Here is a 93,291-nt window from a genome sequence, read left to right on the forward strand (position 1 = left end):
GCCCAAACAGCCCAAATCCATGATCGTGGTAGGTTCCGGCGCTATCGGCGTGGAGTTTGCCTACTTCTACCACAGCCTGGGCACCAAGGTGACCATCGTTGAGTTCATGCCCCGCATCGTTCCGGTAGAAGACGAGGATATCTCCAAAGAACTGGAAAAGATCTACAAGAAGAAAGGCCTGGAGATCATGACCAATGCTACCGTAGAAAGCGTAGATATCAGCGGCAGCGGCGTTAAAGCCAAAGTAAAGACCCAGAGCGGAGAGGTAACCCTCGAAGCCGAAGTGGTGCTGAGCGCTGTAGGTATCACCGCCAACATCGAGAACCTGGGACTGGAAGCCCTGGGCGTGAAGACCGACAAAGGAAAAGTACTGGTAGACAAATACTATCAGACCAATGTACCGGGCGTATACGCTATCGGCGATATGGTTCCCGGTCAGGCGCTGGCGCACGTTGCTTCCAAAGAAGCGATCGTTTGCGTGGAAGCCATTGCATACAACGAAAAGAAATACGCGCACAAACCTGCTGCCATTGACTATATGAACGTACCCGGTTGTACTTATTGCGCGCCGGAAATCGCTTCTGTTGGTTATACAGAGAAAGCAGCAAAAGAAGCAGGTTACGAAGTTAAAGTGGGTAAATTTCCCTTCTCTGCTTCCGGTAAGGCGGTTGGCGCCGGTGCTACCGAAGGCTTCGTAAAAGTGATCTTTGATGCCAAATACGGCGAATGGCTGGGTACACACGCTATCGGTTACAATGTAACAGAATTTATCGTGCAGACAGTAACCGCCCGCAAGCTGGAAACTACTTACCAGGAAGTGCTGGATTCCATCCATCCGCACCCAACGATGAGCGAAGCTGTGAAAGACGCTATAGAAGCGGCTTACGGCGAAGCTATCCACCTGTAAGCACAGGCATTGTAAATATTTGAAGACCGTAAAGGCATTTTTTGCTTTTACGGTCTTCTTTTTGCGGGGTAAATGAAAACATAACATATGCACACCCCGAAACCGGATATAGAACTGATCACCGCAGCCTCCATCCTCGGCCTCAAACCTTCCGGCGTTGAACATCTTGCAGGCCGCCTGCTCTCCACGGGGCTGGAAGCGAAGCTGCAGTTGCAACACCCCGTGCTACACATGCCTACCATGAATGCCCAGTACAGCGGGCAGCGCGATACGGATACCCATTGTCTGAACACAGACGCTATCATTAACTTCTCACAGCAGCTGGCAGATATCATCGCATCTACCGTACAGCTGCAGCGTTTTGCGCTGGTGCTTGGCGGCGATTGCAGCATCCTGCTGGGGGTTATGTCAGGGTTGAAGACACTTGGCTCCTATGGCCTTGTTTTCCTTGATGCGCATGCCGATTTCTATGAGCCGGAAAGATCGGTGAGCGGCGAGGTGGCCGATATGGACCTGGCCATTGTTACCGGCCGCGGGCCGGAAAAGCTGACCAACATGAACGGTTTGCGCCCCTATGTCCGGGATGAGCATGTGATACAGGTAGGACAGCGGGATGCTGCAGAAACAGCGCAATACGGATCCCGCGATATCCGCAATACCGCTATCCGCGTGTTTGACATGGCAACAATTGAAAAGAATGGAATGGAGCGGGTTACCGCAGATGTGACAGCGGAGATCCGGCAATGGGATACCAGCGGTTGCTGGCTGCATTTTGACACTGATGTATTGTCAGACGATATTAACCCTGCCGTGGATTACCGCCTGCCGGGAGGCCTCCATTTTGAGCAGGTGGAACATTTTATCCGCCAGCTGTTGCAGACCGGTAAAATGGCGGGTATGAGCGTGACCATTTTTAATCCGCTGCTTGACACGGATTCCACGATCGCAAAAAAGATAAGCGCTACCCTGGTGAGCGCGTTCAGCTAGTTGCCCGCCTTCACTACTTTTTGTACAAACACCCGTTTGCCTTCCTCATATATCGCTACCACATACACGCCGGGTGTCAGGCCGGAGATATCTATACTTTCCTGCATGTTGGTGAGCAGGTAGCTGCGTACCAGCCGCCCGCTGATATCGAAGATCTGCATATTGCGTTCCTGTGCCGCTTTGGTGAGCAGTTGCAGGTTGTTGGTCACGGGATTCGGGAACATTACATAAGTGTTGCCCGCGCCTACGATGGCGGCAAATACGGTATCAGAAAGGATCATGCGTCCGTCTGAGGTTTCCAGCCGTACCCGGTAGTAGTTCATCCCCGAATGAGGTGTATTATCTACGATGGTATAGCTGGTATTGCCATCCACAGGAGTGGACTGCAGGGTGTTGAAGCCATTAACGCCCAAAGTTTCCCACCAGATGGTGCGGAGGTTATACAGGCTGCCCAGGTTAAGGGTGAGCCTGACTGCGGCATCATTCTCTGCGTCTGCGAGGAGGGTGGCCACATAACAGCTCACGCCCTGGTTCTCATAATCCAGCGAGTAGCTTTTTACGCCGGCCCAGCCATCAGCATGTACCCCGCTTACCGCCAGCCAGGTGCCGCTGATGCCCTGTTTCTGTATCACTATGAAAGTATCGGTGGTGCGGGTAAAAGTGCCCAGGTAAGCGCCATTCAGCACATATACTTCATATGCGGCAGCGCCGGGAAGCGAGGGCCAGTATAGCAGTACGGAATCTGGACAATTGAAGCCCACCTGGGGCTGGGGCATGGCGGAAATAGAGAAAGCGGCGCTGGTAAAGGCGCCGTTGGCGGTTTGCATGCGCAGCCAGGCTTTGGAAAACACTTCAGGTACCGTCCAGTTCAGGCTGCCGCTTTCCAGCGGGATATCCTGTACGAGGGGCTGCCAGGTGCTGCTGTCAAGGCTATACTGGAGCGTTCCTGCGCCGGTGTAAGCGGTGCTCCAGCGTAAAGGGGCGGTGGTATTGGCGTTCAGCATGCTTTGCGGCGCAGGGTATTCCCAGCTGAAATAAGCGGCGGGGGTAAATTCATACGCTACAAAGAAGCGCTGTGAAGCGCTGCTCACCGCCCTACCGTTGATGTGTATACGAACAACGCCGGAGGGATTATCTATGGTTACCTGTTCGGTATTGTTCAGGGTATCCCTTCCACGGCGGGCTACCGCTCTAAGTGAATCTGCTGCAGGAAAGCTGCTTAATACCCAGGGATCATAACGGTTGCCGCCTGCATCTTCAACCCATAGATCCAGGTCGTTTACGAGGGCTTTGGGGGCATCTGCCGCCGCGGCGGGATCGTTCCACCCTAATGTTACTTTCAGCTGTCCGCTGCCAGCTGGTACGGTGATGGGAAAGACCTGGCTGCTGCCATTGGTGGCGTTGCCGCTAAAGAAGCGGTTCTCTGTTATTGTTTTTACGGCTTTCAGGGCGTTGACAGCGCCATAACCGCTGCTGTAATCAACATGCGGATCACCTGTATCATCCGCGCTGTTGATGAGTACTGTTTTCAGTAAGGTGGCGGCGGGGGCGCTGCCCAGCTGCTGTATATAAGCATCCTGCACCAGTGTGGCGATACCGCTGGTAAGGGCTGCGGCATTGGAAGTGCCGTCTACACCATAGGCCACCAGTTCCGGTTTTACCCTGCCGTCATAGGCAGGGCCTTTGGAGCTCAGGGCCAGTATGCCGTTCACGCCATTGGTGGCGCCGGCTACCAGTACGTTCTTGGCATGTTTATAGGTGCCGGATAGATTGGCCAGTCCGGCAATGCCATTATAGGCGCCGCTGGAGGGTGTAAGATTTCCATCGTTACCGGAAGAAAAAACATGCAGGAGGGTGTCCAGCTCCTGTGCCTGTTCATCATAGGCGGCCGCTTCTATGCCGTAATAGTTCTCTATGCCGGTGCCGTAAGAGTGGTTCTGCAGGCGGATACCCAGTTGCTGATAGCTGGCAGGATCATCCGGCAGCAGTTTATTATCGTTGGCAGTACTGTTAAAATCAGATGAGCTCAGCCATGCGGCAGTTGCAACGCCTTTCCCTTCCGGTCCTGTATTTCCGCCGCCGGCAATCAGTGTAGCCATGATGGTAGCATGCGCGTCCAGGGTGCCGGAGCTGATGCCAGAAGGGCGGTACCTTCCCTGCAGATCGGCATCGGCGGTATCAAACAGGTTCTCCTTGATGGATACGGTCATCTGGTTGCCCCGCAGCTGGGGATACAGTTGCTGTACGGTGCTGATGCGGTTCAGGCTCATATCATTGTTGCTGACGATCGTTTCTGTTCGCGCCTGTCTAAGCCTGTCTGCAAAGCGAACAGCTGCCTGTGCAATGAACTGCGGCCAGTCGTGTTTTCTTACGGTAACGATGGCGATGCTGCGGGAGGGTTGTCTCCGTACGTAGCACCAGCCGGGCGGCGCCAGGGAAGGATCTATGCTGGCCTGCAGGGTAATACTGTCTTTATCTTTCAGTTTGTCGAGCTGCTGCAGCAGGGATGTGCTGCTTTTCCAGTTGCTGTTGGCCGCATAAGTATAAACAACATTGCGTAATAATGCAGTATCTGTAACAGGCTGCTGCAGTATATAATGCAGGGCGCTTAACGCTTTTCTGCTGCCATGTTGCTGCAATACAGACTGACCGGGAAACACGCGAAATCTGACCAGGTAAAATCCGGATTTATTGCGATTGGCTGATACTGTGCCACTATCTGTTACAATGCCATATCGTTGTAATACTGTGTCCGTACCCGGCTGTTGCCGGGCATTGAGCTGCAGGTGAACAAACAGGAACAGCAGCGCCCATAAAGATTTTGCGAGGTTGGCTCTCATGCGGGAAATATGATTAAAATGCGCAATAATAAAGCTACTGCAAATAGGCGGACATCCCAATTTTTTTGTGAAGGGATTAAAAAATGTTTTTTTTAAATTATGCTAATGTTGTAATATTGAAATGACAGATGAATGAACGAATAAGCGCCAAAATCTGAATTGAAAAAACAAGCAACAATCTAAATCTGGACCGTTTTAGCAGCACTAAAGAGCAACATGTCTGAGCTTTATTTCCGGTATTTTCTAATGGAAGAAAGGTGAAAAATGAATGAAAGGTGAAGTAGCAGATTTCACGTTATAACCCTTTTTACGCCAGGCCTATTACTTCCACCGGTTCCTGATGCCCTTGCTGCGCGTGTGTTACATGCGTTGTAGCCATTGTATGACCTATTATATCCTATTTAAACACAGATATACTATGCACGAGCAAATCAGATCAAGTATCCAAAACCCAAAAATCACATCTATGATCAGAAAAGTAACCCGTACACTGGCGGCATGCGTCCTGGTTGGCGCCTTGTTTACAGCCTGTCAGAAAGAGAACACCGACACCGGACAGCAGGCAGCCGCAAAGATCCCCCAGGATGTGCTGCAGCAGATCAGCAACAAAGGTTTCAGCACCGCAGACGTAAGAAAAGTAGAAGGCGGGTATCTTGTAGAAGGAGATATCCTGCTGGATGAAAAAGAGCTGGCAGCTGCTTCCAGCTCTCCCACCCTGCGCATTGCAGAAGTGGAACAGTACCGCACCAACAACCTGGTAACCCGTCTGCCGCGTACAATCACGGTACGTGTCACCGGTCTTACACAGGCGTTCATCAGCGGTACTGATCTGGCCATTCAGCGCTACAATGCACTGAACCTGAGCCTTCGCTTTCAGCGTGTAACCAGCGGCAGTGCCAACATTACCATCCAGGGGTTTTATGAAGGTCCCAGTGGTGGATTCATCACACTGGGTTCTGCCGGTTTTCCCACTTCGAGCGGTAATCCGTACAGCACCATCCGTATGAACACCCATCCGCAGGCCTATGGCAGCAATCCCAATGTAAACTATGTAGGTTCCGTGATACAGCACGAGATAGGCCATTGCATCGGTATGCGCCATACCGACTATATGAACCGTGCTTACAGCTGCGGCAGCAGCGGCGCCGGTAACGAAGGATCTGCCGGTGTAGGCGCTGTGCGTATTCCGGGTACGCCTTCAGGTCCGGACGCAGGTTCCTGGATGCTGGCCTGTTCCAATGGCGGCAACAGAACGTTTAATGCCAACGACATAATAGCGCTCAATTATTTGTATTAAAAGGTTTGAGGTTCGTTGAATGTTATTGGTTTAGTTTCGTGTAATACACTATCAGGAACCTGTAACCTTTAACGAACCTCAACTTCAAACATCAAACTAACTTACACTCATACACGATAGAGCTGCACCTGTCTGTTTCCTTCAATGCTTTACGGTAGGAGCGGAAGCCACACCAGGCGCCGGCCAGCAGTCGGCTATGGCCGGTTTTGTATTTCTCGCTGAGCAGGCTGACATAGAAAGCGTCGAACACCATGGGATGTTTCTTTACGATCTTCAGCTGGTGTTGCTGCAGCAGCTGCTCCATGGCAGCAGGAGAGAAGTGGTAGAGATGGCGGGGCACATCATAGGCTGCCCAGAAGGGGCCGTAGTGTTCCGCATCGGGGGATGTATAGTTGGGTACGGCGATCAGCAGGGCCCCGCCGGGTTTCAGTAAGGTGCGTATCTGCTGCAGGTAGGCGTGCACTTCATGGACATGCTCCAATACATGCCACATGGTGATAGCGTCAAAAGAGGCGGCGGGCAGTGAAAAGAGCTGCTCTACCGGTTGGGCATCCACGTTGTATATCTTCTTCGCATTATCACGCGCCTGCTTGTCTGGTTCAAGTCCGGTGGACTGCCACCCGTTCTGCTGCATGTAATGGAGGAAAGCGCCTGTACCAGCACCAATATCCAGCAGGGCGCCGGTCTTGAGGCCTGTAGCTGCCCTCACCCAGTTTTGCTTTGAGCGCATGGTGATCTTCCTAACGCTGTGGTATAAACGGTTAATGAGCCCTTTTTTTGTTTCTGTATGGCTGATGTATTCCTGTGACTGATAATACCGGCCAATGCGGCTGCTGCCTGGCACATTCTGTGTAAAGCGCCCGGTACAGTGGCCGCAATGCCAGATCTCAAATTCTTCACCGGATACTGTATGATCCTTTGCTGTTAGTACTTTTCTTATGTTGGACGAGCCGCATAACGGGCAACTGTTATAGTAGATCAGACGCATGCAACAAATGTAATTACGAATTTTTAATTATCTATGCTCTCCCCATACCTTCCTCAGGGTGTCTGCAATTTCCCCGAGTGTGCAAAGATTTTCTACGGCGGTTACCACTATTGGCATCAGGTTTTCTGTGGTACCGGCCTGCGTTTCCAGCTGCTGTAAAATAGCCTGTACCTGTTGTGCATCGCGTTTTGCCCGCAGCGCCTGCAGGCGTTCTGTCTGCACTTTGCGGATGCTGTCGTCTATACGGGAAATCTCCGGTGCGGTGTGTTCTTCCATGGAGAACTTGTTGACGCCTACAATGATCTTTTCCCCGTTCTCCACCTGTTGCTGGTATTTATAGGCGCTGCGCGCGATCTCGTCCTGAATGAAGCCTTGTTCAATAGCGCTTACGGCTCCGCCCATGGCGTCTATCCGGTTGATCAGTTCCCAGGCTTTGGCCTCTACCTCGTTGGTCAGCGCTTCCACGTAGTAGGAGCCTGCCAGTGGATCTACCGTATCCGCAACGCCGCTTTCATACCCGATGATCTGCTGGGTGCGCAGGGCAATACGGGCCGCATCTTCTGTAGGCAGCGACAAGGCTTCATCAAAGCCATTGGTGTGCAATGATTGCGTGCCGCCCATGGTGGCGGCCAGCGTTTGAACGGCTACCCTTACAATATTGTTATGCGGTTGCTGTGCGGTGAGGGTGCTGCCCCCTGTTTGCGTATGGAAACGCAGCATTTGTGCCTTGGCGTCTGTGGCGCCCAATGATTGGGTGATCTGCGCCCACATGCGGCGGGCCGCCCTGAACTTGGCTACTTCCTCAAACAAATGGTTATGGGCATTGAAGAAAAAGGAGAGCCGCCGGGCAAATACATTGATATCCAGTCCCTGGTCCAGTGCCGCCTTCAGATAGGCCTTGCCGTTAGCGAGTGTAAACGCCAGCTCCTGCACCGCATTGGCCCCTGCTTCCCGTATATGGTAGCCGCTGATGGAGATGGTATTCCATTTGGGCACTTCCCGGCTGCAATAGGCAAATATATCGGTGATCAGGCGCATGGAGGGCTGTGGAGGATAGATAAAGGTACCGCGGGCGGCGTATTCTTTCAGTATGTCGTTCTGGATGGTGCCCGACAATTTTTTCAGGTCTGCCCCCTGTTTTTTTGCCAGTGCAATGTACAGGGCCAGTAATATGAATGCGGTAGCGTTGATGGTCATGGAGGTGGAAATGTCTTCCAGGCGGATGCCTGCAAACAGGCGTTCCATATCTTCCAGCGAATCAATGGCTACGCCTACTTTGCCCACTTCCCCTTCCGCCATGGCATGATCAGAGTCGTAACCTATCTGGGTGGGCAGGTCAAAAGCTACGCTTAAGCCCATTACGCCCTGTTTTAAAAGATAATGGTAGCGCTGGTTGGATGCTTCTGCGGTGCTGAATCCTGCATATTGCCGCATGGTCCACAATTTATCACGGTACATAGTGGCATGTATGCCCCGTGTGTAAGGAAACTGGCCTGGCAGCTCAGTCATGGGTATCGCCTGCGTATATACCGGTTGTATCCGGATGCCTGCATCTGTTACATGTTTTTCCATAAACAATGTTACATAATTTTGGTGTTTTATGTGGGGTTATACGAATATGCAGATGAAAACAGATATTTGCTTAACAGCTGATAAGATATGTTTATTTACGGAATACTATTGGTTACATTAGCATTGGCCTTGCTCAGCCTGTATTTTATGTTTACAGCTTCCGGTGCACCATTGCGTTATAGCTGGTCCCGCTTGTTGCTGGCCCTGGCTTTGGGTGTATTTATATACCTGTATGGTACCTGGGTGTACCTAACGGTGAATGCCAAGTATGCGTTCGGCATTTGTTTGCTGTTATGTTTGCTGAGCGGTTTTTTCCGCAGGAGGAGCAGAACGGCCCGGGCGCCGCGTCCCTGGAAGCGGGTCCTATCCCTTTTCTGGACAGGCATGCTCGTTTGCCTTTGTATTGGCTATTTCACCGGCACTACCGGTTTAAAACAACAGAAGATAGAACTGGCTTTCCCGCTTAAAACAGGCCGCTATTTCGTATTACAGGGCGGTAAGGGGCTGCCTACCAATCTTTTTCATTTCAGCTTGCGCGGTGCTATTTATGCCATGGATATAGTAAAGCTGAACCAATGGGGTGGCAGGGCCGAAAAAGTGTTCAGCAGCCGGCTGGAAGACTATGAGATCTTCAATGATACCATTTACAGTCCTGCCAGCGGCCGTGTGCTGAGGGCGTATAGTGATAATCCTGATAACATTCCACCCAATATGGAAAGGGGGCCGCAGAACACCAACCAGGTGCTGCTTGAAACGGACGCCGGTTATATATTCCTGGCGCACATGAAAAAGGGCAGCGTGGTAGTGCATGAAGGGCAATGGGTAGTACAGGGCCAGGCACTGGGTTGTGTAGGCAATTCAGGCTTCAGCTCTGAGCCACACCTGCATATCCAGGCCCATGCCAAAGGAAAGCCCGGTACGCCCTGGTACATGGGAGAGCCGTTGTATATTTCGTTCAATGGAAGAAGTTACCTGTTGTATGAGGTGATCAGGCCTAAACGGGTGAATATGGTGGATCGATAACTATTTCATGATCTTCTTTGCTTCCGCATTCAATATCTGCGCCGCTACTTCTGCCGGCGATTCTTCCGACTGCAGATAAACTTCCAGCAGCTGTTTATTCAGTTCTTTGGCCGGTGCATCCTGGGGCAGCTGGGAGGCTACCTGGTTAATGATGGTGATGCTTTGCTCCTTGAAGGTTTTAACGGTTTCCCAGGCGGTAGGGGATACATAGATCTGCTGGGAAATGTTATGATCAAATTCTGCCCGGATGGTGTGCACCATGGCGATCTGCATATCCACCACCGTTAGTTCCGGCTGATAGATCCGGCTCACCAGGTTTTGCGGGTTGATGCGGTCTACCAGTAATACCAACCTTTCATAGGCTTGTAACTGCAGGGGCAGTACGGCGGCGCTGGGGCCTGTATTGCCGCCTGGCAGGCCTTCATTCCCGGCGCCGTCCTGTTTGCCCGGTTTTTTGATCAGGTCTTTGATGGTCATATATACCAGCGCGATAGCGCCTATCGTAATAACAATGTACAGGAGTGTTTGACTGGAAGGCATCTTTGCTCAATAATTTTCACGCAAATATATATGGAATATATTCAATAATTATAACAGATAATTTTCAGCGGGACAATTTATCCATGACAATCGCCTGCAGTTGACAGCCAGCCGCTTTTATTGCAGTGCTTCCAGGCCTTTCCTCATCCTCTTCATACCTTCTTCCAGCTTTTCCATGGAATTGGCGTAAGAGATACGGATACAGTTATCCTGTTGAAAAGCGCTGCCGGTTACCATGGTTACATGGGCTTTGTGAAGGAGGTAGCTGCAGAGATCATCGGCATTGTTCACCGTCATGCCATCAGCCGATCTGCCGAAGAATGCGCTGACATCCGGGAACATGTAGAAAGCGCCTTCCGGTTCAATCACCTGAAGGCCGGGGATATCAGAAAGGGCTTTGTAGATAAAGCTGCGTCTTTTCCTGAATTCGTCTACCATGGCCATGGTAGGGGCCAGCTCTCCGGTAAGTGCGGTAATGGCAGCCCGCTGGGTGATGGAGCAGGTAGCGGAGGTGAACTGGCTCTGGATTTTGTCTGCCGCTTTGGCTACTGCTGCAGGAGCCGCCAGGTAGCCCAGGCGCCAGCCGGTCATGGCAAAGCCTTTGCTCAAACCGTTGATGATGATGGTACGTTCTTTCAGGTCGCCGAATTGGGCAATGCTTTCATGCTTGCCTACGTAGTTGATATATTCGTAGATCTCGTCTGCAATAATGTAGATCTCAGGGTGTTTCATGAACACGGCGGCCAGGGCTTCCAGTTCAGCTTTTGAATACACCGCCCCGGTAGGGTTGCAGGGGCTGGAGAACATGAACAGCCTGGTTTTAGGTGTGATGGCCGCTTCCAGTTGCGCTGGCGTGATCTTGTATTTGTTCCGGATGCTGCAGGGCACAAACACGATCTCTCCCTGGCAGAGTTTTACCAGCTCTGAGTAGGTTACCCAGTAGGGGGTGGGGATGATCACTTCATCGCCGGGGTCTACTATGCTCAGTACTGCGTTGGCAATGCTTTGTTTGGCGCCGGTAGATACGATGATCTGTTCCGGTGTATAATCCAGGTTATTATCTCTTTTCAGCTTGTGTGTTACCGCCTGTCGCAGATCTGCATAACCGGCTACGGGGGTATAATGCGTATAGCCTTCGTCTATAGCCTTTTTGGCTGCATCTTTAATATGGGCGGGTGTATCAAAGTCAGGTTCCCCAATGCTCAGATCTACAATATCGATGCCCTGTGCTTTCAGTTCCCGGCTCAGTTTCGCCATTTTGATCGTTTCCGGCTCGGATATGCGTGATAGTCTTTCTGCGAGTTGTGTCATAGAATAAAGAAGGATTGACCTGGGCAAACCTACAGTAAAAAACTGAAAGTGGATAGCACAATGTATTTTATTGCCGGATAAAACAGATCGGGCTGAACATATGTTCAGCCCGATCTGTTTGTATACTTTTTTAGTTGTGTGGCTTAGAAGTAGCTGATCACGTTGTTCACCGCAGGTGCATTATCGCCTGTTGCGCCTCTCAGGCCGATATAGTAGATCGTGTATACGCCACCTGTCTGGAAGCTCCATTTGGGGCTGGTGGTTTCAGCCAGTACGGAGTCCTGGCCGGCTACTTTCACGGTCAGCTTGGAGGTACCGAAATTGCCGGGGTTCAGTGCCGTAAAATCGCTTCTGAGCTGGTTGCCGTCATAATAGTGGCTGCTGTCTATTTTTTTACCGTCGAGGTAGAAGTCTACCGGGCCTGAATTAGGGCTCAGCTGGTAGAAACGTACATTCAGCTTGGAACCATCGGCATTGGTAAAGTCGTTCCGCACGGCCCTGAACTGGGGCTGTTCGCCATACATCACTATTGTATAGATCTGCAAAGAATCGAATGTTGCGACAATGGAACCTAAAGTGCTGTCTGCACCGCCTTTTTTGAAGATAAATTCCTGGGTGCCCCGGAAAGTATAATAATCGGAATACTGGCCGATCTTGAAGGGTGCATTGGTGGTGAGCTTCGTACCATTGTTATAGATATCAATGCCGGGGGCATAGGTAGAAGCGTTTAAAAACACATAGTTCACTTTGGGTCTTGAAGGTTCAGGATTGTCTGATTTCAGACAGGCGCTAAACCCGGTAACAGTTAAAGCAAGGGCGGCTGCTGCCCATAAACGGTACTTTTTAGTCCTCATCACACGGTTTTTTATTTGATTTGATTATAAGTGTTAGCAAGTTTATTGGTTGACGGCTCTTCTGTATATATCAGTTTAAAACGTGAAAGGTCGGGCCTGTGTTGTCGTTTTCGCTGCAATTCATACTCGTACAATAATTTTCCCAATGTCTTCATAAAAGGTTTCCCGATGTCGTTGTAATTATACCGTTCGCCTATGATGCCGTCTTTATTTACATATACTGTTGCCGAAACCATGAATTCCACCTGGTTGGCGAAGTCCGCAATATATGCCACATCCGTTAAAAATCCATAAGCCCATCCGGGTTTATTGAAAATGCGGATGCCGGGCGGTATCTGCAGGTGCCTGTCGCCTCCGAACAACAGGAATTTTACATATGCCGGGTAAAATTCTGCCGTGTCGTAAGCGGGGTAAGCTGCTTCTGCAGGCAGCTGTGACATGCACCTGTACAGAAATTCATAGTCGTCGTCAGTTAAACGGAAACGCCGTTCTTTTGTTACACTTTCCGGAAAAATTATGCTTCTCAGCAGCCTGTGTGCTTCTTCCAGGGGTAGCCGGTTGCGTTCAGAAAAATCCATGGGCCTGTTTACCAGTTCCCGGCGCCTGTTGTAATATGCCTTTCCGGCGCTATCGTGGCGGGGGCTGAAGGTGAGCCGGCTGTAACGGGGGGGCTGTGTATACAGCACCCGTCCCTGGTCTTCGAACCTGACGGCATTGGTATGTCGTTCTTTTTCAGCTTCCAGCCACATCCCGGTACGGTGCCTGATCTGTGCGCCCCGGAAGCCTTTTTGCCGGAGGCGCTGATTGATCTCCTCCTGGCCCAGGAACTCATATAAACGGTTGAAGGCATCATTATCGCTCACCAGCAGGATCTTTTTAATATAATGGGCAATGCTGGGCAGTCCGTTTGGCGCGGTGGTATCGCGTTGTACGGCGGGGGTAATGCCTGCCAGGCTGTCTGAGAACATGGGGGTGTTGCGGCTAAGTCCTTCTATGTGAAGGTCATTCAGCTTTTCAAGGGCCAGGGCGGCGCCTGCCAGTTTTACGGTAGAAGCGGGGTAGAAGTATCGCCCCGCATCCACCCGGTAGCGGTAATCGCGGAAATGAGGGCGGTTCTGTGCATCCCGGTCTATACGGGTGTACATGATCTGCAGATGATAGGCGTCGGGGTCGGCAAAAACGGGGCCCAGCATGGCTGCATGTGCGTTCAGGAAGGTATCCAGAAAATTATCTGTAGCAGGATAACGGCGGGTTTGCATATATTTGTCGGTGTTGCAGGCAGATAGCAATATCAACCAAATTATGAAATAGCGCATATTCGTCAGATTGGATAAAAAAATAGCACAAAAGGCCCATTCTCGGTAAGGCTTTAATATATCAATTTAAATTCTATCTTTGCAACTCTTAAAAAAAATTTATAAACCCGAAAGTATATGCAATTAAAGGGACTGGTTAGAGTTTTTGCGGGCGCGCTTATCCTGATATCGCTGTACCAATTGTCCTTTACGTTCCTGGTACGTAACTACGATAAGAAGGTGGCATTGCAGGCAAAAAACGATGTGACCAAGCAAAATCCTACACCTGAGCAAAAATATCCGGGCAACAAAGAGCAGCAGGCTTTTTACCAGGATACACTGAACGATCTCGTTAAGTTAAGAAGGCAGGAAATCCTGGACAGCGTTGGCAATAAGCAGATTGCCGGCTTTCCGTGGTATACTACCTATACCAAAGCAAAGGAAAAAGAGCTGAACCTGGGTCTTGACCTACAGGGTGGTATGAACGTAGTGCTCGAAGTGAGTGTTGAAGACGTTATCCGTGCGCTGAGCAATAATTCCAAGGATCCCGCCTTTAACAAGGCCCTGGAGCTGGCAAAACAGCGTAAAAAGACCAGCCAATCCGATTTCGTGTCCCTTTTCGGAGCGGCTTATGAAGAAGTACAGCCCAGTGGCCGTTTGTCTGCTATCTTCGGTAACGCTAACCAGAAAGACATCAATTTTAATTCAACTAACCAGCAGGTGCTCAACGTGATCCGCGGTGAGGCCGGGGCTGCTATCAAGAATACCTACCTGGTACTGCAGAAACGTATTGACAAGTTCGGCGTTGCGCAGCCTAATATCAGCCTGGACGCCAATAAGGGGATCATCTCCGTGGAACTGGCAGGGGTTGACAACCCGGACAGGGTAAGAAGATACCTGCAGGCCAGCGCCAACCTGGAATTCCGGGAAACCTACCGTAACCAGGAATTTGCCAGCGAAGTGCTCCAGCCCATGAACGAGGCCCTGAAGGCTGCCCTGGGCGGTAAAGCCGGCGTAGATTCCGCAACGGATGCTGCCGTTCTTGCTGCCGCCGCTGCCGATACTGCTGCCAAAGCAACATCAGACACTTCACAGACCGGCAGTCTGGCCAGCTACCTGTCAGACAGCGCTAAAGGCAAAAAGGCCGATTCTGCTAAAACCCAGCAGGAACTGCAGGCCGAATTTGCCAAAACCAACCCGCTTTTCACCGTACTGTATCCTAACATTTCCAGGGATGGCCAACTCCAGATCGGCCCCGTGGTAGGTTTTATACAGCCTAAAGATACCGCAACCTTCCACCGCTACCTGCGCATACCCGCTGTAAAGAGCGTACTGCCTAAAGATGTGGTGTTTGTATACGGACAGGAAAACAGGGAAGACAGGAACGCTGCCGTTCCGGTGTATGCCATCAAAGTGAACCCTACCAATCCCGAGCCTGAAGTGAGCGGTACAACCGTGATAGACGCCCGCCAGGACTATGATCAGAACGGTTCTCCCGAGGTGAGCATGACCATGGACAACGAAGGCGCCCGGAAGTGGAGGAAAATGACCGGCAGGCTGGCTCCCGCCAACCCGAGCGACGAAAGAACCCTTAACTTCGTAGCGGTGGTGCTGGACAATATCGTGTATTCCGCTCCTTCCATCCGCGGGGAGATCCCCGGAGGACGTTCTTCTATCAGCGGTAGCTTTACCGTGGAAGAAGCAACGGATCTGGCTAATATCCTGAAATCAGGTAAAATGCCTGCTCCTGCCCGTATCGTGCAGGAACAGATCGTAGGTCCCACCCTCGGTGCTGAATCTATCGCTGCCGGCGCTAAATCATTCGCTATCTCTTTTGCTATCATATTCATATTGATGCTGGTATACTACAACACGGGTGGTTGGGTAGCCAATATCGCACTGATCCTTAACCTGCTGTTCACCGTTGGTATCCTGGCTTCCCTGGGCGCTACGCTCACTATGCCTGGTATCGCCGGTCTGGTATTGACCATCGGTATGGCTGTGGATACGAATGTGATCATATTTGAAAGGATCAAGGATGAGCTGAGCCGGGGTAAATCGTACCAGCAGGCGATAGAAGACGGTTACAAACGTTCTTATGCGCCTGTGCTGGATGGTCACATTACCTCGCTGCTGACCGCTGTCATCCTGTTCTATTTCGGTTTAGGTCCTGTACTGGGCTTTGCCACTACCCAGATCATCGGTCTGTTATTGTCCCTGTTCTGCGGTATCCTGGTATCCCGTATGGTTACTGACTGGTGGACTAACAAGAAAAGGCACTTTGAATATTTTACGCCTGTTTCCCGCCGCATCTTCAAGCACGCTAATTTCGATTTCGTAGGAAAAAGGAAGATCGCGTACGCTATCTCTGCTGTGGTAATGGTGATGGGTGTAGCATCTTTCTTCCATGGCTTCAACCACGGTATCGACTTTTCCGGTGGCCGTAGCTTTACCATCCGCTTTGAAAAGCCCGTGAACGAGGGTGAAGTGCGTCAGGAGCTTCAACGCGTGTTTGGCTCTGAGCCTTATGTGAAGACGATCGGTGGCAGCAACAACCAGCTGAACATCACCACTGCCTATAAAGTAGACGAGCAAGGTATAGAAGTTGACAAGGAAGTAACACAGAAACTCTTCGATGGCCTGAAGAAATACTACGAGGCCGGTGTAAACTATGATAATTTTGTAAACCGCTATATTGTTGGTTCACAAACCGTATCGCCCACCATCTCCGACGATCTTCGTGCAGGCGCGATTAAAGCTACTGTGCTCTCCCTGATAGTGATCTTCCTGTACATACTGCTCCGCTTCAGCAAATGGCAATATTCTATCGGTACTGTCTTCTCGCTGTTGCACGACGTACTGGTTACGCTGGCGGTATTCTCTTTCTGTAAGGACATTGTGCCTTTCACCCTGGAGATTGACCAGCACTTTATTGCGGCTATCCTGACAGTGATCGGTTTCTCTATGAACGATACCGTGATCGTGTTTGACCGTATCCGCGAATACTTCCGCGAGAACAAGGGTGCAGACAGGGACAGCACTATCAACAAAGCCATCAATGTTACGCTGAGCCGTACCATTATGACTTCATTGACCGTGTTCCTGACTATCCTGATCCTCTTCGTGTTTGGCGGTGAGGTAACCCGTGGTTTTGCTTTTGCAATGCTGATCGGTGTGCTGACCGGTACTTACTCTTCCATCTTTGTAGCTGCACCTGTACTGGTGGACTTCGACCGGAATAACCAGCTGGCTAATGAAGGGGAGGCGATACCTGCCAAAAAGGTTACGCCGCCTGCTGCAGCCACAACGGTTAAGAAATAGTGTTCAATTAAATGTTTGATAAGAAAAAAGGTCCGGCTTCGTTCCGGACCTTTTCTTTTGGGTAGGAATGCAGCAATACGCTTGTTTCCGTCCGTAAAAGAATGGTTCTTGACTATGAAATATAAAAGATGCGCGGATGTATTTACCGCGGCTGCCTCCGAATTTGTCTCTTAGCCCGTGGATGGCTTTCATCACTTCACCAACGCCTTCAGTAATCCCTTATCCAACTCGCCGTCATCCCCCACAAATCCAAACCCTTTGCTCTTATAATTCCAGTTACTCCAGGCAATGCCATTCTTCTCCAACACTTTCCTTACATCCTTGTACCAGCGCAACCTGTCCTTTCTGGGTACTGTATTCAGGCATCCCCATTCCCCGCAGTAAAGCGGTAACTGTAGTTTCTTTGCGAGTTGTATGGCAGGCTGCATCTGCGCTTCCATGAGCGCTGTATTATAGGGCTGGTCGCTGCCCGGCAGCAGGTTCCGGATAGAGGCAGGCAGGGCGTCCAGTTCTTTTTGGGTAATAGTAGGGCCCGGATAATGTACAGGCCCATCATAATCCCGTATTTTGGTCCAGCTGGCCATATGGTGTGTGAGGTAGAAGGGGTTATAATAGTGGAAACTGAGCATGATATGCTTATCATGCTCCGGCACTTTCAGTGCTGCAAAGGTGTTGACAGACTGCCATTTGTTGCTTCCTATAATGATCACCCGCTCGGGTTCTTTTTCGCGGATCACCTGTATGCCACGGGCCAGCAGCTCATTCCACTGTTCGGCGCTGTCTGCAACGGGCTCGTTCATCAGTTCATAGGCCAGCATAGTAACAGGATATCTTTTCAGTTCCGCGCTCAGCTCACGCCAGCATTGCAGGAAGCGTTCCTGTGCCTCGGGCTTTGTCCACAGTGGCTTTTCACGGGCATTGAAGTGATGGCTGCGCAGGATGTGCAGGTCTACTACGGCACTCAGGCGGTGCAGGTAGCACCATTGTAACGCATCGTGTAAGAGCTGAAAGCCCTCTTTTACTGGTTGATTCTTTTCATTCCATAATTGCTCTTCATCTACCGGTATACGGATATGATCAAAGCCATGGGATGCAATGGCCTTCACATCTTTTTCTGTAAAAAAGGCTGCCCGGTCTTTTCCCCGCCGTGTGCTCTGCGACAACCAGTGGCTGATATTCGTGCCCCGTTTCAGACGGAAGCTGGCGGGCTGACCATTGTTTTCCTGCGCCAGCAGGCCCTGGGGAACAACAGCGGTTATTGCCAGCAAAAACACAGCAAAGTATAAGATGGCTTTTCTGCGTATCATAGGGAGTATTTAGTGCTTATAATTTACCTCAATTTAGCTAAACAGGAAAGCGATATCCTCTTCTGTCAGCTTTTTCATGAACCCGGTCTCTTCACTGATCAGGTCATCTGCGATCATCTGTTTCCGTTGCTGCAGGGCCAGTATCTTTTCTTCTACAGAGTCTTTACAGATCATCTTGTAGGCAAATACCTTGTTCTGTTGCCCGATGCGGTGTGTACGGTCTATGGCCTGCTGTTCTGCGGCCGGGTTCCACCATGGGTCTACCAGATATACGTAATCGGCGGCGGTAAGGGTTAACCCTACGCCACCTGCTTTCAGGCTGATCAGGAATACCCGCTGGCTTTCGTCCTGCTGGAAGCGGGCCACCAGTTCCTGCCGGGTTTCTGCCTTGGTGCCGCCATCCAGGTAAAGGAAGGGGATGCCTGCGGCGTTCATTGCCTGGGAGATCAACTGTAGCATGCCGGTGAATTGTGAGAATACCAGCACTTTATGCGTACCTGTATTGTCAACGATCTCCCGCATCAGCTCATCCAGTTTTACAGCGCTGGTAATACCGCCGGCCTGTTCTCCAATGAGTTGGGGGGCATTACACACCTGTCGCAATCGGGTGAGGCCTTCCAGGATGTAGATGGCGCTGGCAGCCAGGCCCTCTTCCTGTATCCTGTTCATGAGCTTTTCTTTGTAAAGTGCCTTTACCTGGTTGTACACCTGGCGTTGTTCATCGCCCATTTCGCACCACATGATGATCTCCGTTTTATCGGGCAGGTCTTTGGCGATCTGCTCCTTGGTACGCCGCAGCATAAAGGGATAGATCATCTTCCGCAGATCAGCCGCTTTACTGCCATCGGCATATTTGTCGATCGGCATGGCGAACTCTGTTCTGAAGAAGTGCTGGTTGCCTAGCAGTCCGGGGTTGGCAAAGTTCATCTGTGCGTACAGGTCCATGGTGTTGTTCTGGATAGGCGTACCACTCAGTATCAGCCGGTTGCGGCATTGCAGTACCTGCAGCGCGCGGGTAGTGAGTGAAGCCGGATTCTTGATCACCTGGCTTTCATCCAGCACCACATAGCCGAATACAAAGCGGGAAAAGGCCGCTGCATCACTGCGCACCGTACCGTAACTGGTGATGATCAGCTGTTGCTGCCGCCATTCCTGTTCGTTGAAACTTCTGCCCGGGCCATGATAGATGGTATAGCGCATGCCCGGCGCAAACTTCTGCAGTTCGCTTTCCCAGTTATAGATGAGCGAGGTGGGGCATACCACCAGCTGTGTTTCACCGGGATATTTTTCACATACATGTTGTAAAAAGGTGATGGTCTGCAAGGTTTTACCGAGCCCCATATCATCTGCCAGGCAGCCGCCCCACTGCATTTCATCCAGGAGGCACATCCACTCAAAGCCCGCCTTCTGGTAATCGCGCAGCTGTGCCTGTATGGCAGCGGGTACAGGGAAATGTTGCTGCTGCAGGCGTTCCCATTTCTGCCGTACGCTTTCCCTGGCGGTAGTTTCCGGCGCATCCAGTACTTCCTGTAAGAGGGTGAAGTGCAGGCTGGAGAGCCGCAGCTGGTCTTTCTGTACCTGGCCCAGTTTCCACAGCAGGGCGTATTTCTGCTGCCAGTCTTCCGGAATAACGCCGATGGTGCCGTCTTTTAACAGCAGGTGCGGCTGCCGGTGCAGCAGGGCTTTTTGTATATCACTCAACGGCACTTCCAGTTCGCCGTACTTTACTTTTACGTTGAGGTCCAGCCAGTCTTTACCGTCATTGCGCCAGCGTATATCCATGACGGGTATATTGGTGTTGTAGCGGAAATGCTTCAGCTCATCCATCCCGTATACGCCAATGTTACGGTCCGTCAGTTTGCGGTAGCATTTCACCAGCCACTGGCTTTTTTCTGCTTCTGCAAAAGAGAGGTAGAAGTAATCATTACGCTGCTGGGCAAAACGGGGATGCAGTCCACGCACAAAAGCCGTCATATCTTTTTCAATTTCCAGGTGGCGTTTGATCTCGTACTGCACATCGCCTTCGGTGATCCATACCACGGGCGAGGCCGAAGCATCCAGCGTAAAGCGGTCGTACTGCCACTGTATGCGCAGCATGAGGAAGGCGTTGTTCAGCTCACTCAGCCATATATTACATTGTGGCGGTGTATCTATCTCTTCTTTGGTAAGCAGTATGTTCTTGTTAACGGGATAGCCTGCTGCCAGCGCGGTTAAGGTATGCTGCAGGAAAGCGCCTTCCTGACCTCCCGGCACATCCATGTATCCTGCCGGAAACTGTTGCAGTGTTTGTGCATCGGCAGGGGAGAGGATGAACAGTTCACCCCGGCTGCGTAGCAGGAAGCCGTATTGTTCAAACTCAGACAAGGGCCAGGCCTGCCCGTTGATGGTAACAAAGGCCAGCAGCCGTAGCTGGCCGCTTTCTGTGCGCACCAGCTCAAAGGATAATAACGGCGTATAATTATTGACGGTAACCGGTCGTATCTTCTTTTCCAGCGAGCTTTCTGTTACCTGGCAGTACCAGGGCAGGAGGGGTGTGAGCGGCCGCAATTGCTGCAGGGTATGATACAGGTATTGCTGCATTCCTTCCTGTACAAATTGCTGGAGGGTCTGGTGTTTCACCGGAGCTGCCAGGAATTTTTCTTTCAGCTGCAGTTCCTTATGCACCATTGCTTCCTGGGTGCAGGGCAGCAGCAGGTGTTGTACGCCCGCGGGTAATGTATTGAATATGGAAAGCGATTTCTTATCGTTCAGCGGCATGCGTTGGCACTTACGCTCGTCATTCACCATCTTTATCAGTGCCGCGCTGATTTTCAGCGCCGGTGTAGCAGCATTGTCCAGTTCGAGCAGCAATACCGGCGTTACTGCCTGTTTGCCTGCACCTTCTGTAATGATAATGGTTTTTCCTGTAGGATCTTTTTTACCTGTAGCCATGGTTTTTTCTGTATACACTCCAATCACTAGCAGCTAGCGGCTAATAACCAACAGTTCTTCATGTAATCTGAGCACCTGCGGTATTACCATCTGCTGCTCATCGTTATAAATAATGTAATCGCACAAACGCATTTTGACGGTTTCGTCCATCTGTTTGTACATCCGTGCCAGTATATCATTGCGGCTGGCCTTATCGCGGTGCATGGCGCGCTGCAGCCGCAATGGCTGGGGGGCAGATACGCCGATGATCTTGTCAAGGTAGTGAAAGGCTTCTGATTCAAACAATAGCGCAGCTTCTTTCAGTACATAGGGCGCCTGCTGCCGCGATGCCCAGGCTTCAGCATCGCGGATGGTGGCGGGGTGTACCAGTGAGTTCAGCAGCTGCAGTTTATCCTGGTCATTGAATACGATATTCCCTAAACGCTGCCGGTTTAGCAGGTCCTGGCTGTCGTAGATGTCAGATCCGAAATGATGTTTCACCTGTTCTTTCAGATCGGGGTCCCTGTTCATGATATCTTTTGCCATGGTATCAGCATAATACACAGGGATGCCCAGTAGCTCGAATATGCGGCAGACGGTTGTTTTTCCGGAACCGATGCCGCCGGTGATTCCTACTTTTAACATGCCGCCAAGATACTAAAGTTTGAGGTTTGAAGTTTGGCGTTTGAGGTTTGTCAGATGTTTGAAGTTGAGAAGGAGTGGTCAGTGTTCAAAGAAAAGTCCCGCCCGGCTAACCGGAACGGGACAACTATCTTATTAGTTTAGAGGGCCTGAAGACCTGACTTTTCACTTTTAACGAACGTCAGACTTCAAACCTCAAACTTTTTTATTTTTTCTCGTCTGTTTTCTGATGCGCTTGGGTATACTCCATGCTTACAGCAGAGCGCTCAATGGTAAAGAAGGTGCCGGGGCTTACTTCCAGCTGCAGGGTGTTATCTGCATTGATCTTCTTTATTTTACCATGGATACCGGCAATGGTAACAATCTTATCGCCTTCGCGGAGGCCTTCGCCGAATTGCTTCTGCAATTTGGCCTTTTTAGTCTGCGGACGTATCATAAATAGCCACATTACTACTATCATACCGGCGAAGAACAGTAAAGACACCATGGGAGAACCGCCACCCTGGCCGCCCTGCGGTGATGCCATCAATAAAATGTTCAGCATGTTCATGTTGTAAATCGTATTATTAGTTGTTAGTTAGCTTTTTTTATCGTGCACTGGATCTTTGGTCCCTGTATAAAGGGAGGATCCGTATTAGCTTTGATACTGATCTCCTTTTCAGTATATCCTTCCTTTCCGTGACTGTCAAACACCACTTTCAGGTAACCGCTTTCGCCCGGCTTAACAGGTTCTTTAGGCCACTCCGGAACGGTGCAACCGCAGCTGGAAACCGCGTTTTGGATCAGCAGGTCCTTCTTACCGGTATTGGTGAACTTGAAGGCATATTCCACTTTTTCTCCCTGGGTGATCTCCCCGAAATTGTGAACGGTCTGTTCAAAGGTCATTTCGGGAGCGCCCTGTACGGTATCGCCGGGTGTGCCGGCGGCAATAGTGGCCTGGTTTTCTTTCGCAGCTTGTGTGTTACAGGCTGTGGCCAGTAAACCTGTGCAGACAAGGATGTAGAAGAGTTGTTTCATAGTGCGTCCCGCAAAAGTATATTATTTTTTTGTACGGTCGGTTTTCTGTATCTGCTGTGCCTGTTCAAGATCTTTCAGGATGTTGTCCAGGATGCCGTTGACAAACTGGCCGCTTTGCGGCGTGCTGTAGGTCTTGGCCAGGTCTATATATTCGTTGATAGTCACTTTGGTAGGGATGGTGGGAAAGTAGAGGAACTCGCATACGCCCATTTCCATCAGCAGCATGTCTACCGCTGCAATACGCTCAGGGTCCCAGTTCTGCAGCTTGGGCTTGATCAGTTCAAGGCAGTATTCTTTCTTATCGATCACGGTGAGCAGCAGTTCGCGGGAGTATTCCAGCTTTTCCTGGCTGATCAGCTGCAGGAAGTTAAAGAGGTGCGGTTTGTTAAGGTAATTGTTGATCAGGATGGTCATCATCTCTGCATCATCTCCCCAGTGCAGGAAGTTATCTTCCATATGCTGAACAAACAGTTCATTGGTGATCAGCACATTTTTATAGAGGTATTCCACGATCTCCTTTTCGGCAGCTTTGGAGCGGGAAGGTTCTTTAATATAGTTTTTATAAATATCTGTAGCGGTCAGGCTGTTGTATATTTTGCGGATCAGTTCCTGGTCAGGCAGGTGTTTCATTTTCCACAGGTCCAGATTAGCCTGGAAGCCCCTGTCGTTGCTGATCTGTTCGAGGAACTCGTTCCCGGCTATTTTGGTATTTACGTTCAGGTCTTCTGCAGTAGGCAGGTGTTTGGATGCACGGGCCTGGGAGTCTATCTCCGCGTATTGCGCCACCCGTACCAGGGAGTAGAGTAAGTAAGTAAAGATCTGGCAGGTTTGGTCCAGCTTATCTTTTAACAGGCTGGTGGCCGTACCTGGTTTAATGTTTCCTGGCTCCATTGTTTCCAGGGCGTAAAGGGTTTGCATAACCTTTACCCGGATGTTTCTTCTACTGATCATCTTTCTATATCTATCTAAAACAAGAACTAATAAGGGCGCAAAGCTAGTCAATAAAAGTCAAATTACCCGACCCGTGGGCAACTAATTGGCAGGTGGCAGCGGCAACCGGCGTCTGGCAGTATTGGGCAGGCGCCCACGACAGCTGTTTACTGTCATTTTTTGGGGTGGAAACTGAAAAATTGACATTTATGTCAGTGGTTCCCTATCTTTGCCGTCCTGGCAGACTGAAAATTTGACCAGAACCACCCATTGGCATAATTCTCGTGGGCCGATCATGCGCTTGATTTTACTTTCGTTACAAACAATTTTTTAAAAATTAAATACTATGGCTAAGAATTTAAGTATTAAACCTTTAGCTGACAGGGTGATCGTGAAACCTGCAGCCGCTGAAGAAAAGACCGCCGGTGGCATCATTATTCCCGACACTGCAAAAGAGAAACCACAGAGAGGTACCGTTGTAGCAGCTGGTCCTGGTAAAAAGGACGAGCCTGTGACAGTGAAAGTTGGCGATACCGTACTGTATGGCAAATACTCCGGCACTGAGATCAGCTTCGAAGGCGATGATTACTTAATTATGCGTGAATCAGACATTTTAGCGATTGTTTAAAACAGCCATTAGCATTTAGCTGCAGTGATTAGCCCTGCTAAAGCTGACAGCCGATCGCTAAGTGCTTACCCAAAACATTCCACACTCAAATCTTTAAAATTATTAACTATTATGGCAAAACAAATATTCTTTAACACCGATGCCCGCAACAAGATGAAGAAGGGCGTTGACATCCTGGCCGATGCAGTGAAAGTGACCCTGGGTCCCAAAGGCCGCAACGTTGTTATCGAAAAGAAATTTGGCGCTCCTGGTGTAACCAAGGATGGTGTTACTGTTGCTAAAGAGATAGAACTGGAAGATCCCATCGAGAACATGGGCGCCCAGATGGTGAAGGAAGTAGCTTCCAAAACTGCTGACGTAGCAGGTGATGGTACTACTACTGCTACCGTTCTGGCTCAGTCTATCATCGGCGAAGGCTTAAAGAACGTAGCTGCCGGTGCTAACCCTATGGACCTGAAACGCGGTATTGACAAAGCCGTGAAAGCTGTAGTGGAAAACCTGAGGAAACAGTCTGAAAAGGTAGGTAACGATACCAAGAAAATAGAGCAGGTTGCTGCTATCTCTGCTAACAACGACGCAGAGATCGGTAAACTGATCGCTGAAGCAATGAATAAAGTGACCAAAGATGGTGTGATCACTGTAGAAGAAGCAAAAGGCACTGACACTACTGTAGAAGTAGTAGAAGGTATGCAGTTTGACCGTGGTTACCTGTCTGCTTACTTTATCACCAACAGCGAAAAAATGCAGGTTGAACTGCAGAATCCTTACATCCTGATCTACGACAAGAAGATCAGCGCCATGAAAGACATCCTGCACATCCTGGAGAAAGTGGCACAGCAAGGCGCACCCCTGCTGATCATCTCTGAAGACCTGGAAGGCGAAGCACTGGCTACCCTCGTAGTGAACAAACTGCGCGGTACTTTGAAAGTAGCTGCTGTAAAAGCTCCGGGCTTTGGCGACAGAAGGAAGGAAATGCTGACAGACATCGCTACCCTTACCGGTGGTATCGTGATCAGCGAAGACCAGGGTTACAAACTGGAGAACGCTGACCTCAGCTACCTGGGTAAAGCCGAGTCTGTAACCATCGATAAAGACAACACTACCGTAGTAGGTGGTAAAGGTGAGAAGAAAGATATCGAAGCCCGCATCTCCCAGATCAAGGCCCAGATAGAAGTAACTACTTCTGACTACGACCGCGAAAAATTACAGGAACGCCTGGCTAAACTGAGCGGTGGTGTAGCTGTACTGTACGTTGGTGCTGCTACCGAAGTGGAAATGAAAGAGAAGAAAGATCGCGTTGACGATGCCCTGCACGCTACCCGCGCTGCCGTTGAAGAAGGTATCGTAGCTGGTGGCGGTGTAGCTTACATCCGCGCTATCGAAGGCCTGGACAAACTGAAAGGCGACAACAACGACGAACAGACTGGTATTGCCATCATCAAACGCGCTATCGAAGAGCCCTTGCGTCAGATCACCGCTAACGCCGGTATCGAAGGTTCTATCGTAGTTCAGAAAGTAAAAGAAGGTAAAGCTGACTTCGGTTTCAATGCCCGCACAGAGTCTTACGAGAACCTGATCGCTGCCGGTGTTATTGACCCGACTAAAGTTAGCCGCATTGCCCTGGAAAATGCCGCTTCTATCGCTGGCATGCTCCTGACAACAGAATGCGTAGTTGCCGACAAACCCGAGCCTAAATCTGCTGCTCCTGCTATGCCGGGCGGCCACGGTATGGGTATGGATTATTAATATCCTCTTTCCGGATAAATTTTACAGCTCCGGTCCCCTCTCGGGACCGGAGTTTTTATTGTAACTTTCTTCCGGACTACCGCGTTTAATGATCATGAAGCAGGTTTTACAAGCTATTCTTTCGTTATTCCTGGGCCTGATACTGTTCAGCGCCTGCGCCAAAAAGGATAATGTTACGCTTCTTGAAGATGCGGGTACTTTTGCGGATGACCAGATCGAACAATACCTCCGTTCTCATAACATTAACGCCACACGCGACCTTACCGGGCTTTACTACCAAATACTGGACCCGGGAGACAGCGTGCACTACATGTTATCCATGGATAACATTCCCACCATTATCTATACCCGCCGCCTGCTGAACGATAAACTGGTAGACGTTTCCCTTGCTCCCACTAATTTTAATAACCGCCCCCTGAAAGACCATATTGCCGGCTGGCAGATTGGTCTGCAGAAGATCGCCAAAGGCGGTAAGATCCTGCTCATCATCCCGCCCAGCCTGGGCTTTGGTAATGTGAAAGTGGATGATAAGATACCTGCCAACTCCGTCCTGGTGTGCGAATTAACACTGGTGGACTTCAAATAGTACGTGGCCTATTTTTCCCTACCTTTGGGAATTAAACACCAGAACAGTGGCACACGAATGCATCTCCGTTTTTGATATCTTTAAGATTGGCGTAGGTCCCTCCAGCTCTCATACCCTTGGCCCATGGCGTGCCGCATTGCGCTTTTTAAAGGAACTGGAAGCAGGCGGGCGCCTGCATGAAGTAGAAAAAGTAAGCGTGCTGCTGTATGGCTCCCTGGCCAAAACAGGCCACGGCCACGGCACCGATATCGCCGTGCAGCTGGGCCTCTCCGGCGATGATCCCGTTACTTTTGATGTAAACCGCATCAACGCCAAGATCGGCGATATCAGGCGCATGAAGAGGCTGCAGCTGAACAAACACCATGAAATAGATTTTGCTCCCACCGAAGATATTGCGTTCCTCTACGACGAAACATTGCCCTACCATCCCAATGCGCTGACCTTCCTGGTAAGCTTTGCAGGTGGCGATCAGACGGCTGTTACCTACTATTCTACCGGCGGCGGCTTTGTTGTAAAGGAAGGAGAGCAGGCTGGCGGCGCCGCCAATGCAGGCGTAGATCTTCCATTCCCCGTAGATACTGCCCGGCAGCTGCTGCAATGGTGCATCAAAACGGGCTTCTCCATATCTGAACTGGTGATGGAGAATGAACAGGCCTGGCGCTCTGAAGCCGCTACCAAAGAAGGAGTGCTGCAGATCTGGCAGGTAATGCGCGACTGTATTTACCGCGGCTGCCATACCAATGGCGAACTGCCCGGAGGCCTGAAAGTGGCCCGCCGCGCCGCCGCATTGAATAAGAAACTGCTGCAGGGCCGTGGTTACCAGGACTTTGACAGCTGGATAGCAGCCATCCGCGGCGGGGGTAACCACTTTGCCTATACGCTGGACTGGGTCAGCTGTTTTGCGCTGGCCGTAAATGAGGAGAATGCTTCCTTTGGCCGTGTGGTAACCGCGCCTACCAATGGTGCAGCGGGCGTTATCCCGGCTGTGCTGCAATACTATATTACTTTCTGCAATGGCTATCAGCCTGCCCGGATCATCCAGTTCCTGCTCACCGCATCAGAGATCGGCAGCATCTTTAAAAAGCGCTCTACCATCTCTGCCGCTATGGGCGGATGCCAGGCGGAAATAGGCGTATCCTCTGCCATGGCGGCGGCTGCGCTGACCGAATGTATGGGCGGCTCACAACGCCAGGTGCTGATGGCAGCCGAAATAGCGATGGAACACCACCTGGGTCTTACCTGCGACCCCATCGGCGGACTGGTGCAGGTGCCCTGCATTGAAAGGAACACCATGGGCGCCATCAAAGCCATCACCGCTTCCCAGCTGGCTCTCCAGAGTAACCCGGAGCTGGCAAAGGTATCCCTGGACGCTGTGGTGAAAACCATGTGGGAAACAGCCCTTGATATGAATTCCAAATACAAGGAGACTTCAGATGGTGGTCTTGCCGTTAATATTCCGATCAGTTTACCGGAATGTTAATTATCTTCCGTATTTATATGAAACGCCTTTTTGCCCTACTCCTGTTCCTATTGCCTCTTACTATTTCCGCCCAGCATTTTGGCGGAAATCCTCCCTCTCTGAAATGGCGGCAAATCAACACCGACACGGTGCGCGTGATATTTCCGGCAGGCCTGGAAGCCCAGGGACAGCGTGTGTCGGATATCGTACATTACCTTAACCGCTACACTCGCAGTTCGATAGGCAACCTGCAGCAAAAGGTCAACATCGTGCTGCAGAACCAGACACTGGAATCTAACGGCTTTGTACAACTGGGCCCCTTCAAATCTGAATTCTACCTGGCGCCGCCACCATCCCCGCTCGAACTGGGTTCACTGCAATGGGAAGAGCAGCTGGCGCTGCATGAATACCGCCACGTGCTGCAGAACATGAATTTCCGCCAGGGCATTTCCAAAGTGTTTGCTTACCTGGGCGGGGAACTGGGACAGGCGGCCGTTACCAATATCGCCGTGCCCAACTGGTTCTGGGAAGGTGATGCGGTGGTCATGGAAACTGCGCTTAGTCCGCAGGGAAGGGGACGTTTACCTGCCTTTTTTGATGGCTTTCGCGGCCTTACGCTCGATAAAAAGCACTATTCGTATATGAAGATCCGTAACGGGTCTTACCGTGACTTTGTACCGGATCACTATGAGCTGGGATACCTGATGAGCACCTATGGCCGCAATCATTACGGGCAAACTTTCTGGCGCGATGTAACTACAGACGCTGTCCGCTTCCGCGGCCTGTTCTACCCGCTGTCGCAAAGCCTGCGCCGCCGCACGGGCCATAACATCACCGGCTTTTACCAGGCCACCATGCAGGAATACCAGGCCTACTGGAAAGACTATGCCGCCCGTAAGGAGATCACGCCCGCCACTCAGCTGAGCGCTTCTTCGAAGATCGTGACCAACTACCGCTATGTATACGATGCAGGTCCCGGGCAGTGGGTGGTACTGAAAAGCAGTTATCAGCGCATACCCGGGTTTTACCTGGTAGACAGCCTGGGACATGAAACCCTGCTTACCCGGCCGGGCAGCCGCTTTGACGATTTCTTTAGTTACAGCAATGGCCGCATTCTCTGGACAGAAGCGCGTTTTGACCCGCGCTGGACCTGGAAGGATTATTCCGTTATCAAAATGTTTGACCGGTCCAGCGGGCACACTTATACAGTCACGCATCATACCAAGTACTTCTCTCCCGATATCACGCCCGATGGCCAATACATCATCGCCGCTTTTACCAGTCCGGAGCAGCATTACGGCCTTCACTGGCTGGATGCCCGCAGCGGCGCCCTGGTAAAAGCGCTGCCCAACCCGGAAAACTGGTATTATACCTTTCCGCGTTTCACGGCTTCCGGCAAAGCGGTTATCAGTCCGGTGCGTAACCAGCTGGGGCAGATGGCGCTTGTACAGCAGGACCTATCCTCCGGTGAAACCTCGCTTTTGGCGCCCTTCAGCTATAATGTGATCGGCGCTCCCGTGGTGGCCGGGGATACCGTATACTTTACCGGCTCCTGGAAAGACGTTAATAACATTTTTGCCGTTACGCTGGCTGATAAAAAGATCTGGCAGGTAACAGACCGTCCCAACAGCGTGCTGCATGCCGCTGTCAGTCCGCAGCAACAGCAGATAACGTTCACCGAATTCAGCGCCAATGGCTATACCCTGTACAAGGCCCCGCTGAAACCGGAGCACTGGCAGGCGGTAGATACCACGGTTAATGCACACAGCGCCTGGCTGCAACCTGACTTTAAGGAAGGAGGGAACATCCTTTCTGTTGTGCCATCCGGCAATTACCCGGTACGGCCCTATTCCCAGGCCAAGGGGCTTATTAATTTTCACAGCTGGGTGCCTACTTTCGATGATCCGGATTACAGCCTCACGCTTTATGGCAATAACATTCTCAATACTGCTGCTACGGCCATTGGTTACACCTATAACCGCAACGAAGGCAGCTCCATGGTGGGAGGTAATTTCCTGTTCGGGGGATGGTTTCCCAGGCTACAGGTGGGTGTAGACTATACCTTTAACCGCTCTGTGCTCACGCGCCAGTATGGCCGTTTGTACTGGAATGAGCTGGATTGGCATGGCGGCGTATCACTGCCGCTGATCCTTTCTTCCGGCAAGTATGGCAGAAGCCTTTCGCTGGGCGCTACCTATCACTACCTGAGAACTTTCCCTGATGGCTTCAAGTTCAGGGATGAAGGCGTGCAGTACCTGAACAATACCCTGGTGTTTAACAACCAGCGAATAAAAGCGCCACAGCATATCTTTACGCATTTCGGGCAATACCTCTACCTGCAATATACCCGCTCCATCGATGTACCGGCCCATCAGTTCTATGGCCGTTTTGACCTGTATCTGCCGGGATTGTTCCCCAACCATAACTTGGTATTGCAGGCGGCCTATCAAAAGAAGGATACAATGGGGCGTTACTCTTTCTCAGATAACTTCGTATATGCCAGGGGGTATAATGAGCCATTTTACAGCCGCATCTATAAACTGGGGGCTAGCTATCATTTCCCGATCGCCTATCCCGACTGGGGATTTGCGCAGCTGCTGTATTTGCTGCGCCTGCGTGGCAACGTGTTCTTTGATTACAGTAAAGCCTATAACTGGATCACCCGGGAAGATACCCGCTATGCCTCAACAGGGGGGGAGCTGTTCTTTGATACTAAGATAGGAAACACCATTCCCTTCACCTGCGGTGTAAGATATAGCCGTTTGCTTGACCCGGATCCTTTGGGGGCGGCCAGGAACCGGATAGATTTTATCCTTCCCCTGCAGCAATTGTTCAGTTATTAATAGTATGAATGGCGCTAGCGGATCACGAATTTCAGCTCCGGTACACGGTAGTATTTATTTCCGGGATATTTGATGATGATGTTGTCGAAGTAAAGTACCTCGCCTTTATCCAGCATTTCCTTTAAGCGGGTGCTCCATAAAGCGGAGAGCTTGTCAGATTTAAAATTGTCACCTATAAATTCTGTGTAGACGCCAGCTCTGCCGGTGGTATCGTTTATATAGGGCTGCTTTTGCTCATAGGTAAATTCAAAGGAAACCACGGGATATTTGTTATTCTGCTGATCACGCACCACGAGTGAAGAATCCAGCAGCTTGATTACTTCCGGGCGTGGCAGTGTATCGCTCAGAAAGATTCCCCAGCTGCTCCGGAACTTCAAAGGCTTCTTTTCTGCGGTTTTGCTTTTATTGGATTGTGCATACGCCGGGATACAGCCGGCCAGTAAAAGTCCGTATATCAAAAAGGATCTCAGCATGATGATAATGTTTGCAGCAGGCAAATATTGGTTTTATTATTAACGTATGGGGGGAATAAAAATTTTGCGGAGGGCTGGCAATTGTATTGAGCCGTTTCGCGTGATTGCGAGGCCCCATGGCGGTTATTGGGGCGTATCGTGTCATTGGGCCCTTAACCGTTGTTGCGAGGCCCGAAAGGCTTTAGCGGGGAGCCGGGGCCGAAGCAATCTTTTAAACGGCAAATGGTGAACTTATTTTTCCTGTTTAAAAAATTGCTTCGCCGCCCTTCGCACCCGGCCTTCACGGCTCCTCCTTGATGCGCGATGGGAAACCTGTTTACAACTGCTTCAAACTCTCTGTTATGGCTCTTATCTTCTCTTCGGCATCTGCTTTCTTCTTCCTTTCCGCTGCTACTACTTCCGGTTTGGCGTTCTGTACAAAGCGCTCATTGCCCAGCTTTTTCTCTACAGACTCCAGGAAGCCGCGCTGGTAGGCAAGATCCTGCTCCAGCTGTGCTTTCTGTGCAGCGGTATCCATTACGCGCTCTGTTTCTATATAAAACTTATCCTTCTGTACTACCAGGGTAATACTGCCTTGTACCGGCGTTTTCGTATATACGATCGCCTTAGCGTTCACCTGCTTGGCCAGTATGCCTTCTATCTGGTGGAAAGCATTATCATGCTGGGTATCAATATGCAGGGTGATAGCGTCTTTGGGTTTTATCTGGTGTTTGTTACGTGCATCGCGAATGCTACTGATCACTTCCTTGGCCAGTGCGCCCTCTACCAGGGTAGCATGGCGATGATCCGGTGCTGCAGGCGCATCAAACTGTTTGATGATCAGGTCATCGCCTTCGCTGCGTGTTTTCAGCTGGTGGAACAGTTCCTCTGTCACAAAAGGCATGAAAGGATGCAGCAGCTGCATCAGCTGTTCAAAGAAGCCGATGGTTTTATTGAACACACTGGCGGCAATGGGCTGTTCAAAACCAGGTTTCACCCATTCCAGGTACCAGCTGCAGAAATCATCCCATACCAGGCTATAGATGGTTTTGAGCGCTTCACTCAGGCGGAAGTCTTTGAAAAGATTATTCACCTCTTCCTGTACTTCGCCCAGCCTGCTTTCGAACCATTCTACCGCAAAGCGGCTGTCGGCTGCGAGTTGGTCGTTGTCAACCGTTCTGGCTTCCCACATCTTCACCAGCTTCAGCGCATTCCATATCTTATTGCAGAAATTACGTCCCTGTTCACAGCTGGCCTCATCAAACAGCAGGTCGTTACCAGCGGGAGAGGAGATCATGATACCAAAGCGTACGGCGTCTGCCCCAAAACGGTGGATCAGTTCCAGCAGGTCTGGCGAGTTGCCCAGCGACTTACTCATCTTTCGTCCCAGTTTGTCGCGCACCATACCGGTGAAGTATACATCGCTGAAAGGCTTTTCCTGTTTGTATTCCAAACCTGCCATGATCATACGCGCCACCCAGAAGAAGATGATATCCTGCCCTGTAACCAGCACAGAAGTGGGGTAGTAGTAGTTGATCTCCGGGTTACCGGGTTGGGTAATACCGTTGAACACTTCCATCGGCCATAACCAGGAAGAGAACCAGGTATCCAGCACATCTTCATCCTGTTTCAGGTCACTGAGCTGGTAAGGGAAAGCTGCGTTCTGCGCTTTGAACTGTGCAAGGGCCTGTTCGGCGGTTTCTGCCACTTCAAAACTGCCATCAGGCGCATAGAAGGCCGGGATACGTTGCCCCCACCACAGCTGGCGCGAGATACACCAGTCTTTCACGTTCTCCATCCAGTATTTATAGGTAGCCAGGAAGCGGTCGCCGGGATGGATACGTACATCCCCGTTCACAACAGCATCCAGTGCGGGCTTTGCCAGTTCTGCCATTTTTACGAACCACTGCGTGCTGATACGGGGCTCTACCACGGTATCAGGGTTACGCTGGCTGTATCCCAGGCGGGTGGTATATTCCTGGTCTTTGATCAGCAGTTCCTGTTCCTGCAGGGCGGCTACTACCAGTTTACGCGCCTTGAAGCGGTCTTCACCAATAAATACGCCGGCGGCGGCGCTCAGGGTACCGTCTTCATTCAGCGTGTCCACTACTTCCAGGTTGTGTTTCAGCCCCAGGTTATAGTCATTGATATCATGCGCCGGCGTTACTTTCAGGGCGCCGGTACCAAATGCCGGATCTACATAATCATCAAAGATGATGGGCACTTTGCGGTTTACCAGGGGAACTACGGCGTAACGGCCTTTCAGGTGGGTATAACGCTCATCTGAAGGATTTACGCAGATACCGGTATCACCCATAATGGTTTCGGGCCGCTGGGTGGCAATGGTAATATAATCCCCGGTGGGATTGTTCTCACTGTCTACAATCGCATATTTAACGTAGTACAGCTTACCCTGTATGTCTTTGTATTCTACTTCTTCGTCGCTCAGCGCCGTTTTAGCCTTGGGGTCCCAGTTGATCATACGCGCCCCGCGGTAGATTTTCCCTTTACGGTACAGGTCTATGAACACTTTGATCACGGCTGCATAGTAATGATCGTCCATGGTGAAGTTCACCCGGTCCCAATCACAGGAGCAGCCCAGTTTTTTGATCTGGGAATAGATGATGCCCCCGTATTTATCTTTCCATTCGTAGGCGTATTTCAGGAACTCGTCCCGGCTGAGCTGTGATTTTTCAATACCTTTTTCACGTTTCAGCATATCTACCACCTTGGCTTCAGTGGCGATGGAAGCATGGTCCGATCCCGGTACCCAGCAGGCATTGAACCCGCTCATACGGGCGCGCCTTACCAGGATATCCTGGACGGTTTCATTCAGGGTATGACCCATGTGTAAAACCCCGGTGACGTTGGGGGGCGGTATCACGATCGTAAAAGGCGGGCGCCCGTCAGGCCGGCTTTTGAAATAGCCCTTGTTCATCCAGTGTTGATACCACTTTTCCTCCGTTTCTCCGGGTAAATAGTTCTTTGAAAGTTCCATGCGTGTAAAATAATAAGTTTGCAAAAATAACGGACATTAGGCAGAGAAGGAAATCCGGACGCTGATCCTTTCCATACTATTTTACCCACCAACTCCAAGGCTTCACCCAGGCTCACATAGGCTTCACCTTGTACAGGGCGTTTTTGTTAAAATAGTATCAGTATCGCCTGCTTTTTCCATTCATCTTTCCATAACCTCCAATTACGCAACTTTTCTAGCCATCTACGAATTCGCCGTTTGCCACACTGGCAGCATGTGCTAATATTGCGAAACATTTGTGAGGTTAATCCCCTTTATCCAGACTAATAACCTAAGAGACAATTAGTTATATAAACCCCAAAAAAGAAAGAACATGAAACCGAGTACACTAAGTCTTCTCACCAGGGTGAGGAGTATCCGCTCGCAGCTACTGCTGATGTTATCCTTTGTTTTCCTGCATGGCGCACAGGCGCACCCTTTTTTCAGCGCAGATATTGACATCCGCTATGAGGCCCGCAGCGGTAAAATGTCTATCAAGGCAAGCAATGTGACCATTGCCGAACTGGCTGCCAAACTGGAATCCGGCTACCAGATCCTGCTATTTGTAACAGATGCATCGCCAGACACAAAAGTGAGCTGCGATGTGCAGGACAAGTTCATTGACGATGCCCTTCGTGAAGCCTTGCCTGCATCCGCCCACTTCTTCTACCGTTTCAAAAAAGGCGATACGGAAGTAACAGACCGCCGCCCGGAAATGAAACAAACAGGTACGCGCAGGGTGTCTGCCAGTGTTAAATCCGCGCTCAGGTCCCAGGCCCCCGCCACCGCTATCCAGGTTACGCCTACTCTGGTGACAGCTAAACGGGTAGCCCGCGCTACCACCGTAGCCGCTCCCGCCATTACCGCCACCATGCCGCTGCGTGTAAGCGCTACGACCGTTCGCCCCCAGCAGCTGGTACAGCCGCTGATGCAGCAGACAGACGACTATTTTGTTAAGGTAGTGGTAAGAGTAACCCCCAACGGCTACGAACCCGTAAGTTATACCAAGATAAAAGGCCGCCTGGTGGAAGACAGCACCGCAGGCGGTGGTTTTGTCTACCAGCTGAAAGACGACAGCAGGTCTGTTTACACCGGCTCTTTCGAAGATCCCCTGGAGCTGCATTCTTACCTGCCCGATGGCAGGCATGAAGTGCTGCAGGCAAAAGAGGCGTACATCAATATTACCTTACCCGCCCAGGTACTGGACAAGAACGCTGTAAAAGCGCCCACCCTGGAGTTCTCCAAGATCCGCGGAGAAGCCATGCCCGATAACCGCAGCATCCGCTCCATCCAGGCCTCCGCCCTGCAGCGTAAAGGCGTGATCAATACACAGGCATTACAGAAGATCATGCCCAGACAATAACCCCAAAAAATATTACTACCATGAAACATTCATTCATCCGGATAATACTATTATCGGCCTGCTGCTTTATTGCCGCAGTATCCCCCGCCCAGACCGTAACAGAACTTTTACGTAATGGCGCTAACGGCGCCAAACTGAATCTCGTTATTATAGGCGATGGCTTCACCGCCGCAGAACAGACAGCCTATAACACCCATGTAGGCAACCTGGTGAAGAACCTTTTCAGCAAGGATCTCTATGACGAAACCATGGATGCTTACAACATCTACCGTATTAACGTTAATTCAACACAATCCGGCGTTACCAAGGTGAACGCCAGCGGTACCGTTACCGTGTCAAAGAACACTGCGCTGGACTACCGCTACAGCGGTATCTGGGATCGCTGCTGGATGGAGCCCGGTCCCACCACCGCCACTAAACTAAACAACATCCTCACTTCGCTGGTACCGCAGTACAATTACGTGTTCATCATCCTGAACGAAGCTGGTGGCGGCGGATGCGCCGGTGGCGGTAAACTGGCTATTACCCGCGGCACCAATGACGATAATCCCGGCTGGGCGGTAGCCGCCCACGAAATGGGACATATGGTGGGATTGCTGGCAGACGAATACACCGTGAACTGTGATCTGTACAGCGGTGATGAGCCCAGCCAGGTGAACGTTACAAAGAACACCAACCGCGCAACCCTGAAAGGAGAGTGGAAGAACTTTGTGCCCGCTTCCAGGCCTGTACCCACTATCACCGGCTGCAGCAGCCCCGTGCCCGGTGGTACAGACACCGATGAAGATGCAGGACTGTTTGAAGGTGCGCAGTATACAGGCCAGGGGAAATTCCGCCCCGCTTATAACTGCCGCATGAAAGGCAATTCCCCGTTATTCTGCCCGGTATGTTACAATGAAATGCAGAACCGCGTAAAACCTTACCGCAGCTATAATTTCAATAACTCCTATGCCGGAGATTTTACCGGTGATGGCAGGGGCGACCTGGTACTGCACTTTGGCAACAGCCTGGCATTGTACAATTCAGACGGTGCCAAGATGAACCACCTCTTTACCGCCACTGAAAGAGTGAATACCGGCGGATCCAGCTGGCAGTTCACCCCGGGCGATAAATTTTATGTGGGAGACTTCAACGGCGATGGCAAAAAAGACCTTTTTGTGTTCAATGCTACAGACTGGGGCACCCATGGTCCGTACTTTGCCCTGCTGCGCTCTAACGGCAACGGTTTTGACTGCGTGAAACGTTACGACAAAACGCTGGAAGGCTGGCAGATGTCTGCCGGAGATAAGTTTTATGTAGGAGATTTTGACGGAGACGGCAAAGACGATTTCTATATCGTGAACACCACCAGCTGGAGCACAAAATATGTGGGCATGATGAAATCCACCGGCAGTGCCATGAGCTTTGTAAAAAGGTATGACAATAACCTGGGCGCTCCCGGCTACTGGATCATGAATAAGAATGACAAATTCTATGTGGGCGATTTTGACGGGGATAATAAGGATGACCTGTACATGGCCAACCTGACCGACTGGAGCACTAACTACGTAGGCATGATAAAATCCGGCGGCAACAGCCTTAACTGCATAAAGGTGTTCAGCAACACCCTTCCGGGCTGGACCATGGCCGATAACGACCAGCACCTGGTAGGTGATTTTAACGGAGACGGTAAAGCTGATCTATACGTGTTCAATGGTACCAACTGGAACCCGGAATACCTGCTGATGGTACGATCCACCGGTACAGACCTGGCTTATGTAAAGCGTTACGATGGCACCATCCCCGGCTGGGAAATGGCCCCTGGCGACAAGCTCTACCTGGCAGATGTGAACGGCGACGGTAAGAAGGACCTGTACATTTATAATACCGCCAACTGGGATAAAGAATACCTGGGCATCCTTACTTCCTCCGGCTCCGGTCTTAGCGGTTCCTGGCATAAAGACTGGATCGGCAGCTGGAACCTGGGTAGTGTTGATAAGCTGGCTGTTGCCAACTTCAACGGCGGCGCGGGTTATGACGACCTGTTCATTTACAACACCAACTGGTTCGGTATGCTGCGGTCTAATACCACCAGCCTTTCACAGGTGTATATCAGTCCTAATTATGTGCACAACTTCAACTACCACAAATTTGGATGGTGGTAATTTTTAGCGGTTCACTGTTAGCAGCTGGCAGTTAGTAATTGGCAGTTGGCGGTATGAATGCAGCAGAATTGTGTTTGCTTTCAGACAGCCAGCTGCCAGTTTTTATTAATAATTGTTAGTTCATTGCAGCAATTACCTGGCAGGTCCTTTCAACCATCTCCGGGGTGATGTCCAGATGTGTTACCATCCTCACCTGGTTCGTGGAAATTGGCATCACTTTTATGCCTTCGCGGAGCAGGTATTCTGCAAAGGATACAGGTGTCCAGTCGCCGGTAACTTCAAATATCAGGATATTGGTCTCTACGGGAAGCATGTGGCCGGTGAAGCTCTTTTCCAACAGGGCGTGTGCAATTTGTTTAGCGTGCAGGTGATCTTCTTCCAGTCTTTGCAGGTGGTTTTCCATGGCATAGATACCGGTGGCAGCCATATAACCCGCCTGTCGCAGTCCGCCGCCCAGTTTCTTGCGTACACGCGTGGCTTCGCGGATGAAGGATTCGCTGCCGATGAGGACCGAGCCCATGGGGCAGCCCATGCCTTTGTTCAGGCATACGGAAATGCTGTCAAATACATTTCCATAGGCTTTAGGGTCTTGTTTGGTGGCGATAAGGGCATTAAAGAGCCGGGCGCCGTCCAGGTGCAGTTTCAGGTTATGCTCCTGGCACACGGCTTTGATCCGCAGTACTTCATCCCAGTCATAGCAGCATCCGCCGCCGCGGTTGGCGGTGTTTTCCAGGCATACCAGGGAGGTGCGGGCCTTGTGAACATCATCAGGGTTAATGGCGGCCGCAACTTCTGCGGCGGTGATCATGCCTCGTTCGCCGGTAATGGGTCTTACCTGGGCGCCGGCGTTAAAGGCGATGCCGCCCCCTTCGTAAATGTATACATGGGCCAGCTGGCTGCAGATCACTTCGTCACCCGGCAGGGTGTGCACTTTAATGCCAACCTGGTTGCTCATTGTGCCGGAAGGGCAGTAAAGGGCTGCCGCTTTGCCAAAAAAGTCTGCCATCATGGCTTCCAATCTGTTCACGCTGGGATCTTCTCCAAAAACATCATCACCGGTTTCTGCATTGTACATGGCTTCCAGCATGCCCGGGGTTGGGCGGGTGAAGGTATCGCTTCTGTAATCTATGGTCATTTTGTTAAAAAGTTTGCAACGCCGTTCAGTATAAATTAGTTAAGATGCTAATTTAAAGATGATTTATTATCAATTGTTAAAAATTGCTTAAACTCGGGAAAATTAGCTAATAAAGCACTATTAAAATCCGTTTATAAAGAGTATTTTGTTACAGTAAGGCAGCCCTGCCAGGATTTGGTGAAGTGAAGTATTAGCACGATCTTTGCAGGCTAATTTGGCAGTTAGAAATTTTGTAAGATATAAAAAATCTTATTTGCAACAAAATTATTACTAAGCTGTTATTATTTCGTAAACCAATTCACTTTTAATATGAGGCAACTTAAAATTGCCACCCAGATCACCAACCGTGATTCGCAGGCGGTAGAAAAATACCTGCAGGAAATTTCAAAGATCCCTTTGTTAACACCTGAGGAAGAGACCGTTTTGGCGCAACGTATTAAAATGGGCGACCAGAAGGCTCTTGAAAGATTAACGACAGGAAACCTCCGTTTCGTGGTTTCCGTTGCAAAGCAATATCAGCACCAGGGGCTCAGCCTCTCCGATCTTATCAATGAGGGTAATTTAGGCTTGATCAAGGCTGCGCAGCGTTTCGATGAAACAAAAGGTTTCAAATTCATCTCTTACGCCGTATGGTGGATCCGCCAGTCCATTTTACAAGCGTTGGCAGAGCAGGGACGTTTGGTCCGCCTGCCGCAAAACAAAATTGGCACTTATAATAAAGCTAACAAAGCTTACATGGCATTTGAACAGGAGAATGAGAGAGAACCGTCTACGGAGGAGCTTGCAGAGATCCTGGAAATGTCTGAATCGGAAATAAACAACATTTTTCAGAGCAATACTCGCCATATGTCTTTGGATGCGCCGGTACACGAAGCAGAAGATGTGGCCATGGGTGATTTGCTGGAAGGTGGAGACATTACCGATGATGATGTAATGCGAGATTCACTGCGCGAAGAAATTCGCAGGGTACTGAAATCCTTGAGCCCGCGGGAAGCAGAGATCGTTAATGCTTATTTTGGTCTGGATGGTGAAAACGGAGCAACAATCGAACAGATCGGTCAAAAATACGATCTGACAAAAGAAAGGATCCGCCAAATCAAGGAACGTGCAATCAAAAGGCTGCAAAAAGCCCGCTACAGCGGCTCTTTAAAATCTTACCTGGGATAAGGCGATTTTATAGACGCTCAGGCGTTAAATTTATAGAGAACACCGGCTGTATGTTATATGGCCGGTGTTTTTTGTTACTTATCCAATATCCAATGTAAACCGTATTTTTGTAAGCTATATGCGTATAAAAGCTGTTCTCCTTTTCTGCTTCGCTTTTATTGCCTGCGAAAAGGATGTTACTGTAAGTCTGCCTACAGGAGAAGATCAACTGGTGGTAGAAGGAACGATAACAACAGACGAGTATCCCGAAGTGATACTGACGCGTAGCCTGAATTATTTTAGCCATATCAGTGTTGATCAACTGCAGAATGCCTTTGTGCACAATGCAACCATCACGGTTTCTGACGGCACTAATACCATGCAGCTGAAGGAGTTCTATAAAGACACTACCAGCAGGGTGCGATGGTACTATTATACGGCAGATTCTACTCAGGCAGACGTCTTTAAAGGTAAAAAGGGACTCAGCTATACTTTACGTATAGCGGTAGATGGAAAGGCCTATCAGGCCACCACCAGCATCCCCGGACAAGGCATGGCAATTGACTCCACCTGGTCCGAACTGAATGAAAAAGATCCAACCCTGGTAAAACTGATGGCAAGGATTAGCGATCCGGCTGCAAAGGGAAACTATGTTCGCTATAAAACCGCCAGGAACGGCGGGGTCTTCCGGCCAGGGGTCAACTCTACCATAGACGACCAGATCGTGAACGGTACTACCTTCAGTATTATGCTGGAATCAGGGCAGGACAGGAACCAGAACATTGATTACGATACCTATGGTTTCTTTAAGCCGGGCGATACTGTCAGGGTCTGGTTCAGCAATGTTGACAAAGCTACCTACGATTTCTGGCGCACCGTAGATTTTGCCTACGCCACCAATGGCAATGTATTCTCTTCACCGTTGCAGGTAAGAGGCAACATAAAAGGCGCTTTGGGCTACTGGGGCGGTTATGGCGTAAGCTACCGCGGTGTGAGAATGAGAAGATAAAGCGCCGGCGGTTCAATAACAACTAATTTTAGATTAAGTATAGTATGGAAAACACACAACAGCAAGAACATGTACATGTACTGATCATAGGCTCGGGTCCGGCTGGCTATACCGCTGCGATCTATGCCGCAAGGGCAAACCTTAAACCGGTGCTGTACCAGGGTATTCAGCCCGGCGGGCAGCTCACAATAACTACAGAAGTAGAGAACTACCCTGGTTACCCCGAAGGTATTCAGGGGCCTGAAATGATGGTAGACTTTGAAAAGCAGGCCAGCCGTATGGGGGCGGATATCCGCTATGGCATGGCTACTGCGGTTGATTTCTCGGTTCGTCCCTACCGGGTGGTTATCGAAGAAGAAAAGGTGATCACCGCAGATGCAGTGATCATCGCCACCGGCGCTTCTGCCAAATGGCTGGGCCTACCGTCTGAACAACGCCTGAACGGCAGCGGCGTGAGCGCCTGCGCCGTGTGCGACGGTTTCTTTTTCCGTGGTAAGGAAGTGGCTATTGTTGGCGCCGGCGATACCGCCGCAGAAGAAGCCCTTTACCTTTCCAAAATGTGCTCTACCGTTCACATGATCGTACGCCGCGGTGAAATGCGCGCCTCCAAGATCATGCAGGAGCGGGTAATGAAAACATCCAATATCATCATCTACTGGAACTCCGAAACAGCCGAAGTGCTGGGAGATAATAAAGTGGAAGCGGTTAAGCTGATCAACAACCAGACGAACGCTGAAACTATTGTGCCCGTAAGCGCCTTCTTCGTGGCCATTGGCCACCAGCCCAATTCCGGTATCTTCCAAGGTTTCCTTGATATGGATGAGCAGGGATATATCAAAACCATCCCCGGCACCTCCTGTACCAACCTCGAAGGCGTATTTGCCTGCGGTGACGTACAGGATAAGATCTACCGCCAGGCCGTTACGGCCGCAGGCAGCGGATGTATGGCCGCCCTGGATGCAGAGCGGTATCTTTCCGCACTGGAGCATGCGCAGCAAACGGAACAACCAGTGGCACACGCCCAATAACCATCGTTTGAGGTTGAAGTTTGAGGTTTGAAGTTCGTTAGACGTTTGAAGTTCAGTACCTGTGCTCCAATAAGGCGCCTGTTCCTAACAGCTGACTTTTAACAAACCTCAGACTTCAATCCTCAAACCTCAAATTTTTTTATGTTAACTATCGCGCTTGAACAAGTCCGTTTCCGTGCCTTTCACGGATTCTACCCGGAAGAGCAAGTGATCGGGAACGACTTCATTGTTGATGTTTATGTAACTATTCCCGGTGTCACACCGGTAGACGATCTTTCTGATACCGTTAATTACCAGGAACTGTTTAATGTGGTGAAAGATGTGATGGCTGTTCCCCAGCCTTTGCTGGAGCAGGTGGTGACAGACATCAGTGCCACCATCCGGGAAAGATACCCCCGGGTCAGGAAAACGGTAGTCACCCTCCGTAAGTTAAATCCGCCCATGGAAGCTGATGTGCGTAATTCAATGGTGTCACTTGAAAAAGAGTATATTTAACTTTTTTATTATATTACACTTACTAACTTACCCATCCTATGGCACAAAAACTGCTGGCGGCTGTGCTGTTTTTACTGTTAAGCACCCACGCCCTGCACGCGCAAAGCGTAGAAGAAATGCTGGATCAGGCCAAACAACTGGAAAAGCAGATGAAAGAGGCGGAGGCCTTGAGCCGGTATAAAGAGATACTGAAGATACAGCCAGACCAGGTGACCGCATTGGTGGAAGCCAGCGAGCTCAGCTCCCGCGAAGGCAACCGCCAGAAGGAAAAGGAAGATAAGGCACGCTTTTTCGGGGAGGCCAGAAGTTATGCGGAAGAAGCACTTAAAGTGGCTCCCAACGATCCCGGCGCCAACTATGCCATGTCTGTAGCCATGGGCCGTATGGCCCTGATCTCGGGCGCCAAGGAAAAAGTAGCCGCCTCCCGCGAAGTGAAGAAATATGCCGAACTGGCCATCAAGTTCAATCCCAACTATGCCCATGCCTACCACGTACTGGGAAAGTGGAATTATGAAGTGGCCAACCTCAGCTTCCTGGAAAGGAACGCCGCCAAAGCCCTGTTCGGCGGTTTGCCCGATGGTTCCCTGCAACAGGCCATCGACAACTATGAAAAATGCCGCCGCCTGGATCCCTCTTTTATCCTCAACTACTATGAATTGGCCCGCGCCTATAAAAAAAATGACCAGGAAACCCAGGCCATGGAAGTACTGAAAAAAGCAGTCACCCTCAGAAGTATTTACCAGGACGATACGGCTATAAAGGCCGACTGTAAGAAAATGCTGGAAGAAATGCAGTAAATTGCTGCTTTATTCTAAGTATCACTTATGTCCGTGTTATCTCACATCCACCCGGCATTTACCGTAGACGATGCCACTTTGCTGGAAACGGATCTCACCACCTGTCACCTCCTGGTGATGGTGGGACAAGGCACATTCAGTTATGTTGTGTTCGATCCGCATGCCAAACGCTTCTTGGCACTGAAATCATATAATTTCCAGCCGCAGAAGCTGGCTGTAGCCGACCTGGAAATGATCGAGCAGGTATTTGATGCTGATAAGCTCCTGTTCACCGCCTTCCGCTCTGTACTCATTGCTTTTGATACTGCAGACAGTACCCTTGTTCCGGAAAAATACTATAATTCACAGCTGAAGAAGGATTACCTGCACCTGGTATACCCGGAAAAGCTGCAGGAAGCCGTGCTCGCAGATATGCTGCCCGCGCCCTTATCACTTGTAAACGTGTATGCGGTGGATAAGGACCTGGTGGGCTTCCTGAGAAAGGAGTTTTCTACAGACCGCGTAGTGCACGCCCATTCTGCACTGCTGCAGGCCCATCCATTTGATTTTGACTTCCGCAATACGGAAGGTGTGGCTTATATCACCGTTCAGCGTAACCGCTTCTGCCTGACCATCTATGCGGGCGGTAAACTGATTAACCAGCAGGAACTGCATTTTGAAACAGGCCTGGACGTGGTGTACCACCTGGTAAATGCCCTGCGCCTGCTGGGACTGGATGAGCAGCGCGTAAAAGTGAAGCTGGGCGGCGCCCTTGCCAATGACTCCCAGGTATACCAGGAACTGCACAAGTTTATTCCACAGCTGGAATGGCTGCAGCGCCTGCCCGAATTCCAGTACATCACTAAAATGCAGGAAATTCCGGGGTACTATTTTCATAACCTGTATGCACTGGCCCTATGCGTATAATAGGAGGGGCATATGGAGGAAGGCATTTCCAGCCGCCGGCAAATATGCCGTATACCCGGCCTACTACCGACATTGCCAAAGGCGGGCTTTTCAATGTGATTGAGAACAATCTGGACATCCCCTCCCTGAAAACGCTGGACATTTTTGGCGGTACGGGAAGCATCAGCTATGAATTGGCCTCCCGCGGCGCAACAGACCAGACTATCGTGGAGAAGGATCCTGATATGGCCGCCTTCATACAGAAAACATCGGCAGCGCTGGACATTAAGCTTCGCCTGTTCCGGATGGATGTTTTCAGGTTCCTCCAGCAGTGCACTGAAAAGTTCGATTTCATCTTTGCGGGTCCTCCCTATGCGCTTACCACCATCGACCAGCTGCCAAAGCTGATTTTTGAAAGGGAGCTGCTGAACCCCGAAGGCTGGTTTGTACTGGAACATACGCCCAGGAATAACTATAAGAACTACGCCTATTACCGTAGTGAACGGAAATACGGCACCACCATATTCTCCATTTTTATTAACCGCGAATCGCTTAAAACGCCCAACGTTACAAGCTGACCGCATACTGTTAAACGCAACTTCTGCCATGCGCATCTGTGTTTTTCCGGGTACTTTTGACCCGATCACACTTGGACATAAAGACGTCATAGACAGGGCCCTGGACATGTTTGACCAGCTGATCATTGCCATAGGCGTTAATTCCAGCAAGGTGCCCATGTTCCACCTGGAACAGCGCCTGCAGTGGATAAAAGACATTTACCCCGACGAGCCGAGGATAAAAGCAGACTCCTACAAAGGCTTAACGGTGGACTACTGCAGAAAGGTGAACGCCCGCTATATATTAAGAGGCATCCGCTATGTAAGCGACTTTGAATATGAAAAGGCGATTGCTGATGTAAACAGGTCTATGGACAGTAGTATTGAGACCATCTTCCTGACCTGCACTCCCCAGTATACCAGTATTGCATCTACACTGGTACGGGATATTATCCGCAATGAGGGCGATGTGTCGCAGTTCCTTCCGGAAGCTGTTCTACGCAGCATCAAAATGCAGTCACCCGTAAAAAAATGATCGCTAACAGCTAACCGCTCAATTATGAAACCGATCTGGCATTCTTTGGACATCTCACTGGATCAGCTGAACGAAATGACGGAGAACACGATGGGCACCTGCCTGGGTATGGAGTTCACCGAAATAGGGCCGGACTACCTCCGTATCATGATGCCGGTAGATCACCGTACCGTTCAGCCCTATGGCCTGCTGCATGGCGGCGCATCGGCAGCACTGGCAGAAACCGTAGGCAGCGTGGCCTCTGCCCTTATTATTGACCCCGAACAGCAGATATGTGTTGGACTGGAGATCAATGCCAACCATGTGCGCGGTGTTCGTGAAGGGTATGTGCATGGTATTGCCCGCCCCCTGCACCTAGGATCTACCACCCATGTGTGGGACATCCGTATTACAGACGACCATCACAAACTGGTTTGCATAAGCCGCCTCACCGTGGCCATACTACCTAAACGGGGAAAGGCGGACAACGAATAGCTCAAAGGGTATATCCCGCTTTCAGGAACACGTCTTCTATATTCTTGTAGGAAAATTTGAGGTACTTGCCGAGGTTTTCCGGTTTTATCCACTGGATGTCCATGATGTCCTCTTCGATCTGGGGCACGGTCAGTTCTGTCCCGGTGAACTGCATCCGGTACCAGTAGGTATGTTTCAAGATCTTCTTGTCTTTCATGGGATAAAAATGGAAGGTTTCCGTGATCTTGTTACCAAGGGTGATCTGCTGAAGGCCGGTTTCTTCCCTGACTTCACGAACGGCACATTCTTCCAGGCTTTCCCCTTCATCCTGCTTGCCTTTGGGCAGGTCCCACCGGTTGCGCCGGAACATCAGTAATATCTCCCCCGCAGGGTTGGTGATCAGTCCTCCCGCTGCCACCAGTACACTAAAATGACCTTTGATGGCTTCGAGCAGGCGGGTGGTGTCTGCCTGCACAAAAACGGCTGAAGCGATCTCGCCGTTTTCCAGTGCCTGTAATGTCTGGGTGATGGCAGCCGCATCCGGGTTCGGGCAAACCGGTGCATCCTTGTAGCTGGCTGGTATGTCCCGCTGACGAGGGCACAGGATCAGGGGCCGCTCGTTCAGGTATATAGTAAAGATCTGTTCCATGGAACAAAAATATGGAGATGCGGTCTAATTCTTTTGGCAACTATTTGAAATATCTGTGAACATCGCTGCCAACTCTTTTTTACTAACTTTGCCCCCTTATGAGTAGTAACATCAGTGCAAAACAGGTAGCCGAAAAGCTGCTGCAGGTGCAGGCGGTAAAACTTCGTCCCGCTGAACCCTTTACCTGGGCCTCCGGCTGGAGATCGCCCATTTACTGCGATAACCGCAAACTGCTGTCTTACCCTTACGTAAGAGATTATATCAAATCAGAATTGAGCAATGTTGTTTTCGAGACCTTCCCGGAAGCAGCCGTGATAGCAGGCGTAGCCACAGCAGGTATTCCGCATGGTGCCCTGGTGGCCGATCAGCTGAAGCTGCCGTTTATATATGTACGCTCCAAGCCCAAGGAGCATGGAATGGGCAACCGTATTGAAGGCGTTTTGCAGCCGGGACAGCCGGTGGTGGTGGTGGAAGACCTGATCTCTACCGGGAAAAGCAGCCTTGAAGCAGTGCAGGCCATCCGTGAAGCGGGTGGGGAAGTAATAGGGATGGTGTCCATATTTAATTATGGCTTTGACGTAGCTGTGGAGGCATTTAAAGCCGCAGGCGTACCTTTTCACTCCCTGAGCAATTACAGCACCCTCATAGAGCTGGCCCTGGAGAAAGGCCTGGTATCGGAAGGAGACAGCGCCACCCTGCAGGACTGGCGGAGCGCTCCTGATAAATGGGGCCGTTAACGAACTATTTTTTACTTTAGTAACGTTTAATGTAAAACAATATTCCTATGCGTATTTTGAAGCTTGTAATGGTAATGTTACTGGCCTGCATCGGTTCTGCCTTTGCACAAGGTAAAAAAGGTACCCTCGTAACGGCAAAGATCAGCACACCCAATGCCCTATGCGAACAATGTAAAGGCCGTATTGAACGATTCCTGGACCGGGAAGAAGGGGTACAGTCCGCCAAAGTGAACTTCCATACAAAGACCACGACGGTGAAATTCTACTCTGACCGTACCAACATTGAGAACATCAAAGCCGCCATTGCCAATGTGGGGTATGATGCAGACAATGTAACTGCCAACCCGGAGTCTTATAACAGGCTGCCAACTGCCTGCAAGAAGCCGGAAGACGGTGGTACGCACCAGCTGAAAAAGAAGCCCTAAAATACTGTTGGATGTAACTTACTGTCCCGTTGCTGCTGCGACGGGATTTTTTTTTGTGAGGAAGTTCCCGAGTATTTAGAGTCCCCCGGATACGCGCTCAAAACCGGAAGCCTTTCTGATTTCACCCGGATGATCAGGACAGCTACGTGTATAGCGTTAGAAAAACTTTAAAGCCTGCCTGGTCTCACATTTAATGGGGAATGGCAGGTAAATGCCGCCTTTGCCTACTTTACAGTTGCCGGTAGCTTTGATGGTCACTTCTTTATTGCCCAGGATGGTGAGGGCATTTTTGAATACATTTTCCATACTCACTTCCAGTTTTATGGGGAAGTAAAAGGTGTCTTTTGCCGGAATCCTGATCATGGTATCCTGGAGGGAGTGGCCCACCTGTGTATCGTCAAAAAAGAGGTCGAAGGAAGCGTCTTTCAGCTGAAGATTAAAATTGTTGGGATTATAATAAGCCAGTGTCATCTCTACGATGCTTTTGGAAAAACCGAGGCCCTGCAGGTTCACTCCTGCTACCCGTACAAATTGCAGGTCCTTCACTTTTTCACAGGAGCTGGCCAGCACCCCCCAGGTTGCCAAAAGCAGCACAATAAGATGAATACTTTTCTTCATCTGTCAAAAATAGGAAAATTGACCGGGCCCGGGAACGAGGGCCATTTAAATTCACAAAATCTAAACAAATGGGAAAGGCAGGGCTTTTTGTTTTGAAGCCTGATCTTCCAGCCAATTAATCCTCTATCTGAAGATTTTGATCCCGGAAACCCTGACCATAAATTCTGCTCATGTTAACGGACCGTCATGTGGCTTATGGTCGGTGGCATTCCAACTCATATAGGTGATACCGGGGTCTTCCATATCGGTCCGTAATTTAGTCTTCCGTCCTTTTACCTATGTCGTCTACCTATAAGGAGGGAGGTCTTGCCAGGCTCAGGGGCAGGTGGCCGAACCGTCTCGTATGCCGATGAACCTTCCTCCGTCCGTTCTGCAAAACCTATCTATCTCACATTTTACTTTAAGTAAAAAGGGCTTCAAAATCCCTTGAAAACCTACTAATTAGTTTAGTATTTTTGTGTCCAGCTAAAATTTCGCTTTAATATCCAAAATGCTAAAAGTAATAGCATATTTTTTATTTTTCTATGAGCTGCTTTACAGATACTTGTAATTAATTATTAAGTGGTTAATCGTAAATAGTTCAGCACCCGAAATCATAGGTTTTTACAGACATCACCGTAAATTTTGACATTATGACAGAATCAGCTAAGAATAAAACACTGTTAATTGAATCTCAATATTTTCCGAACATTTGCTTTTATAAAACTTTAATCAAACACCACATATTACAGATAGAGAGATATGAACACTATCAGAAGCTCAGTTATCGTAACCGTTGTTATATCGCCGGGCCTAACGGTCCTATCCTTTTGAGTGTACCGCTGGCCCGTGGGAAAAACCAGCGTACGGTTATCAAGGATGTTCGTATCAGCAATGAGGAAAAATGGCAGGCCCTGCATTGGAAGACCCTGGTATCTGCTTACCGCCGCTCACCCTGGTTTGAATATTATGAGGACGACCTGCAAAGGTTATATGAGCGGCCTTTTGATTTCCTGCTGGATTGGAACATGGCTTGTTTTGAATGGGCCGCCAAAGCGTTGGGTTACACCTGCGAGGTGACCTTCACTGCTCAGTACGAAAAAAAGTACGATCCCGCTGCAGGCATTACCGATGCCCGTGGTGTATTGAAACCCGGCGCCCGGGGGGCAGACTGTGATACTCCGGCTTATACCCAGGTGTTCCGGGAAAGGGCTGGCTTCCTGCCCAATCTCAGCATACTGGACCTGCTCTTCTGCGAAGGCAAACACAGCCTGGAATTGTTGAAAGTATAAGTGATTGACATACAGAGTATACTCTGGCTGATTGACTGCTTAATCCATTGATTCGTAATTCTTTACTCTTATATGACCTTTTGGGGGTAAAACGTGGAAATTTTTATCCGGGCAATAGAACAAAATATTTAGCTTTGCAACCAATTTTGCTGGGTTTCGAACTGACGTAGGTGTGTAAACCAGGAGTTTTCCAGCTAGACCTGAGTTTAAATTTTATTTATAACCTAAAATTCATTCGCAGTTTTAGATGAACAACACCTACACCGACCTCGTTAATCAAACCTTTGAGTTTCCTCAGGAGGGCTTTGAGGTGAAGGACGCCTATCTGGAATTTAACGGGCTGAATATTAAGGCGTTGATCGACAAATATGGCACCCCGTTCAAGTTGACCTTCCTCCCCAAGATCGGGATGCAGATTAACAAGGCCAAGAAAATGTTCCAGGATGCCATCAAGAAGAACAGGTACGACGGCAACTATTATTACTGCTATTGCACAAAAAGCTCTCACTTTTCCTTTATTATGGAGGAAACCCTGAAGCACGGCGTGCACATAGAAACTTCTTTCGCCTACGATATTGATATTATCAATAAATTGTACGAACGGAAGAAGATCAATAAAGAAACCTTCATAATTTGCAACGGTTATAAAACAAAAGGGTATACCAGGGCCATTACCCGCCTGATCAACAGCGGGTTTAAAAATGTGATCCCGGTCCTGGATAATAAAGAGGAGTTTGAAGATTACCACAAACACGTACGGTCTAAAGATCCAGTGAAGCTGGGCTTACGTATTGCGGCAGAAGAGGAACCAACTTTTGACTTTTATACCTCCAGGCTGGGCATACGCTCCCGCGACATCCTGGAGTTCTATGTGGATAAACTGAAAGGGAATGAGAAGTTCGAGCTGAAAATGCTGCACTTCTTCATGAATAAAGGTATCAAGGACGACATTTATTACTGGAGCCAGTTCAACAGGGTGCTGAACCTGTATTGCCAGCTGAAGAAGATCTGCCCGGAACTGGATAGTATAAATATAGGAGGAGGTTTTCCCATCAAACACTCCCTTGGTTTTGACTACGACTATAACTACATTGTTAACGAGATCGTGGCCACCATCAAGAACGTTTGCAAGAAGAACAAAGTACCCGTACCGGATATTTATACTGAATTTGGTTCTTTTACAGTAGGCGAAAGCGGTGCGGTAATCTACAGCGTGATAGGAGAGAAGATGCAGAACGACCGTGAGAACTGGTATATGATAGACAGCTCCTTCATCACCACCCTGCCGGACACCTGGGGTATCGGGGAAAAGTTCCTGATGCTGCCTATAAATAAGTGGGACCAGGAATACCAGGAAGTGCACCTTGGCGGACTTACCTGTGACGGATATGACTTCTATACGTCTGAAGAACATATAAACGCGGTATTCCTTCCGAAGCTGTCGAACGGCGAGCCTCTGTATATTGGCTTCTTCCACACGGGAGCCTACCAGGATCAGCTCAGCGGTTATGGCGGTATCAAGCACTGCCTCATCCCGTCACCGAAACACGTAATTGTAGGATATGACAAAAACGGGCAGCTGAAAGACTGGCTCTATGCCAAGGAGCAAAGCGCCCAGAGTATGTTAAAGATTTTGGGTTATTAAAAAAATGGGTTAGTAATCCACCTGAAAACCCCTCGACTTTTCGAGGGGTTTACTTTTTTAATGAAGAATGAATAATTAGTGAGACAGTAATAGTGTCTCGCTGGTATTATTAGTTATTCATTACTAATTATTTGCACGCTTTCCGCCTTGTGTCTATAAGATAAACTATCTTCCACGTTCCGTCCTGTTTCACCAGCTGAAATGAGTTTACGCCGCAATGGCTGTATTGGCCGCCCAGGTAAAATTGGTATGGCGTCCATACGGAGGCCAGGGGGCCGTCAATGGATATGTGGCCAAATTCGATCCGCTCATCCCACACGTCCGTGTGAGGAGTACCCACGGCATTAAGGAAGCGCTGCAGGGCTTCCGTCTTCACTTTTGCACCGCTGCCAGGGGGCGTGGAAATGGTTTGCAAGGTAGCGCCTGGTGCAAAGGCAGCCTTTACCATGCTGCTATCGCCCTTGCGCATGCCGTCAAACAGCAGCCCAATGGTCTTTTTCACGGCCTCTTCTTCGCCGTTCTGCAATGGTCTTGCATCCTGGGCGGGTGTGCCTGTCAGGCAGACAATAAAAACGAGTAAACGTTGTAGAGAAAGTAGCATCATATGATGGTAATGAACAGGTGAGGTACAGGAGAGAAAATTACAACTTTTTGGTATTAGCAGGGTTTAGTGGGAATTCTATCTTTGTGATCTCCAAAATTCATCCGTCTTATTTTCCCCTTACCTTTTGAAATGAAGTATTCCTTAACCTATGCCATGGAATAGCTCTTCAGTCTACTGGGGAGCTTTTTTTATGCGGTTCACCCGCCACTTTCTGTCCGTCCTGTAACAGGTCAATAGCGGTTTCACATTGTTTTTCTATTTCAGTCAGACATGCTTCCAGCAATTCCAGGTTGCCTTCCAGGTATTTGGTCTTACCGGAGCGGGACAGACCTTTAACCAGCATGAACTGTTTGGTGAGGTTTTGCCTGATCAGGGCGGAATGCTGCCTTTGCCGCTGTAAGGTACGCCGCCCCTCCACGATCATTATATTATTGTAGTGCCTGCCCAGTACCCGTATCACGATAAACAGGATGGTAAAGGCCGTGAACACCGGGGCTACATCAAAGACATTGAGCGCCGAGTAACCTGCTGCACTGAAAAGTACAATGCCCTGTGATTTTATGTAGGCTGTTAGTACCAGGTAGCCGCATAAGAGGCTGCTCAGCACGAGGGTAGTGGCCAGGTTGGTGGTAAGGTAACAGAATAATATGCCTAATATCCACGTCATGGCATACATCAGGGATATGTCCTGGTTGTTCAGGAAGGACGAAAGCATACTGATGACCATAACATTGAGCGCCGCCAGTGTACCGGCCCACCTGGCGGATACCCGCCTTTTCAGCATCCACATACATAACAGGCTGATTGCCACAAAAAAAGGATAGATCAGCAGTTGGATAGTGTTTTGATAGTACAGGGAGTAGAAGATTTCCGGCAGTACCAGCAGCGTGTTGAAAAGCACATAATCAAACACCAGTTTCAGATTATAGTGCTCACGGCTGTCCTGGTTTTTCCGCAATGCCGTGCCAATCACTGCTTTTTCAGCAGTGTGATAGAGCTTACCCGCCAGTCCCCATCTGTATTTGGCCATAGAGGCATATTGCTTTGGTTCAAAGGCAAATTATCATATTAAAATAGCATACCAGTTAAACGTTTGTGTCATTTATATAGGACAGAACCATAAAAAAAGCCCCCTGGCTTGTACCGGGAGGCTTTACCAATCACACTAAACCTGTTAAAACCTAATCCATTTATTACCTTAAACCACACTGATTATTCAACCACAATAGATTTGGTTTTGAGCTGAGCTTCCTGTTTCTTAGACAGTTGCAGCTGCAGGATACCATTTTCATATTTTGCCTGAATCTTTTCAGCATCTACGGTTTCATCAAGGGTAAAAGAACGCTTGAAGGAACGAAAGCTGAATTCACGGCGGATGTGCTTCTGATCTTCAGATTTCTGCTCTGTTTTCTTTTCCGCGCTGATAGTCAATACATTTTTCTCCAGGTTAATAGAGAAGTTTTCTTTAGCCAAACCGGGTACCATTACATCCAGCAGATAAGCTTCCTTGGTTTCGCGGATGTTCACCGGGGGATAGATGCCAAAGAAATCGTTGGTCAGGATATCATCCTTCAGTAAGCGGGCGGTGTTGTTAAATACTTCATCCATAATACCGCCAAATGTTTTGTGTGCAGGGTACTGATTGAATTTTACGAGTGTCATAGCCTTATAAGTTTTTGTTTTTTATTTTTTATTTGAACACCCGTACCTGATCAAATGGAATACCATGCCACCAAAAACGAAATATTGCCAGCTTTCATGTTAATATGTGTGCCATAATGTCGTTTTTATTTAATTCGTAATGACATAAAGTCTTTTTCCAAGTATTTTTTTTATAATTCTCTAATAAGTAACTTTGTGAAAACAAAAACTAAAACAAAAAACTTATAGTGATATGTATCCCGCGGAATTAGTATTGCCGATGAAGGCAGAGTTAACAGACTACGGCTTTGAAGAGTTGCTGACCCCTCAGTCAGTAGACGAAACATTGAAAAAAGAAGGTACCACACTGGTAGTGATCAATTCTGTATGCGGCTGCTCCGCCGGTTCTGCCCGTCCGGGTGTGCTGATGGCAGTTGCCCACAGCGAGAAAAAACCCGACAGGCTGACAACCAGTTTTGCAGGTTTTGATATGGATGCGGTAAAACAGCTGCGTACGCATCTGCTGCCTTATCCGCCTTCTTCTCCCTCCATTGCGTTGTTTAAAGACGGGCAACTGGTGCATTTCATTGAGCGTCACATGATCGAAGGCCGTCCGGCTCAGATGATTGCCGCTAACCTGGCAGATGCCTTTGAGCAATACTGTTAATAGATCTTAAATTCAGATTCCCGGGTCCCGCCCGGATCTTCATATTTTAGAATCTGGAATTTGGATTTTGGGATTTTATAGAGTTACTTTGGTGGTTTGATTTTCCTTTTGATTAATTCGGCTTTGTTCATAGGAAAACTCAGATCACCAAATTTTTTTATACGCGGTTATGTATCCTAATCTATATTACGCCTTTAAAGACCTGTTCGGCGCTGAACTTCCCTTCCTGAAAATCTTTCAAACATTCGGTTTCTTTGTAGCGATCGCCTTCCTGGCGGCTGCCTATGTACTTACCATTGAGCTGAGAAGAAGGGAAAGGCTGGGCTGGTTAAAGGGAGTGCCCGAGGTGATGGAAACCGGGAAGCCTGCATCCACCTCAGATCTGGTGGTGAATGGAATACTGGGATTTCTCCTCGGCTTTAAGATAGTAGGAGCGGTAATGGCGTGGGGGACCATTTCACAGGACCTGCAGGGCTTTCTGCTGTCTGGCGAGGGCAGCTGGCTGGCAGGTATCGTGGTAGCCGCCTTATTTGTATGGTATAAATACCAGGATAGAAAGAAGAAGTCGCTGTCAACACCGGAAAAGAAGACAGTAGTGGTAATGCCGCACCAGCGTGTGCCCGATTTCACAGTGATGGCGGCTATCGCCGGCCTGATAGGTGCCAAGATATTTCACAACCTGGAGAACTGGAATGATTTTGTGCAGGATCCCTGGGGTTCCCTTATCTCCTTCAGTGGCCTCACGTTCTATGGAGGCCTGATCGTAGCAGCGGTAGTAATTATAAGATATGCCGCAAAGAAACATATCAATACCTTTCATCTTGTAGACAGTGCAGCACCGGCTCTTATGCTGGCCTATGGCGTAGGCCGCATGGGTTGTCATTTTGCCGGCGATGGCGACTGGGGAATTACGAATACCCGGCCTAATCCTTTCTCCTGGCTGCCAGACTGGGCGTGGTCATATACTTATCCGCATAATGTGGTGAACGAAGGCATACCCATTCCAGGCTGTGAAGGAAAGTATTGCCGCATGCTTGAACTTCCCGTATACCCTACACCGTTATACGAGATCATTGCCTGCCTGCTGCTGTTCCTGGTACTTTGGAGTATCCGTAAAAAGATCACGGTACCGGGTGTTATCTTCGGTATCTACCTGATGTTGAACGGTGTTGAAAGGTTTTTTATTGAAAAGATAAGGGTCAACACTAAATATGACATTTTAGGTTTCCATCCCACTCAGGCAGAGATCATTTCTTTCCTGATGGTAGTGGGAGGGGCTGTTTTCATCTGGTACTGCCGTAAAGCTTATTCAGCAAAAATTACTTCCTGATCATTATGCGTCGTCACGAAACTTTAGTGCCCTTGTCCCATGAGCACAAGCGCCTGTTATTTGTATGCCGTTATCTTAAAAAGGATGCTGCGCCATACGAAGGGTTTCCATTGGAAACGCAGGCCAAGCTGGCTTATATAGTAAAGGTCTTCCAGGAAGTAATGGTGCCGCATATTCAGAAAGAAGAATACCTGTTTGAAGCTTGCAAGGGTAAAGATACAGAACTCGATAAGTTGATCGGGGAGCTGATGCTGGAACACCAGCAGATCTCACGTATGTATAGCGCCTTGTCAGAAAATACCGCTCTTGAAACAGCGATGGATCAACTGGCCCGCAGCCTGGAAGATCATATCCGTAAAGAAGAACGTATATTTTTTGAACAGCTGCAGCAAAAACAGGCTGCCCTTCTGGATAGTATTCGTTGGGATAAAAGCTAAGTGGTCTCATATCCACGTGGGTGTACCAATATAACTTCCATAGCTGTTTGCTGATTTTACCGGAACCCTCCGGTTTAACGCCATTTACCGGTTAAAACCTACATTTTACCTAAATTGCATTGCCCTAACCCCAATCCGGAAATACCTTTGAGCTGTCAACCGGGAAAAAAGAATGATGATGGCTGTAACGAATGGATACCCCGGTGTACCAACAAAAGCAGATTATTCAATATGGCCTTGTAACAATCCGGTAGTTGAATCGTCTTTATTACTGTTTAGCCTAAAGCCGTTTAATATGTTTCTTATCGTACCTGTTATTATTATTATACTATGCATAAAGGCAATTTGTGCATTGTAGACCGATAGTCAGAACTATAGCAATCAGTACCAGGGAATCAATCTGTGTAAGAAAAACTAATCACGCCGCCGCCTTTCAGGAAGATCAGTTATGAACATTTACTATGTCAGCAGCTAAAGGCTAAAAGCTAACTGCTGTTTTTTTTACCAATCGTCCCCAATTAGCTACCGTTTGTGTAAAACTATGTACTATGCAATGCATAATACCTACCTTTACACTGTAGTTGATAAACAAAGGTTCTATAAAGAGGAATAAATTATTGGTGATAAAAATTTTATAAATCTAAATCCGCCCTTATATGAAACAATTTTTTGCGTTGCTGGCCTTTTGTAGCATCACCTGCATCGCCCTAAAACCAGCTCTCGCCCAAAACGCCTTACCTGTTAAGGTCAACGGGCAGGTTATCCAGGCCGGGAACAAACCGGTTGAATTTGCCACCGTTACTTTATTAAAAGCCAAAGACTCCTCCCTGGTAAAGGGAGCCATCGCAGATGTCAATGGCCGTTACGAGTTCGAGAATGTTAAACAGGGTCGTTACCTGCTGGCTGCCGCCTATGTAGGAATGACCAAAGAATACGGTAAACCCTTTGAGATCACCGGCGCCCAGGCCAGCGTACAGATGGACCCTATTACCCTGAGCACGGATACCAGGAATCTGAAAGAGGTGAACGTAACCGCAAAAAAGCCGTTTGTAGAACAAAGGGCCGATAAAATGGTGGTGAACGTGGAAAATAGCATTGTAGCCGCCGGCGGTACTGCCCTGGAGGTACTTGAAAAATCTCCCGGCGTTACTGTAGATAAAGATGACAATATTTCCCTGAAAGGCAAGAATGGGGTCATTGTAATGATTGATGGCAAACAGACCAATATGAGTTCCCAGGACATTGCCCAGCTGCTGAAAAATATGCCCAGTAACAACATTGAGCAGATAGAGCTCATTGCCAATCCTTCCGCCAAGTACGATGCAGCTGGCAATGCCGGGATCATTAATATAAAACTGAAGAAGAACAAGAACTATGGTACCAATGGTAGTGTTCAGCTGGGCTTTGCTCATGGCCGCACGCCTAAGTATAACGGAGGCCTGAACCTGAACCACCGTGATGGTAAAGTGAACCTGTTCGGCTCTTACAATTACAACCACCGGGAAAATGACCAGCGCCTGGGCATATATCGCACCGGCACCAGTAATGGTCAGTTTAATGTGTTCGATCAGTTCAACCTGATGAAGAACAAGTCTAACTATCATGCAAGTAAAGTGGGCGCCGACTTCTTCGTGGCAAAGAACCACACCATTGGTGTAATGGCAGATCTGTCATGGAGCGACTGGGGTGGCCCCTCAAATGCCACCACCTACATAGGTAATGGCCAGACGGTTGATTCCACACTCCGCACCTTTACCCGTAACAGCTCTAACTGGAAGCGCCAGGCGTATAACGTGAACTATAAAGCCGTGCTGGACAGCTCAGGTAAAGAACTGAACATTGACCTTGATTATGCACGTAACTCTTCCGGGCAGACCTCCAATATCTTTGCGGATACATGGACCAGCACCGGTAAAGATTACCTGCGTGGAGACACTTCCCGCAACCAGACACCCTCTACCATCAATATCAAAACCGCAAAGCTTGATTATTCCCATCCGCTGAAGAACCAGGCCAAATTCGAAGCCGGTTTCAAACTCAGCTTTGTGAAAACAGATAACGATGCCCGGTTTGACTCGCTCCGGAAAAATATCTGGGTATATGATGTAAACCGTTCCAATCACTTCTTATACAAAGAGAATGTGAACGCCGCTTACATTAACTTCCACAAGCAGTTCAAGAAGTTTGGTGTGCAGGTTGGCCTCCGTGGTGAGCAGTCTAATGTAAAAGGTAATTCACTGACCTTGAACAGGGTAACAGACACCAGCTACTTCAACCTGTTTCCCAGTGTGTTCCTGAGCTATGCAGCCGGTAAGAACCACCAGTTCGGTGTATCCTACAGCCGCAGGATCCAGCGTCCCAGCTACGAAGACCTGAATCCGTTTGAATACTACCTGGACAGGTATACTATCGGATCCGGTAACCCATATCTGAAACCGCAGTATTCCAACAACTTTGAGGTAACCCATACATTCAAACAGTTCCTGATCACCTCTATCGGTTATGCCCATACCTCTAATATGATCACACAGATCGTAGAACCAGGCCAGGACCCGGTAACAGGGGATACTACCGTACTTCGCTACAAGTACCTGAACGTAGCCAAGTCTGATAACTTTAACCTGAACGTTTCAATACCTTTCCCCATTACAAAATGGTGGAATACTTTCACCAACCTGTCTGCCAACTACGCCATGTACCAGACAATGGTGAACAACAGCCTGGTAGACCTGGAAGCCGCCGGTTTCTTTGGCCGCACCCAGCACACCTTTACCCTGCCCAAAGGCTTCAGCACCGAGGTGGTTTTCATGTACATCTCTCCACAGATCTCCCAGGAAGGCCTCTTCAAAATGAAATCTATGTATGCCATGGACCTGGGTGTGCAGAAGTCAATACTGAAAAAGAAAGGTACCATCAAAGTGAGCATGAGCGATGTATTTAATACCCAGCGCTTCCGTGGCACCTTCGATAACGCCGGTTTCTACACCTCCGTAATGAGCAAATGGGAAAGCCAGCAGGTAAGGATGAATTTCACCTACCGCTTCGGTAACACCAATGTAAAGGCCGCCCGTTCACGTAAGACCGGCCTTGAAGACGAACAGAACCGCGTAAAGCAGGGAGGTAAGTAATTAACAGCCAACAACTAAAAGCTAGCCGCTAGTTGTTAAACGCCTGGTTTTTAGGTATATATAAGGATGGAGGAAGCGCGGCCCCGGTTGGCCGCGTTTCCCTTTTCAGGATTTTTTTGGATTACATGCAACCTTTTCTCAGCTTATCGTCTTTATAATGCAAGCATTAACCAACAACTTGAATCCAACTCCTGTAACAGACCAACTGGTGGCCCGTTGTAAAAAGGGTGACGTAAGAGCTTTTCGTGAGCTGTACGACGCTTATTCCGCCGCTATGTATAACATCTGCCTGCGTATGACAGGCCATGTCAGCGATGCGGAAGACATCCTCCAGGAGGCGTTCATACAGGTGTACGGTAATATCGGCAGACTGGAAAATGCCGGAAGTGTTACCGCATGGATCAAGAGGATAGTGGTGAACCAGTGCCTGAGCCACCTTCGTCGTAAAAAAGTTTACTTTGAAGAAGTGGAACAGGTGGAAATGGAAGAAGAAGAGCCGCTGGATGAAGATGGATTCACCTGGACGGTAAGCGCAGTAAAAGATGCCATTCAGGCCTTACCCGCCGGTTATAAAACGGTGCTGAACCTTTATCTCTTCGAGGAGTATTCCCACAAAGAGATAGCCGGTATGCTGGATATTTCGGAATCTACCGTTAAAACCCAGTATATGAGGGCTAAGGAAAAGGTAAGGCAAATTGTAAAACAAAGGATCTAGCGATATATGCCTGATAACAATTTAGAAGATTTTATCCGCCGCAACAGGGCAGGATTCGAGGAGAAGGGCCCCGGCGCCCACGTGTGGAAGGCCCTGGAAAAGCAGCTGAAAGACCAGCAAACGCCTAAAGTGGTTTCCCTGCTGAAGCGTCACTGGTTGAAAGCCGCGGCCGTGCTGGTATTGGTAGTGAACAGTGTGATGATATACCAGTTCCTGCAACTGAGAAAACAGCAGCAGAACCTTGGCACTTTAGCGCCGGAACTGCAGGAAGCTAAAATGTACTACACCTCGCAGATTGAAGAGAAGCTGCAGGATATCAGCAAGTATCCGCCCGAAGCCCTCGGCCTCGACAGTGCCGCACGTAAAGAGCTTGAACTGCGCAATGACACCTGGCAGATGCTCGAAAAAGAACTACAGCAAAACCCCGGCAATGAACGCATTCGTTCCGCAATGATCCGTTATTACCAGATGAAACTTGATTTGCTGGATAGAATATTGGAAGAATTACGGGCCAAACAACCCGATATTAAAACTCTGAAAGATCATGAACGTGAAATTTAAAATTCTACTCTTTTTATTATTGCCGGTATTAGCCTGCGCTCATCAGGGCGATACTGAGTTCAAACGCACCGTGTCAAAAGAGTTCAACGTGAATAGTGGTGCCCAGCTGAATGTGCACAATAAATATGGTAAGATCATCATACACACCTGGTCACAGAACCAGGTAAAAGCAACCATCGTGATTACCGGTTTTGGTAAGAATACCTCAGAAGCACAGGAGATAGCCAATGCAGTGGATATACAGGCCAGTGGAGATCCGGGCACCGTTACCTTCCAGACCAACTACAGCAGCAAAGGAGGGAAGTGGTTCTGGGGCGGTAACAAAGATTCAAAAGACTACGTGAACATCGATTACGAGATCTATGTACCAAAAAGCCTGGGCATGCTGTCCCTGGAAAACAGCTTTGGAGATGTGATAACAGACCAGTTGCCCTTTGCCGCCAAGATGCGCCTCAACTACTGCTTCTACGCTATCAGGGAGGCCGGCAAAACACTGGAAATGGATATGAACTATTGCAGCAAGGGAAGGATAGATAAAGCAGGTGAACTGGTGATAAAGGCAAATTACTCCGACATACGCTGCGAAGCTGCAGATAAACTGGACTCCAGATCAAATTACTGTGATTATACCATCGGCAACATCGGCTCTCTGACAGTAAGAGCTAACTACAGCGATTACAAGATCAGGCAGCTGGGCAGCATCAATGCTACCGGTAACTACAGCGATTTCTCAGTGTCAAGCCTGCAGGACAGGGCAGATCTGAAGCTTACCTATAGCGATGTGAAGCTGAAAGATGTATCCGCTGCATTTAAAGGCGGTTACGTTAACCTTACGTACAGCGACCTGGAAATGACGCTTTCAAATAAGGTGGCGCTTAAGCTGGATGTGCACCTCACCTACGGCGACCTGGAAACAGGAGGGCTGTCCCTGAAGAATATCAGCTCAATAAAAAAGTCACAGAACCTGACGTATTCCGCCACCACCGCCAGTGGGGGAGAAGGTTCTCCGGTGCTGGAGATCAGAGGCGTTCGCAGCGATGTAGAACTGGATGCTAAATAACGTAAACGTACATACGGCCATTCTAAAACTTTTAACAATAAGAAACTAGATCACTCATCACTAAAATCTCAGATCATGAAAAAGAAATTGTTCCTGTCAATCCCGCTGCTCGCTTTCGTTGTGTTGTTATCCTCCTTCCTCCAGAACGAAAGGATAACAGGCAATGGCGATGTGAAGCAGGAAGACCGGCAGGCTGCTACATTCAGGAACATCGGCACATCCGGTACATTCAAGGTTTACATTACACAGGGTAACACTCATTCAATCAGAATTGAAGCTGAAAGCAACCTTTTACCCTACATTGAAACCAAATTAGACGGAGATGATCTTGAAGTGCGTGTAAAGAAAGGATACAATATCAAACCAACCAAAGATGTGAACGTTTATGTAACCCTGCAGGAAGTGCGCGAACTGGCAGCCAGCGGATCCGGCGGTTTCTATAGTAAAACCAAACTTAAGACCGATAAGCTGGAGCTGGCCGTGAGCGGTTCTGCAGAAGCAGACCTGGATGTATCATCACAACAAATGGAAGTGGGCGTATCCGGCGTCAGCAAAGTTAAGCTCAAAGGCAGCGCCACCAAAGCTGAATACAGCATTTCCGGCAAGGCAGACATCTACGCTTTTGATTTCCAGTCGGATGATGTAGAGATTGCTATCTCCGGTTCAGGCAATGCCAGCGTGAATGCACAGAAGACGCTTGACATAGCCGTGTCTGGTATGGGTAACATCAAATACAAAGGCAATCCGCAGATCAAACAGTCTGTTTCCGGTATGGGAAAGATTGCCAAAGAAGGATAAGGTATATATCTCCATAACGGTATTTACCGCAGGAGTAGTTGGATAACAAGTTTAATATTTAACGGTACTCCCGTCCCACTCCGGCGCAGGTCGGAAAATTGGGGCGGGATTTTTTTTTATATTTGCCCCTGACTTATTACCATTAAATAAAGTATATCATCATGCCATCCTTTGATATTGTTAGCAAAGTGGATCTGCAAACGCTGGACAATGCCATCAACACCGTAAAGAAAGAGATCACCAACAGGTTTGATTTTAAAGATTCCCATGTGGGCATCGAGCTGAATAAGAAAGACTTGGTCCTGAACCTGGAGGTGGACAGCGACATGAAGCTTAACCAGGTGATCGATGTGCTCATCAGCCGTAGCATGCGCCAGGGACTGGATGCCGCTATTTACGACCTCAGTAAAGAGCACTACCAGAGCGGTAAGGTAGTTAAGAAGGAGGTGCCCGTACGGAACGGCATTAAGCAGGAAGATGCTAAAAAGATCGTGAAAATGATCAAGGATTCAGGCGTTAAGGTACAGGCTGCCATTATGGACGATATTATCCGCGTAACCGGCAAGAAAATAGATGATCTACAGGATGTTATACAGAAATGCAAGGAGGGGAATTTTGGTATTGCCCTGCAATATGTTAACATGAAGAGCTAGCCGGGGCATTCTTTTGGATGGATATTTGGATTTTGGAATTTTCTCCTTACCTTTGCCGTCCGTATTTAATTAATTCAGCATTTTGGGATGAAATCCGGGACACGGTGGACCATCCAATCAATAAAATTAAAATAATGAAACAGGGAATCCATCCAGAAAGTTACAGGTTCGTAGTATTTAAGGACATGTCAAACGGTATTAGCTTCTTAAGCCGTTCTACTGCTCCTTCCAGGGAAACAGTTAAATGGGAAGACGGTAACGAGTATCCGCTGATCAAACTGGAAATTTCCAATACCTCTCACCCTTTCTACACTGGTAAGAACGTATTGGTTGATACTGCAGGCCGTATTGACAAGTTCAAGAAACGCTACGAGAAAAGAGCTAAATAAGCTTTTAATAAAATATTTATACATCCCACCGGCATTTGTCGGTGGGATTTTTTATTTTTAGCCCCCTATGGAGCGTAACTACATTCTTTTTGACACGCCCGCCCGCGATCTTTTATATCCTTTCACTTATACCAGACCTGTGGCTGCCTGCAGGATAGGGATCCTGACGATCCAGGAAAAATGGGAGCTCTGGCTGGGTACAGGCGTTAGTCATTTCACCGTACCTTACCTCCAGGAGAAATTTCCACTGCTCTTAGGATCTGCAGATGCTGTTCATGTGCTTATCAATGGTCATACCTTGCCAGACCCGCCACTGGTGGAAGCGATCATGGCCCTTGAGCCCGGGCAGGAACTGTACCGGGAGCATCAGCTCCTCGCAAAGGCAGTGCCTGGTAATGACCTTACCAAGTCCGCCGGTGAGCGAAGGGACTACCCGGGAACAGTAAGCAATATTGAATTGCCCTGGCACCTGTTTACCATGAATGATAAGGCCATCCGCGATGATTTTAAGCTGATTACCGCAGGAAGGACGTCTGCTCCTCTCTCCTCCACAAACCAGGTGATTGCACCGGAAACCGTTTTTGTTGAGCCGGGAGCGGTGGTGGAATGCAGTGTGCTGAATGCGTCTGCCGGACCTATTTATATTGGCGCTAATGCGCAGGTTATGGAAGGTTGCCTTGCCAGGGGGCCTCTAGCCCTTGGGACCGGCGCTGTGCTTAAAATGGGTACCAAAGTATACGGAGCTACCTCCCTGGGGCCTGCCTGTACGGGCGGGGGAGAGATCAAGAACGTTAACATGTTCGGCTATTCAAATAAAGGGCACGATGGTTATTTAGGCGATGCCGTGATCGGAGAGTGGTGTAACCTGGGCGCCAATACTACCTGTTCCAACCTGAAGAATAACGCCGGCACAGTAAATATCTGGATCGAAGCGCGTAAAGAAGCCTGGCCCGCCGGACAGAAATGTGGTACGCTGATGGGCGATTTCAGCCGTTGCGGTATCAATACCATGTTGAACACAGGCACCGTAATTGGCGTTTCATGCAATATCTTTGGCGGGGATTTTCCGCCTAAATTTGTGCCTTCCTTTTCCTGGGGTGGAAGAGATCCGAAGGAACGCTACCGTTTGCAGGAAGCCCTTCGCGATGCAACTGCCTGGATGGCGTTCAAAAGCCGGGAAATGAATGATGCAGACCGGAGAATGCTGGCTGCCGTGTACGAACAAACCACCAAAAGTGAATAATAACTAAACTCAATACAAGCACGCATTATCATGAGAAAAAAAATTGCTGCGGCAAACTGGAAAATGAACCTTACTCTCGCACAGGGAGAACAGTTGATCAATGATATCCTCAACTCAGGTCTCAAACTGAAGGATGGACAGGAAGTGGTGATTGCCACGCCTTTCCCGTATCTGCTGAAGGCCAAAGCTTTACTGAAGAATTACCCCGGCTTTTACCTGGCTGCACAGAATTGCTATGCCGAAAAATCCGGCGCCTACACCGGAGAAGTATCTGCAGAAATGCTGCAATCCGTAGGTGTGGATTACGTGATACTGGGGCACTCTGAGAGAAGAGAGTATTTCAATGAAAGTAATGCCATGCTGGCAAAGAAAATAGATTTGGCGCTGGCCAATGGCCTGAAGCCTATTTTTTGCTGTGGAGAACCGCTGGAAGTGAGAAAGGCTGAAACACAGAACCAGTATGTAGCAAAACAGCTGGAAGAAAGCCTTTATCATCTTAGCGCTGAACAGCTGAAGAATGTGGTGATCGCTTATGAGCCGATATGGGCCATTGGTACCGGCTTAACGGCATCTGCCCAGCAGGCGCAGGATATGCACGCCTTTATCCGTGCACAGATAGCAGAGAAATACGGAAGGGAAGTAGCATTGCACCTCACTATCCTTTACGGTGGCAGCGCCAAACCTGGTAATGCCGGAGAACTGTTTGCCTGTCCGGATGTAGACGGTGGCCTTATCGGAGGCGCCTCACTGGTTGCGGCTGATTTTGTTGCCATCACAGAGAAATTACCCTAATCATAAAAAAATGCGCAGCCTTGCTGTGCATTTTTTTAGTAACTAATGCTAAAAAAATTAGTATTTCTCAAAAAAGGTTGTATATTTGTGATGTCAACAATCGGGAAAGCAAAAAATTGTTGGTTATGCAAAGAGAAACCCTTTTAACAGAACAGGAAACAGCGCTTTATGACTACCTGGTAGTTATCAACCCCGGTGCGCAGATAGCCGGAGAAGTGCGCAAATTCAAAGAACAGATAGCTGAAACGCTGGGCATCTTTACCAGCCGGTATTCAAAAGCCCATATCTCGTTATTCCGCTCTGTATTCCCTGAAAAGTTCCAGGACGATTTTATTTATCTGCTGGAGGAGATAGCGGCCAGGCAGTCCGGGTTCACGGTTTACACTGCTAAGTTCGATCATTTTGATCATGGCGCAGTAAAACGCACCATTTACCTGAATATAGCCAACCCGAGGCCTGTCGCCGAGCTGCACAAAAAGATCCTGGAGGTGTTTGACCTGAAACTAAATAGTTTCAAACCGCATATTACCCTGGCAAGAGCGATCAGCACTGATGAATTTGAGAAGGTGTATCCGCAGTTCGATAACCAGTTGTTTGTGCGCAGTTTTGATTGCCGCAGCTTTTCCCTGCTGAGAAAACCGGCAGCAGGCGGCGCCTACGAAGTGGTGAGAGAGTTCCGTTTCAGGGGCGAAGACGCGGCTGATGGTACTCTGTTCAATTTTGCCGCTTAATATCGGAGATCGCTTAATAAGCGGAACATCACACTAGAAACAGAAAATATTGAATAACCATATAGACAAGTATTTGTATTGACTTCCATCACCATGTAACCAGTTATTTTAATTGTCCCCCCATGTTAACCCTGTTTAGTTGACCCCTGCCTGCTGCAAATCGGTCAATACCAGGTAAATCATAACAATACCTGCCCATGTCTTGCACATGGTTGACACGACTATGGGTATTGAAAATGGTTACCTGGTATGACACAGCAGGTATGCAAAGACTGCAGTATGAACGAAGTGATCAATACCAATGGCCCGGCTGATTTCACATTCCGCCCTGTTGTTTGTAGCTTTGAAATGCTCAAACATTCAAATCATCCGACAAATGGCCATAATACACAAAGAGATCACTGTTAAGGGTAGGGTACAGGGCGTTTTTTTCCGGGCCAGTACCAAACAGGTGGCAGACAGATTAGGTGTGAGCGGGCAGGTCAGGAATCTATCTGACGGAAGTGTATGGATCGCCGCTGAAAGTGATGCACCCGCCATGGAAGCCTTTATTGCATGGTGCCGTCAAGGGCCGCCGGAGGCCGTAGTAACCGGCCTCCAGCTGGTAGAAGCGCCTGTAAAACACTATAAAGGATTTGAAGTAGTAAGATAACCAGCCTTATTTCGTAGCCAATGCCAACTTATCTTTAAACGACTTATCCAGTGCTGCTTTAGGCACAATGATGGTGATTGTGTTAATGGCAAAATAAGGCTCAGACACATTTACATATCCCTCAAAAGGCCCGCCGGTGCCCCAGGAGTTCTTTACCATAAAGAACTCCTTGCCGGTTTTACTTTTAGCAAGGCCGGTAATATGCATCAGGTGATCATCCTGGGTCACCAACTCCTCGTACAAGCGCTGACGATACTCCTGGGTAACCTTTTCTTCCGGCCGGTCGGGGTCAAAACCATTACTGCCGGCAGAGGCCCCTGCCGCAGGGGATAATGCATAACCTCTGCCTGCTGCCCAGCCGCCATTGCTCACATCAGCGTCCCACATCACGGTATAGCCGTTTTTCAGGGCCGTTTTGGTAAGCTGGATCAGTTCATTCAAAGGAACATTATAGTAAGCCCCGTTGGAAAAATTATCCGGCACTTCTATTATAAAAGGCTGGTAATAGGGATGATGGCTGAACGAAGTGAAATAGGCATAGTCGTCCGGGTTGAACTTTACCACCTCTTTTGCAAAGGTCAGCGGCGTATAATTACGGCCGTTATAGGTAAAGGTGGCAGGCGGTTTTCCAAGGTACTGGTCAAGCAGTGCCGTCACACGGTCCTGCCAGTTATCCGGGATGGGGCGTTTGGTTTTCAGCAGGCTGTCCAGGTAATTCCGCAGCTCTGTTACCAGCTGGGAGTGGTTGTGCTGCGTACGGCCGTTAATAAGCCCGCTATAAGCGCTTTCAGGCATAATGCCGTATGTAGCCATAGCATGGATCACATCATGGCCCAGGCCTCCTTCGTCAAAACGTGCAGATCCCTGACGGCGTATGTAGTTCAGCGCTTTTTCCATATAGATATTGCGGACGGTGAACATTTCAGAAAGATCGGGTTCCGGTGCTCCCTTGCGTATACACTCAGATTCCACCAGGGAAGTGGTGGAAAAGCACCAGCAGGTACCGGTTTGAGCCTGGTTCTTAACCGGGGTGGCCGCATTTTTCTTCAGGATGGTTAATTCATTGGTCTGGGCATTGGCCACCGCCACAAGGCAGGTGGCAAACAGTAACGCTAGTACACGCATGCGAAATGTGAGATTTTATTCCTAAAGATAATGGAACCGCCCAAAAATAAACGCTACTGCTGTATGAACGGCAGTAGCGTTGTATATAATCGCTATAAGTCAGTTAGTAAGTTTAGTCCCTTACATCCACATTCATGTTATCCTTCTCACCTTTTATAGTTATTCTGCCTGCGCCAAGGTAAGCGCGGTATTTATCCATTACAGCGGCAGATTGTTTGTTGCCGTTGATGTACAGGTCATTGTTCTTTTTTTCGATGGTATATCCTTTGGAAGGGTCTATCAATTTATCATCGGTCAGCTTTGAGACCAGCTCCTGATAATGTTTACGGGTGGCCTCGGTTTTGGTTTCCGCACGTTTTGCGTTCATTTCCGCACGTTTTGCACCTAATTCAGCTGCACGCGCTTCGCGTTCTTTCTCCCTTGCTTCAGCCATTTTTTCTCTTGCTTCGCGCATGGCATCCCGCTGTTTATCGCGGACATCATCCATGTTCTTACGCATCATAGCGCGATTGGCTTCACTTATACCGCGGTTGGCGGCATTCATGCTGTTTTTGATGATGGTTTCCAGGTCGATGTTTGCCATGGCCATCTGGGCGCTTTTCATACCCATTTCCACACTTTTCCGGATCATCTCGGGGTCTACTGATTGCTGACCTTCTTTAACAGATTCCTTAATTTCCTGGTTAATCTTACTCCAGTCAATAGATTTCATGGAGTTTTCTATTTCCTGGTTAATCTTCTTCCAGTCTACCGCTTTAAGCGCTTCCTGTGTCTGGGCATTGATGGCTTTCCAGTCAATGTTTTTCATGGCCTCCTGCACTGCTTTCTGTGAAGCTTCCCTGGCTACTCTCACCTGTTCATGCACGGCTTTCATCTGCTCGTTCATTTCCCGCATTTTTTGATGCGCCTCTTTTCTGTCCTGTTCCATCTTTTCCAGGTCTGCTTCGTCCAGCTGGGCGTTGCTGTTATTATCAGTGTTGGTATTTTCAGGTTGGGGGCTGGCGTTGTTTACCTTTGGCGGAACAGTGTCCGTCAGCAGGCGGTTCAATGGCAAAGTGTTAGCAGCAAAGGCAGATTGGGACGCCGGAGCGGCGGCAGTTGTCTGATCCTTATCCTGATTGGCGGAAGGAGTGATCCAGGCGATGGCGGTCAGGCCCACTGCAATAATGAGCATGGCCATAAATTTTTGACTATAATTAAGATGGGAGGTCTTCATTTCCATAATTCTTTTAATGCGGTAAAGCAAATGTTGTTTGTTGTCTGCAGCAGCCATCACCATGGGGTTGGTAGTAAACCGGTATTCTTCCAAGGCTACCAGGGCTTTGGCATAATGCAGCGGTTGGGAGGTATGGGCTAAGACCATATCATCGCAACAGTGTTCCCTTTCCAGGCGGATGAATTTTGAGATCCACCATACAAAGGGGTTAAAGAAAAGGGTTGTTTCAACAATGGATTGGAAGATATTCAGTATGTAATCATTGCGTTTAATGTGAGCCAGTTCGTGCAGCAATATGGCCTCCAGCTGTTCTGCACTGAGGTTATTGAACATTGCTGCGGGTACAAGTATCACAGGTTTCAGAAAACCGATCATTACGGGCACCTGTACATATTGGGAGATCAGCAGTTGCACCTTGCGCGGAATACGCAGCTGCTGTTTTACCTTGTCCAGATAATGTTCCCAGGCGCTGTCGGCAGGAAGCACCAGCTTTTTCCTGATCTGCCGCAATTGTGCCAGGTCGGCCACCAGCTTGATGCACATAACGGCTACGCCTGCAATGTACAGCGCTACCAGCAGCGGAAACACCATTTCAAGGTTGGGGAAAAGTACATGGAGTTCCTCCTGGCTTTGGTATACTGCAGGGGCCTGCAATACCAAGGGCGCGCCTGGTGTTCCTGTTACAGGCAGTCCTGCGGTGAAATGCGCTGCTTTCACGGCTTCCAGCTGCTTATAAAGCGTTGCCACAAACCAGCCGAATATCCCCGCCAGCGATAGAACAGACAGGTTGTACTTCGTTGCGGAAGTAGCATCCGGCCAGAGCTTCAGCACAATACGCAGGCAGATGAAAACCAGCAGCGCCTGCCACAAAGAGTGCAGTATGGCCCATCCCAGGGCAGTTACCAGTTCAGCTGTAAATGGAAGGAACACCATAAATTAATTAATGAATAATGAATAATTACAAATCAGTGTCACAAACGCCTGTCAGTCCACAGCTCCTTAATTGTTAATTTTTTTCTCCATGTCGTTGAGGTATTGTTTAATCTTCTCCAACTCCTCTTTTGAGGAAGTGTGATTACCCAACGCCTGCAGCACCAGTTGGGAGGCAGAACCATTAAATACGGTATCTATCATTTTGTCCAGTAACTGACGCTGGGTGTTTTCCTGGGATACAGCAGATGAATAAATATGCGTTTTGCTGCTGGTATCGCGGTCCAGCAAACCCTTTTCATGCATGATCTGCATTAGCTTAAGAGTAGTGGTATAACCCGCATCTTTACTTTGTCCCAATACCTCATGTACTTCCCGCACTGTACTGGGGCCTTTTTCCCAGAGAACACGCAGTATCTCCAGCTCACTTTCCGTCGGTTTGATATGTTTCCCTGATATGCCCATTAATACTTGATTTCTATGCTTACAATGAATATACGAATATCTTCGTAAACAAATGTACGACAGTTTTCGTAATGGCAAAATAAAATTTTCAGGTAATGGTTTACCGGTCTTTTAACGGTATGAGTGGCAGGAGTGAGGAGATGGGAAGTTTAGTCCAGCTGATGCTCCTTTCGCAGCTGTTTTGTAGTCTTGCGGCTACCGTCATGACTCCAGCCGGGGGCGTCAAATACGTAATGCCAGGCTTCCTTCAGGGAACGGGCCTGCCGGAGATCTTTCCAGATATCTACCCATTCATGGGTGGCTATCCTGAGGGGATTATAGGTATAAATATTTTTGGTAAGGCCGTAAACGGGCCTTTCTTCCTCCGGGGTAAATGTACCGAACAGCCGGTCCCAGATGATCAGTACCCCGGCATGATTCCGGTCCAGGTATTTGATGTCTGAAGCGTGATGCACGCGGTGATGAGACGGTGTGTTAAAGAACCATTCTATCCAGCCGGGCAGGCGGTGGATGGCCTCCGTATGGATCCAGAACTGGTAGATAAGACTGATAGCCTGCATGCTCATTACCATCGCTGGATGGAAACCAAGCAGTGGCATCCAGGTCCAGAACAGGAACGTACCTGTAAAATTGCCGGTCCAGTTTTGGCGCAAGGCGGTGGCCAGGTTGTATTTACGGGAAGAGTGATGAATAACGTGAGAGGCCCAGAAGAAACGTACAGAATGACTGGTGCGGTGAAACCAGTAATAGCTCAGATCATCCGCAAAAAAACACAGGATCCAGGCCCACCATACAAAGCCCGGGGTAAACAAACGGAATTGATAAACAAAGCTGTATACGCCCAGAATAATGGCTTTGGTAAACAATCCCAGGAACACATTGCCCAGTCCCATGGCAATACTGCTCACAGCATCTTTTGTTTCGTAAAGGTCTTTTTTCTGGACGGCCGCAAAGATCACTTCCGCCAGCAGGAGCAGCACAAACCCGGGAATGGCATAATGTATCAGGTTAGGGGACATATTGTAAGTTAAGAAAAAAAGCTGTTAACTGTTGGCTGTTGCTATTAGCTTTTAATACCAGCACTTAGTCTTTAAAAAAAGCCTCTCCGCACCAATCACTTACAGCTAACAGCCAACAGCTAACAGCTCTTTTAAAATTTCCCCGCCTTAATGCCAAATTTGAAACTGGGGCCGCTCAGATCACTATCCTTTACACCGGGAGTATCTGAGCCTGCTACAAAGCGATAGCTGCCTCCCGCATTGATCCGCAACCAACGGGTAAGGTTCACTTCTACGCCTGCAAAAGGTTCTGCTACAAAAAAGCCGCTGCCATCATAGTAGTCCTTCTCATCATGATCGTCATCCCACCAGCCATCGCGCCAGCTTCCTTCCCTTCTGGCAACACCGCCGCCGCCCACCAGGCCGCCTACGGTCCAGTGTACCAGCTTATCTGAATTGTGGGTGTACTCTGCCATCAAACCGGTATACCAGAATTGCAGGTACTCTTTACGTTCACTGGGATTGGTAGGGTGAGGGGCGCTGATGTTGTTGGTAAGGGCATAACCGCCTATACCCAGCATCAGTTTGTGGTTCAGCAGCACACCGCCTTCCACACCGGTCAGCACACCCAGTTCACCTTTCATGGGCGTTAGTTTTCCAACAGCAGTACCATAACCGCCAACGGAGATCTTTTTCTTACTTTCATTTTTCTTTGGGCTGAAAAGTGTTTCCATTTCGGCATGCTGAGCCCAGGCCTGCTGTGCTGTAATCAGCACCAGCAGCGCTACAATAATCCTTTTCATAAATATCAGATTTTAAAAGTTGAGGTCTCAACTTCTGTTGTGCATTGCAGGATGGGAATCCCGCAATGCTACAACTTCAGTTTTCTATAGTTGAGATCAATGTATCGTTCTCTCGGCAAATGATACCGCAGAGGTACCAAACCAGCCTAATATTTTGGTCTTTCCGTTGGGTGTAGTATTCGTAAGATTGGGGCGTACGTTTTCCAGTACTCTTGCAAACAATCCGAAGTTTTCCCGCTGATCTATTACCTGCTGAATAAAATAATAACTGGGCTTGCTCAGTGATGCGATCCTTACTATTACTTTCTCTCCCAGCTGGTAAGGCCTGTCGTCATCGGTAATACCTTCCTGGATCGGGTCTATAAAGTTCCATCCATCTGCCACATCTTCGTTAAACGCGCCGTTGATCGCATATTGATCGGTATTCCTGGTACTGCGGTCATTGCGGTAAGAGCGGATCCAATAGTAGTCATTACCACCGGCAAAGTCTGTTGCATGCAGGTCTGCATAGTAACCTCCCTCGCCGCTTAACGCATCTTCTTCCGACTTGTATTTGTAAGAGATGGAGTCGATCTGCGGTACTCTTTTGATGCTGTCTGTAGCTACAAATGTTTCACCGTTATAAGTCAGCGTCAGCCTGTAAACGTGCCCCAGCACACCAATGCTCTTATCGCCTCCCGGGTCATTCCGGTAAGCGCCGTTGCTGAAAGTAAAAGGATAGGTAATGCCGGCAGTAAGATCTTCTACTGTAATGGTGGCATCTGCTATCACGGTGGCCGGTGTATTGTTGGTATAAGAAACCACTGAGTTGGTGAACCTGATGGTTTGCGGGCCATTCTCTGTTGTCAGCCAGGCATCCAGCACGGGATATGATTTGCCGTTAGGAACTTCGAGATCTATTGTATCCTCGCAGGCGCTGAAGGCAGCTGCTGCCAGGCCGAGTAATATGATGGAGCGTATCTTTTTCATGTGTCTTCGTTTTCCTTTTCAGTTTAAATTACCATTTGAAATTGTACGTAATACCAGGCATGATAGAGCCGATGATAGAGAGGCGTTTAGCTTCCCGTTTTGAAGCGTCATCCTGATTCTCCTGGAAGTAGATCGTGTAGGCGTTCTTACGGGCATATACGTTGTACAGTGAGAACACCCATTCACCCTGCCAGCGCTTATGCGGTTTGCCTTTACGTGTGAAGGAAAGGTCCAGGCGGTGGAAAGCCGGCAAACGGAAGTTGTTGCGTTTATCGGTACTGTTGTAAGGAATATCCCAGTCCTGGTATTCCAGGCGGCTGTCTGCAAACGTGGCAGGCGTACCTGATGCATATACGAAATTGGCAGAAAAAGAATTACGTTTAGACAGTTCATGTGATACAACCACATTCAGGTTATGTGTACGGTCATAACGGTTCAGGAACCATTCATTCTGGCTGATACCGTTTGTTTTACGTTCTGAACGTGATAAGGTATAGCTTACCCAGCCGGTGGTAACGCCTACTTCTTTCTTGGCCATCAGCTCCATACCCCATGCACGTCCTTCTGAAGGCAGCAGGTCTGCCTCTATGTACTGGTTCAGCTGAAGATTAGCGTTGTCGATATAATCCACCTGGTCATCCATTTTTTTGTAGAACAGTTCACCGGAAAGCTCAAATTTATTGGAAGGAGCGCTATAGAAATAACCTACGGTATACTGGTCTGCCACCTGCGGTTTTATATTGTTAGTGCTGGGCGTCCATATATCCAGCGGAGTGGGAGAGGCCGTATTAGACAACTGGTGCATGAATTGTGTAGTACGTGCATATGCTACTTTCACCGCATGATTGGAGTTGATGCTATACTTCGCGCTGATCCTGGGCTCAAAGTAGTAATAGCCTTTGATCAGCTTATTGGTCTCATAATCCTGTGAACCGATCAGGCGTTTGCGTATTCCGGGCGTAGTATCGGCATAGAAGTAAGCAGTGCCTTTGCCCAGCAGCTGGTAAGCAGAGAAACGCACACCATACTGGATACCGAATTTATCGTTTGGTTTGAATTCATGATCAAGGTAAGCGGCAGACTCCAACGCGTGCTGATCTTTCAGCACTACCAGGCTCTGGTCACCTTCCTGGTTGCCTTCTCCCTTGCCGGGTTTGAAGGTATAATAGATGCCCTGTAAGCCAAAATGCAGGCTGTTCCTGGAGCTGATATAGTAAGTGAATTGTGGTTTCACCCCGTAGTTGATGATGTTGGAGGTCCAGCTGGAGTTCTGGCTGGGCTCATTTGCTTCTTTATCAGAGCTGTTGCTGAACTTCAGGCTGTAATCATACTTGCTGTAAAAGGTGGTCAGGTTCAGGAACAGGCGGTTGGTGAACACATGGTTCCAGCGTACAGTACCGGTGGTGTTACCCCAGTTCATGTCTACATCGCCGCCAAAGCCAAACACATCGCGACCGGTATAGCCGCTTAAGAACAGCGTATTGTTCTTGTTCAGCTTGAAGTTAGCCTTTGCGGTTACATCATAGAAATACAGTTTGGTATCTTTCATGTCCCCTTTCAGGAAGGGTTTCATTAGTACGTCTATATAGGATCTGCGGGCAGCTACTATAAAGGAAGACTCGTCTTTCTTAATCGGTCCTTCTACTGCAAGACGGCTGAAGATATTGCCTATACCGCCTGTTACGCCAAGATGCTGGTTGTTACCGTCTTTCATACGGATATCCAGTACGGAAGAGGTACGACCGCCGTATTCCGCCGGGAAACCGCCTTTAATAAGATTCAGGCTTTTTACTGCATCCGGGTTGAATACAGAGAAGAAGCCCAGCAGGTGCGTAGAGTTGTACAGCGGCGCTTCGTCCAGCAGGATAAGGTTCTCATCAGTTGCACCGCCGCGTACGTTAAAGCCGTTGGCGCCTTCGCCCACAGTGGTTACGCCGGGAAGCGTCTGGATAGCACGCAGTACGTCTACTTCGCCCAGGAAGGTAGGCATCTTCTTCATTTGCGCAACATCCAGGCGGTTAATGCTCGTATTCAGTGTGTTCACGGCCCTTTCATGTTTGCCGCTTACCACCACTTCACTCAGCTGGCTGCTGGATTTTTCCAGCTTAATGTCAAGATGCTGATTGGCATTGAGTGTTACTGTCTTTTTAAGTGCGGTATACCCGATGTAAGAAAACTGCAGTTCATGTTCTCCCGCGGGCAGGGTAAGCGAATAGAAGCCATATTCATTGGTCACAGTGCCAATGCTGGTACCTGCTTTTGATACAGAGATGCCGATCAGGCTTTCGCCGTTTTGCTGATCTTTCACATAGCCACTAATAGTGAATCGTTGTTGTGCTTTCAATGCCTTTACCTGGAACAGGATAAATCCAAGTGACATCAGCAGAATCAGGTGTTTTCTCATATAAGATTTATGTATATGTGCTTTGTAAGACGGTTTAACCGGCAGTTTATTTTGGCAAAACCGTTTTATTTATCGTTTCCGAATATATGACGGGGGATGATGGAGCCACCCCTAAAGCGTGCAGGAATTTTTTGATCACATGACAAATGTTGGCAGTAGTGGGGAGGTGTACAGTGTGTTGTAGGCGCTTGTATTAATTTCGTTGCAACAGGAATTTAATCCAGCAGGTCACAATAAAATCCCATTTTCTGTACAAAGGCAATAATGGATTCTTCTCCCTGCTGCAGGCCTACTACCCGCAACACCCGGTCACAATCCTCAATATCCACGCTGCAGGCCATTACGCTGAAATTAGACTGGATCTCGCCGATCACCTTGTTCTTATCCTGTAAGGTATTAATATTGGTACGGAATATTCCGATCATGATTAATTTTTTTAAAGTATTTCGGGATATTTTTGTACAAATGTGGCCCGTTTCAAAAAAAAACTGTTGCATTAAAAGGATTAAAAATTACACTAAACGGATTTTCTTATGGCCCTGGTCATTACCAATGATTCCCAGCGTGTATTGTTCCGGGAGGACAAAATGCGGACGGCAGAAGAGTTAAGCAGTGCTACCATCATTGAAGAGAAGGTAGATCTTGCATTCGACTTTGGCGTGGGCAATTACCGGGAACTATGCTTTGAAGGCCTGCACATTGCCTACGGCAAGGCCAACGTCTTTGAGAACCTGCATATGTTTATGGAAACGCCGGATACGCCCACCATGGTGTCCCAGGTATTTGTGCTGCATGGCGATATCACTGCCTACCTTCCTGGTACAAATGCCTGCCAGTATACTTCGCTGGAACATAACCTGGTGTACAATCCCAATCTCCTCGAAAAAACGGAGGTAAGGAAACAGGATGGGATGGAGATAATCAGCCTCAGTTTTACAAAAGAGCGTTTTCTTGCGCTGGCAGAGAACAACGGGGATGTACTGAGCCGCTTTGGTGAGCAGGTAGCAGGCAATCGCATTGTATTCCTGAATAAAGAGCATAACCAGCCCATTACTACGGATATGATCAGGATACTGACAGAGATCCGCAACTGCCAGTTCCAGGGAGGCATTAAAAAGCTGTTCCTGCAATCTAAAATATTTGAGCTGCTGGCTTTACAATGTGAACAATATGAACGCGCCGGGTGGAATAATACAGACGCTGTAAATATATCCGCAGCTGATCGTGATAAGATCTATCATGCACGTGATCTGTTGCTCAGCGCTGTGCAGCAGCCGCCTTCCCTGCATGACCTTTCACGCCTGGCAGGCCTTAACGAATTCAAGCTGAAAACCGGCTTTAAGAAAATATTTGACAACACCGTATTTGGATACCTGAATGATTACCGCCTGGAACAGGCCCGGCAAAAGTTAATGCAGCATGATTACCCGCTGACTGCAATAGCGGATGAGCTGGGGTATTCTTCTTTGCAGCATTTCTGCAATGCTTTCAGGAAAAAGTATGGGGTAAGCCCGGGCAAGGCGAGATGGAATAAACGCTTATCCTAGTGTAATTACCAGCTTACTGAACGCCGCCAGCGTTACTTTCTTCAGTTTGTTGTAGATCGTCTCATCTATCTCCGTAAACAGGCCATCCAGCGCACTATTGATACCCCTTCCCACCGGGCAGTCCGGGTTGGGCAGGTTAGGAGAGAACCCGAATACATGATCTTCTTTCACCGCCTGGAAAACCTCCGCCATCCTTATCTGTGATGCCGGTTTCTTCAGCCTGCTGCCGCCGCTTTTTCCTTCCTTGCTTTCCACCAGCCCTGCCGCCCGTAAGGCGCCCAGCTCTTTGCGTACCAGCGCAGGATTGGCATTCATCGATCCCGCAATGTAGTCTGAAGAGGTCCACTCTTCTTCACTCGTGCTTAGCAACGTTAAGATGTGCACGGCTATAGCAAACTTACTCTTTACCATTCTGTAATAAATTGCCTGACAGTCAAAGGTACCCTGAAATGCTGAATTGCCCAAAAGCAGCGGTCCCGGCTTATATCCGGGACCGCACTATAAAGAAAGAAATTTTTTAAAACCGGGTATCAGTAGCGGAGTGTCTTTTTTTCCACTTTCGCTATCTGATTTACCTGCACTGATTTGGGCGCCTGCTTTTTAGCGGTAGTGGCCGCAGAACTGTGTATTTCAGCCAGGGTAGGTGCAATAACCAGCGACACAATAGACATCAGCTTGATCAAAATGTTCATAGAGGGACCGGAAGTATCCTTGAAAGGATCGCCTACGGTATCACCTGTTACAGATGCCTTATGCGGCTCTGATTTCTTATAAAAAGTTTCGCCGTTGATCTCAACACCTTTTTCAAAAGATTTCTTTGCATTATCCCATGCACCGCCTGCATTGTTCTGGAACATACCCATCAGTACACCGCTTACGGTAGCGCCTGCCAGGAAACCGCCCAGCACTTCAGGACCGAAAATGAACCCGATCAGCAGGGGAGATATCAAAGCGATGGCCCCGGGCAGCATCATTTTTTTGATAGATGCTTCGGTAGAGATGGCTACGCATTTATCATATTCCGGCTTACCGGTGCCTTCCATGATACCAGGGATGGACCTGAACTGGCGGCGTACTTCCTCTACCATGCTCATGGCTGCCTGACCTACCGCACGTATAGCCAGGGAAGAGAACACAAATGGGATCATGGCGCCCACAAAGAGGCCGGACAATACTTTTGCTTTGTAAATATCAATACCCTCAATCCTGGCTACCCCTACAAAGGCCGCAAAAAGGGCCAGGGCGGTCAACGCTGCAGAGGCAATGGCGAAGCCCTTACCTGTGGCTGCGGTAGTATTACCTACGGCATCGAGTATATCAGTTTTTTCGCGTACATCCTTGGGCAGTTCGCTCATTTCGGCAATACCCCCGGCATTGTCTGCAATAGGGCCGAAGGCGTCAATAGCCAGCTGCATGGCAGTAGTGGCCATCATACCCGCAGCTGCTATAGCTACGCCGTACAAACCCGCGCAAACATAAGAGCCGTAAATACCACCGGCCAGCACCAGGATGGGTAGGAAAGTGGATTCCATACCTACTGCAAGACCGCCGATCACGTTGGTAGCATGACCAGTAGAAGATTGCTTGATGATGGATAATACCGGCCTTTTGCCCATAGCGGTATAATATTCAGTGATGATGCTCATCAGCGTACCTACCGCCAGGCCTACCAGGATAGCGCCAACAACGCCGCCCCGGGTGATGGCAATGGCGCCTTCCCTGGGTGTGGAAGAACCGGCAACAAAGTCGCGCTGCAGGTAGATGGGTGCATCCGGTAAGAGCCAGTAAACCAGGAGGGCAGCTGCAATAGCGGTGAGGATGATAGAGCCCCAGTTACCCATATTCAGTGCTTTCTGTACAGCGTCTGTTTTAAGGCCCGCACTTTCACTGATGCGAACGAAGAAGGTACCTACAATAGAGAAAATGATACCGATTCCGGCAATCAGCATGGGCAGCAGGATGGGAGAGAGGCCGCCGAAATTGTCGTTAGCAACAATTTCGCTGCCCAGCACCATGGTAGCCAGCACGGTAGCTACATAAGAACCGAAAAGGTCGGCGCCCATACCGGCTACGTCTCCTACGTTATCGCCTACGTTATCGGCAATGGTAGCAGGGTTACGCGGGTCATCCTCGGGGATGCCGGCTTCCACCTTACCTACCAGGTCAGCGCCTACGTCGGCTGCTTTGGTATAGATACCACCGCCTACACGGGCAAACAGCGCAATGCTCTCTGCACCCAGTGAGAAGCCGGTCAGTACTTCAATAGTCTTAATCATTTCCTGGGTATTGGCGGCAGCGCCAAACCAGGTTTTCAGTATAATGAACAGGCTGCCAAGTCCCAGCACCGCCAGACCCGCAACACCCATACCCATTACGGAACCGCCCGTAAAGGATACCTGTAAAGCTTTTGCAAGACTGGTACGCGCTGCCTGCGCCGTACGTACGTTGGCTTTAGTGGCTATTCGCATACCTATAAAACCCGCAGTAGCGGAAAACACCGCACCTATAATGAAAGCAAGTGCAATGGTCCAGTCAGAGTTGTCATGGGAGGCGCCCATATAACCCAGCAACAGTGCAGCAATGATCACAAAGTAGGTGAGGATTTTGTATTCAGCTTTCAGAAAGGCCATTGCTCCTTCGGCAATGTGTTTGGCTATTTCTGTCATTCTTTCGTTGCCGGCATCCTGGCGAACAACCCAGGCGCTTCTGAGGGCGGTGAACAGCAACGCAATTAATCCAAAACATGGAACGAGGTATACGATACTCATATAAGCGATTTTAAAATATACAAGGTTGACAAAAATAGTGTTTCCAATCTTATTTTGCTAATGTCCGTTTGCCACCCCTGAACGGGGGTAAAAAACGGTTAATTCCGCTACAGTACTGGATTTCCTATCCCGGAACCGGGTTTTCCTCCGTTTCGGACGATGGGATCGGGTCTCTGGCCTTTGGAATTTCCTTCACAATTGCAGGAAGGCGGAGCCCAAACAATCAATGATGCTCTCGGCAGTCATTGCCTCCTGCGACATCCTGGCTGCGGCAATATCGCCGGCAAGGCCGTGCAGGTAAGCGCCCAACAGTACAGCGGCTTTGGGGGCATAGCCCTGAGCCAGCAGACCGGTAAGGATGCCTGTAAGCACATCCCCGCTGCCGCCGGTGGCCATCCCCGGGTTGCCCGTGGAATTGAAATATATGGAGCCGTCCGGACAGGCAATAGCGGTATACCTGCCTTTCAGCAAAATGTACAGGTGCAGTTGTACCGCCTGTTGCGATAACAGCTCCAGCCGCTCAAAATCGTTCTCACTGCTGCCAAATATACGCTCAAACTCTTTAGGATGAGGAGTGAGCAGGCTGCCCGGCGGCACCCTTTGTAACAGGAACGGATATGCGGCAATAATATTGAGCGCATCGGCATCTATCACCATTGGCTGCCGGTATTGCGCCAGCAGCAGCTCCAGCGCCTTAGCGGTTCCGTTGGCGGTACCCAGCCCCGGACCAATGCCAATGGTCTTATAGGGCCGTCCGCCGGCGCTCAGCTCCTCGTGGAAATGGGCGCTGCAGGTCTCCTCCGGATCGGTAATGCACATGGCGGCGGGCGCGCTTACCTGGATGATCTGGTATCCGCATTGGGGCACGTGGCAGGTCAGCAAACCTACGCCGCTATGCAAACAGGCCCTGGCGCTCAGTACGGCAGCTCCTATCTTACCATAGCTGCCCGCTATCAGCAGCGCATGGCCATAGGTGCCTTTATGGGCAAAGGGCTGGCGCGGCTGGTAAATAGTGCGTATCATATGCGGGTCCGTTACATGGAACCGTGCAGGCGTATGGTTAATATAGTCGGGATGCAGCCCGATAGGTAATATATGTACCTGTCCGCTGCAGGGGGCATTCTCCGGCAGCAAGAGGGCCAGCTTGTATACCTCGAAGCTCAGGGTATGACTGGCGCATATCACCGGCGTACGAAGAGACGATGTATCGGCCTGCATACCTGAAGGAAGGTCTATGGCAACGATGGTATGCCGCTGCTGGAGGTCATTCAGCTTATGGATGATGCCCGCCATCCAGCCTTCAACAGGGCGGCTGAGCCCCGTACCGAAAATGGCGTCTGTAATGATACTGCCTTCCGGCAGCACCGGGAATTCTGTTATAGCGTGAATATCGTACAGGCTTTCGGGATAGACCTGCTCAAGGGCCTGCCTGCTGGCCGTATGATCTGCCGAAGGCCGGTCACTATGGTGCAATACACACGCGGTAGCCTGGTAGCCGTTATCCCGCAGCAGGCGGGTGATCACCAGCCCATCGCCGCCGTTATTGCCCATACCGCAGAAAATATAGAAAGGGTGGGAGGGGTCAAAATGCCGCATGAGCCATTGGGCGCAGGCGCCCGCCGCCCGCTCCATCAGCTGCAGGCTGCTGACAGGTTCATGCTTGATGGTATAAGCATCTGCTTCACGTATCTGTGTGGCAGAAAATATCTTCATAAGATCCGTAGTGTATAAAAATACGGAAAAGAAAAATTCCAAATTCCAAATTTCAAATTCCAAACGCATGACTTCCACGTTTGAAATTTGTTATCTGGAATTTGGAATTTAATCTTTGTTATTGGGTCGCTGGAACCTTAGAAAGTGTACCTGGCTGACAGACCACCGATCTCTTCTCCGAAGAAGTTATGTCCCCCGGTGAAGTTCACATATGGTTTTACGTCGGCGCTGAGGTTCAGCGGAATATTTTTAAAGGTATATTCCACACCAAAAATACCATCCAGGCCAGCGGTAACATAGGTACCGTCGCCATCCCTGATGTAGCGGTCACGATCCCAGTCACGACGGTCATAGAAGCCTACGTGTGCACCGCCGCCGCCGTACATTACCCATTCGCGATGGTCGGGAATGAAGTTGAAATGATATTCATACAGTCCGGTAAATGTGGCATTCCCGCGTTTATCAACATTGGTGTGGGCGATGCCTTCAATGGCATGTGGTCCCTTGATAAAGTGTTTGATCGTAAAACCGATCAGCCAGGGATTTACACGGGCGCCAAGCGCTGTTTCGTAATTCGCAGGAGATCCGCCTCCTCTTAACCTTTGTGCATTTGCCTGAACTGCCAGCAGGGCAACCAGGCCTAAAAGTAATGCCGCTCGTTTCATTGGTTTTTGTTTATGGTTTGATTTTTCTTCCTTTAGATAACGGTCCACGCAACGTTCACCCCCAGCTGTCCTCTACTTTTTATTCAGCGTGTACCTTACGGAAACTGCAAAAGAGGCCAGGTCAGACGGTGTGCTGAAATGTACGGCAGGCTTCCAGTCCAGGCTAAGGTTCAGCGGGATGGCCTGGAAGGTGTAATCCAGCCCTATGATACCGTCAAAACCGGCAATGAACTTTGTTTCATCACGGATCTCACGTACACCCATATGTGCGCCGCCGCCTACATACCAGGCAAATCCCGCTACCGTAAGGGCAGACAGATCGAAATGGCGTTCATACAGCCCCGTAACCGTAAAAGTTTCATTATAAATGCCGGCAATACCTTCCACCGCGTTGGCATCGTCAAAAAAATAACGTGCGGTAGCCCCCAATGGCTGGCCAAGCCGTATGCCGATCTGTGGATTCCCCTTTGACTGCGCGCTCACTCCATGCACAAATGCCAGCAACGCTATGATGAGTAATATGTATCTGTTCATTGTGGTACAAGGCTAAAATCACAATAACAGTGCCAAGGTACATTTTTAGCGTCACACTTTCGGCCCCGGTTTCAATATCCTCAGGTACAGGTAGCCCGCTATACCTGCTATCAGGGAGGCCGCCATTACAGATATCTTTGAGATCACCTGCAGGTCGGCTTCCGCATAAGCCAATGTGGAAATAAAGATAGACATGGTAAACCCTATACCGGCTATGATACCAGCCCCGATCAGCTGCGCCCAGCTGGTTTCGTCGGGTAAGGCCGCCAGTTTAAAACGGGTGGCCAGGTAAGAGAACAGGAAGATACCCAAAGGCTTACCTGCTACCAGGCCAGCCAGTATACCATAGCTCACGGTATCGGTAAACACCTGAAAGATATCCGGTGGAAAAACGATCGCGGTATTGGCCAGGGCAAACAGCGGCATGATCACAAAATTCACAGGGTCGTGCAGGTTATGTATCAGGTCTGATATTTTGGAAAGCGGGATACAGAAGGCTATCAGCACGCCTGCAATGGTAGCATGGATACCGGAATTAAAAATACAGTACCATAATACGATGCCGGGAATCAGATACCAGATGAGCCGCTGCACTTTGAACAGGTTAAGCACAATCAGTACAACCAGCGTGGCAAGGCCTGAAAGCAGGTACACCAGCTGCAGTTCGTCCGTATAGAAAATAGCTATGGTCAGTATAGCGCCCAGGTCGTCAATGATAGCCAGCGCCATCAGGAATATCTTTAAGTTAACCGGTACGCGGTTGCCCAGCAATGATAATATACCCAGTGAAAAAGCAATGTCAGTTGCCATCGGTATACCCCAGCCATGGATATGATCTGTATTTGCATTAAAGGCAATAAATATCAGGGCGGGGCATACCATACCACCTAACGCCGCCAGCGCGGGCAGCAGCGATTTCTGTAACGACGATAGCTCGCCTTCCATCAGCTCCCGCTTTATCTCCATCCCCACCAGGAAAAAGAACAGCACCATCAGCCCGTCATTGATCCAATGCAGCAGCGTATGCGGCATATGCCATCCTTCCGGCATCGATACCGTTGTTTCCCAGAAATGCAGGTAGGACAGTTGATAAGGAGAATTGGCTGTCACCAGCGATACTACCGTACATGCTATCAGCACGATACCTACCGCCCTGCTATCCTGCAAAAATTCATGTAGCGGCGACAGTAGCCGCGTTTTAATTTGGCGAATCTTACGAACAGTGCTCATGCGGCCGAAATTAATTAATAATTCCCAACCGGTGCAATTTACCGTCCCATTAACTCATACTTACTTTTGGGCCGCCTTTTTATCTCCCAGCGGAAATTTTCGAGCAGCATTTCGTCTTTGGGCGCCTGGGTAAACGGATACATGGTGCCTTCGGGGTCTTTAATGAACACCACTTTGTTGAGCTGTCCTTCGTTGAAGTGAATATTGATAACCGCGCTGAGCGATTTGTTGACACTGATAAAGCCGCCTTCATCATCTTTCACATAATAGATGCTTTCAGCGTTTCCGTCTACATGCATCCAGTCAATAGCCTGGCCTGCAAAGTAGCCGGTAATGATGTTGCCTTTGATCTGGTTATAGATAGGCCTGCCGGAATCCGCTTCATTCACTATTAAGGCGTTGGGCTCCAGCACCAGCTTATCTGCCTGCTGGTTACGGGTATACAGGTAGATGGTATCGCCCGTCAGCTGGGTATTATTGGCCCAGAGTACAGGATCGCGGTAAAAACGGAAGATAGAATCCCTGGATGAGTAATATACACTGTCTGCCACGCCCTGCAGTGAATCTGAATAGATCCTTACGTGATGGTAGGCCAGTATATAGCGCCTTTCCACGGTATCCCGTTTGGTGGTGTCGCTTACCAGGCTGTCGGGTTTGTATGGAATGCTGTCTGCTTTTACAAGGCCGCTGGTATCTGGCAGCGTAATATTACGTTTAGTGGTATCCGGTGGTCTGACAGCTGTGGGTTTCGCAACCACTTTACTGAGCGTATCTGTGTGAAGGCTGTCTGCGGGCCTGCCGCTGCTATCAACGGCTGCGCTGTCTGCAGGCCTGCTGCTGTCTGCCGCTGTGCTGGCCGTCTCAACATCTTCCCGCATATTATTCGTGCTGATCACAACAGGGCTGATAGCGCTGTCAGGTCTGATGACCCCTGAAAACAGGGTATCTGCCACCATGTACAAAGTGTCTTTGCTTCTTTCCAGGATGAGCAGTGGGTGCTGTGTAGCCAGCACGGTTTTGTTGGCCTGGTTCACCTTGCCGTAATTGGCCAGGAGCGACATCTTGTTCGCCGTATCCCGGTACACCATGTTACCGGTAGCATAAGAGTATCCTGTTGCTTTATCCGTTTCGATATTATCTGCGGTGATGGTACTGGCGCTGTCTACGATGGTAGGGCGGTTGCCGAAGTTGCCATAGCCCGTTTCCGTGTTGTAGTAACCGGAGGAGGTATACATGACCGTCTGGCCGTCATTGATAGTGGTGGGCGCTATCATGGTGGCAATCCTGGTATCGGTGTTATACAGCAGCGTATCGGTGGTGAGCGTATATTGCGGGTCTACCAGCAGCACGTCATGTTTGAAGTATACATCCTTGGTGTCTGCATAATAGAAACCTTCGCGGCTGGTGAGCACGCTGGGACCGTTCACCAGTTTGCCGCCCTGTTCATAGGTGCCTATACGGGCATTCATATCATATCGCAGCTCGGGACCGGTGATGGTCACCTTACCATCGGTCAGGCGGGCATTTCCTCTCAGGGTGGCCATTTTGGAATTGCCTTCATAATGCAGGTAATCGCCGTACACCTGTACGCTGTCTGCCTGGTTAATATGTACGTGACCGTAGGCATCCAGCTGATTGGTGAGGCCGTTCTTGAAAGCGCTGTCGCAATAAATGGTGGTATTGCCCTGGCGGAAGGCGGCGTGGCCTATAAAGCGGGCCAGCTGCACGGAGTCGCGGGTAATATTGTTCAGCGTGTCTGCGTGCAGGATGTGTATCACCGATGAGCTGTCCCCTCGTTGTGCCATAGCTGGTTTGATCCCCAGCAGGCAGATGCCTGCAAGGATAAGCCCATATCTTATTAATTGCTGCATCTTACTTCTTATAGATCGTTATTTCACTTCCACTGCCGTATCAGACGGGATGGGCTTTACTTTATCTTTTTTGCCGAACAGGGAGAAGTGCACGTAACGTTTCGGGTTCACGCGCAGGTCTTCCAGCAGTTTGTTAAGGCTGCCCAGGGAGGATTGCAGGTTATTATACACTTTCCTGTCGTTCATCAGCAATCCCAGGGATCCGTCTGTGCTGTTCAGTTTTGCCATCATGGCGTTCAGGTTGGAAACGGTTTGCTGCAGGTCAAGCAGGGAAGAGTCCAGTTTGCCGTTGGCCAGTGCTCCGGTGGTCTTTTCTGCATTGTCCAGGATGGCAGTTATCTTGTCATTGTTCTTTTTCAGGTTGTCTGTAATGGAGGCCAGGTTGTTGAAGGTGGCCTGTACATTACCGTGGTTCGGGTCCATCATGCCGTTCAGCGAAGCAGCCGTATGCGAAAAGCTGTTCATGGTATGATTCAGGTGTGCTACTGCGCTGCGCAGGTTGCCCTTGGTGGTGGTGTCAAACAGGGCGCTTACGGTGAGCAGTACGGAATCAACGGCAGAGAGGGTGGTTTCCAGCTTTTTTGCCAGGGGATTCAGCTGCTCCTTGAGGGCGTCTGTAATAGAGCCATCCACGGCTGCATAAATGGTGTCGCCGTCGTTCAGATATTCGTTGGAGTTACCAAAGTCGATCTGTACGGCTTTCGTGCCCAGCAGGTCGCTGGTGATGCGTGCCACTGAATTGCGGGGGATCCGCACATTCTTTTTCGTTAGCCGCAGCGTTACCAGTATTTTGCCTGCGTTGTTACCCATGACATCCAGGTCGGATACGCTGCCCACCTTGAGGCCGTTCACCAGCACAAAATTGGCAGGCTGCAGGCCGTTCACCTGTTTATATACGGCATAGATGGTTCTGTCGGAGGAAAAAAGGCTTTTGCCTTTCAGTAGATTAAAGCCCAACACCAGGAGTGTGATAGCTACAACGGTCAGAATTCCTACCTTGGTTTCATTAGATACTTTCAGCATGAGATACGAATACGTTCGGTGCAAAAGTAATCCAAAATCTGATATACCAGTTCCAAATCCGGGCTGTCCCCTCCCTCATACGGGGTATACGGGCAGCAGACCATATAACATGATCAGGATCAGCTTTCTGCAGAAAAGCTAAAATTATATTAAAAGGCGGTGCAGGAAAACGTTGTGGGGTTGCAGAAGTCTTAAGAATGGGGGTGTATTCGGAGTCGGAAACACTGGCAGGGATCAGAGTTGCGCATCCAGGCGCAGGCCATTTTTATACTGGACAACAAATGCATCATGGAAACCGACTTGTTTTGCTTTACGCAAAGCTGCCTCCGCTTCCGGTTCTGATCTGTAATTTCCCCAGATGTATTTATTTAACCGTTTGCTGTTGATGATCACCGGCTCCTGTTCAACCGAGCCCCCCAGATCTTTAAAAATGGGGGACTTGGTGGTATAATTTTTATCGCTTACCAACAGCTGCACGCGGTACCGTACACCGGAAGCGGCCGTTGTGGCCCTTGACGCCGGCTGCCGGTAGCCGGTTTCAATTACCGGCTGCACGGTGGGTTCGGGCACAACAGGCTGGGGGGCAGGGGCTACTTCTTCCTTGAAGTTGCCAAAGCGTTCCAGTTCTTCCTTATAGCGTTTTACGGCTTTATAGATGCACATGGCGGCTTCATTCTGGCCCTTGGCAGAGTTCAGGTATTCTTCCTCGTCGGGGTTGCTGATGAAGCCCAGTTCTACCAGCACGCTGGGCATGGCGGTAGCCTGTAACACCCAGATGCCTTTTTCATTACGCTGGCGGGCGCCGCGGCTGATGCGGCCCACTTTCGTAAATTCATCTTCCACCATGGTGGATAAACGAAGGCTCTGGTCAAAAAAGGCATTGCGCAGGGTATTGAGCAGGATGAAGGTCTCAGGGTCTGCAGCATCCATCACTTCCTTGGCTTCTTCAGAGTTCCCGTCCAGCACCATCACAGAGCTTTCTTTCAGCGATTCCATTTTAGCGTTGTTCTTGCTGGTGGCCCATACATAGGTTTCTGTGCCCTGGGCCTGGCTGGCGTAGTATTTATAGATGGGTTGTTTAACTGCCACCCTGCGTTTACCCTTTTTACGGTATACTGTTTTGTAACCGGTTATTTTGCGCGCTTTAGGCGCAGAGTTACAGTGAATGGATATGAACAGGTCTCCCCGGGCATTATTGGCAATTTCTGCCTTGCGGCGGGGATCGTCAAAACGGTCTACTTTTCGTGTATACACCACCTTTACATCCGGCATGTTCTCTTCGATGATCTTTCCCAGCTTCAGTGCAACATCCAGTGTAATTTCTTTTTCGGTAGAATAGCTTCCCCTCGCTCCAACGTCGGAGCCTCCATGTCCCGCATCAATAACAATAGTTCTGAGTGGTTTGTCCTGTTTCCGGGGACCCGGCAGGTTTTTAGCCTGAATAAAAAAGGTACAGATAAATAGCGTTCCGCATCCTAAAATCCAAAGTCGGTTCCAGCGCATGTTTCTAATTTTAATGGGCTTTAGTTAGTCAAATATACAATTGAGGATCGTCAATTGCGAAGTGTGAAACCCAGGTAAGATGTTGGGGTATGATCCGCTGTCCATCCTCGTCGTTCATCATTCGTAATTGATCATGCTCAATCACATTAGTTAATTATATCTTAATTCACCCGGGACCTTGTATCCCCCGGGGTTCTTTTTCGTTTTACAGATGATTAATAAAATTATTTGTGCAAAATCTTGTAGGTTTGTGCCCGCTTGACACAATGAGCCCTGACCACAAAAATAATTATAAAAAGCTTTTAAGACAGTACCTGTTCGTGGCAGGTACATTTGCTGCTTTTTTCCTTATTATAGATGCATTCGCCAGTCCTGCGCCACATTCCAGACCGTTTTTTAACAAAATTTTCACAGATACCGTACCGGTGAACAGGGACACAATGCCCCTGAAACGCCTGCCAGTATCTGATTCCAGCGTAAGCAGGGATACCGTTCCGCTGCTCAGTGCCGATACCACACAGCCGCAGGACAGCACCGTAGTGGATACCATGTCCATGCCAAAGCTGTCAAAAGACAGCCTGGATGCGCCGGTAAACTACAAGGCCAAAGACTCCATCGTGCTGATGATCCCCGACAAGCGCTTTTACCTGTACGGCAATGCCAATACCAAGTATAAAACGGTAGACCTTACCGCGGAGCGGATGAACTTTACTCAATCTACCGGCGTCCTGGAGGCTACTACTGCCAAAGATACCAGCGGCAAGCCCTTTGGCCGTCCGCAGCTCAAAGATGGCGATCAGGCCTTTGATTCCGATACGCTGCGCTATAATTTCAATACACAGAAGGCGAAGATCTATCATACCCGCTCCCAGTACGGTGAAGGCTTTGTACACAGCCAGCAAACCAAACGGGAGGACGATAATACCATTTTCGGTTTCAAGAACGGCTATACCACCTGTAACCTGGATACCCCGCACTTCCAGTTCCGTGCGCGGAAGATCAAGGTGGTGCCGGATAAACTGGTGGTGTCTGGTCCCGCCAACCTGGAAATAGAAGGCGTGCCCACCCCCTTGTTCATCCCCTTTGCCATTTTTCCCATTACCCATGGCCAGCGCTCCGGTATCCTGCCTCCGCAGTACGTGGTAAACGCCCAGAAAGGGGTAGGCCTGGAACAGGGAGGGTATTACGTAGGATTGGGGGAGTACTTTGACCTCACACTAAGGGGTGATGTGTATTCTTACGGCAGCTGGGCCCTTACAGCCAGTCCTACCTACCGCAAAAGGTATCGCTACAACGGCGGCTTTAACCTGAGTTTTGCCACCACCCGTTTTGGCGACCCTGCGGTGAAATCAGAGTTTACCCGTTCCCGTGACTTCAGGGTGACCTGGAACCACAGTATGGACAGCAAGGCCCGTCCGGGAGTAAATTTCGGCGCCAACGTAAACTTTGGTACCTCTTCCTATAATACGTATAACGTATTTGATTATTATACCCGCGTGAATAATAATATCGGTTCGTCCATCAGTTTTTCCAAAACCTGGCAGGGCAAGCCGTATAACCTGAGCGTCAGTCTCAACCATAACCAGAACCTGTCTACCAGGGATATCTTTATCTCTTTCCCGGATGCGTCGTTCAACGTGAACACCATCTATCCCTTCCAGCCCAAGGAGATGGTGGGTACACCCAAGTGGTACCAGAAGATAGGGGTATCCTACAGCACAGTGCTGCGTAACAGCGTGAGCTTTAAGGACACCATGTTCCTGAAAAAGGAAATGTTTGATCGCCTGCAGACAGGCATGCAGCATACCATCCCGGTGTCGTTCTCTATCCCGATCGGCAGCTTTACTCTGTCGCCGGGTATCAACTACTCCGAATACTGGTATACCCGGAAAATGTTCCGTACCTGGAACCCAAGGAAATTCAACCCGGCCACCGATACCCTGGGAGGTATTGATACTACGTACCAGACGGGCTATTTTGCCGCCCGCCAGGCCAGCGCCAGTGTTTCACTGTCTACCGCCCTTTACGGTATGTATGTGTTCAAGAAGACGTCCAAGATCAAGGCTATCCGCCACGTGATGCGTCCTACCATTGCGTTGAGCTACCAGCCCGACCTGGCCAGGCATTCTTACGCCAACCTGCGCTACGGTTTCGGCCCTGATGATATTACCCGCTACTCTTATTTTGAAGGATCGGTCATAGGGGTGCCCTCGGAGGGGAAGGCCGGACTGATCTCCTTTGGCCTGGATAATAACCTGGAGATGAAGGTGGCCTCGAAGAATGACACTTCTGCGGCCAAGGAGAAGAAGATCAAGCTGCTGGACGGTTTCGGCATCAACGGCAGTTACAACCTGATGGCCGACTCGTTCAAGCTGTCTACGTTCGCCATTTATGCCCGTACCAACCTGTTTGAGAAGGTGAACATCTCTGCCAGCGGTACGCTGGATCCCTACCAGGTAGATAGCCGCGGCCACCGGCTGGACAACCAGTATGTGTGGCAGCAGGGTAAGCTGAGCCTCGGACGGCTCACCAATGCCAATATCACGATGAGCACCTCTTTCCAGTCGGGCGATAAGAAGAGCAAGGAGAAAGAGCAGCAGCAGCAGGACATGCTCAACCAGCAGAACATGGACGCCCAGCAGGAAGCGCAGGCACGCCAGCTGCAGATGATCCGTAACAACCCCGGAGAATACGTGGATTTCGATATTCCCTGGCGGCTGGACCTGAGCTACAGCTTAACCTACAGTAAAACGATCATCCCGGATTCCGGCGGGGTAGTGACCAACTTAAACCAGTATGTGAACTTCAACGGTGATTTCAGCCTCACGCCGAAGTGGAAAATAGGCCTGAACAGCGGTTATGATTTTGTGAACCATGAGATCGCCTATACGAATATGTATATCTCCCGCGACCTGCATTGCTGGCAGATGTCCATCAACCTGATACCCTTCGGTACCTATCGTCAGTTCAGTATCACCATCAGTCCCAAATCAGGGCTGCTGCGCGATCTCCGCATTAACCGAACGCGGCAGTTCTATGATTTCTAGCAGGTGCATTGTGTGCTTCAATGTAGTCCCACATCATCCTGAATACCTTTTCCTTTAACGCAGGTATATCGTCTTTGGTGAGCCCTGCTGTGGATACCGGTGGCAGAAAATGAAAGTCGATCCGGTGGGGCAGGGCATAGAAGATGCGGCCTGGCGGCAGTATTTTCCGCGTATGGAACACCACTGCCGGAAGAATGGGGTGCTGTGTATCTATGGCGAGAGAAAACGCGCCGTCATAAAAAGGTTTCAGCGGCTGATCTGTTGTGTTGCGGGTACCTTCGGGATATAAAAGCATATGCATGCCCATCTCCAATACCTTCTTCATCGATTCGTAGCTCTGGCGGCGGCTATTTTCGTCCTTACGGTCTACCAGCACACTGCCTATTTTATACATCATGCCAAACAGGGGGATCCTGGACATTTCTACTTTAGCCAGGGTCTTATTTAACCCGGGTACGCCGGGAGTAGTTACCGGAACATCCATCAGTGAATTGTGATTGCATACCACAATGTAATTGACCCCGGGCTCAAAATACCCGAGTCCTTTTCTGCGTACCGGACAAAACACCAGCGGCAGGTATACGGCCATCCAGCCTCTTGCGAGGGGAAAGAACCAGCGCATCCGCTGCGGCTCGGGCAAAAGGGAAACGAGCCACATTGGTATACACATGATGATCAGGGTGACGAGAAACAACAGTAAGCCATATACGGCATATAAACGGGCAAGAATATTCTTTAACCAGCTCATAAAAGTGCAGTTACGGTGTCAATTGCAGTTAAACCAGACCATGCAAATTTACGATATAGTTATATATTATGTTAATATGTTTTGTGTTATACCCGTGTAGTTAGGCACTGGTTTGCTTTCAGGCGGTGATTATACGCCTTCAGCTCAGGCTCCAGTCTACCGGCTGTATCCCCGATTTTGCCAGCAGCTCATTGGCTTTGGAGAAGTGCCTGCATCCAAAGAATCCCTTATCGGCGCTGAAAGGAGAGGGGTGGGCGGCTTTCAGTACGTGGTGGCGGGTGGCATCTATCAGGATCTGTTTATCCTGGGCAAACCTTCCCCACAGCAGGAATACCACGTTCTCTTTTTTCTCTGATATTTTACGGATCACTGCATCGGTAAAGGTTTCCCATCCTATTTTACTGTGAGAAGCGGGTTCTGATGCCCTGACGGTAAGGATGGCATTGAGCAGCAGCACGCCGTGTTCGGCCCATTTGGTGAGGTTGCCATGGGAGGGGATGGGAAGGCCTAGATCGGATTTCAGTTCTTTATAGATATTGATCAGGGAGGGCGGCGGCGGTACCTCGTCCTGCACGGAAAAGCATAATCCATGTGCCTGTTTGGGGCCGTGATAGGGATCCTGCCCGAGGATCACCACTTTTACTTTATCAAATGGGGTGGTATTGAATGCATTGAAGATCAGGTTGCCGGGCGGGTAAATGGTTTTGCCCAGGGCTTTTTCATGTTTGAGGAACATAGCGATCTCTCCAAAATAGGATTTTTCAAACTCATCTTTCAGTACCTCTTTCCAACTGGCTTCTATTTGTACATCCATGGCTATAATATTAGAAAAACGTCTAAATTTGATTAATTGATAGAAATTTATAAATTTGCACTCCCAAAATGAAGGATAAATATAGGGATTTATTTAAAAGGACCGGTAGCTCAGCTGGATAGCGCATCCCGACTTCCAGTCGGGAAGGTCCTTG

General features: G+C 49.3%; 81 protein-coding genes (1 of these 81 cut by a window edge). 41 read left to right on the plus strand and 40 right to left on the minus strand.

Annotated features, from left to right (window positions below; genetic code table 11):
• Positions 1-907, plus strand: the 3' portion of a protein-coding gene (gene lpdA / locus Q0577_RS18685) for a dihydrolipoyl dehydrogenase (RefSeq protein ID WP_298738936.1). 500 nt of this gene lie to the left of the window's left edge; 907 of the gene's 1,407 nt are visible here — the last part of the coding sequence; its start codon lies beyond the left edge, outside the window; its stop codon occupies positions 905-907.
• An 87-nt stretch (positions 908-994) separates the two neighbouring features.
• Positions 995-1,894, plus strand: coding sequence for an arginase family protein (locus Q0577_RS18690; protein WP_298738939.1), 900 nt, complete (start codon positions 995-997; stop codon positions 1,892-1,894).
• Here Q0577_RS18690 and Q0577_RS18695 read toward each other — a convergent pair.
• Positions 1,891-4,734 carry a S8/S53 family peptidase gene (locus Q0577_RS18695; RefSeq protein ID WP_298738942.1) on the minus strand — a complete coding sequence of 948 codons (2,844 nt, stop codon included), beginning with the start codon at positions 4,732-4,734 and terminating at the stop codon, positions 1,891-1,893. The genes Q0577_RS18690 and Q0577_RS18695 overlap by 4 nt on opposite strands.
• Positions 4,735-5,200: 466 nt before the next feature.
• Between Q0577_RS18695 and Q0577_RS18700 the strand changes: the two genes are divergently transcribed.
• On the plus strand, positions 5,201-6,031 hold the full coding sequence (locus tag Q0577_RS18700) for a M57 family metalloprotease (RefSeq protein ID WP_298738945.1): 831 nt from the start codon (positions 5,201-5,203) through the stop codon (positions 6,029-6,031).
• Positions 6,032-6,122: 91 nt separating this feature from the next.
• On the opposite strand, the gene Q0577_RS18705 is transcribed toward Q0577_RS18700, so the two are convergent.
• Together Q0577_RS18705 and Q0577_RS18710 are read right to left on the minus strand one after the other, a co-directional pair.
• Positions 6,123-7,019, minus strand: coding sequence for a class I SAM-dependent methyltransferase (locus tag Q0577_RS18705; protein ID WP_298738947.1), 897 nt, complete (start codon positions 7,017-7,019; stop codon positions 6,123-6,125).
• A 27-nt stretch (positions 7,020-7,046) separates the two neighbouring features.
• Positions 7,047-8,591, minus strand: coding sequence for a methylmalonyl-CoA mutase family protein (locus Q0577_RS18710; RefSeq protein ID WP_298738949.1), 1,545 nt, complete (start codon positions 8,589-8,591; stop codon positions 7,047-7,049).
• Positions 8,592-8,738: 147 nt separating this feature from the next.
• Here Q0577_RS18710 and Q0577_RS18715 point away from each other — a divergent pair, with 147 nt between their 5' ends.
• Positions 8,739-9,614, plus strand: coding sequence for a M23 family metallopeptidase (locus Q0577_RS18715; protein ID WP_298738951.1), 876 nt, complete (start codon positions 8,739-8,741; stop codon positions 9,612-9,614).
• On the opposite strand, the gene Q0577_RS18720 is transcribed toward Q0577_RS18715, so the two are convergent.
• From Q0577_RS18720 to Q0577_RS18735, 4 genes are all read right to left on the minus strand, one after another.
• Positions 9,615-10,154: a hypothetical protein gene (locus Q0577_RS18720; RefSeq protein ID WP_298738955.1), complete on the minus strand. Its 540-nt coding sequence runs from the start codon at positions 10,152-10,154 to the stop codon at positions 9,615-9,617. It abuts the gene before it with no gap.
• 117 nt (positions 10,155-10,271) lie between these two features.
• Entirely contained in the window at positions 10,272-11,465 is a 1,194-nt protein-coding gene (locus tag Q0577_RS18725) for a pyridoxal phosphate-dependent aminotransferase (RefSeq protein ID WP_298738958.1), read from the minus strand.
• Between the two features lie 143 nt (positions 11,466-11,608).
• Positions 11,609-12,319, minus strand: coding sequence for a DUF4397 domain-containing protein (locus Q0577_RS18730; protein WP_298738959.1), 711 nt, complete (start codon positions 12,317-12,319; stop codon positions 11,609-11,611).
• An 11-nt stretch (positions 12,320-12,330) separates the two neighbouring features.
• Positions 12,331-13,578 carry a serine hydrolase gene (locus Q0577_RS18735; RefSeq protein ID WP_298738961.1) on the minus strand — a complete coding sequence of 416 codons (1,248 nt, stop codon included), beginning with the start codon at positions 13,576-13,578 and terminating at the stop codon, positions 12,331-12,333.
• A gap of 174 nt (positions 13,579-13,752) precedes the next feature.
• Here Q0577_RS18735 and secDF point away from each other — a divergent pair, with 174 nt between their 5' ends.
• Entirely contained in the window at positions 13,753-16,935 is a 3,183-nt protein-coding gene (gene secDF, locus Q0577_RS18740) for a protein translocase subunit SecDF (protein ID WP_298738964.1), read from the plus strand.
• A gap of 191 nt (positions 16,936-17,126) precedes the next feature.
• Here secDF and Q0577_RS18745 read toward each other — a convergent pair whose 3' ends face one another.
• The 6 genes from Q0577_RS18745 to nusB form a co-directional block, all read right to left on the minus strand.
• Positions 17,127-18,242, minus strand: coding sequence for a glycoside hydrolase family 5 protein (locus Q0577_RS18745; protein ID WP_298738967.1), 1,116 nt, complete (start codon positions 18,240-18,242; stop codon positions 17,127-17,129).
• Between the two features lie 33 nt (positions 18,243-18,275).
• Entirely contained in the window at positions 18,276-21,173 is a 2,898-nt protein-coding gene (locus Q0577_RS18750; RefSeq protein WP_298738969.1) for a DEAD/DEAH box helicase, read from the minus strand.
• A 33-nt stretch (positions 21,174-21,206) separates the two neighbouring features.
• The gene (gene coaE / locus Q0577_RS18755) at positions 21,207-21,797 is read right to left on the minus strand and encodes a dephospho-CoA kinase (RefSeq protein ID WP_298738970.1); all 591 of its coding nucleotides are present in this window, start codon (positions 21,795-21,797) and stop codon (positions 21,207-21,209) included.
• A gap of 202 nt (positions 21,798-21,999) precedes the next feature.
• On the minus strand, positions 22,000-22,344 hold the full coding sequence (gene yajC / locus Q0577_RS18760) for a preprotein translocase subunit YajC (protein WP_298738978.1): 345 nt from the start codon (positions 22,342-22,344) through the stop codon (positions 22,000-22,002).
• A gap of 23 nt (positions 22,345-22,367) precedes the next feature.
• On the minus strand, positions 22,368-22,811 hold the full coding sequence (locus tag Q0577_RS18765; RefSeq protein ID WP_298738980.1) for a DUF1573 domain-containing protein: 444 nt from the start codon (positions 22,809-22,811) through the stop codon (positions 22,368-22,370).
• A gap of 21 nt (positions 22,812-22,832) precedes the next feature.
• Positions 22,833-23,729, minus strand: a complete 897-nt coding sequence (gene nusB, locus Q0577_RS18770; protein ID WP_298738982.1) for a transcription antitermination factor NusB — start codon at positions 23,727-23,729, stop codon at positions 22,833-22,835.
• Positions 23,730-24,087: 358 nt separating this feature from the next.
• On the opposite strand from nusB, the gene Q0577_RS18775 reads away from it, so the two are divergent.
• The 5 genes from Q0577_RS18775 (at position 24,088) to Q0577_RS18795 (ending at position 31,003) form a co-directional block, all read left to right on the plus strand.
• Positions 24,088-24,369: a co-chaperone GroES gene (locus Q0577_RS18775; RefSeq protein WP_029464748.1), complete on the plus strand. Its 282-nt coding sequence runs from the start codon at positions 24,088-24,090 to the stop codon at positions 24,367-24,369.
• Between the two features lie 111 nt (positions 24,370-24,480).
• On the plus strand, positions 24,481-26,115 hold the full coding sequence (groL, locus tag Q0577_RS18780) for a chaperonin GroEL (protein ID WP_298738991.1): 1,635 nt from the start codon (positions 24,481-24,483) through the stop codon (positions 26,113-26,115).
• Between the two features lie 94 nt (positions 26,116-26,209).
• Positions 26,210-26,701, plus strand: a complete 492-nt coding sequence (locus Q0577_RS18785; protein ID WP_298738994.1) for an FKBP-type peptidyl-prolyl cis-trans isomerase — start codon at positions 26,210-26,212, stop codon at positions 26,699-26,701.
• Between the two features lie 46 nt (positions 26,702-26,747).
• Complete coding sequence (locus tag Q0577_RS18790; protein WP_298738995.1) at positions 26,748-28,181, plus strand: L-serine ammonia-lyase; 1,434 nt, start codon at positions 26,748-26,750, stop codon at positions 28,179-28,181.
• Positions 28,182-28,198: 17 nt separating this feature from the next.
• Positions 28,199-31,003 carry a hypothetical protein gene (locus tag Q0577_RS18795; RefSeq protein ID WP_298738997.1) on the plus strand — a complete coding sequence of 935 codons (2,805 nt, stop codon included), beginning with the start codon at positions 28,199-28,201 and terminating at the stop codon, positions 31,001-31,003.
• Between the two features lie 14 nt (positions 31,004-31,017).
• Here the strand turns inward: Q0577_RS18795 and Q0577_RS18800 are convergent, their stop codons facing one another.
• A complete protein-coding gene (locus tag Q0577_RS18800) occupies positions 31,018-31,476 on the minus strand; it encodes a hypothetical protein (RefSeq protein WP_298738999.1) in 459 nt (152 codons plus the stop codon).
• A 316-nt stretch (positions 31,477-31,792) separates the two neighbouring features.
• Positions 31,793-34,453, minus strand: coding sequence for a valine--tRNA ligase (locus Q0577_RS18805; protein ID WP_298739001.1), 2,661 nt, complete (start codon positions 34,451-34,453; stop codon positions 31,793-31,795).
• 352 nt (positions 34,454-34,805) lie between these two features.
• On the opposite strand from Q0577_RS18805, the gene Q0577_RS18810 reads away from it, so the two are divergent.
• Positions 34,806-35,834 (plus strand): hypothetical protein, encoded by a 1,029-nt coding sequence (locus Q0577_RS18810; RefSeq protein ID WP_298739003.1) that lies wholly within the window; start codon positions 34,806-34,808, stop codon positions 35,832-35,834.
• Positions 35,835-35,854: 20 nt separating this feature from the next.
• The gene (locus tag Q0577_RS18815) at positions 35,855-37,978 is read left to right on the plus strand and encodes a M64 family metallopeptidase (RefSeq protein WP_298739005.1); all 2,124 of its coding nucleotides are present in this window, start codon (positions 35,855-35,857) and stop codon (positions 37,976-37,978) included.
• Positions 37,979-38,093: 115 nt separating this feature from the next.
• On the opposite strand, the gene Q0577_RS18820 is transcribed toward Q0577_RS18815, so the two are convergent.
• Positions 38,094-39,113, minus strand: a complete 1,020-nt coding sequence (locus Q0577_RS18820) for a GntG family PLP-dependent aldolase (protein WP_298739007.1) — start codon at positions 39,111-39,113, stop codon at positions 38,094-38,096.
• 309 nt (positions 39,114-39,422) lie between these two features.
• On the opposite strand from Q0577_RS18820, the gene Q0577_RS18825 reads away from it, so the two are divergent.
• From Q0577_RS18825 to Q0577_RS18865, 9 genes are all read left to right on the plus strand, one after another.
• Positions 39,423-40,280: an RNA polymerase sigma factor RpoD/SigA gene (locus tag Q0577_RS18825; protein WP_089914758.1), complete on the plus strand. Its 858-nt coding sequence runs from the start codon at positions 39,423-39,425 to the stop codon at positions 40,278-40,280.
• A gap of 118 nt (positions 40,281-40,398) precedes the next feature.
• On the plus strand, positions 40,399-41,268 hold the full coding sequence (locus Q0577_RS18830; RefSeq protein WP_298739022.1) for a DUF4249 domain-containing protein: 870 nt from the start codon (positions 40,399-40,401) through the stop codon (positions 41,266-41,268).
• 44 nt (positions 41,269-41,312) lie between these two features.
• The gene (gene trxB, locus Q0577_RS18835) at positions 41,313-42,296 is read left to right on the plus strand and encodes a thioredoxin-disulfide reductase (RefSeq protein ID WP_298739025.1); all 984 of its coding nucleotides are present in this window, start codon (positions 41,313-41,315) and stop codon (positions 42,294-42,296) included.
• 141 nt (positions 42,297-42,437) lie between these two features.
• A complete protein-coding gene (gene folB, locus Q0577_RS18840; RefSeq protein ID WP_298739027.1) occupies positions 42,438-42,791 on the plus strand; it encodes a dihydroneopterin aldolase in 354 nt (117 codons plus the stop codon).
• Positions 42,792-42,829: 38 nt separating this feature from the next.
• On the plus strand, positions 42,830-43,588 hold the full coding sequence (locus Q0577_RS18845) for a hypothetical protein (protein ID WP_298739029.1): 759 nt from the start codon (positions 42,830-42,832) through the stop codon (positions 43,586-43,588).
• A 27-nt stretch (positions 43,589-43,615) separates the two neighbouring features.
• Complete coding sequence (locus Q0577_RS18850) at positions 43,616-44,494, plus strand: DUF3822 family protein (protein WP_298739030.1); 879 nt, start codon at positions 43,616-43,618, stop codon at positions 44,492-44,494.
• The gene (locus Q0577_RS18855) at positions 44,485-45,051 is read left to right on the plus strand and encodes an RsmD family RNA methyltransferase (RefSeq protein ID WP_298739032.1); all 567 of its coding nucleotides are present in this window, start codon (positions 44,485-44,487) and stop codon (positions 45,049-45,051) included. The genes Q0577_RS18850 and Q0577_RS18855 overlap by 10 nt, the downstream gene beginning before the upstream one ends.
• A 28-nt stretch (positions 45,052-45,079) precedes the next feature.
• Entirely contained in the window at positions 45,080-45,565 is a 486-nt protein-coding gene (coaD, locus tag Q0577_RS18860) for a pantetheine-phosphate adenylyltransferase (protein ID WP_298739035.1), read from the plus strand.
• A 24-nt stretch (positions 45,566-45,589) separates the two neighbouring features.
• Positions 45,590-46,039, plus strand: coding sequence for a hotdog fold thioesterase (locus Q0577_RS18865; protein WP_366884702.1), 450 nt, complete (start codon positions 45,590-45,592; stop codon positions 46,037-46,039).
• A gap of 1 nt (position 46,040) precedes the next feature.
• On the opposite strand, the gene Q0577_RS18870 is transcribed toward Q0577_RS18865, so the two are convergent.
• Entirely contained in the window at positions 46,041-46,667 is a 627-nt protein-coding gene (locus Q0577_RS18870) for an NUDIX hydrolase (RefSeq protein WP_298739037.1), read from the minus strand.
• Between the two features lie 98 nt (positions 46,668-46,765).
• On the opposite strand from Q0577_RS18870, the gene pyrE reads away from it, so the two are divergent.
• Positions 46,766-47,404 carry an orotate phosphoribosyltransferase gene (gene pyrE, locus Q0577_RS18875; RefSeq protein WP_298739040.1) on the plus strand — a complete coding sequence of 213 codons (639 nt, stop codon included), beginning with the start codon at positions 46,766-46,768 and terminating at the stop codon, positions 47,402-47,404.
• Positions 47,405-47,451: 47 nt separating this feature from the next.
• Positions 47,452-47,829 (plus strand): heavy metal-associated domain-containing protein, encoded by a 378-nt coding sequence (locus Q0577_RS18880; RefSeq protein ID WP_298739043.1) that lies wholly within the window; start codon positions 47,452-47,454, stop codon positions 47,827-47,829.
• A gap of 156 nt (positions 47,830-47,985) precedes the next feature.
• Here Q0577_RS18880 and Q0577_RS18885 read toward each other — a convergent pair whose 3' ends face one another.
• A complete protein-coding gene (locus Q0577_RS18885; RefSeq protein ID WP_298739045.1) occupies positions 47,986-48,447 on the minus strand; it encodes an LEA type 2 family protein in 462 nt (153 codons plus the stop codon).
• A gap of 632 nt (positions 48,448-49,079) precedes the next feature.
• Between Q0577_RS18885 and Q0577_RS18890 the strand changes: the two genes are divergently transcribed.
• Both Q0577_RS18890 and Q0577_RS18895 read left to right on the plus strand, forming a co-directional pair.
• Entirely contained in the window at positions 49,080-49,718 is a 639-nt protein-coding gene (locus Q0577_RS18890; protein ID WP_298739048.1) for a WbqC family protein, read from the plus strand.
• Between the two features lie 247 nt (positions 49,719-49,965).
• Positions 49,966-51,363: an arginine decarboxylase gene (locus Q0577_RS18895; RefSeq protein ID WP_298739050.1), complete on the plus strand. Its 1,398-nt coding sequence runs from the start codon at positions 49,966-49,968 to the stop codon at positions 51,361-51,363.
• Between the two features lie 127 nt (positions 51,364-51,490).
• Here Q0577_RS18895 and Q0577_RS18900 read toward each other — a convergent pair whose 3' ends face one another.
• The 3 genes from Q0577_RS18900 to Q0577_RS18910 form a co-directional block, all read right to left on the minus strand.
• Complete coding sequence (locus tag Q0577_RS18900; RefSeq protein ID WP_298739053.1) at positions 51,491-51,967, minus strand: nuclear transport factor 2 family protein; 477 nt, start codon at positions 51,965-51,967, stop codon at positions 51,491-51,493.
• A 166-nt stretch (positions 51,968-52,133) separates the two neighbouring features.
• Entirely contained in the window at positions 52,134-52,997 is an 864-nt protein-coding gene (locus Q0577_RS18905; RefSeq protein WP_298739055.1) for a hypothetical protein, read from the minus strand.
• 182 nt (positions 52,998-53,179) lie between these two features.
• Positions 53,180-53,629 carry an Hsp20/alpha crystallin family protein gene (locus Q0577_RS18910; protein WP_298739058.1) on the minus strand — a complete coding sequence of 150 codons (450 nt, stop codon included), beginning with the start codon at positions 53,627-53,629 and terminating at the stop codon, positions 53,180-53,182.
• Positions 53,630-53,861: 232 nt separating this feature from the next.
• On the opposite strand from Q0577_RS18910, the gene Q0577_RS18915 reads away from it, so the two are divergent.
• The 14 genes from Q0577_RS18915 (at position 53,862) to Q0577_RS18980 (ending at position 66,764) form a co-directional block, all read left to right on the plus strand.
• On the plus strand, positions 53,862-54,275 hold the full coding sequence (locus Q0577_RS18915) for a BrxA/BrxB family bacilliredoxin (RefSeq protein WP_298739060.1): 414 nt from the start codon (positions 53,862-53,864) through the stop codon (positions 54,273-54,275).
• A 169-nt stretch (positions 54,276-54,444) separates the two neighbouring features.
• Complete coding sequence (locus Q0577_RS18920; RefSeq protein WP_298739062.1) at positions 54,445-55,605, plus strand: prolipoprotein diacylglyceryl transferase family protein; 1,161 nt, start codon at positions 54,445-54,447, stop codon at positions 55,603-55,605.
• 5 nt (positions 55,606-55,610) lie between these two features.
• Positions 55,611-56,042, plus strand: coding sequence for a hemerythrin domain-containing protein (locus tag Q0577_RS18925; protein ID WP_298739063.1), 432 nt, complete (start codon positions 55,611-55,613; stop codon positions 56,040-56,042).
• Between the two features lie 656 nt (positions 56,043-56,698).
• On the plus strand, positions 56,699-59,170 hold the full coding sequence (locus tag Q0577_RS18930; RefSeq protein ID WP_298739065.1) for a TonB-dependent receptor: 2,472 nt from the start codon (positions 56,699-56,701) through the stop codon (positions 59,168-59,170).
• A gap of 178 nt (positions 59,171-59,348) precedes the next feature.
• Positions 59,349-59,885: an RNA polymerase sigma factor gene (locus Q0577_RS18935; RefSeq protein WP_298739066.1), complete on the plus strand. Its 537-nt coding sequence runs from the start codon at positions 59,349-59,351 to the stop codon at positions 59,883-59,885.
• A gap of 6 nt (positions 59,886-59,891) precedes the next feature.
• The gene (locus Q0577_RS18940) at positions 59,892-60,446 is read left to right on the plus strand and encodes a hypothetical protein (protein ID WP_298739069.1); all 555 of its coding nucleotides are present in this window, start codon (positions 59,892-59,894) and stop codon (positions 60,444-60,446) included.
• On the plus strand, positions 60,430-61,506 hold the full coding sequence (locus tag Q0577_RS18945) for a hypothetical protein (protein ID WP_298739070.1): 1,077 nt from the start codon (positions 60,430-60,432) through the stop codon (positions 61,504-61,506). Before Q0577_RS18940 ends, Q0577_RS18945 begins: the two co-directional genes overlap by 17 nt.
• Positions 61,507-61,581: 75 nt before the next feature.
• Positions 61,582-62,304: a head GIN domain-containing protein gene (locus tag Q0577_RS18950; protein WP_298739071.1), complete on the plus strand. Its 723-nt coding sequence runs from the start codon at positions 61,582-61,584 to the stop codon at positions 62,302-62,304.
• 161 nt (positions 62,305-62,465) lie between these two features.
• Positions 62,466-62,957: a YajQ family cyclic di-GMP-binding protein gene (locus tag Q0577_RS18955; protein WP_298739072.1), complete on the plus strand. Its 492-nt coding sequence runs from the start codon at positions 62,466-62,468 to the stop codon at positions 62,955-62,957.
• Between the two features lie 134 nt (positions 62,958-63,091).
• The gene (locus Q0577_RS18960) at positions 63,092-63,346 is read left to right on the plus strand and encodes a type B 50S ribosomal protein L31 (protein WP_298739075.1); all 255 of its coding nucleotides are present in this window, start codon (positions 63,092-63,094) and stop codon (positions 63,344-63,346) included.
• Positions 63,347-63,413: 67 nt separating this feature from the next.
• Complete coding sequence (locus Q0577_RS18965) at positions 63,414-64,589, plus strand: putative sugar nucleotidyl transferase (protein WP_298739077.1); 1,176 nt, start codon at positions 63,414-63,416, stop codon at positions 64,587-64,589.
• Positions 64,590-64,619: 30 nt separating this feature from the next.
• Positions 64,620-65,381 (plus strand): triose-phosphate isomerase, encoded by a 762-nt coding sequence (tpiA, locus tag Q0577_RS18970; RefSeq protein ID WP_298739079.1) that lies wholly within the window; start codon positions 64,620-64,622, stop codon positions 65,379-65,381.
• 125 nt (positions 65,382-65,506) lie between these two features.
• Positions 65,507-66,112: a 2'-5' RNA ligase family protein gene (locus Q0577_RS18975; RefSeq protein ID WP_298739080.1), complete on the plus strand. Its 606-nt coding sequence runs from the start codon at positions 65,507-65,509 to the stop codon at positions 66,110-66,112.
• A 376-nt stretch (positions 66,113-66,488) separates the two neighbouring features.
• Complete coding sequence (locus tag Q0577_RS18980) at positions 66,489-66,764, plus strand: acylphosphatase (protein WP_298739082.1); 276 nt, start codon at positions 66,489-66,491, stop codon at positions 66,762-66,764.
• 6 nt (positions 66,765-66,770) lie between these two features.
• On the opposite strand, the gene Q0577_RS18985 is transcribed toward Q0577_RS18980, so the two are convergent.
• The 8 genes from Q0577_RS18985 to Q0577_RS19020 all read right to left on the minus strand — a co-directional run bounded on the left by Q0577_RS18985 (position 66,771) and on the right by Q0577_RS19020 (position 76,099).
• Positions 66,771-67,889 carry a C1 family peptidase gene (locus Q0577_RS18985; protein WP_298739083.1) on the minus strand — a complete coding sequence of 373 codons (1,119 nt, stop codon included), beginning with the start codon at positions 67,887-67,889 and terminating at the stop codon, positions 66,771-66,773.
• A 112-nt stretch (positions 67,890-68,001) separates the two neighbouring features.
• Positions 68,002-70,038 carry a M56 family metallopeptidase gene (locus Q0577_RS18990; protein ID WP_298739084.1) on the minus strand — a complete coding sequence of 679 codons (2,037 nt, stop codon included), beginning with the start codon at positions 70,036-70,038 and terminating at the stop codon, positions 68,002-68,004.
• 66 nt (positions 70,039-70,104) lie between these two features.
• Positions 70,105-70,500 (minus strand): BlaI/MecI/CopY family transcriptional regulator, encoded by a 396-nt coding sequence (locus Q0577_RS18995; protein WP_298739086.1) that lies wholly within the window; start codon positions 70,498-70,500, stop codon positions 70,105-70,107.
• 149 nt (positions 70,501-70,649) lie between these two features.
• Positions 70,650-71,519, minus strand: a complete 870-nt coding sequence (locus Q0577_RS19000) for a sterol desaturase family protein (protein ID WP_298739088.1) — start codon at positions 71,517-71,519, stop codon at positions 70,650-70,652.
• A gap of 131 nt (positions 71,520-71,650) precedes the next feature.
• Positions 71,651-72,301 carry a hypothetical protein gene (locus Q0577_RS19005; protein WP_298739089.1) on the minus strand — a complete coding sequence of 217 codons (651 nt, stop codon included), beginning with the start codon at positions 72,299-72,301 and terminating at the stop codon, positions 71,651-71,653.
• 96 nt (positions 72,302-72,397) lie between these two features.
• Positions 72,398-73,270, minus strand: coding sequence for a DUF4249 family protein (locus tag Q0577_RS19010; protein ID WP_298739091.1), 873 nt, complete (start codon positions 73,268-73,270; stop codon positions 72,398-72,400).
• Between the two features lie 28 nt (positions 73,271-73,298).
• Positions 73,299-75,674 carry a TonB-dependent receptor gene (locus tag Q0577_RS19015; protein ID WP_298739093.1) on the minus strand — a complete coding sequence of 792 codons (2,376 nt, stop codon included), beginning with the start codon at positions 75,672-75,674 and terminating at the stop codon, positions 73,299-73,301.
• A 215-nt stretch (positions 75,675-75,889) separates the two neighbouring features.
• Positions 75,890-76,099, minus strand: a complete 210-nt coding sequence (locus tag Q0577_RS19020; RefSeq protein ID WP_298739094.1) for a hypothetical protein — start codon at positions 76,097-76,099, stop codon at positions 75,890-75,892.
• 108 nt (positions 76,100-76,207) lie between these two features.
• Here Q0577_RS19020 and Q0577_RS19025 point away from each other — a divergent pair, with 108 nt between their 5' ends.
• The gene (locus Q0577_RS19025) at positions 76,208-77,221 is read left to right on the plus strand and encodes an AraC family transcriptional regulator (protein WP_298739096.1); all 1,014 of its coding nucleotides are present in this window, start codon (positions 76,208-76,210) and stop codon (positions 77,219-77,221) included.
• Here the strand turns inward: Q0577_RS19025 and Q0577_RS19030 are convergent.
• The 9 genes from Q0577_RS19030 to Q0577_RS19070 all read right to left on the minus strand — a co-directional run bounded on the left by Q0577_RS19030 (position 77,213) and on the right by Q0577_RS19070 (position 88,528).
• Complete coding sequence (locus Q0577_RS19030; protein ID WP_298739097.1) at positions 77,213-77,632, minus strand: Rrf2 family transcriptional regulator; 420 nt, start codon at positions 77,630-77,632, stop codon at positions 77,213-77,215. The genes Q0577_RS19025 and Q0577_RS19030 overlap by 9 nt on opposite strands.
• Positions 77,633-77,751: 119 nt before the next feature.
• On the minus strand, positions 77,752-79,989 hold the full coding sequence (locus Q0577_RS19035; RefSeq protein ID WP_298739098.1) for a sodium-translocating pyrophosphatase: 2,238 nt from the start codon (positions 79,987-79,989) through the stop codon (positions 77,752-77,754).
• 192 nt (positions 79,990-80,181) lie between these two features.
• Positions 80,182-81,702 carry an NAD(P)H-hydrate dehydratase gene (locus Q0577_RS19040; RefSeq protein ID WP_298739100.1) on the minus strand — a complete coding sequence of 507 codons (1,521 nt, stop codon included), beginning with the start codon at positions 81,700-81,702 and terminating at the stop codon, positions 80,182-80,184.
• A gap of 137 nt (positions 81,703-81,839) precedes the next feature.
• Positions 81,840-82,367, minus strand: coding sequence for a hypothetical protein (locus Q0577_RS19045; RefSeq protein WP_298739101.1), 528 nt, complete (start codon positions 82,365-82,367; stop codon positions 81,840-81,842).
• A gap of 72 nt (positions 82,368-82,439) precedes the next feature.
• A complete protein-coding gene (locus tag Q0577_RS19050) occupies positions 82,440-82,901 on the minus strand; it encodes a hypothetical protein (protein ID WP_298739103.1) in 462 nt (153 codons plus the stop codon).
• Between the two features lie 51 nt (positions 82,902-82,952).
• A complete protein-coding gene (nhaA, locus tag Q0577_RS19055) occupies positions 82,953-84,131 on the minus strand; it encodes a Na+/H+ antiporter NhaA (protein ID WP_298739105.1) in 1,179 nt (392 codons plus the stop codon).
• A gap of 38 nt (positions 84,132-84,169) precedes the next feature.
• Positions 84,170-86,002, minus strand: coding sequence for an OstA-like protein (locus Q0577_RS19060; RefSeq protein ID WP_298739107.1), 1,833 nt, complete (start codon positions 86,000-86,002; stop codon positions 84,170-84,172).
• An 18-nt stretch (positions 86,003-86,020) separates the two neighbouring features.
• A complete protein-coding gene (locus Q0577_RS19065) occupies positions 86,021-87,025 on the minus strand; it encodes an MlaD family protein (RefSeq protein WP_298739110.1) in 1,005 nt (334 codons plus the stop codon).
• Between the two features lie 234 nt (positions 87,026-87,259).
• Positions 87,260-88,528 (minus strand): N-acetylmuramoyl-L-alanine amidase, encoded by a 1,269-nt coding sequence (locus tag Q0577_RS19070; RefSeq protein ID WP_298739112.1) that lies wholly within the window; start codon positions 88,526-88,528, stop codon positions 87,260-87,262.
• A 230-nt stretch (positions 88,529-88,758) separates the two neighbouring features.
• Here Q0577_RS19070 and Q0577_RS19075 point away from each other — a divergent pair, with 230 nt between their 5' ends.
• The gene (locus tag Q0577_RS19075; protein ID WP_298739113.1) at positions 88,759-91,575 is read left to right on the plus strand and encodes a putative LPS assembly protein LptD; all 2,817 of its coding nucleotides are present in this window, start codon (positions 88,759-88,761) and stop codon (positions 91,573-91,575) included.
• Here the strand turns inward: Q0577_RS19075 and Q0577_RS19080 are convergent.
• Both Q0577_RS19080 and ung read right to left on the minus strand, forming a co-directional pair.
• Positions 91,544-92,323 carry a lysophospholipid acyltransferase family protein gene (locus Q0577_RS19080; RefSeq protein ID WP_298739115.1) on the minus strand — a complete coding sequence of 260 codons (780 nt, stop codon included), beginning with the start codon at positions 92,321-92,323 and terminating at the stop codon, positions 91,544-91,546. The two genes, Q0577_RS19075 and Q0577_RS19080, sit on opposite strands and share 32 nt — an antisense overlap.
• A gap of 139 nt (positions 92,324-92,462) precedes the next feature.
• The gene (ung, locus tag Q0577_RS19085; RefSeq protein ID WP_298739117.1) at positions 92,463-93,137 is read right to left on the minus strand and encodes a uracil-DNA glycosylase; all 675 of its coding nucleotides are present in this window, start codon (positions 93,135-93,137) and stop codon (positions 92,463-92,465) included.
• Positions 93,138-93,291: the final 154 nt, after the last annotated feature.

It is taken from the genome of uncultured Chitinophaga sp. (assembly GCF_937898475.1).
Lineage (GTDB): Bacteria > Bacteroidota > Bacteroidia > Chitinophagales > Chitinophagaceae > Chitinophaga.

What these genes read in the sequence shown, in the direction of transcription:
- Q0577_RS18945 (WP_298739070.1), top strand. Translation starts at nt 60,430, where the DNA reads ATGAACGTGAAATTTAAAATTCTACTCTTTTTATTATTGCCGGTATTA.
- Q0577_RS18805 (WP_298739001.1), bottom strand. Translation starts at nt 34,453, where the DNA reads ATGGAACTTTCAAAGAACTATTTACCCGGAGAAACGGAGGAAAAGTGG.
- Q0577_RS18950 (WP_298739071.1), top strand. Translation starts at nt 61,582, where the DNA reads ATGAAAAAGAAATTGTTCCTGTCAATCCCGCTGCTCGCTTTCGTTGTG.
- secDF (WP_298738964.1), top strand. Translation starts at nt 13,753, where the DNA reads ATGCAATTAAAGGGACTGGTTAGAGTTTTTGCGGGCGCGCTTATCCTG.
- Q0577_RS18765 (WP_298738980.1), bottom strand. Translation starts at nt 22,811, where the DNA reads ATGAAACAACTCTTCTACATCCTTGTCTGCACAGGTTTACTGGCCACA.
- Q0577_RS18975 (WP_298739080.1), top strand. Translation starts at nt 65,507, where the DNA reads ATGCAAAGAGAAACCCTTTTAACAGAACAGGAAACAGCGCTTTATGAC.
- Q0577_RS18905 (WP_298739055.1), bottom strand. Translation starts at nt 52,997, where the DNA reads ATGGCCAAATACAGATGGGGACTGGCGGGTAAGCTCTATCACACTGCT.
- Q0577_RS18820 (WP_298739007.1), bottom strand. Translation starts at nt 39,113, where the DNA reads ATGACCATAGATTACAGAAGCGATACCTTCACCCGCCCAACCCCGGGC.
- Q0577_RS18980 (WP_298739082.1), top strand. Translation starts at nt 66,489, where the DNA reads ATGGCCATAATACACAAAGAGATCACTGTTAAGGGTAGGGTACAGGGC.
- Q0577_RS19030 (WP_298739097.1), bottom strand. Translation starts at nt 77,632, where the DNA reads ATGGTAAAGAGTAAGTTTGCTATAGCCGTGCACATCTTAACGTTGCTA.
- Q0577_RS18730 (WP_298738959.1), bottom strand. Translation starts at nt 12,319, where the DNA reads ATGAGGACTAAAAAGTACCGTTTATGGGCAGCAGCCGCCCTTGCTTTA.
- Q0577_RS18720 (WP_298738955.1), bottom strand. Translation starts at nt 10,154, where the DNA reads ATGCCTTCCAGTCAAACACTCCTGTACATTGTTATTACGATAGGCGCT.
- Q0577_RS18795 (WP_298738997.1), top strand. Translation starts at nt 28,199, where the DNA reads ATGAAACGCCTTTTTGCCCTACTCCTGTTCCTATTGCCTCTTACTATT.
- Q0577_RS18995 (WP_298739086.1), bottom strand. Translation starts at nt 70,500, where the DNA reads ATGGGCATATCAGGGAAACATATCAAACCGACGGAAAGTGAGCTGGAG.
- coaE (WP_298738970.1), bottom strand. Translation starts at nt 21,797, where the DNA reads ATGTTAAAAGTAGGAATCACCGGCGGCATCGGTTCCGGAAAAACAACC.
- Q0577_RS19065 (WP_298739110.1), bottom strand. Translation starts at nt 87,025, where the DNA reads ATGCTGAAAGTATCTAATGAAACCAAGGTAGGAATTCTGACCGTTGTA.
- Q0577_RS18825 (WP_089914758.1), top strand. Translation starts at nt 39,423, where the DNA reads ATGAGGCAACTTAAAATTGCCACCCAGATCACCAACCGTGATTCGCAG.
- yajC (WP_298738978.1), bottom strand. Translation starts at nt 22,344, where the DNA reads ATGAACATGCTGAACATTTTATTGATGGCATCACCGCAGGGCGGCCAG.
- Q0577_RS18775 (WP_029464748.1), top strand. Translation starts at nt 24,088, where the DNA reads ATGGCTAAGAATTTAAGTATTAAACCTTTAGCTGACAGGGTGATCGTG.
- Q0577_RS19035 (WP_298739098.1), bottom strand. Translation starts at nt 79,989, where the DNA reads ATGAGTATCGTATACCTCGTTCCATGTTTTGGATTAATTGCGTTGCTG.
- Q0577_RS18815 (WP_298739005.1), top strand. Translation starts at nt 35,855, where the DNA reads ATGAAACATTCATTCATCCGGATAATACTATTATCGGCCTGCTGCTTT.
- Q0577_RS18810 (WP_298739003.1), top strand. Translation starts at nt 34,806, where the DNA reads ATGAAACCGAGTACACTAAGTCTTCTCACCAGGGTGAGGAGTATCCGC.
- Q0577_RS18895 (WP_298739050.1), top strand. Translation starts at nt 49,966, where the DNA reads ATGAACAACACCTACACCGACCTCGTTAATCAAACCTTTGAGTTTCCT.
- Q0577_RS19020 (WP_298739094.1), bottom strand. Translation starts at nt 76,099, where the DNA reads ATGATCGGAATATTCCGTACCAATATTAATACCTTACAGGATAAGAAC.
- Q0577_RS19060 (WP_298739107.1), bottom strand. Translation starts at nt 86,002, where the DNA reads ATGCAGCAATTAATAAGATATGGGCTTATCCTTGCAGGCATCTGCCTG.
- Q0577_RS18750 (WP_298738969.1), bottom strand. Translation starts at nt 21,173, where the DNA reads ATGGCTACAGGTAAAAAAGATCCTACAGGAAAAACCATTATCATTACA.
- Q0577_RS18985 (WP_298739083.1), bottom strand. Translation starts at nt 67,889, where the DNA reads ATGCGTGTACTAGCGTTACTGTTTGCCACCTGCCTTGTGGCGGTGGCC.
- Q0577_RS18695 (WP_298738942.1), bottom strand. Translation starts at nt 4,734, where the DNA reads ATGAGAGCCAACCTCGCAAAATCTTTATGGGCGCTGCTGTTCCTGTTT.
- Q0577_RS18910 (WP_298739058.1), bottom strand. Translation starts at nt 53,629, where the DNA reads ATGACACTCGTAAAATTCAATCAGTACCCTGCACACAAAACATTTGGC.
- pyrE (WP_298739040.1), top strand. Translation starts at nt 46,766, where the DNA reads ATGAGTAGTAACATCAGTGCAAAACAGGTAGCCGAAAAGCTGCTGCAG.
- Q0577_RS18915 (WP_298739060.1), top strand. Translation starts at nt 53,862, where the DNA reads ATGTATCCCGCGGAATTAGTATTGCCGATGAAGGCAGAGTTAACAGAC.
- Q0577_RS18955 (WP_298739072.1), top strand. Translation starts at nt 62,466, where the DNA reads ATGCCATCCTTTGATATTGTTAGCAAAGTGGATCTGCAAACGCTGGAC.
- Q0577_RS18725 (WP_298738958.1), bottom strand. Translation starts at nt 11,465, where the DNA reads ATGACACAACTCGCAGAAAGACTATCACGCATATCCGAGCCGGAAACG.
- Q0577_RS18870 (WP_298739037.1), bottom strand. Translation starts at nt 46,667, where the DNA reads ATGGAACAGATCTTTACTATATACCTGAACGAGCGGCCCCTGATCCTG.
- folB (WP_298739027.1), top strand. Translation starts at nt 42,438, where the DNA reads ATGTTAACTATCGCGCTTGAACAAGTCCGTTTCCGTGCCTTTCACGGA.
- Q0577_RS18830 (WP_298739022.1), top strand. Translation starts at nt 40,399, where the DNA reads ATGCGTATAAAAGCTGTTCTCCTTTTCTGCTTCGCTTTTATTGCCTGC.
- Q0577_RS18865 (WP_366884702.1), top strand. Translation starts at nt 45,590, where the DNA reads ATGAAACCGATCTGGCATTCTTTGGACATCTCACTGGATCAGCTGAAC.
- Q0577_RS18930 (WP_298739065.1), top strand. Translation starts at nt 56,699, where the DNA reads ATGAAACAATTTTTTGCGTTGCTGGCCTTTTGTAGCATCACCTGCATC.
- Q0577_RS18845 (WP_298739029.1), top strand. Translation starts at nt 42,830, where the DNA reads ATGGCACAAAAACTGCTGGCGGCTGTGCTGTTTTTACTGTTAAGCACC.
- Q0577_RS19000 (WP_298739088.1), bottom strand. Translation starts at nt 71,519, where the DNA reads ATGTCCCCTAACCTGATACATTATGCCATTCCCGGGTTTGTGCTGCTC.
- Q0577_RS18850 (WP_298739030.1), top strand. Translation starts at nt 43,616, where the DNA reads ATGTCCGTGTTATCTCACATCCACCCGGCATTTACCGTAGACGATGCC.
- Q0577_RS18735 (WP_298738961.1), bottom strand. Translation starts at nt 13,578, where the DNA reads ATGCAAACCCGCCGTTATCCTGCTACAGATAATTTTCTGGATACCTTC.
- Q0577_RS19015 (WP_298739093.1), bottom strand. Translation starts at nt 75,674, where the DNA reads ATGAGAAAACACCTGATTCTGCTGATGTCACTTGGATTTATCCTGTTC.
- Q0577_RS18940 (WP_298739069.1), top strand. Translation starts at nt 59,892, where the DNA reads ATGCCTGATAACAATTTAGAAGATTTTATCCGCCGCAACAGGGCAGGA.
- Q0577_RS18925 (WP_298739063.1), top strand. Translation starts at nt 55,611, where the DNA reads ATGCGTCGTCACGAAACTTTAGTGCCCTTGTCCCATGAGCACAAGCGC.
- Q0577_RS18960 (WP_298739075.1), top strand. Translation starts at nt 63,092, where the DNA reads ATGAAACAGGGAATCCATCCAGAAAGTTACAGGTTCGTAGTATTTAAG.
- Q0577_RS18885 (WP_298739045.1), bottom strand. Translation starts at nt 48,447, where the DNA reads ATGAAGAAAAGTATTCATCTTATTGTGCTGCTTTTGGCAACCTGGGGG.
- Q0577_RS18700 (WP_298738945.1), top strand. Translation starts at nt 5,201, where the DNA reads ATGATCAGAAAAGTAACCCGTACACTGGCGGCATGCGTCCTGGTTGGC.
- Q0577_RS19040 (WP_298739100.1), bottom strand. Translation starts at nt 81,702, where the DNA reads ATGAAGATATTTTCTGCCACACAGATACGTGAAGCAGATGCTTATACC.
- Q0577_RS19045 (WP_298739101.1), bottom strand. Translation starts at nt 82,367, where the DNA reads ATGAAACGAGCGGCATTACTTTTAGGCCTGGTTGCCCTGCTGGCAGTT.
- Q0577_RS18715 (WP_298738951.1), top strand. Translation starts at nt 8,739, where the DNA reads ATGTTTACAGCTTCCGGTGCACCATTGCGTTATAGCTGGTCCCGCTTG.
- Q0577_RS18900 (WP_298739053.1), bottom strand. Translation starts at nt 51,967, where the DNA reads ATGATGCTACTTTCTCTACAACGTTTACTCGTTTTTATTGTCTGCCTG.
- trxB (WP_298739025.1), top strand. Translation starts at nt 41,313, where the DNA reads ATGGAAAACACACAACAGCAAGAACATGTACATGTACTGATCATAGGC.
- Q0577_RS18855 (WP_298739032.1), top strand. Translation starts at nt 44,485, where the DNA reads ATGCGTATAATAGGAGGGGCATATGGAGGAAGGCATTTCCAGCCGCCG.
- Q0577_RS19010 (WP_298739091.1), bottom strand. Translation starts at nt 73,270, where the DNA reads ATGAAAAAGATACGCTCCATCATATTACTCGGCCTGGCAGCAGCTGCC.
- groL (WP_298738991.1), top strand. Translation starts at nt 24,481, where the DNA reads ATGGCAAAACAAATATTCTTTAACACCGATGCCCGCAACAAGATGAAG.
- Q0577_RS18890 (WP_298739048.1), top strand. Translation starts at nt 49,080, where the DNA reads ATGACAGAATCAGCTAAGAATAAAACACTGTTAATTGAATCTCAATAT.
- tpiA (WP_298739079.1), top strand. Translation starts at nt 64,620, where the DNA reads ATGAGAAAAAAAATTGCTGCGGCAAACTGGAAAATGAACCTTACTCTC.
- ung (WP_298739117.1), bottom strand. Translation starts at nt 93,137, where the DNA reads ATGGATGTACAAATAGAAGCCAGTTGGAAAGAGGTACTGAAAGATGAG.
- Q0577_RS18800 (WP_298738999.1), bottom strand. Translation starts at nt 31,476, where the DNA reads ATGCTGAGATCCTTTTTGATATACGGACTTTTACTGGCCGGCTGTATC.
- nhaA (WP_298739105.1), bottom strand. Translation starts at nt 84,131, where the DNA reads ATGAGCACTGTTCGTAAGATTCGCCAAATTAAAACGCGGCTACTGTCG.
- Q0577_RS18745 (WP_298738967.1), bottom strand. Translation starts at nt 18,242, where the DNA reads ATGATACGCAGAAAAGCCATCTTATACTTTGCTGTGTTTTTGCTGGCA.
- Q0577_RS18965 (WP_298739077.1), top strand. Translation starts at nt 63,414, where the DNA reads ATGGAGCGTAACTACATTCTTTTTGACACGCCCGCCCGCGATCTTTTA.
- Q0577_RS19070 (WP_298739112.1), bottom strand. Translation starts at nt 88,528, where the DNA reads ATGCGCTGGAACCGACTTTGGATTTTAGGATGCGGAACGCTATTTATC.
- Q0577_RS19050 (WP_298739103.1), bottom strand. Translation starts at nt 82,901, where the DNA reads ATGAACAGATACATATTACTCATCATAGCGTTGCTGGCATTTGTGCAT.
- Q0577_RS19080 (WP_298739115.1), bottom strand. Translation starts at nt 92,323, where the DNA reads ATGAGCTGGTTAAAGAATATTCTTGCCCGTTTATATGCCGTATATGGC.
- Q0577_RS18710 (WP_298738949.1), bottom strand. Translation starts at nt 8,591, where the DNA reads ATGGAAAAACATGTAACAGATGCAGGCATCCGGATACAACCGGTATAT.
- Q0577_RS18990 (WP_298739084.1), bottom strand. Translation starts at nt 70,038, where the DNA reads ATGGTGTTCCTTCCATTTACAGCTGAACTGGTAACTGCCCTGGGATGG.
- nusB (WP_298738982.1), bottom strand. Translation starts at nt 23,729, where the DNA reads ATGCAAACCCTTTACGCCCTGGAAACAATGGAGCCAGGAAACATTAAA.
- Q0577_RS18920 (WP_298739062.1), top strand. Translation starts at nt 54,445, where the DNA reads ATGTATCCTAATCTATATTACGCCTTTAAAGACCTGTTCGGCGCTGAA.
- Q0577_RS19005 (WP_298739089.1), bottom strand. Translation starts at nt 72,301, where the DNA reads ATGAAAAGGATTATTGTAGCGCTGCTGGTGCTGATTACAGCACAGCAG.
- Q0577_RS19025 (WP_298739096.1), top strand. Translation starts at nt 76,208, where the DNA reads ATGGCCCTGGTCATTACCAATGATTCCCAGCGTGTATTGTTCCGGGAG.
- coaD (WP_298739035.1), top strand. Translation starts at nt 45,080, where the DNA reads ATGCGCATCTGTGTTTTTCCGGGTACTTTTGACCCGATCACACTTGGA.
- Q0577_RS18880 (WP_298739043.1), top strand. Translation starts at nt 47,452, where the DNA reads ATGCGTATTTTGAAGCTTGTAATGGTAATGTTACTGGCCTGCATCGGT.
- Q0577_RS18705 (WP_298738947.1), bottom strand. Translation starts at nt 7,019, where the DNA reads ATGCGTCTGATCTACTATAACAGTTGCCCGTTATGCGGCTCGTCCAAC.
- Q0577_RS18690 (WP_298738939.1), top strand. Translation starts at nt 995, where the DNA reads ATGCACACCCCGAAACCGGATATAGAACTGATCACCGCAGCCTCCATC.
- Q0577_RS18785 (WP_298738994.1), top strand. Translation starts at nt 26,210, where the DNA reads ATGAAGCAGGTTTTACAAGCTATTCTTTCGTTATTCCTGGGCCTGATA.